The 115343-nt window shown below is 64.2% G+C and carries 117 protein-coding genes and 1 tRNA gene (2 of these 118 cut by a window edge); 51 read left to right on the forward strand and 67 right to left on the reverse strand.

Annotated features, from left to right (window positions below):
- Positions 1–265, forward strand: the final stretch of a protein-coding gene (locus LH407_RS00535) for a beta-ketoacyl-ACP reductase (RefSeq protein WP_322133236.1). The gene continues 446 nt to the left of window position 1, outside the view; the window shows 265 of its 711 coding nt (coding positions 447–711); its start codon lies off the left edge, out of view; it ends in the stop codon at positions 263–265.
- An 11-nt stretch (positions 266–276) separates the two neighbouring features.
- Here the strand turns inward: LH407_RS00535 and serB are convergent, their stop codons facing one another.
- Both serB and LH407_RS00545 read right to left on the reverse strand, forming a co-directional pair.
- A complete protein-coding gene (gene serB, locus LH407_RS00540) occupies positions 277–915 on the reverse strand; it encodes a phosphoserine phosphatase SerB (RefSeq protein WP_322133235.1) in 639 nt (212 codons plus the stop codon).
- A 52-nt stretch (positions 916–967) separates the two neighbouring features.
- A complete protein-coding gene (locus LH407_RS00545; RefSeq protein ID WP_322133234.1) occupies positions 968–2206 on the reverse strand; it encodes a glucose-1-phosphate adenylyltransferase in 1239 nt (412 codons plus the stop codon).
- A 61-nt stretch (positions 2207–2267) separates the two neighbouring features.
- Here LH407_RS00545 and glgA point away from each other — a divergent pair, with 61 nt between their 5' ends.
- From glgA to LH407_RS00560, 3 genes are all read left to right on the forward strand, one after another.
- Complete coding sequence (gene glgA, locus LH407_RS00550) at positions 2268–3452, forward strand: glycogen synthase (protein WP_322133233.1); 1185 nt, start codon at positions 2268–2270, stop codon at positions 3450–3452.
- Between the two features lie 30 nt (positions 3453–3482).
- Complete coding sequence (locus tag LH407_RS00555) at positions 3483–4265, forward strand: ABC transporter ATP-binding protein (RefSeq protein ID WP_322133232.1); 783 nt, start codon at positions 3483–3485, stop codon at positions 4263–4265.
- 99 nt (positions 4266–4364) lie between these two features.
- Positions 4365–4619 (forward strand): type B 50S ribosomal protein L31, encoded by a 255-nt coding sequence (locus tag LH407_RS00560; RefSeq protein WP_322133231.1) that lies wholly within the window; start codon positions 4365–4367, stop codon positions 4617–4619.
- Positions 4620–4685: 66 nt separating this feature from the next.
- On the opposite strand, the gene LH407_RS00565 is transcribed toward LH407_RS00560, so the two are convergent.
- Both LH407_RS00565 and treS read right to left on the reverse strand, forming a co-directional pair.
- Positions 4686–6044: an exonuclease domain-containing protein gene (locus LH407_RS00565; RefSeq protein WP_322133230.1), complete on the reverse strand. Its 1359-nt coding sequence runs from the start codon at positions 6042–6044 to the stop codon at positions 4686–4688.
- Positions 6045–6084: 40 nt separating this feature from the next.
- The gene (treS, locus tag LH407_RS00570; RefSeq protein WP_322133229.1) at positions 6085–7797 is read right to left on the reverse strand and encodes a maltose alpha-D-glucosyltransferase; all 1713 of its coding nucleotides are present in this window, start codon (positions 7795–7797) and stop codon (positions 6085–6087) included.
- Positions 7798–7883: 86 nt separating this feature from the next.
- Between treS and LH407_RS00575 the strand changes: the two genes are divergently transcribed.
- Both LH407_RS00575 and LH407_RS00580 read left to right on the forward strand, forming a co-directional pair.
- Positions 7884–8798, forward strand: a complete 915-nt coding sequence (locus LH407_RS00575) for an alpha/beta fold hydrolase (protein ID WP_322133228.1) — start codon at positions 7884–7886, stop codon at positions 8796–8798.
- Positions 8795–9865: a glycosyltransferase family 4 protein gene (locus LH407_RS00580; protein ID WP_322133227.1), complete on the forward strand. Its 1071-nt coding sequence runs from the start codon at positions 8795–8797 to the stop codon at positions 9863–9865. The genes LH407_RS00575 and LH407_RS00580 overlap by 4 nt, the downstream gene beginning before the upstream one ends.
- A gap of 5 nt (positions 9866–9870) precedes the next feature.
- Here LH407_RS00580 and LH407_RS00585 read toward each other — a convergent pair whose 3' ends face one another.
- Both LH407_RS00585 and LH407_RS00590 read right to left on the reverse strand, forming a co-directional pair.
- Positions 9871–10512, reverse strand: a complete 642-nt coding sequence (locus tag LH407_RS00585) for a histidine phosphatase family protein (RefSeq protein WP_322133226.1) — start codon at positions 10510–10512, stop codon at positions 9871–9873.
- 25 nt (positions 10513–10537) lie between these two features.
- Positions 10538–11374, reverse strand: a complete 837-nt coding sequence (locus tag LH407_RS00590; RefSeq protein WP_322133225.1) for an NAD-dependent protein deacetylase — start codon at positions 11372–11374, stop codon at positions 10538–10540.
- Positions 11375–11467: 93 nt separating this feature from the next.
- Here LH407_RS00590 and LH407_RS00595 point away from each other — a divergent pair, with 93 nt between their 5' ends.
- The 4 genes from LH407_RS00595 (at position 11468) to LH407_RS00610 (ending at position 16339) form a co-directional block, all read left to right on the forward strand.
- On the forward strand, positions 11468–12277 hold the full coding sequence (locus LH407_RS00595; protein WP_322133224.1) for a TrmH family RNA methyltransferase: 810 nt from the start codon (positions 11468–11470) through the stop codon (positions 12275–12277).
- Positions 12278–12326: 49 nt separating this feature from the next.
- A complete protein-coding gene (locus LH407_RS00600) occupies positions 12327–13880 on the forward strand; it encodes an APC family permease (RefSeq protein ID WP_322133223.1) in 1554 nt (517 codons plus the stop codon).
- A gap of 20 nt (positions 13881–13900) precedes the next feature.
- Positions 13901–15127, forward strand: coding sequence for a D-alanyl-D-alanine carboxypeptidase family protein (locus LH407_RS00605; RefSeq protein ID WP_322133222.1), 1227 nt, complete (start codon positions 13901–13903; stop codon positions 15125–15127).
- 189 nt (positions 15128–15316) lie between these two features.
- Positions 15317–16339, forward strand: coding sequence for a fatty acid desaturase family protein (locus LH407_RS00610; protein WP_322133221.1), 1023 nt, complete (start codon positions 15317–15319; stop codon positions 16337–16339).
- Here the strand turns inward: LH407_RS00610 and LH407_RS00615 are convergent.
- Entirely contained in the window at positions 16321–17103 is a 783-nt protein-coding gene (locus LH407_RS00615; RefSeq protein ID WP_322133220.1) for an SGNH/GDSL hydrolase family protein, read from the reverse strand. The genes LH407_RS00610 and LH407_RS00615 overlap by 19 nt on opposite strands.
- Before the next feature lie 261 nt (positions 17104–17364).
- On the opposite strand from LH407_RS00615, the gene dinB reads away from it, so the two are divergent.
- Together dinB and LH407_RS00625 are read left to right on the forward strand one after the other, a co-directional pair.
- Entirely contained in the window at positions 17365–18609 is a 1245-nt protein-coding gene (dinB, locus tag LH407_RS00620) for a DNA polymerase IV (RefSeq protein ID WP_322133219.1), read from the forward strand.
- A 68-nt stretch (positions 18610–18677) separates the two neighbouring features.
- Positions 18678–20450: a DEAD/DEAH box helicase gene (locus LH407_RS00625; RefSeq protein WP_322133218.1), complete on the forward strand. Its 1773-nt coding sequence runs from the start codon at positions 18678–18680 to the stop codon at positions 20448–20450.
- A gap of 118 nt (positions 20451–20568) precedes the next feature.
- Here the strand turns inward: LH407_RS00625 and LH407_RS00630 are convergent, their stop codons facing one another.
- From LH407_RS00630 to LH407_RS00645, 4 genes are all read right to left on the reverse strand, one after another.
- Positions 20569–20772, reverse strand: a complete 204-nt coding sequence (locus LH407_RS00630) for a cold-shock protein (RefSeq protein WP_179496868.1) — start codon at positions 20770–20772, stop codon at positions 20569–20571.
- Positions 20773–20922: 150 nt separating this feature from the next.
- Positions 20923–24339: an error-prone DNA polymerase gene (locus LH407_RS00635; protein WP_322134923.1), complete on the reverse strand. Its 3417-nt coding sequence runs from the start codon at positions 24337–24339 to the stop codon at positions 20923–20925.
- A gap of 29 nt (positions 24340–24368) precedes the next feature.
- Entirely contained in the window at positions 24369–25919 is a 1551-nt protein-coding gene (locus LH407_RS00640) for a DNA polymerase Y family protein (protein WP_322133217.1), read from the reverse strand.
- Entirely contained in the window at positions 25916–26608 is a 693-nt protein-coding gene (locus LH407_RS00645; protein ID WP_322133216.1) for a hypothetical protein, read from the reverse strand. Before LH407_RS00645 ends, LH407_RS00640 begins: the two co-directional genes overlap by 4 nt.
- 107 nt (positions 26609–26715) lie before the next feature.
- On the opposite strand from LH407_RS00645, the gene LH407_RS00650 reads away from it, so the two are divergent.
- The gene (locus LH407_RS00650) at positions 26716–27144 is read left to right on the forward strand and encodes a DUF1761 domain-containing protein (protein WP_322133215.1); all 429 of its coding nucleotides are present in this window, start codon (positions 26716–26718) and stop codon (positions 27142–27144) included.
- 3 nt (positions 27145–27147) lie between these two features.
- Here LH407_RS00650 and LH407_RS00655 read toward each other — a convergent pair whose 3' ends face one another.
- Entirely contained in the window at positions 27148–27780 is a 633-nt protein-coding gene (locus LH407_RS00655; protein ID WP_322133214.1) for a LysR family transcriptional regulator substrate-binding protein, read from the reverse strand.
- A 50-nt stretch (positions 27781–27830) separates the two neighbouring features.
- Between LH407_RS00655 and LH407_RS00660 the strand changes: the two genes are divergently transcribed.
- Positions 27831–28205 (forward strand): DUF5997 family protein, encoded by a 375-nt coding sequence (locus tag LH407_RS00660; protein ID WP_322134922.1) that lies wholly within the window; start codon positions 27831–27833, stop codon positions 28203–28205.
- A 44-nt stretch (positions 28206–28249) separates the two neighbouring features.
- Here LH407_RS00660 and LH407_RS00665 read toward each other — a convergent pair whose 3' ends face one another.
- Positions 28250–28903 (reverse strand): HdeD family acid-resistance protein, encoded by a 654-nt coding sequence (locus LH407_RS00665; protein ID WP_322133213.1) that lies wholly within the window; start codon positions 28901–28903, stop codon positions 28250–28252.
- A gap of 38 nt (positions 28904–28941) precedes the next feature.
- Between LH407_RS00665 and LH407_RS00670 the strand changes: the two genes are divergently transcribed.
- Positions 28942–30270, forward strand: a complete 1329-nt coding sequence (locus tag LH407_RS00670; RefSeq protein WP_322133212.1) for an FAD-binding oxidoreductase — start codon at positions 28942–28944, stop codon at positions 30268–30270.
- Positions 30267–31001, forward strand: coding sequence for a DarT ssDNA thymidine ADP-ribosyltransferase family protein (locus tag LH407_RS00675; RefSeq protein ID WP_322133211.1), 735 nt, complete (start codon positions 30267–30269; stop codon positions 30999–31001). Before LH407_RS00670 ends, LH407_RS00675 begins: the two co-directional genes overlap by 4 nt.
- 14 nt (positions 31002–31015) lie before the next feature.
- On the opposite strand, the gene LH407_RS00680 is transcribed toward LH407_RS00675, so the two are convergent.
- From LH407_RS00680 to LH407_RS00690, 3 genes are read right to left on the reverse strand one after another with little or no spacing between them, the layout of a single operon-like run.
- The gene (locus LH407_RS00680; RefSeq protein ID WP_322134921.1) at positions 31016–31693 is read right to left on the reverse strand and encodes a histidine phosphatase family protein; all 678 of its coding nucleotides are present in this window, start codon (positions 31691–31693) and stop codon (positions 31016–31018) included.
- Positions 31693–31977 carry a GNAT family N-acetyltransferase gene (locus LH407_RS00685; RefSeq protein WP_322133210.1) on the reverse strand — a complete coding sequence of 95 codons (285 nt, stop codon included), beginning with the start codon at positions 31975–31977 and terminating at the stop codon, positions 31693–31695. Before LH407_RS00685 ends, LH407_RS00680 begins: the two co-directional genes overlap by 1 nt.
- Positions 31974–32456: a glutathione peroxidase gene (locus LH407_RS00690; RefSeq protein WP_322133209.1), complete on the reverse strand. Its 483-nt coding sequence runs from the start codon at positions 32454–32456 to the stop codon at positions 31974–31976. The genes LH407_RS00685 and LH407_RS00690 overlap by 4 nt, the downstream gene beginning before the upstream one ends.
- A gap of 60 nt (positions 32457–32516) precedes the next feature.
- Here LH407_RS00690 and LH407_RS00695 point away from each other — a divergent pair, with 60 nt between their 5' ends.
- Entirely contained in the window at positions 32517–33428 is a 912-nt protein-coding gene (locus LH407_RS00695; protein WP_322133208.1) for a J domain-containing protein, read from the forward strand.
- Here LH407_RS00695 and LH407_RS00700 read toward each other — a convergent pair.
- On the reverse strand, positions 33425–33547 hold the full coding sequence (locus LH407_RS00700; RefSeq protein ID WP_322133207.1) for a hypothetical protein: 123 nt from the start codon (positions 33545–33547) through the stop codon (positions 33425–33427). The genes LH407_RS00695 and LH407_RS00700 overlap by 4 nt on opposite strands.
- Before the next feature lie 109 nt (positions 33548–33656).
- On the opposite strand from LH407_RS00700, the gene LH407_RS00705 reads away from it, so the two are divergent.
- Positions 33657–34925, forward strand: coding sequence for an APC family permease (locus tag LH407_RS00705; RefSeq protein ID WP_322133206.1), 1269 nt, complete (start codon positions 33657–33659; stop codon positions 34923–34925).
- Positions 34926–34961: 36 nt separating this feature from the next.
- Positions 34962–35663, forward strand: a complete 702-nt coding sequence (locus tag LH407_RS00710) for an endonuclease/exonuclease/phosphatase family protein (protein ID WP_322134920.1) — start codon at positions 34962–34964, stop codon at positions 35661–35663.
- Between the two features lie 283 nt (positions 35664–35946).
- Here the strand turns inward: LH407_RS00710 and LH407_RS00715 are convergent.
- Positions 35947–36031 (reverse strand) — tRNA-Leu (locus LH407_RS00715).
- 60 nt (positions 36032–36091) lie between these two features.
- On the opposite strand from LH407_RS00715, the gene LH407_RS00720 reads away from it, so the two are divergent.
- Together LH407_RS00720 and LH407_RS00725 are read left to right on the forward strand one after the other, a co-directional pair.
- Positions 36092–37396 (forward strand): M20/M25/M40 family metallo-hydrolase, encoded by a 1305-nt coding sequence (locus tag LH407_RS00720; RefSeq protein ID WP_322133205.1) that lies wholly within the window; start codon positions 36092–36094, stop codon positions 37394–37396.
- A gap of 13 nt (positions 37397–37409) precedes the next feature.
- Positions 37410–38261: an undecaprenyl-diphosphate phosphatase gene (locus tag LH407_RS00725; RefSeq protein ID WP_322133204.1), complete on the forward strand. Its 852-nt coding sequence runs from the start codon at positions 37410–37412 to the stop codon at positions 38259–38261.
- A gap of 2 nt (positions 38262–38263) precedes the next feature.
- Here the strand turns inward: LH407_RS00725 and LH407_RS00730 are convergent, their stop codons facing one another.
- Positions 38264–39196: a proteasome assembly chaperone family protein gene (locus LH407_RS00730; RefSeq protein ID WP_322133203.1), complete on the reverse strand. Its 933-nt coding sequence runs from the start codon at positions 39194–39196 to the stop codon at positions 38264–38266.
- Between the two features lie 30 nt (positions 39197–39226).
- Between LH407_RS00730 and LH407_RS00735 the strand changes: the two genes are divergently transcribed.
- From LH407_RS00735 to lnt, 10 genes are read left to right on the forward strand one after another with little or no spacing between them, the layout of a single operon-like run.
- A complete protein-coding gene (locus LH407_RS00735) occupies positions 39227–39895 on the forward strand; it encodes an HAD family hydrolase (protein WP_322133202.1) in 669 nt (222 codons plus the stop codon).
- The gene (locus LH407_RS00740) at positions 39892–40887 is read left to right on the forward strand and encodes a tRNA (adenine-N1)-methyltransferase (protein ID WP_322133201.1); all 996 of its coding nucleotides are present in this window, start codon (positions 39892–39894) and stop codon (positions 40885–40887) included. The genes LH407_RS00735 and LH407_RS00740 overlap by 4 nt, the downstream gene beginning before the upstream one ends.
- A gap of 34 nt (positions 40888–40921) precedes the next feature.
- Positions 40922–41842: an FKBP-type peptidyl-prolyl cis-trans isomerase gene (locus LH407_RS00745; RefSeq protein ID WP_322133200.1), complete on the forward strand. Its 921-nt coding sequence runs from the start codon at positions 40922–40924 to the stop codon at positions 41840–41842.
- A gap of 50 nt (positions 41843–41892) precedes the next feature.
- Positions 41893–42882 carry a helix-turn-helix transcriptional regulator gene (locus LH407_RS00750; RefSeq protein WP_322134919.1) on the forward strand — a complete coding sequence of 330 codons (990 nt, stop codon included), beginning with the start codon at positions 41893–41895 and terminating at the stop codon, positions 42880–42882.
- Complete coding sequence (locus LH407_RS00755; RefSeq protein WP_322133199.1) at positions 42875–43849, forward strand: helix-turn-helix transcriptional regulator; 975 nt, start codon at positions 42875–42877, stop codon at positions 43847–43849. The genes LH407_RS00750 and LH407_RS00755 overlap by 8 nt, the downstream gene beginning before the upstream one ends.
- A 1-nt stretch (position 43850) precedes the next feature.
- Positions 43851–44201, forward strand: a complete 351-nt coding sequence (locus LH407_RS00760; RefSeq protein WP_322133198.1) for a hypothetical protein — start codon at positions 43851–43853, stop codon at positions 44199–44201.
- A 47-nt stretch (positions 44202–44248) separates the two neighbouring features.
- Positions 44249–44503 carry a Sec-independent protein translocase subunit TatA gene (gene tatA, locus LH407_RS00765; protein ID WP_322133197.1) on the forward strand — a complete coding sequence of 85 codons (255 nt, stop codon included), beginning with the start codon at positions 44249–44251 and terminating at the stop codon, positions 44501–44503.
- Positions 44504–44553: 50 nt separating this feature from the next.
- Positions 44554–45297, forward strand: a complete 744-nt coding sequence (tatC, locus tag LH407_RS00770; protein WP_322134918.1) for a twin-arginine translocase subunit TatC — start codon at positions 44554–44556, stop codon at positions 45295–45297.
- Between the two features lie 10 nt (positions 45298–45307).
- Positions 45308–47731 carry a DEAD/DEAH box helicase gene (locus tag LH407_RS00775; protein WP_322133196.1) on the forward strand — a complete coding sequence of 808 codons (2424 nt, stop codon included), beginning with the start codon at positions 45308–45310 and terminating at the stop codon, positions 47729–47731.
- A gap of 20 nt (positions 47732–47751) precedes the next feature.
- Positions 47752–49266 (forward strand): apolipoprotein N-acyltransferase, encoded by a 1515-nt coding sequence (gene lnt / locus LH407_RS00780; RefSeq protein WP_322133195.1) that lies wholly within the window; start codon positions 47752–47754, stop codon positions 49264–49266.
- Between the two features lie 35 nt (positions 49267–49301).
- On the opposite strand, the gene LH407_RS00785 is transcribed toward lnt, so the two are convergent.
- The 4 genes from LH407_RS00785 to LH407_RS00800 all read right to left on the reverse strand — a co-directional run bounded on the left by LH407_RS00785 (position 49302) and on the right by LH407_RS00800 (position 52016).
- The gene (locus LH407_RS00785; RefSeq protein WP_322133194.1) at positions 49302–49676 is read right to left on the reverse strand and encodes an RNA polymerase-binding protein RbpA; all 375 of its coding nucleotides are present in this window, start codon (positions 49674–49676) and stop codon (positions 49302–49304) included.
- 93 nt (positions 49677–49769) lie between these two features.
- Complete coding sequence (locus tag LH407_RS00790) at positions 49770–50558, reverse strand: glycerophosphodiester phosphodiesterase family protein (protein WP_322133193.1); 789 nt, start codon at positions 50556–50558, stop codon at positions 49770–49772.
- Positions 50533–51447: an SPFH domain-containing protein gene (locus LH407_RS00795; protein WP_322133192.1), complete on the reverse strand. Its 915-nt coding sequence runs from the start codon at positions 51445–51447 to the stop codon at positions 50533–50535. Before LH407_RS00795 ends, LH407_RS00790 begins: the two co-directional genes overlap by 26 nt.
- 2 nt (positions 51448–51449) lie before the next feature.
- Positions 51450–52016: an NfeD family protein gene (locus LH407_RS00800; protein WP_322133191.1), complete on the reverse strand. Its 567-nt coding sequence runs from the start codon at positions 52014–52016 to the stop codon at positions 51450–51452.
- 21 nt (positions 52017–52037) lie between these two features.
- Here LH407_RS00800 and LH407_RS00805 point away from each other — a divergent pair, with 21 nt between their 5' ends.
- Genes LH407_RS00805 through LH407_RS00815 form a run of 3 tightly spaced genes read left to right on the forward strand, consistent with a single transcriptional unit; the run spans position 52038 to position 53745 of the window.
- The gene (locus LH407_RS00805) at positions 52038–52814 is read left to right on the forward strand and encodes an SDR family oxidoreductase (RefSeq protein WP_322133190.1); all 777 of its coding nucleotides are present in this window, start codon (positions 52038–52040) and stop codon (positions 52812–52814) included.
- Positions 52811–53269, forward strand: a complete 459-nt coding sequence (locus LH407_RS00810; RefSeq protein WP_322133189.1) for an NUDIX hydrolase — start codon at positions 52811–52813, stop codon at positions 53267–53269. The genes LH407_RS00805 and LH407_RS00810 overlap by 4 nt, the downstream gene beginning before the upstream one ends.
- Positions 53269–53745 carry a heme-binding protein gene (locus LH407_RS00815; protein ID WP_322133188.1) on the forward strand — a complete coding sequence of 159 codons (477 nt, stop codon included), beginning with the start codon at positions 53269–53271 and terminating at the stop codon, positions 53743–53745. The genes LH407_RS00810 and LH407_RS00815 overlap by 1 nt, the downstream gene beginning before the upstream one ends.
- 11 nt (positions 53746–53756) lie before the next feature.
- Here the strand turns inward: LH407_RS00815 and LH407_RS00820 are convergent, their stop codons facing one another.
- Positions 53757–54641 carry an SDR family oxidoreductase gene (locus LH407_RS00820; protein WP_322133187.1) on the reverse strand — a complete coding sequence of 295 codons (885 nt, stop codon included), beginning with the start codon at positions 54639–54641 and terminating at the stop codon, positions 53757–53759.
- A 48-nt stretch (positions 54642–54689) separates the two neighbouring features.
- Between LH407_RS00820 and LH407_RS00825 the strand changes: the two genes are divergently transcribed.
- The gene (locus tag LH407_RS00825; protein WP_322133186.1) at positions 54690–55313 is read left to right on the forward strand and encodes a TetR/AcrR family transcriptional regulator; all 624 of its coding nucleotides are present in this window, start codon (positions 54690–54692) and stop codon (positions 55311–55313) included.
- Here the strand turns inward: LH407_RS00825 and LH407_RS00830 are convergent.
- The 4 genes from LH407_RS00830 to argG are packed head-to-tail and all read right to left on the reverse strand — an operon-like array spanning position 55310 to position 58541.
- A complete protein-coding gene (locus LH407_RS00830) occupies positions 55310–56248 on the reverse strand; it encodes a hypothetical protein (protein ID WP_322133185.1) in 939 nt (312 codons plus the stop codon). The two genes, LH407_RS00825 and LH407_RS00830, sit on opposite strands and share 4 nt — an antisense overlap.
- The gene (locus tag LH407_RS00835; RefSeq protein WP_322133184.1) at positions 56245–56589 is read right to left on the reverse strand and encodes a PadR family transcriptional regulator; all 345 of its coding nucleotides are present in this window, start codon (positions 56587–56589) and stop codon (positions 56245–56247) included. Before LH407_RS00835 ends, LH407_RS00830 begins: the two co-directional genes overlap by 4 nt.
- 43 nt (positions 56590–56632) lie before the next feature.
- Positions 56633–57094, reverse strand: a complete 462-nt coding sequence (locus LH407_RS00840; protein ID WP_322133183.1) for a hypothetical protein — start codon at positions 57092–57094, stop codon at positions 56633–56635.
- 4 nt (positions 57095–57098) lie between these two features.
- A complete protein-coding gene (gene argG / locus LH407_RS00845; protein WP_322133182.1) occupies positions 57099–58541 on the reverse strand; it encodes an argininosuccinate synthase in 1443 nt (480 codons plus the stop codon).
- 55 nt (positions 58542–58596) lie between these two features.
- Between argG and LH407_RS00850 the strand changes: the two genes are divergently transcribed.
- Both LH407_RS00850 and glpK read left to right on the forward strand, forming a co-directional pair.
- On the forward strand, positions 58597–58977 hold the full coding sequence (locus LH407_RS00850) for a YchJ family protein (protein WP_322135026.1): 381 nt from the start codon (positions 58597–58599) through the stop codon (positions 58975–58977).
- Positions 58978–59022: 45 nt separating this feature from the next.
- The gene (gene glpK / locus LH407_RS00855; protein WP_322133180.1) at positions 59023–60522 is read left to right on the forward strand and encodes a glycerol kinase GlpK; all 1500 of its coding nucleotides are present in this window, start codon (positions 59023–59025) and stop codon (positions 60520–60522) included.
- A 19-nt stretch (positions 60523–60541) separates the two neighbouring features.
- On the opposite strand, the gene trpD is transcribed toward glpK, so the two are convergent.
- The gene (trpD, locus tag LH407_RS00860) at positions 60542–61603 is read right to left on the reverse strand and encodes an anthranilate phosphoribosyltransferase (protein WP_322133179.1); all 1062 of its coding nucleotides are present in this window, start codon (positions 61601–61603) and stop codon (positions 60542–60544) included.
- Positions 61604–61642: 39 nt separating this feature from the next.
- On the opposite strand from trpD, the gene ctaE reads away from it, so the two are divergent.
- From ctaE to qcrB, 4 genes are all read left to right on the forward strand, one after another.
- A complete protein-coding gene (ctaE, locus tag LH407_RS00865) occupies positions 61643–62317 on the forward strand; it encodes an aa3-type cytochrome oxidase subunit III (protein ID WP_407650597.1) in 675 nt (224 codons plus the stop codon).
- A 20-nt stretch (positions 62318–62337) separates the two neighbouring features.
- Positions 62338–63123, forward strand: coding sequence for a cytochrome bc1 complex diheme cytochrome c subunit (qcrC, locus tag LH407_RS00870; protein ID WP_322133177.1), 786 nt, complete (start codon positions 62338–62340; stop codon positions 63121–63123).
- Between the two features lie 32 nt (positions 63124–63155).
- A complete protein-coding gene (gene qcrA, locus LH407_RS00875; RefSeq protein ID WP_322133176.1) occupies positions 63156–64232 on the forward strand; it encodes a cytochrome bc1 complex Rieske iron-sulfur subunit in 1077 nt (358 codons plus the stop codon).
- A 74-nt stretch (positions 64233–64306) separates the two neighbouring features.
- Entirely contained in the window at positions 64307–65878 is a 1572-nt protein-coding gene (qcrB, locus tag LH407_RS00880) for a cytochrome bc1 complex cytochrome b subunit (protein ID WP_322134917.1), read from the forward strand.
- Positions 65879–66244: 366 nt separating this feature from the next.
- Here qcrB and ctaF read toward each other — a convergent pair whose 3' ends face one another.
- From ctaF to LH407_RS00905, 5 genes are all read right to left on the reverse strand, one after another.
- Positions 66245–66682 carry an aa3-type cytochrome oxidase subunit IV gene (gene ctaF, locus LH407_RS00885; protein ID WP_322133175.1) on the reverse strand — a complete coding sequence of 146 codons (438 nt, stop codon included), beginning with the start codon at positions 66680–66682 and terminating at the stop codon, positions 66245–66247.
- A gap of 2 nt (positions 66683–66684) precedes the next feature.
- Positions 66685–68400 (reverse strand): aa3-type cytochrome oxidase subunit I, encoded by a 1716-nt coding sequence (ctaD, locus tag LH407_RS00890; RefSeq protein WP_322133174.1) that lies wholly within the window; start codon positions 68398–68400, stop codon positions 66685–66687.
- Positions 68397–69278: an aa3-type cytochrome oxidase subunit II gene (ctaC, locus tag LH407_RS00895; protein WP_322133173.1), complete on the reverse strand. Its 882-nt coding sequence runs from the start codon at positions 69276–69278 to the stop codon at positions 68397–68399. The genes ctaD and ctaC overlap by 4 nt, the downstream gene beginning before the upstream one ends.
- 136 nt (positions 69279–69414) lie before the next feature.
- Positions 69415–69765 (reverse strand): HesB/IscA family protein, encoded by a 351-nt coding sequence (locus LH407_RS00900; protein WP_322133172.1) that lies wholly within the window; start codon positions 69763–69765, stop codon positions 69415–69417.
- A 10-nt stretch (positions 69766–69775) separates the two neighbouring features.
- On the reverse strand, positions 69776–71170 hold the full coding sequence (locus LH407_RS00905) for a dipeptidase (RefSeq protein ID WP_322133171.1): 1395 nt from the start codon (positions 71168–71170) through the stop codon (positions 69776–69778).
- A gap of 38 nt (positions 71171–71208) precedes the next feature.
- On the opposite strand from LH407_RS00905, the gene LH407_RS00910 reads away from it, so the two are divergent.
- Complete coding sequence (locus tag LH407_RS00910; protein WP_322133170.1) at positions 71209–71781, forward strand: DUF3043 domain-containing protein; 573 nt, start codon at positions 71209–71211, stop codon at positions 71779–71781.
- On the opposite strand, the gene LH407_RS00915 is transcribed toward LH407_RS00910, so the two are convergent.
- From LH407_RS00915 to LH407_RS01025, 23 genes are all read right to left on the reverse strand, one after another.
- Positions 71756–72802 (reverse strand): quinone-dependent dihydroorotate dehydrogenase, encoded by a 1047-nt coding sequence (locus LH407_RS00915; RefSeq protein ID WP_322133169.1) that lies wholly within the window; start codon positions 72800–72802, stop codon positions 71756–71758. The two genes, LH407_RS00910 and LH407_RS00915, sit on opposite strands and share 26 nt — an antisense overlap.
- A gap of 19 nt (positions 72803–72821) precedes the next feature.
- On the reverse strand, positions 72822–73292 hold the full coding sequence (gene nrdR, locus LH407_RS00920; protein ID WP_322133168.1) for a transcriptional regulator NrdR: 471 nt from the start codon (positions 73290–73292) through the stop codon (positions 72822–72824).
- Positions 73293–73311: 19 nt separating this feature from the next.
- On the reverse strand, positions 73312–74622 hold the full coding sequence (gene hisD, locus LH407_RS00925) for a histidinol dehydrogenase (RefSeq protein WP_322133167.1): 1311 nt from the start codon (positions 74620–74622) through the stop codon (positions 73312–73314).
- A 39-nt stretch (positions 74623–74661) separates the two neighbouring features.
- On the reverse strand, positions 74662–78129 hold the full coding sequence (gene dnaE, locus LH407_RS00930) for a DNA polymerase III subunit alpha (RefSeq protein WP_407650666.1): 3468 nt from the start codon (positions 78127–78129) through the stop codon (positions 74662–74664).
- Positions 78130–78263: 134 nt separating this feature from the next.
- Positions 78264–79184, reverse strand: coding sequence for an RluA family pseudouridine synthase (locus LH407_RS00935; RefSeq protein WP_322133165.1), 921 nt, complete (start codon positions 79182–79184; stop codon positions 78264–78266).
- A 99-nt stretch (positions 79185–79283) separates the two neighbouring features.
- Positions 79284–80069 (reverse strand): DivIVA domain-containing protein, encoded by a 786-nt coding sequence (locus LH407_RS00940; protein WP_322133164.1) that lies wholly within the window; start codon positions 80067–80069, stop codon positions 79284–79286.
- 111 nt (positions 80070–80180) lie between these two features.
- Complete coding sequence (locus tag LH407_RS00945) at positions 80181–80483, reverse strand: YggT family protein (RefSeq protein ID WP_322133163.1); 303 nt, start codon at positions 80481–80483, stop codon at positions 80181–80183.
- Between the two features lie 45 nt (positions 80484–80528).
- On the reverse strand, positions 80529–80993 hold the full coding sequence (locus tag LH407_RS00950) for a cell division protein SepF (protein WP_322133162.1): 465 nt from the start codon (positions 80991–80993) through the stop codon (positions 80529–80531).
- A gap of 34 nt (positions 80994–81027) precedes the next feature.
- A complete protein-coding gene (locus tag LH407_RS00955; protein WP_322133161.1) occupies positions 81028–81714 on the reverse strand; it encodes a YggS family pyridoxal phosphate-dependent enzyme in 687 nt (228 codons plus the stop codon).
- A 16-nt stretch (positions 81715–81730) separates the two neighbouring features.
- Positions 81731–82876: a cell division protein FtsZ gene (gene ftsZ, locus LH407_RS00960; protein WP_322133160.1), complete on the reverse strand. Its 1146-nt coding sequence runs from the start codon at positions 82874–82876 to the stop codon at positions 81731–81733.
- A 147-nt stretch (positions 82877–83023) separates the two neighbouring features.
- The gene (locus LH407_RS00965; RefSeq protein WP_322133159.1) at positions 83024–84031 is read right to left on the reverse strand and encodes an FtsQ-type POTRA domain-containing protein; all 1008 of its coding nucleotides are present in this window, start codon (positions 84029–84031) and stop codon (positions 83024–83026) included.
- Position 84032: 1 nt separating this feature from the next.
- A complete protein-coding gene (gene murC / locus LH407_RS00970; protein ID WP_322133158.1) occupies positions 84033–85439 on the reverse strand; it encodes a UDP-N-acetylmuramate--L-alanine ligase in 1407 nt (468 codons plus the stop codon).
- Between the two features lie 11 nt (positions 85440–85450).
- The gene (gene murG, locus LH407_RS00975; RefSeq protein WP_322133157.1) at positions 85451–86545 is read right to left on the reverse strand and encodes an undecaprenyldiphospho-muramoylpentapeptide beta-N-acetylglucosaminyltransferase; all 1095 of its coding nucleotides are present in this window, start codon (positions 86543–86545) and stop codon (positions 85451–85453) included.
- Between the two features lie 7 nt (positions 86546–86552).
- On the reverse strand, positions 86553–87740 hold the full coding sequence (gene ftsW / locus LH407_RS00980; RefSeq protein ID WP_322133156.1) for a putative lipid II flippase FtsW: 1188 nt from the start codon (positions 87738–87740) through the stop codon (positions 86553–86555).
- Positions 87741–87774: 34 nt separating this feature from the next.
- Entirely contained in the window at positions 87775–89310 is a 1536-nt protein-coding gene (gene murD, locus LH407_RS00985) for a UDP-N-acetylmuramoyl-L-alanine--D-glutamate ligase (protein ID WP_322133155.1), read from the reverse strand.
- Positions 89311–90405 carry a phospho-N-acetylmuramoyl-pentapeptide-transferase gene (mraY, locus tag LH407_RS00990; protein WP_322133154.1) on the reverse strand — a complete coding sequence of 365 codons (1095 nt, stop codon included), beginning with the start codon at positions 90403–90405 and terminating at the stop codon, positions 89311–89313.
- Positions 90402–91808: a UDP-N-acetylmuramoyl-tripeptide--D-alanyl-D-alanine ligase gene (locus LH407_RS00995; RefSeq protein ID WP_322133153.1), complete on the reverse strand. Its 1407-nt coding sequence runs from the start codon at positions 91806–91808 to the stop codon at positions 90402–90404. The genes mraY and LH407_RS00995 overlap by 4 nt, the downstream gene beginning before the upstream one ends.
- Positions 91805–93349, reverse strand: coding sequence for a Mur ligase family protein (locus tag LH407_RS01000; RefSeq protein ID WP_322133152.1), 1545 nt, complete (start codon positions 93347–93349; stop codon positions 91805–91807). Before LH407_RS01000 ends, LH407_RS00995 begins: the two co-directional genes overlap by 4 nt.
- Before the next feature lie 27 nt (positions 93350–93376).
- Positions 93377–95110: a peptidoglycan D,D-transpeptidase FtsI family protein gene (locus LH407_RS01005; protein ID WP_322133151.1), complete on the reverse strand. Its 1734-nt coding sequence runs from the start codon at positions 95108–95110 to the stop codon at positions 93377–93379.
- Between the two features lie 43 nt (positions 95111–95153).
- Complete coding sequence (locus LH407_RS01010) at positions 95154–95738, reverse strand: hypothetical protein (RefSeq protein ID WP_322133150.1); 585 nt, start codon at positions 95736–95738, stop codon at positions 95154–95156.
- Positions 95735–96688, reverse strand: a complete 954-nt coding sequence (gene rsmH / locus LH407_RS01015) for a 16S rRNA (cytosine(1402)-N(4))-methyltransferase RsmH (protein WP_322133149.1) — start codon at positions 96686–96688, stop codon at positions 95735–95737. Before rsmH ends, LH407_RS01010 begins: the two co-directional genes overlap by 4 nt.
- A 99-nt stretch (positions 96689–96787) precedes the next feature.
- Positions 96788–97219 carry a division/cell wall cluster transcriptional repressor MraZ gene (gene mraZ, locus LH407_RS01020; RefSeq protein ID WP_322133148.1) on the reverse strand — a complete coding sequence of 144 codons (432 nt, stop codon included), beginning with the start codon at positions 97217–97219 and terminating at the stop codon, positions 96788–96790.
- Positions 97220–97451: 232 nt separating this feature from the next.
- The gene (locus tag LH407_RS01025) at positions 97452–97832 is read right to left on the reverse strand and encodes a DUF3040 domain-containing protein (protein WP_322133147.1); all 381 of its coding nucleotides are present in this window, start codon (positions 97830–97832) and stop codon (positions 97452–97454) included.
- Between the two features lie 71 nt (positions 97833–97903).
- Here LH407_RS01025 and LH407_RS01030 point away from each other — a divergent pair, with 71 nt between their 5' ends.
- Positions 97904–99019, forward strand: coding sequence for a polyprenyl synthetase family protein (locus LH407_RS01030; RefSeq protein WP_322133146.1), 1116 nt, complete (start codon positions 97904–97906; stop codon positions 99017–99019).
- Positions 99020–99031: 12 nt separating this feature from the next.
- Here LH407_RS01030 and LH407_RS01035 read toward each other — a convergent pair whose 3' ends face one another.
- Positions 99032–99373 carry an Rv2175c family DNA-binding protein gene (locus tag LH407_RS01035; RefSeq protein WP_322133145.1) on the reverse strand — a complete coding sequence of 114 codons (342 nt, stop codon included), beginning with the start codon at positions 99371–99373 and terminating at the stop codon, positions 99032–99034.
- A gap of 177 nt (positions 99374–99550) precedes the next feature.
- On the opposite strand from LH407_RS01035, the gene LH407_RS01040 reads away from it, so the two are divergent.
- Positions 99551–100900, forward strand: a complete 1350-nt coding sequence (locus tag LH407_RS01040) for a muramidase family protein (protein WP_322133144.1) — start codon at positions 99551–99553, stop codon at positions 100898–100900.
- 50 nt (positions 100901–100950) lie between these two features.
- Positions 100951–102885, forward strand: coding sequence for a Stk1 family PASTA domain-containing Ser/Thr kinase (gene pknB, locus LH407_RS01045; protein WP_322133143.1), 1935 nt, complete (start codon positions 100951–100953; stop codon positions 102883–102885).
- Positions 102886–102893: 8 nt separating this feature from the next.
- Here pknB and LH407_RS01050 read toward each other — a convergent pair whose 3' ends face one another.
- From LH407_RS01050 to LH407_RS01060, 3 genes are all read right to left on the reverse strand, one after another.
- Positions 102894–104264 (reverse strand): class II 3-deoxy-7-phosphoheptulonate synthase, encoded by a 1371-nt coding sequence (locus LH407_RS01050; protein WP_407650600.1) that lies wholly within the window; start codon positions 104262–104264, stop codon positions 102894–102896.
- A gap of 81 nt (positions 104265–104345) precedes the next feature.
- Positions 104346–105032, reverse strand: coding sequence for a lysophospholipid acyltransferase family protein (locus LH407_RS01055; protein ID WP_322133142.1), 687 nt, complete (start codon positions 105030–105032; stop codon positions 104346–104348).
- 29 nt (positions 105033–105061) lie between these two features.
- Positions 105062–106009 carry an ROK family glucokinase gene (locus LH407_RS01060; protein WP_322133141.1) on the reverse strand — a complete coding sequence of 316 codons (948 nt, stop codon included), beginning with the start codon at positions 106007–106009 and terminating at the stop codon, positions 105062–105064.
- 96 nt (positions 106010–106105) lie between these two features.
- On the opposite strand from LH407_RS01060, the gene LH407_RS01065 reads away from it, so the two are divergent.
- On the forward strand, positions 106106–107929 hold the full coding sequence (locus LH407_RS01065) for an AMP-dependent synthetase/ligase (protein WP_322133140.1): 1824 nt from the start codon (positions 106106–106108) through the stop codon (positions 107927–107929).
- Positions 107930–107950: 21 nt separating this feature from the next.
- Here the strand turns inward: LH407_RS01065 and def are convergent, their stop codons facing one another.
- Complete coding sequence (gene def / locus LH407_RS01070; RefSeq protein WP_322133139.1) at positions 107951–108442, reverse strand: peptide deformylase; 492 nt, start codon at positions 108440–108442, stop codon at positions 107951–107953.
- A gap of 184 nt (positions 108443–108626) precedes the next feature.
- Here def and LH407_RS01075 point away from each other — a divergent pair, with 184 nt between their 5' ends.
- Positions 108627–109439: a ParA family protein gene (locus tag LH407_RS01075; protein WP_322133138.1), complete on the forward strand. Its 813-nt coding sequence runs from the start codon at positions 108627–108629 to the stop codon at positions 109437–109439.
- 82 nt (positions 109440–109521) lie between these two features.
- Here the strand turns inward: LH407_RS01075 and LH407_RS01080 are convergent, their stop codons facing one another.
- From LH407_RS01080 to LH407_RS01095, 4 genes are all read right to left on the reverse strand, one after another.
- Positions 109522–110073: a MerR family transcriptional regulator gene (locus LH407_RS01080; RefSeq protein WP_322133137.1), complete on the reverse strand. Its 552-nt coding sequence runs from the start codon at positions 110071–110073 to the stop codon at positions 109522–109524.
- A 130-nt stretch (positions 110074–110203) separates the two neighbouring features.
- Positions 110204–110902, reverse strand: coding sequence for a transcriptional regulator FtsR (gene ftsR / locus LH407_RS01085; protein ID WP_322133136.1), 699 nt, complete (start codon positions 110900–110902; stop codon positions 110204–110206).
- A complete protein-coding gene (locus LH407_RS01090) occupies positions 110902–111378 on the reverse strand; it encodes an FHA domain-containing protein (RefSeq protein WP_407650602.1) in 477 nt (158 codons plus the stop codon). The genes ftsR and LH407_RS01090 overlap by 1 nt, the downstream gene beginning before the upstream one ends.
- 17 nt (positions 111379–111395) lie before the next feature.
- Complete coding sequence (locus LH407_RS01095) at positions 111396–112013, reverse strand: CDP-alcohol phosphatidyltransferase family protein (protein ID WP_322133135.1); 618 nt, start codon at positions 112011–112013, stop codon at positions 111396–111398.
- A 56-nt stretch (positions 112014–112069) separates the two neighbouring features.
- On the opposite strand from LH407_RS01095, the gene LH407_RS01100 reads away from it, so the two are divergent.
- The 4 genes from LH407_RS01100 to LH407_RS01115 all read left to right on the forward strand — a co-directional run bounded on the left by LH407_RS01100 (position 112070) and on the right by LH407_RS01115 (position 114939).
- On the forward strand, positions 112070–112879 hold the full coding sequence (locus LH407_RS01100) for a DUF1295 domain-containing protein (RefSeq protein WP_322133134.1): 810 nt from the start codon (positions 112070–112072) through the stop codon (positions 112877–112879).
- Positions 112880–112926: 47 nt separating this feature from the next.
- Positions 112927–113370, forward strand: a complete 444-nt coding sequence (locus LH407_RS01105; protein ID WP_322133133.1) for a hypothetical protein — start codon at positions 112927–112929, stop codon at positions 113368–113370.
- 73 nt (positions 113371–113443) lie between these two features.
- Positions 113444–114571, forward strand: coding sequence for an aggregation-promoting factor C-terminal-like domain-containing protein (locus tag LH407_RS01110; protein ID WP_322133132.1), 1128 nt, complete (start codon positions 113444–113446; stop codon positions 114569–114571).
- The gene (locus LH407_RS01115; RefSeq protein WP_322133131.1) at positions 114571–114939 is read left to right on the forward strand and encodes an RNA-binding S4 domain-containing protein; all 369 of its coding nucleotides are present in this window, start codon (positions 114571–114573) and stop codon (positions 114937–114939) included. Before LH407_RS01110 ends, LH407_RS01115 begins: the two co-directional genes overlap by 1 nt.
- A 1-nt stretch (position 114940) precedes the next feature.
- On the opposite strand, the gene LH407_RS01120 is transcribed toward LH407_RS01115, so the two are convergent.
- On the reverse strand, positions 114941–115343 hold the final stretch of the coding sequence (locus LH407_RS01120) for an SPFH domain-containing protein (RefSeq protein ID WP_322133130.1). 1133 nt of this gene lie beyond the right edge of the window; the window shows 403 of its 1536 coding nt (coding positions 1134–1536); its start codon lies off the right edge, out of view — the gene reads right to left on this strand; the stop codon is at positions 114941–114943.

The following is a 115343-nucleotide window of genomic DNA, read 5'->3' on the forward strand; positions in this document are numbered from 1 at the left end:
CGTGGGCATGGCGCGCTCGCTCACGCGCGAACTCGGCGCCCGCGGCATCACAGCCAACGTCGTCGCTCCCGGCTTCATCGAGACGGACATGACGGCTGAACTGGGCGAAGAGCTTCAGGACACGTACAAGAAGCAGATTCCCGCTGGCCGATTCGCGACGGCGAGCGAGGTGGCCAGGGTCATCACGTGGCTCGCGAGCGATGATGCCGCGTACGTGTCGGGTGCGGTCATCCCGGTCGACGGCGGCCTCGGAATGGGCCACTGACGCGATACTCGTCAGCCGCGCAGACCGAGAAGCGGTAGAACCTGGCTGAGATCCCGCTCGTCGATGAGCACACCCGCCACATCACGAACGGGAGCCTTGGCATCGAACCCCACGGCGAGACCCGCGATCGCCATCATGGTGAGATCGTTCGCGCCGTCTCCGACAGCAACGGCGGACCGGAGCGGGATCGATGCGTCGTCGGCCCACTCACGAAGAGTGGACGCCTTGGCCTCAGCGTCGATCACCGGGCCATCAACCTCGCCCGTCAATACGCCGCCGTCGACAGCGAGGCGGTTCGCCCTCCAATAGTCGAGTCCGAGCTCTTTGGCGATCGGGTCGAGGACCTCGTGGAACCCACCCGATACGACACCGACTCGACCACCGGCGGAGCGCACCCCGGCGATGAGTTCGGGAACTCCCCGCGTCACTGTCACGCGTGAGCGGACCTTGTCGAAGATGTCCGTCGAGAGGCCTCGAAGGGTCGCGACGCGGGCGCGAAGACTCTCTTCGAAATCGAGTTCGCCGTTCATCGCCTGAAAGGTGATGCGTTCGACCTCTTCGAGCGAGCCCGCCTCCTCGGCGAGCAGCTCGATCACCTCGTCCTCGATGAGAGTGGAGTCGACGTCGAGGACAACGAGGAATCGGGTCATTCCGGGCATACCTTTCTCGGGGCATCCGCCCCTGGGGTTCTGAGTGTGGTGCTCAGCTGACGATGGCGCCCTTGCCGACAACGGTAATCCCGGTCTCGGTGACGGTGAACCCGCGGGACCGGTCGGCGTCGTGATCGACTCCCACGGATGCGCCAGGCTCCACCACAACGTCCTTATCGAGAATCGCCTTGCGAACAACGGCACCCGGCATGATCTTGACGCGCTCGAAGATGACGGAATCGGAGACCATGGCGCCGGATTCCACGGTGACCCACGGACCGAGCACACTTCGCTCGATGTGAGCACCCGACAGCAGTGAGCCCAGTGAGACGATCGAGTCGATCATGGTGCCGAGGTCACCCCGAGCATCACGCACGAACTTGGCGGGAGGGGAGTTGAGCTGCTGGCTGTAGATCGGCCACTCCCGGTTGTACAGGTTGAAGACGGGAAGAGCCGAGATCAAGTCCTGATGCGCGTCGAAGAAGGACTCGATGGTTCCCACGTCCCTCCAGTAGAAGCGGTCGCGATCCGTCGAGCCGGGCACCTGGTTGCGGTTGAGGTCGTACACGCCCGCGAGTCCGCGCGAGACGAAGTCGGGAACGATGTCACCACCCATGTCGTGGTTGGAGTCGCTTCGTTCACCATCGCGGATGACCGCATCGATGAGTACATCGGCATCGAAAACGTAGTTGCCCATCGAGGCGAGCACTTCCTCGGGCGAGTCCTGAAGGCCGATGGGCTTCTCGGGCTTCTCGTGGAAGGCCGCGATCTTGGTCGGGTCGTCGGATTCGACCTCGATGACGCCGAACTGGTTTGCCAGAGCGATGGGCTGACGGATCGCGGCAACGGTCAGCCCGAGGCCCGACTCAATGTGCGCATCGATCATCTGGCTGAAGTCCATGCGGTACACGTGGTCGGCGCCGACGACCACAACGATGTCGGGCTTCTCGTCTCGCAGGAGGTTGAGGCTCTGCAGGATCGCATCGGCCGATCCGCTGAACCACCGCTTGCCGAGACGCTGCTGGGCGGGAACGGAGGCGACGTACGCGTTGAGCAGACCAGACAGTCGCCATGTCTGGGACACGTGACGATCGAGACTGTGCGACTTGTACTGGGTGAGCACAACGATCTGACGCAGACCCGAGTTGATGAGATTGCTGAGCGCAAAGTCGATCAGTCGGTAGCCACCCCCGAAGGGAACTGCGGGCTTTGCCCGGTCCACGGTGAGCGGCATCAGCCGCTTACCCTCTCCACCGGCGAGAACGATGCCGAAAATCTTGGGGGCGACCATGGGTCAAGACTACGGGTTTGAGGCGCGCCCGAGCGAGAGCCACGTGGGGTACCGTCAAGTCATGCGCGTCGACGTCGTGACCAAGGAGTATCCGCCCGCGATCTACGGGGGAGCCGGGGTTCACGTCACCGAACTCGTCCGCGCCCTTCGCGAATCGATCGACGTAACCGTGCGGTGTTTCGGTTCACCTCGGGACGAGCCGGATGTTGTGGCGTACGACGTTCCAGGGGAGCTCGCGGGGGCGAACCCCGCATTGCAGACGCTCGGCATCGACACCGTCATCGCGCAGGACGTCGCGGGCGCCGACATCGTGCACTCCCACACCTGGTACGCCAACGCCGCGGGTCACCTGGCGAGCATGCTGCACGGCATCCCTCACGTCATCACCGCGCACAGTCTCGAGCCGCTGCGGCCGTGGAAGGCCGAGCAGTTGGGCGGCGGCTACCGCGTCTCGAGCTGGATCGAGGAGGATGCGTTTACGTCTGCTGCTGGCATCATCGCGGTAAGCGACGGCATGCGGCGGGACATCCTTCGTTCCTACCCACGACTCGATGAGGGTCGCGTCCACGTCATCCACAACGGCATCGATCCCGAACGGTGGAAACCCACACACGACCTTGACACGGTCCGGCGTTACGGCATCGACCCGGATCGACCCTCTGTCGTCTTCGTCGGTCGCATCACTCGTCAGAAGGGCCTGCCCTACCTCCTGCGGGCTGCACGTCTGCTGCCCGCTGACGTGCAGATCGTGTTGTGCGCGGGTGCGCCGGACACGCCGGAAATCCTCGCGGAAGTGCAAGCGGGGGTGGCAGCGCTGCAGGCGGAACGGTCGGGCGTGATCTGGATCGAAGAGCTACTGCCCCAACCCACCCTCTCGGCGATCCTGACCGCTGCGACAACATTCGTCTGCCCGTCGGTGTACGAACCGCTCGGAATCGTTAACCTAGAGGCGATGGCATGCGGCGCTCCCGTCGTGGGCACGGCCACGGGCGGGATACCCGAAGTTGTCGACGACGGCGTCACTGGCCGTCTCGTTCCCATCGACCAGGTAGAGGACGGGACCGGAACACCTCGCGATCCCGACCGGTTCGTCGCCGATCTTGCCTCGATTCTCACGGAGGTCGTCTCCGACCCCGAGCGCGCGCGACGGATGGGCGAAGCGGGGCGCGACCGCGCGCAACGCGAGTTCAGTTGGTCAACGATTGCCGAACGTACTATCGACATCTACGGTCGCCTCACGGCCTGAGCAGCCAGCACACCGTAGGCTTGACGCATCATGACGAGCGTTCTCGAGTTCAACGACGTGTCCGTAGTGCGGGAGGGCAATCGCATCCTCTCGTCGATCTCCTGGAAGGTCGATGCCGCCGAGCGCTGGGTGATCCTGGGCCCGAACGGCGCAGGAAAGACCACACTCCTGCAGTTGGCCGCCGCGCAGCTCCATCCGACCGCGGGCGAGGTCACGGTACTCGACGACGAGCTCGGACGCACGGATGTTTTTGAGCTCCGGCCACGCGTTGGATTTGCTTCGAGCGCTATGGCAAAGCGTTTACCGCGTACGGAGCAAGTGCTCGATGTTGTGTTGACCGCCGCTTTTTCTGTGACCGGACGCTGGAACGAGGAGTACGACGAGGTCGACGTTCGCCGCGCACGACGTGTTCTTTCGGAGTGGAAGCTCGACCACCTCGCGGAGCGACGTTTTGGCGACCTCTCCGACGGTGAGCAGAAGCGTGTGCAAATCGCTCGAGCCATCATGACCGACCCCGAGTTGCTCCTCTTGGATGAGCCGGCCGCCAGCCTCGACCTCGGTTCTCGCGAGGAACTCATCGAGCTTCTCGGTGGTTTCGCGAGCGCGCCGGATGCACCAGCCATCGTCATGGTCACCCACCACGTCGAAGAGATTCCCCGCGGATTCACCCACGCACTTCTCCTCGGCGGGGGAGAAATCCAGGCCGAGGGCACAACGCCCGAAGTCGTTACGTCCGAGAACCTCAGTTCCGTCTTCGGACTACCGCTCGTCGTGTCGAGCGACGACGGGCGTTTCACCGCCCGCGCAGCGTGATCGGGCACCACTTCTGATACGATTGACAGTCGGCTCGCCGCACTGTCGCGCGCCACGAAGACTTCAACGAAACCACACCGAGATCTACAGGGAACAACCATGAAGACCGAAATTCACCCGGACTACGCAGCTGTCGTGTTCCGCGACCTCGCGTCGGGCGCCACCTTCCTGACGCGTTCCACCGTCACGAGCGACAAGACGATCGAGTGGGAGGACGGCAACACCTACCCGGTGATCGACGTCGAGATCTCCTCCGAGTCGCACCCGTTCTACACCGGCAAGCAGCGCATCCTCGACTCCGCCGGTCGCGTCGAGAAGTTCAACTCGCGCTACAAGGCATTCGGCGGCAAGTAGTCGTCACACGCGTGAGGGGCATGGGAACCAGTTGGTTCTCATGCCCCTCGCGTCGTTAAGGGTGCGTTAGAAGAGCGCCGATCTGCGCTGCACCCACAGCGGGAGGATCGTGTCGCGAGTCAGCGGCGCAAGTTCGACTCCGGCGTTGTCGAGCGATTCGATCCACAGCGCTTCCTCGATCTCCGCTGAAGGAGTGACGACGCCGTCGGTGGCCAAAGCAAACACTTCGGCACGGATAACCGTGTTCGGCTCGTTGGCAGCCTCAGCACGGAAGCTTCCGAGATACTCGGTGGCATCGGGGTCTAGTTCGATACCCACCTCCTCGAGGAGCTCCCGCGTGAGCGCCGCGAGCGCGCTCTCGCCGGCCTCGATCTTTCCGCCGGCCTGCATGAACGCAGTAGTCCCGCGTTTACGGACGACGAGGGTGCGACCCGTGGAATCCGTCACGATCCCGGCAGCAACCCGCAGCACAGTCGGTCTGCGCGGGGCACGTGTCGACGGGGAGATCGTCACAACCTCGGCAACGTGCGTGTGAGGCTGGGGCACAACGGGCGGCTCAGAGTCGCGGGGAAGGCTCGGCGGTGGCGCGGACGCGTACGCTGATCGTGTCGATGCGGCCAGCGCCTCCAGCGAAAGCACACCGGTCGAATAGATGTCGATGATGGGCACCGTCAGACTCGGCCGCGGCGCGGGGGCGGGAATGGGCTGGGTGTCGGTGAATGAGCCGGGGTGACTGAGGAGCTGGAGTGGCCACTGCTGGGGGGCGACGTAGTCCTCTTCGCCCTTCGACGTGCGGATGTACTCCTGGAACCGCAGTGCCTGCTCCCGATACCACTCGACCTGGGCGGCGTGTAGTTCCGCGGCAGGACGATCAAGCTCGTCCGGGTATGCACGTGCAAGAGCCATGGCGACTCGACCAGCGGCGATGGCATCCGAACTCGCATCGTGCGCGTCGGTGAGTTCGACACCGTAGGCATCGGCAGTTGCTTCGAGCGTGCGCTTGCCCTTGCGGTACCTGTCCACCGCCTTGTCGAGCACCAGTGGATCGAGAACGGGGAAGGGCTGGTCCAATACCGGAACGCCGTATCTGCGGCACTCACGGTCAAGGAGGCTGAGGTCGTACGGCGCGTTGTACACAACGAGCGGAAGGCCGAGCCCCTGCAGGGTTCGAAGGGTTTGGGTGATCTCCGCGATAACGAGAGGCGCCGCTCGACCTTCTGCCCTGGCACGCTCGGTCGTAATGCCGTGCACACGCGCTGCACCCTCGGGAATAGGGATCCCGGGATCGGCAAGCCACTCCCACGAAGTAACAACATCGCCGTCATCGCCGAGAACGGCAATGCACGCAGAAACTATCCGGCTCGTGTCGACGTCGACCCCGGTCGTTTCGAGGTCAAACGCGACAACGCGGCCCCACGGGTTCATGCCCACAGAGTACGACTCCCCGCCGACGAACGTCGGTACGTCACGCGCGAGCCGCCGGGACCAGTCTCAGCCAATAGAACGACTGCGAACCGAGCGTGAGTTCGAGCGTGCCGGATTCGTCCACGGAAGGGAACTGCGATCCGCCGAACAGATCCCACGCCTCGGCACCCTCGAACCCAGGGAGACTCACGCGAGTGGATACCGGGGTGTGGGCAAAACTGAAGACACACAGAACCGTCTCGGGAGCATCCCCGAACTGGCCCTCGGAGCCTGCATAGGAGCGCACGTAGGCGATCACCGAGTCATGGTCGCTCGCTGCGACCTCGAGCGTGCCCATGCCGAAGACGGGATGCTGCTTGCGCACGTGGATCATCGTGCGAACCCAGTGCAGCATCGATCGCGATTGTGCGAGTTGAGATTCGACGTTGGTGAGCGAGTAGTTGTAGACGAGCGATTGCACTACCGGCAGGAAGAGCTTGCCGGGATCGGCCGTAGAGAATCCCGCGTTGCGATCCGGCGTCCACTGCATCGGTGTGCGGCTTGAGTCCCGATCGGGCAGCCAAATGTTGTCGCCCATCCCGATCTCGTCGCCGTAGTAGAGAAATGGGCTGCCACGAAGCGAGAACAGGAGCGCATAAGCGAGTTCGAACTCGAGACGCGAGTTATCGAGGAGCGGAGCCAACCGCCGACGGATGCCGACATTCGAGCGCATGCGGGGGTCGTACGCGTACCAGCCATACATCGCCTGCCGATACTCCTCGCTCACCATCTCGAGAGTGAGTTCGTCGTGATTACGAAGGAAGACGCCCCACGCGGACCCTTCCGGTTCTTGCGTGACCTCCGACAGAACACGCTCGAGCTCACCGGCGTGCTGCGAGCGGAGCGAATAGAAGATCCTCGGCATCACCGGGAAGTCGAATGCCATATGGCATTCGGGTTCCTCGACGGTTCCGAAGAACTCAACAACTTCGTTGGGCCACTGGTTTGCCTCGGCGATGAGCATCCGTCCGGGGTATTCGCGGTCGACAACGGCGCGGATCTCTTTGATGAACTCGTGAGTTTTGGGCTCGCCTTCGCCGTTGCCGTCTTCAGACTCGAACAGGTAGGGGATCGCGTCGAGCCGAATTCCGTCGACGCCGAGGTCGAGCCAGTACCGGATGATGTTCAGAACCTCTTCGCGCACCGCAGGGTTCTCGAAGTTGAGGTCGGGCTGGTGCGAGAAAAAACGGTGGAAGTAGAACTGGCGCCGCACGGGGTCGAACGCCCAGTTCGAGTCTTCGGTATCGACGAAAATGATGCGGATGTTCGGATACTTCTCGTCGGTGTCGCTCCACACGTAGTAGTCGCCGTACGGGCCGTCAGGGTCCTCACGGGACTGCTGGAACCACTCGTGCTGGTCGGACGTGTGGTTGAGCGGGAAGTCGATGACGATACGCATGTTGCGTTCGTGCGCCTTGGTGACGAGTTCGCGGAACTCCTCAACGGTTCCAAACTCGGGCAGAACCGCGGTGAAGTCCGATACGTCATATCCACCGTCACGGAGCGGCGATTGGAAGAAGGGCGGCAGCCAGAGGGCGTCGACACCCAGCCACTGGAGGTAATCGAGCTTGGTGATGAGACCAGCGAGGTCTCCGGAACCGTCCCCATTTCCGTCGTAGAAGGAGCGCACCATCACTTCGTAGAACACCGCCCGTCGGTACCACTGGGGATCCAACGCGAGCCCGGGCAGTTGAATGGGGGCGGTGAAGGTCATGAAGCTCCTTGGGAGAGTGCGATCGATAGAGTCTAGAACCGGTCGTGCAAGCGCTTGTGACGAACCCGCTGCCTAGGATGGAGAGCGTGCCCGTCCCTTCTCCTTACGCGCTTCTGCTCTCCAACGTAATGGTTCGCGAGGCCTCGGTGAGTGTGCTTGACAGCTCGACGAGTTATTGGGATTACGGCCCGCCCAATGCAGACACCGTTGTCGTCGCGGTGCACGGCTTCCGCGGGGAGCACCACGGACTGGATCCGGTGGTGGCGCACCTTTCGGGCATCCGCGTGATCAGCCCCGACCTCCCGGGTTTCGGCGAATCCGAGCCGCTCCGCGATCTCACGCATGACATCGCAGGGTACACGGCGTGGCTCCGGGCCTTCATCGAGGCGCTCGGACTGCACGCGCCGGTCATCCTCGGGCACTCGTTTGGTTCGATCGTCGTGTCGGCGGCAGTAGCCGGGGGAGTCGAAGCCTCGAAGGTCATCCTTGTGAACCCCATCGCCGCCCCCGCGCTCTCCGGACCGAATGGGTTCCTCAGCCGACTGACACTGCTGTATTACCGAGCTGGCCGTGCGCTGCCTCCGAAGCTCGGTGGGGCACTCCTGAGCAACTGGCTCATCGTTCGATTCATGAGCCTCCTCTTGGCGCAATCACCCGATCGCGATCTTCGACGGTGGGTCCACGACCAGCACCACACCTACTTCAGCCGCTACGCGACACGTGACTCGGTCGTTGAAGGGTTCGAGGCATCCATCAGCGCCGACGTGAGCCAGTTCGCGCCCTCGATCACCGCGCCGACCCTACTCATCGGTGCCGATCGCGACCCCATCACGACTGTCGACGCGCAGCGCCGCCTCGTTGAACTGTTCCCGGATGCCCGGCTCGAGATCATCCCCGCTGTCGGGCACCTCATTCACTACGAGAAGCCGCGGGAGGCCGCTTCGGCCATCGTCGAGTTCCTGGGCGACGGAGCCGTGGCCGTCTCGGAGGCAGCCGCGTGAAGATTATCTTCGACTGCCGCTACACGCGCCTCGGTCGTCACGACGGCATCTCGCGCTACGGCGCACGTCTCGTCGAGGAGCTCGGCAAGCTGCATCCCGTAACGATGCTCATCTCGGATGAGCGACAGCTGGAGATGCTCCCCGACCTCCCGTGGGTGATGGGGCCAGACCCGACGGGCGTAACCGAGCCCTGGGTCGCACGCACCGTCAATCGTTTTGCGCCCGATGTCGTTTTCACACCCATGCAGACGATGGGGCCGGGCGGACGCCGCTATGCGCTCGTCACGACCGTTCACGACCTGATCTACTACAAGCATCGAACGCCACCGCGTGACCTGAATCCGGCGCTGCGTCTGCTCTGGCGGGGTTATCACCTCTGGTACGGCTTTCAACGGGCCGTTCTCAATCGCGCCGACGCCCACGTCGTCGATTCCGAGACCACACGTCAGCTCATGGCCGAACACAGGATGACACGCAATCCCATGCACGTCGTTCTGCTCGGCACTGAGCAGCCCGCGACCCCACCGGACAGGACTATCCCCGAGACCCGCGACCTCGTCTACATGGGATCGTTCATGCCCTACAAAAACGTCGAGCTCCTGGCACGTTCACTCGCCGACCTTCCCGGGTATCGTCTTCGCCTCATGAGCCGCATCTCCGACGCCGATCGAACACGACTTGCCGCCATGGCTCCCGCCGGCACCATCGACTTCCTCGGCGGGGCCAGTGACGAGCAGTACACCGATGCGCTCACATCGGCTTTTGCCCTCGTCTCCGCGTCCCGCGACGAGGGCTTTGGCCTTCCTGTCGTCGAAGCCCAGGCCCTCGGCACACCGGTGCTCCTCAGCGATACCCCGATCTTCCGTGAGATCGGTGGCGAGGCGGCAGGTTTCTTCGACCCCGACGACACGGCATCGTTCGTGCGCGCCGTGCGAGAACTCGAAAATCCCGAAGAGTGGCGCCGCCGTTCCCAAGCATCGTCCGAATGGGCGCGCCGGTACAACTGGCCGGACGCCGCACGCCAACTGCTCGACATCCTGAGAGAGACGGTCGCACGAAAGCGCTGATCGAGTCAGGCGCGCGCCGCTTCGTCCTCTTCACGTCGCTCGATGGGGTTCTGCTGATCCAGATCATCGGTCGCCGCGCGCAACGATTCCTCGTCGATCGGGTCATCGAAGGCGATGAGGGAAAAACTGCCGCCCTCGTGGCGGAAGCTGTGGACCGAACCATTCGGAATACGACCGTGGTGGCGATCGGGGTCAACGACGGAGAGCACGGATCGGATGACGCCGCCGTGGCTGACAACGAGCACCGCGCCGTCGGGGTGGCGTTCCGCGAGCTCCAGCAGGGCGGGCAAAACCCGCGCGACCACCGCCTCGCGCGACTCTCGGCCCGGGACATCCGACCCGGCGGGAAAACGCTGCGAGAGTTCCGGGTCTGACAGCCCTTCGGCTTCGCCGTAGGCGCGCTCGACGAGGTCGGCTACCGGCACGGGACCCGGTAACCCGATCTGGGTCGCGATGATGTCGCCGGTCTCCATCGCGCGGGATAGCGGTGACGAGTAGATGGCGTCCCACGCCCGCTGAGCGAGGAGCTCGCCCGTTGCGAGGGCTTGCGAACGACCGGTGTTGTTGAGCGGGATGTCCGTGCTGCCCTGAATGCGGTGCTCACGGTTCCACTCGGTCTCGCCATGGCGCACGAGATACAACAGCACGGGTGACCTTCCCGGAACGGGGGGCTCAGGAAAGCCGGTCGAGAAGCTCGACCAGGGTTTCCGACGTTCCGGACTCGATCTTAAGGGTCGCGCGGTGATCGACCTTCGTCTGGCCCCGATTGATCACGATGACGGGAAGCCGCCGACGAGCGGCCTGCTCGAACAACCGGATGCCCGAATTCACGACGAGCGACGAACCGGCGATGATGAGGGCATCCGCTCGCTTGATGAGTGCCCTGGCCTCGTCGAACTTCTCGCGAGGGACAAGTTCGCCGAAGAACACCACGTCGGGTTTGAGGATGCCGCCGCACACGCTGCAGTCCGGAACGCTGAACGCATCGACATCCTCGATCTCCACGTCGCCGTCGGGGGAGAGCACGATGTCGTCGGTCGCAACGAGCCAGGGGTTCAGCTGCTCGAGGCGATCGGCGATGTTTGCTCGCGCATAAAACTGTCCGCACGTGAGGCAGCGGACTCGATCCATCGAGCCGTGCAGATCCACGACGTGACCAGAACCCGCCCGGAGGTGGAGCCCGTCGACGTTCTGCGTGACGACGCCGCCGACGATACCGCGGCGTTCCATGGTTGCGATGGCTAGGTGGCCGGTGTTGGGCTGGGCTGCATCGAAGCGCTTCCACCCGAGGTGGCTGCCAGCCCAGTACCGCTTACGGTAGTCCGCGCTCGTGAGGTACTGCTGGAACGTCATGGGTGTGCGAACCGGTGCGCCTTCACCGCGGTAATCCGGGATGCCCGAATCGGTGCTGACGCCGGCACCGGTGAGTACCGCGATGCGCTTGCCCGCGAGCAGAGCGACGGCAGGCTCGAGACCGCTGGCCGGGACAGCCGTAGAGTTCAGGCTCATCGCACACTCCTTGTCGCCCTCTCAGCCTAGGGTCGGTTTTTTTCCGATATGTTTCCCCACGCTGGCAGTCACACCGCGGAGCGAGGGGAAACCGTGCACCTGGTTCCGATTTCGACCCTCGACGACCCCCGTCTCGACGACTATCGGGGGCTCACCGACGTTGCCTTGCGGCGCAAGTCAGAGCCCGAGGGCGGTCTCTACATCGCCGAATCCGCCAAGGTGATCGGCCGGGCTCTCGCGGCGGGCCACCAACCCCGCTCCGTGCTGCTGACAGAGAAGTGGTTGGCCGACGTTGAGCATCTCCTCCGCGATCACGACGTTCCTGTCTTCGTCGGCACTGCCGAAGTCCTCGCTGAATTGTCGGGCTTCGTCATGCATCGCGGTGCACTCGCCTCCATGCACAGACCCCCGCTACCCGCGCTTGCCGACGTGCTTCGCGACGCCCGACGGGTCGTCGTCATCGAGGATGTCGTCGATCACACCAACATCGGAGCGATCTTCCGGTCCGTCGCAGGGCTGGGCGCCGATGCCGTGCTGGTGACACCGCGCGCGGCTGACCCCCTCTATCGACGGAGCGTTCGAGTGAGCATGGGGACCGTGCTCCAGGTGCCGTGGACACGCCTGCGGGAGTGGCCCATCGGAGCCGACGATCTTCGGAGCGCGGGATTCCATCTCGCAGCGTTAGCGCTCGCTCCCGACGCGGTCTCCCTCGATGACTTCGCCGTCGACCCGCCGGAGCGGATCGCGATCCTGCTCGGCACCGAAGGCGACGGGCTCACCTCAGCTGCCCTCGACGCGGCCGACAGCATTGTCACGATTCCCATGGAACACGGGGTGGATTCGCTCAATGTGGCCTCGGCGAGCGCGGTCGCACTCTTCGCGTTGAGAGTTCGCGCCGGATAGCCACCCTGAGGACTATGCTCTGCCGTACCCGACGGCGAGGAGGCCCGAGATGACGGAGACAACTGGTACTCAACCCGGAACGGCGCGGATGCCCGACAAGGGGCTCGCGACCGGGACCCTCGGTCTCATCGGGTCCACCGTCATCGGGCTTGCCTCGACGGCTCCCGTCTACTCACTCGCGGCGACCCTCGGGTTTGTGGTCCTCGCGGTGGGGGCGCAGGCGCCCATTGCGTTCATCCTCGCCTTCGTTCCCATGCTTCTCATCGCCTTTGCCTACCGCGAGCTCAATCGCGCGGTACCCGACTGCGGGACCACGTTCACGTGGGCCACAAAAGCCTTCGGACCGCGCGTGGGATGGATGGGCGGGTGGGGTGTCGCCGTGGCTGGCATGGTGGTGCTCGCCAACCTCGCACAGATCGGCGGCAAATACTTCTGGATCCTCATCAACGAGGATCTGGCAAACAACCCTGTTGTCGTCACGGCGACGGGTGTGGTCTTCATCGCCCTCATGACCTACATCAGTTACCGCGGCACCGAGATCGGCGAAAAGCTCCAGAACGTGTTGCTCGGCATCCAGTACCTCGCGCTGGCGATCTTCGTGATCGCGGCTGTGGTTGCGGTGGCGACCGGTTCCGCTCCCGCAGGGGCAACGACCCCCGAACTCTCGTGGTTCAATCCCTTCGCGTTCGAATCGGCCTCCGCTTTCGTCGAGGCCATCCTGCTCGCGCTGTTCATCTACTGGGGTTGGGACACGTGCCTGGCGCTCAACGAGGAGACCAAGGATCCGGAGAGGATCCCGGGGCGGGCAGCGATCCTCACGACCCTCATCCTCCTCGTCACCTACGTTGGCGTGACGGTTGCCGCCATGGCCTACGCGGGGCTGGGAACCACCGGGCTCGGGCTCGGCAACGAGGACAACGCCGAAGACGTCTTTTTCGCACTCAAAGACGTGCTGTTTGGCCCGTGGGCGTGGCTGCTCGTCGTCGCCGTGCTCGTCTCGGCGGTGTCGTCGACGCAGACGACGATCCTGCCGACGGCCAGGGGCACGTTGGCCATGGCCGCGTATCGGGCGCTCCCGCGACGGTTTGGCACGGTGCATCCGAAGTATCAGACTCCCGCTTTCGCGACCATCGTCATGGGGATCGTCTCCACCGTGTTCTACGTCGGCCTCACGATCGTCAGTGAGGACTTCCTGTCGGACACGATCCTGTCGTTGGGGCTTGCCATCGCGTTTTACTACGCGATCACCGGATTCGCCTGCGTGTGGTTCTTCCGTAGGGAGCTCTTCGCCAGCGCACACAACGTGTTCTTCAAGTTCCTGTTCCCCTTGATCGGAGCGATCCTGCTGACGGCGGCGTTCATCTTCTCCGCCATCGACATGTTCAATCCCGACTACGGCTATACCGTCCTCTTCGGCGTTGGGGGTGTGTTCGTGGTCGGGATCGGATCGCTCGCTCTTGGCGTGGTGCTCATGATCGTGTGGTCGTTCTTCCCGCGATCCAAGCCGTTCTTCCGGGGGGAGACGCTCAATGCGACAACCGAGGTCCTCGTGCCGGACGAGACCGTGCCGCCCCGCCGGTCCGTCGACGGCGGCTGGGCTTAACGCGTGCTTACGATGGAGTAGTGCCCACCGCAACACCAGCCGTCTATCGACGCCGACGGCTCGCCGTATTCGGTGGGGGAGCGGTCATTCTCGCCGCGATCTTCTACCTGCCCGTCACGCTGCTCGCACCGACTCCCATCACCGCTGCGGTGGTGGCAGACGTCCCGGCACGCGACGGCGTAGAGCCCGCCCTGTCCTTTCCCGCGTACGGTGCAGCGGGAATCGGCGCCGTCGGCTACGAGGGAGTACTGGCACAGTCGGGAACGACCGACCCACTACCCATCGCGTCCATCTCCAAGGTCGTCACGGCGCTTGTTGTGCTTGAAGCGCACCCTCTGGAGCCCGGAGAACTCGGCCCCTCCGCGACCATGGGTGACATCGACGAGCAGTTCTACGCCGAACAGGTCGCCCAGGACGGCATCGTGGCGCCCGTGAGCGCTGGCCAAACGATCTCTGAGCGGCACATGCTCGACTTGGCTCTCATGGCCTCCGCGAACAATTACGCCCAGTCGGTCGCAGCGTGGGCGTTCGGGAGCGAGGCCGCCTACGTCGAAGCAGCACGCGACTGGCTCACGCGCAACGGTTTGACCAGCACGACGATCACGGATGCCACGGGCATCCAGCCGAGCAACACGAGCACGGTGCGCGACCTCATCGAGCTTGCGCGGATAGCGACGGCGCAGCCCGTCGTAGCCGAAATCGCGGCGACCTCGGTCGTCGAGATCCCGGGAATCGGTACCGTGGCCAACCGGAACGGACTCCTGGGAATCGATGGCGTCGACGGCATCAAAACCGGAACACTCGACGAGTCGGGAGCGTGTCTGCTGTTCTCAGCAGACCATGTCGTGGGCGACGAGACCATCACCGTCCTCGGCGTTGTCCTCGGCGGCCCGGACCATGAGACCATCAACTCCGCCATCCGTGGGTTGCTTTCCGAGGCCGCGGCCGGGTTCCAGCAGACGCAACTGACCGCCGAGGGCGAGAGTTTCGCCGAGTACACAACGGTGTGGGGCGAACGTGCCCGTGCGGTGACGAGCGAGGGTGCGAGCGTCGTGACGTGGCAGGCTGTCGCCGTCGAGACTGCCGTCGATGCAGAGGACCTCTCCACTGGCGTGAAGGGTACCGAGGTCGGTTCGGTCACGTTCACGGTGGGGGATCGGTCCCTCACCGTTCCCCTCGTGCTGGACACCGAAATCGAGGATCCTGGGCCGTGGTGGAGACTGGGAAACCCCGGTGAGTTGCTCTGACTCCACCGCATCCGGAGTTCCACCTCGGGCCGTCGCACTAGGGTGAAGTCATCAGGGCATTCGCCCGAAACCGAGTGGCTGAGAAGTCATCTGAACTTCTGAGGTCACGTGTCAGTTTCGTCGTCCAGTCCCATCATCCGAACCGGCGATAGGGGGCTGCGACCGCAACTCTCGGAGTTCGCCGCACTCATGAACACCGTGCGCGACGCCGGTCTGCTTCGACGCAGACGAACGTTCTACTTCGTGCTTCTCGCCGCCATCACCACCGCCATGGTCGCGGCGTGGTTCGGCGCCGTCATGCTTCAAGACACGTGGTACACCCTGCTCATAGCAGGGGCGATGGGTGTGCTGTTCACTCAATACGCGTTCGTGACCCACGAGTTTGCGCACCGTCAGGTGTTCGCCTCCGGTCGCGCCAACGATGTTGCTGGTCGGCTGATGGCGGACCTCGTGGTGGGCATCTCGTACTCGTGGTGGATGAGCAAGCACACGCGCCATCACGCGAGCCCCAACACCGTCGGCAAGGATCCCGACATCATGCCGGACACCATCGTCTTCCAGGCCGACGACGCGACCGCCACAACCCGACTCGGGCGCTTCCTCCAGCAGCGGCAGGGCTGGTTGTTCTTCCCGGCGCTCCTCCTCGAGGGCGTCAATCTGCACCGGCACGCGTTCGCGACCGTGCTGAACCCCAAAGTCAAGGTCGACAAACGCTCGCTCGAGATCGTCCTCCTCGCGGTGCGCAATGTCGCGTTCATCGCTGCGGTGTTCGCCATCATGCCCCTCGGTATGGGTTTCGCGTTCCTTGGCGTGCAGTTGGCCGTCTTCGGTCTCTACATGGGCGCGTCGTTTGCTCCCAATCACACGGGGATGCCCCTCCTGCCGAAGGGCTCGAAAGTGGACTTCCTGCGTCGACAGGTGCTCACGAGCCGCAACATTTCGGGTGGACCCGCCGTGGATATCTACATGGGCGGACTCAACTACCAGGTGGAGCACCACCTCTTCCCGAGTATGCCCCGCCCGCACCTGCGGAAGGCCGCCGAGATCGTGCGCGAATACTGCGAGCTCAAGGAAATCCCCTACACACGGGTATCACTCGCGGCATCGTACGGCGCGGTGATCCGATACCTCAATGAGGTAGGGCACGGGCCAGCGCGTGATCCCTTCGCATGCCCCGCAGCGGGTCGAGTCGGTTATACGGGAGTCTCCTGATCTGGCCACCCCGGTCGCTTGGGTGTGATGTGGTCACCGGATGACTGGTGCCTGACGCGTCGCAGAACCCAGGGCACGAGGTACTCGCGAGCCCACCCGACGTCCTCGACACGCGCCTGACGCCACGAGACTCTGGGCAGCGGCTCGGGCTTGTACGGCTCGAGGTCGTTCGGCACATTGAGTGCTGCAAGAACCATACGTGCGATGGTGTGGTGACCGACGGGGGAGAAGTGAAGACGGTCTGGCGCCCACATCCGCGGGTCGGAAAGCTCTCGTAGCGCCCACATATCGGCGACGATCGCGTCGTGACGGGAAGCGATGGCGCGAAGGTTCTCGTTGTAAATGGCAACCTTGCCGCGAACACGTCTGAGCACGGGCGTCATGCCGATATCCGGCCCGTTGAACATCACCACCGTCGCGCCGTCGGAGCGCAGGCGCTCGATGAGCGACTCGAAGCGGGACGCAACCTCATCGGGATCCGTGCCAGGGCGGATGATGTCGTTACCGCCTGCCGAGACACTGATGAGGTCTGGTTTGAGGGTCAGGGCGGCATCCGCTTGCTCGTCGGCGATCTGTTGGAGGAGCCGTCCGCGAATGGCCAGGTTCGCGTAGGCGAAATCGTCCGGACCTTCACTCAGAACCTCGGCGACACGATCGGCCCATCCGCGGTGACCGCCCGGAGAATCGGGCTCGGGGTCACCGATTCCCTCCGTGAACGAGTCGCCGATCGCGACGTACCTGCTCCAGGGATGCTGCTGTGCCATGGAGAACAGCTTTCCTCATGAATCGGTTCGCACGCCACCGGACACGATGGTCGTGCATCCGTCACACCCGCCTTGCCCCCCGTTCGGGGCAGTGCAAGTATGGAACCGGAGCCGCACGCGGCCTCCACGATCGATTCACAGCGTCGATTGGTCTGCAGCGGGGGCGACGCACTCGGGATCGTTGTCCCCGCTGCCCTCAGTGGGCACACTCCGCTCTCGGTCGCTCCCGTGGTCGTCAGGGGCAGGTGACAGGATGGGCGCATGGGCAAGCAGGACGGGCGGGAACGACAGGTCACCGTCGGCGTCATCGACTCGTCGACTGCCCCCATCCTCCACGTGGACATGGACGCGTTTTTTGCCTCCGTCGAACTCTTGGACCATCCCGAGCTCGTCGGAAAACCGGTCATCGTCGGACACAACTCACCGCGGTCCATCGTGACCGCCGCGACCTATGAAGCACGAAAGTTCGGCGTCAATTCGGCGCTCCCGATGGCGATCGCCCTGCGGCGGTGCCCGCAGGCGATCATCCTCGAGCCGCACTACGAGCGCTACCAGCACTACTCGAAACAGGTCTTCTCGATCTGCGATGAGCTCACTCCCGCTGTCGAACGCCTCGGAATCGACGAGGCGTTCCTCGACGTGTCTGGCGCGCGATCGTTGTTCGGGTCACCACAGCAGGTCGCGGAACTCCTGCGTGCGCGGGTTCGCGCCGAAACGGGCCTCGTGTGCTCCGTCGGGGCGGCAGCAACGAAGTACGTCGCGAAGGTGGCATCCGGCCTGTCCAAGCCCGACGGCCTCCTCGTGATTCCTCGCGACGAGACCGTTGCCTTTCTGCATCCGCTCCCCATCAACAAGTTGTGGGGCGTCGGCGCCAAAACAGAGGAAGTGCTCCGCGCCCGCGGGTTCTCGACCATCGGTCAGATCGCTCACGCCGATGTCGACACGCTTCGGCGGGCCGTGGGGGACTCCGGAGCGCGTCGCTTGCACGACCTGGCGTGGGGGCGAGACGACCGCGTAGTCCACGCGGGTGCCGAGGAGAAGAGTGTCGGACACGAGGTCACCTTCAGCACGGACGTAACCGACGCCGGTGACCTCCGTCGGGAACTCCTGAGGCTGTCGAACATGGTCGCCGTCAGACTGCGCCGCCACGGCGTGCTCACTCGAACCGTTGTACTCAAACTCCGCTACGACGATTTCACAACCATCACCCGCTCTCGCACGATCGCCGAGCCCACCGATCTGGGCAAAATCGTCTACGACGAGGTCCGGTCCATCCTCGAGTCGGAGTGGGCTGGCCGGCCCGTACGACTTATCGGTGTGAGAGGCGAGCAGCTCGTCCACCCCGACGGTGTCGCGCCCGCGCTGTGGGACGACGCGGCCGACTGGCGTGAGGCCGAGAGTGTGATGGATGCCGCGAGCGACCGATTTGGCAGGGGCGCCGTGCGCCCGGCTGCCCTCCTCGGCCACCGAGCGACCGAGCGCCCCCGTCTCGGCCAGCGCGACTAGTCCTCCCCAGCATTTCGGGGCGTCGTCCGCGCGGGGTATGTCGGGCGGCTCGGGTAACGTCTTATCAAGTGAGTACACCCGCGCTTCCCGGCCCCACGGTCGGCACATTCGCGGCAGAACACCTCTCGCCGTCCTACCCGGAGCGCGCAGCCCGCGGTACGGCGGCCAAGCTGCGTGCGTGGCAGGCGGAGGCGCTTGATCTCTACTTCGAGCGTGAGCCGCGCGACTTCCTCGCCGCCGCGACACCCGGCGCAGGCAAAACCACCTTCGCCCTCCGACTGGCCGTCGAACTCATCGCCCGGCGTGTTGTCGACCGCGTCACCGTTGTGGCGCCGACCGAGCACCTCAAGCGGCAATGGGCGGACGCGGCACACCGCGTCGGCCTGCGGCTGAACCCCGCATTCGCCAACGGTGACGTGTGGGGCGGTCGGCGTTTTCACGGCCTCGCCGTCACCTACGCGCAAGTCGCCGTGCGTGCATCCCTCCACCGCGAGATCACGGAGTCCGCTCGCACCCTCGTGATTCTCGACGAGGTTCACCACGGTGGAGACACCCTGAGCTGGGGCGACGCGATCCGTGAAGCCTTCGAACCCGCGACGCGGCGCTTGTCGCTCACGGGGACTCCGTTCCGCAGTGACACAGCGCCGATCCCGTTCGTGACCTACGCACCCGATGAGAAGGGCATCAGGGTCTCGCAGACCGACTACAGCTACGGCTACGGTCGCGCCCTGCAGGATGGCGTCGTGCGCCCCGTGCTCTTTCTCGCGTATGCGGGCACGATGCGGTGGAGAACCCGTATGGGTGACGAAATGGAAGCGCGGCTCGGTGAGGGCGACACCAAAGACGTCACCGCTCAGGCCTGGCGCACCGCACTCGATCCTGGTGGGGAATGGATGCAAGCGGTACTGCGTGCCGCCAACACTCGACTGAGCGAAGTGCGTCACGCGATACCGGATGCCGGTGGACTCGTCATCGCGACAGACCAGCAGGCCGCGCGCTCCTACGCCGCCCTCCTCCACTCGATCACGGGCGAACGCCCCACCGTTGTGCTGTCCGACGAGAAGGAGTCATCGAGCAGGATCGAGGCCTTCGCGGAGGGCGACTCCCGCTGGATGGTGGCCGTTCGTATGGTGTCAGAGGGCGTCGACGTTCCACGGCTGTCGGTCGGCGTCTACGCCACCTCTGCCTCGACACCCCTGTATTTCGCTCAAGCCGTTGGTCGTTTTGTGCGGGCCCGACGCCGAGGCGAAACGGCATCGATCTTCGTGCCCACCGTCCCACCGCTTCTGTCCCTCGCGCGCTCGTTAGAGCTCGAGCGCGACCACGCGCTGGATCGCGAGCGAAATACCGACGAACTCCTCGACGACGGGCTTCTCGAGAGCGAGAACCGCGAAGAACAGACGAGCGATCGCCTCACCGACGAGTTCACGTGGGAAGCCATCGAATCGGATGCCAACTTCGATCACGTGCTGTTCGACGGGGACGAGTTCGGGGCGGCAGCGTTTGCCGGCACCGACGAGGAGCTCGATTTTCTTGGCCTCCCCGGCATACTCGAGCCCGACCAGGTGCGGGAACTCCTACGGCAACGTCACCAGCGTCAGCAGCGCCGAGCATCCGGGCGACCGGTGGAGGAAAAGCCGCCGGCCCTGTACCGCACTCTCAAGGAGCAGCGCACGCTCCTGAACTCCCTCGTGGGAATGCGTGCGAAGCTCTCGGGTGAGCCCCACGGCTTGATCCACGCAGAGCTGCGGCGCGTCTGCGGCGGACCGGCGGTGGCGCAGGCGAGTGTCGCACAGCTGCAGGCGCGCATCGACTACATCCGGCGTTCCCTGCGTCACTAACCGGAATGACGAAACGCCCCGGCCGTGGCCGAGGCGTTTCGCTACTGAACTGGTACCCAGAACCGCCGATCCGCTCCACTGCGGCGCAATGTGGCGGCGGTGCGGGTGGGAAGCAAGATCAGATGGGGCGGATGTTCTCCGCCTGCGGGCCCTTGGGGCCCTGGGTGATGTCGAATTCGACCTTCTGGTTCTCATCGAGAGACCGGTAGCCGTTCGACTGGATTGCCGAGTAGTGGGCGAACACGTCAGGACTTCCGTCCTCAGGGGCAATGAAACCAAAACCCTTTTCCGCGTTGAACCACTTGACGGTGCCTTGTGCCATGTAAAACTCCTCCAGGAGCGTTCTGCTTGGCCCCGACAGTCGAGGCCGCATCCGCGCACAGCCCTAGAGAGCACGCGAACGTGTGCCCAAGGCTATAGCAGTACCGTGCAGTTGCCACCACTGTTTAGCAAACCGGTAACGAAACGTCACCTACCGGAAATCTCGCGATCGAGTCTGCGGCGCCATGGACAGCTGCTCAACGTGATCGGCGACAACGTTGATGACACCGTCGGGGGAACGTTCGAGCATCCCGCGGATCACGAGAGCGGGCGCCTCCCGGACCACTCGGCGAAAACGCCCCCACAAGCCAACACTGCAGATGACATTGACAAAACCGGTCTCGTCTTCGAGGTTCACAAACGTGATGCCACTGGCCGTCGCCGGCCGTTGCCGATGCGTGACGACACCGGCAACACGAACTCTCCTGCCCGACTCCGCCGTGGTCAGATCATCGGCCGAGAGGATGCCCTGCTCGCGCAACACCGACCTCAGGTGAGCAACGGGATGGCTGTCGGTCGAGACCCCCGTAGCCCACAGGTCGTCCATGAGCCGCTCGACGTCGGTAGGCATCGTGAAGAGGGGCGGCTGGACAGCAACAATCGAGCCCGCGAGGAATTCGGGGCGATCCTGCGCTGCATTGCCGGCGTTCCACATCGCCTCGCGAGTGGTGTGGCCGAAGCATTCGAAGGCCCCGGCTGCAGCCAGCGCCTCCAACTGTGCGGTGAGAAGGCCGGTACGGCGAACGAGGTCGTTCATGTCACGGAACTCACCGTGGGCGTCACGTTCGCCGACGATGGCCTCCGCGACCTTGTCGCTGATACCCGACACCTCATCGAGACCCAAGCGCACGGCATAGGCGCCGTCGCGGCGATGGTCGTTTGTGTCGAAAGGCGCAGAACGGTCGAAGGGACCGACGGGAGGTTGCTCTCGGTCGAGGCAATGCGGATCGCCGGTCGAGCCAAGGAACGCCGAATCCGTCGCCTCGAGTGCGGCGCCAGCCCTCGAGCGTTGGATGTCGGGCCTGAGCACCTCGACACCGTGGCGACGGGCATCCGCCACCAGACTCTGCGGAGAATAAAAGCCCATGGGTTGGGCGCGCAGAAGCGCTGCCAGGAAAGCGCCGGGGTAGTGCAGACGCAACCACGCGCTCGCGTAAACGAGGAGCCCGAAGCTCAAGGCGTGGCTCTCGGCGAAACCAAAACCCGCAAAAGCTTGGATGCCGCCGTAGATCTGATCGGCGGCCTCGCCGGTGATGCCGTTCTCCTTCATTCCCGCGTAGAGCTTGTCGCGAAGTTTTTCGATCTTCTCGACACCGCGTTTAGAACCCATGGCCCGACGCAGCAGGTCGGCGTCATCGGGGGTGCAGCCTCCCACGGCGACGGCGATCTGCATGAGCTGTTCCTGGAAGATCGGGACCCCGAGAGTGCGCTCGAGCGGCTCGAGGAGGTTCGGATGCACGTAGCTCACCGGCTCCTGACCCATCTTGCGCCGCACATACGGATGCACGGCGCCACCCTGGATGGGCCCGGGTCGCACGAGCGCGATCTCGACGACGAGGTGGTAGAACTCGCGGGGCTGCAGGCGGGGGAGTAGCCCCAGTTGGGCCCGACTCTCTACCTGGAACACGCCGATCGCATCCGCCCGACACAACTGGTCGTAGACACCCTGTTCCTCCTTGGGGAGGGTATCGAGGTCGAGTTTCTCGCCGAGTGTCTCCTCCACGATGTCGAAGCAGTACCGCAACGCCGAGAGCATACCGAGACCGAGAAGGTCGAACTTGACGAGTCCCATCCAGGCGCAGTCGTCCTTGTCCCACTGCAGCACCGTGCGTTTCTCTTTGCGCGCGTGCTCGATAGGCACCACCTCGCCGACCGGGCGCTGGGTGAGCACCATGCCTCCAGAGTGGATGCCGAGATGGCGTGGAAACTTCATGGCCTCGAGGGCGAGCCCGATCACCTGGTCGGGGATGTCGTGATCCTGCTGCACCTGGTCGGGCAGGGGAGTCCACCTTTCGACCTGCTTGGACCACGCATCCTGCTGGCCCGGCGAATACCCGAGCGCCTTCGCCATATCGCGCACCGCGGCCTTCGGCCGGTACTGGATGACATTGCAGACCTGAGCGGCGTTGCGTCGACCGTACTTCTCGAATACGTACTGGATGATCTCCTCGCGACGATCGGACTCGAAGTCGACATCGATGTCCGGTTCTTCCTCGCGCATCGTCGAGATAAAACGCTCGAAGGGCAGTTTGTACCGAATCGGGTCCACCGCGGTGATGTCGAGCAGGTAGCAGACGACGGATGCCGCTGCCGAGCCTCGTCCCTGGCACAGGATGCCGCGGCTTCGCGCCTCGCGCACGATGTCCCACACGATGAGGAAGTACCCCGGGAACCCCTTCTCCTCGATGATGTCGAGCTCGTGGTGGATGCGTGCCCCGATCGACTCGGAGAGCTGCATCCCTCGTCTCGCCGCGCCCGCCCACACGAGTTCGCGGAGGTAGCTGGCCGGCGTGTGCCCCGGTGGCACTTTCTGATCGGGCAGTGCGGGTTTGGTGCGGCGGAGTTCGAACGCGAGTTCATCGGCGATGGTGACCGTGTTCTCGATGGCCCCGGGGTAGCGGGCAAACTTCTCCGCCATCTCGGCACCGGAACGCAAGTAGGCCTGCCCTGCAGCCGGAAGCCAACCGTCGAGCTCGTCGAGGCTGCGTCGTGCTCGTACCGCTGCGAGAGCGGCGTGCAGATGGTGATTCTCCGGGGTCGCGTAGTGAGCGTTCGTAGTGGCGACGATACGCAGGCCCCGGTCGCTCGCGAGCTGGGCGAGCGCATCGTTGCGGGCATCGTCAAGGGGGTCGCCGTGATCGAAGAGTTCGACGACGACGTTGCGCTCACCGAACAGGTGCAGCAACCTGTCCAGTTCGCGACCAGCGGCGCGAGTGTCGGGGATGCCCATACCCAGAGCCCTGCGCACGGCACCCTTGCGGCATCCGGTGAGTACTATCCAGTGCCCGTCGGCTTCGCGTGCGAGATCCTCGAGGCGATAGCTCGGCCGCCCCTTCTCCCCGCCAGCCAAGTGGCCAGCCGTGATAGCGGAGGAAAGCCGGTGGTACCCCTCCTCTCGCCGCGCGAGCACAAGGAGGTGATCTCCCTCCGGGTCGGCCATGCCGTTCTGTGGTGCGTTCAGTCCGAGCGAGAGCTCGGCACCGATGATCGTCGCGAGCCCTAATTCGGCAGCGGCTTCTGCCATCCGCACTGTGCCGTAGAGACCGTCATGGTCGGTGAGCGCCAGAGCGTGCAGACCGAGCCGAGCCGCTTCCTCCGCCATGAGTTCTGGCATCGTCGCACCGTCGAGGAAGCTGAAACTGGAATGCGCGTGCAACTCCGCATAGGGAACGGCCTGGCTCTGAGGCTGACCAACATCGGCGGGAGGAACGTAGGCCTTGCGCTTGTACGACCATGCCGGACTGTCACCGCCGTCAGCACCGGGAGGCGGCGATGAGCCTGGGCGGCTCACATCGCTCAAGCGACGTTCGAACTCGGACCAGGGGACGGGAGGGTTATTCCATCCCATGGCCGTCACCCCGATGAGTGTGAGCGACGTCAGTCATAGCGGGCCTCTGCCCACCAGCCGTCGCCGTCGAGCACAAGAAGCCAACCGCAGCCGGTGGCATCCACCACTTGGAACCGCCACGAGCGAGTCGCCTGTTCCGGTGCCCACCAACGCTCATCGACCGGCCACGGGCCGCTCCACGCGGTGAGGTCGAGGGTTCTGCTGCCCGAGGTCATACGAACAAGGGATGCGGATACTCGGCCACGCGCGTCCACCGCGACACTCTCGTCGCGCTCGTCAACGACGTGCACAGCGTGCCGTGGCACAAAAACGGTGGCGGGCAGAGGCGAGGGGAGCCTCCCTGGCCATGGAGCGGAACGTTGTCGAACACCAACGGGGCGGTCACCCCAGGCAACGAGGTGCTGACGGTCGGCGAGTGTGCGCCCTCCACCGACGGTGGGCACGAGCACGGCCTCGTGGCCGAGGAGACCCTGCACACGGGAAAGACCGTGATGGATACGCTCGTCCGGGCCAGCGCCCCACAAGCCAGCCTCGTGATGCTGCACGGCGTCCACGGCGTCGGGCAGCACCACAACACGTGTGATACCCGCCGTGAACTCTGCGCCGGTGGCTTGCCAGCGAACGCGGTCGACGATGTCGGCGGGGGAGAAGGAACGCGGATGCAGCCACGTACGCTCGTGCACCTGCCCGGCATCCGACTCCAATCGCACGAGGATCGCCGTGCACACGAGGCGGCGTGCGAGGAGCTCGTCGACGAATCGTTCGGCGTGTTGCCGCATACCGAAGGCGACCTGATCGACGAGTTCGAGCGCGGGCTCGAACACGACCTCGGAGTGGATGTCGTCGGGAACGTCGCGCGGAACGAGCGGGTGACTGTCACTGCCCGCGGCGAGAGCGTGAAGACGCGCGCCGTGCACCCCGAATCGAGTGCTCACGTCGCTGGCATCCAGGGCGGCGAACTGAGCGAGGGTACGGATGCCCAACCGGCGTAATAACGTGACGATGCCGCCCACCTCGGGTACCGGCCCTTCCTCGAGCACACCGATATCGAGGGGAGCGAGAAAGCCGGCCGCCCCACCGGCTTCGACGAGCTCGACCGCGTTCGCGGCGCGACGGGCCGCGAGTTCTGCCGTAAAGATACCGTCGGCAACACCCGCGCGCACGAGCCCTCCACCGTGTTCGACGAGTCGTGAGACAAGAGCGAGCGCCGCCGGCCGCTCGCCGCCGAAGTAGCGTGCGACACCGCGCACCCGAACAGCGCACAGTCCCGGGCGCAGCACGGTGGCCGCCGGCGTGAGCTCCTCGATGGAGGCGACGAGGGGTTCGAAGAGCCGCGCGTCTCGATCAGCGTCGTAGGGCTGCACTACGAGGTCAGGACAGCGCGCCTGTGCTTCTCGGACCCGCAAACCACGCTTCACCGACTCGTGCCGCGCAGCAGCGGATGCGGCAACGACGACGCCTTTATCGATGAGCGCTATCGGAGCATCCGGGGGCAGCGACGAAGCGTCGAGCGCTGCGGTGACGGGCCAATCGGCACACCACAGCACGATGACGCGCGGAGGAGCCTTCTGGCCCGTCATCCGGTCGCCGCCCAGCGCTCCGGGGCCGCCGAAAGCGGCTGAACGGTTGCATCGCTCGAGGGAAGCCAGATGCGTGCACTGCGCGGCCGCCCGGCGGTGCGCGTTGTGACCGTGACAGTGACCTCGCGCGCCGCGAGGTGACCGTGGCCCTGCCCGATACCGTGCCAGCGCCCGTCGTCGAGCGAGAACATCGCCTCACCCTGGGGCCAGGGCCCGAGTACGAGGAGGGTCGCACCGCGTTGCCGTAATCGCGCAGCGAGCCTGGCGACACTCGCATCGCTGGCTCTGGCCGGTGGCCGCGTGACGACAACCCCCATGATGTCGGCCATAGCCGCAGTCACCGTCATCCACTGATCGCCGGGGCGAGGAATGAGCACAAGACGCTCGAGGTCGACTCCGAACTGTTCGGCCGCTTCGATACCGAACTCCGGCATTCCGACAACCCCGCACCACGCCCCGGCAGCCGAGGGCGCTGCCAGAAGGGTCATGAGCAGTGTGGCCGATCGCTGCACAGAGTAGGCGGCCCCCTGACGCAACCCACCTTCGGGGAGAAGCCGACCGATCGCAGGATGGGTGGGAATCGTGCGGACGTCGAGCTTTGTCGCCTGCATCGACGAGATGCGCGCGCGCAGCTGGCTCACCGTGTCGGCGGGTGCCGATGGAGTGGGGGATGCCAGAGCTGCTGTCACCTGACCATGCTCGAACATACATTCGATAGTGTCAACCGCCACCGACACTAGACGGCGTGTCGCACTCCTCACTACAGTGACGGCACATCGTCAGTCAAGGAGAAGCCATGACCGTTCCCGAGATCAACTGGATCGCTGTGATCCTCGCCACCCTCTCCACCCTCATCATCGGGTCGGTCTGGTATTCGAAAGCAGTCTTCGGCAAGCGCTGGATCCGACTCGCCAAGATCGACGAATCGAACATGGGCAGCGCCGTCGGGCCCATCGTCGTCACCATCGTGGTGAGCTTCATCACGGCGCTCGTCCTTGCGGGAGCGGCAGCCATCGCCCAGAACTTCTATGGCGGGAATTTTCTTGTCAACACCCTCGTGACCGCCGTCATCCTCTGGGCGGGCTTTACGGCGGCCAGAGTCATCACCCACGATGCGTTCGAACGCCGCCCAGCGGGCCTCACGATCCTCACCATCGGCCACGAACTTGTGACCATGCTCGTCATGGGCCTCATCATCGGCCTCTTCGGGATCAGCGCCGCCTAGGAATCAGCGCCGTTTCGAGCGCTTCTGGGGTGTTCCTGACTTACGTCGCGCGGCAGCGGCGGGCTTCGGTCGAGGCTTCGACTTCTCCTGCTCCTTCACCGGCGCGGCACCACGCGAACTGTTCGCCGTGCGTCCGCGCACGATGCCGATGAACTCCTCCGTGAGATCGGATGCCGCCCCCTCGTCCCACACGAGAGCGATACGCGTCACCGGCTGGTCGATCGCGGACCGAGCTACGACATCACGTCGGGAAAGCGCTCGCGCAACCGAGTGCGGCATGATCGCAACCCCCACACCCGTCGCCGCGAGCTCGACCGCTGCTGCCCAGTCCCCGTCGATGAGGTGGATGCCCGTCAGGTCGTTCGGGGACACCGCGTCGAGTATCGACAACTCGTGGTCCTTAGCCATCACGACAACCGGCTGCTCCTCGTAGAGCGGAATCGCGGCAAACCCGTCGGGGGCCGGCATCCGCACGAACACCGCATCGGCCTCACGGGCCACGAGAGCACCGACGGCATCGGCCTGCGGCAGGGGAGTGAGGGTGAGTGGATGCTGCGGCATCCGTTCACCCCACACACGAGCCCACTTGCCGGGGGTGACTCCCGGTACGAACGCGACAACGAAGGCTCCGGACACCGCCTCAGGCTAGCGGAGCGCCATAACATTGAGGCGTGTCAGATCAGACGATGAAGCCCGCGACCGCAGCCAAGAAGCTCGGTATCTACCTCCCTGCGACCCCGCCAGAGTTTCAGGAGGGAACGGTGAGCCGGTCGGAGTATGCCGATCTCGTCGCCAACCCGCCGGAGTGGCTGGTGGAACTCCGCAAGAACGGTCCGCACCCGCGTGCGGTCGTCGCCCAGAAGCTCGGGGTCTCCGCTTCGGGTCTCGCGCGAGCGGGGGCTCCGGATGTCATGACGAGCGCGGAGATCAAGAGCTTGCTCGAGGAGATGCCGGAGTGGCTCGTGGTCGAGCGTGCCACTCACGCGGCCGTCAACGAGGAGAACGCTCGGGTGAAGTCGGAGCGTGCGGCCAAGCGCGAACTGCGTCAAGGCGGTCGTTAAACCGCGAAAGACGTCGGAGTTACCCGACGCCTTTCGAGTGAATATCAGGCGAACTGCGGCTCGACGGTCTCCTTGCCGTGCGAGCGAGCCTGGATGGCCGCGACCGCGAGCATGATGCCGAAGGCGATCGCGTAGATGCCGATCGCGAATACGAGACCAAAGATCGCAGCACCCGGAACAACCCAGATGAGGATTCCGAGGGCGATACCGAACAGGATGCTCGCGACACCGGCGATGACGGCCCAGGTCTTGCCCTTGCCGACAGCCCCGGAGGCGGAACCGATGACCATGACGCCGTGGGCGATGTTGTAGAACACGATCGTCCACAGCAGGAACAGCCCACCAACCAGACCGGCGAGACCCGGAAGGATGAGCGCCGCGAGGCCAGCGAGTACCGAAACGATACCCGCGAAGAGCAACCATCCCCACCGCGGAGCTGTGTTGCGAATGCGCACGGCATGGATGATCTCGGTGATGCCGTCGACGAGAGCGTAGGCACCGAAAACGATCGCGATCGCGAGGAAGGCCGATGCAGGCCAGATGAGTGCGAGCACACCAAACGCGATCGCAAGGATGCCACGGATGAGCACCCACCACCACGGGCCGGCACTGAGCTGAACGAGGGGCTCTTCGAGCTCCTCTGCGGCGTCCTCGATCTGATTGTCGAGCGGCGCGGACGAGGCTGCAGGATCTGTCATGGCACCACCGTATCGGAGGCGGGTGCAAGGATGGGAGCGTGAGCATCACCGATTTTCCGACCCAGTTCAGGGGGCGCGTCCTCACCCCGGAATCGCCCGAATTCTCGGAGGCAACGGCCTCCCTCGCAGGCAAGGGAACACCCCTTGCCGTCGTCGCACCTCAAACACCCGCCGACGTCGCCCTCGCCGTTCGGTACGCGGCCGACCATTCCCTGCTTCCCGCGATCCGCAGCGGAGGGCACAGCGGAGGCAATTTTGTCCCGTCGGGCCCCTTCCTCCTCATCGATCTGGCACACCTCGACGGCGTCGATGTTCTCGACGATGACCTCGTACGTGTCGGGCCTGGCGCGCGCTGGGGAGCCGTCGCAGCAACCCTCGGCAACCACGGTCTCGCGTTGACCTCCGGCGACACCTCATCGGTCGGGGTCGGTGGCCTCGCCCTCGGCGGCGGTGTGGGGTGGCTCGTCCGTCTCGATGGCCTCACGATCGATTCCCTCGTCGAAGCGGAGGTTGTCACCGCTACGGGTGAGATCGTCACGGCGAGCTCTGCGGTGAACCCGGAGCTCTTCTGGGGCCTCCGCGGCGGCGGCGGAAACTTCGGTGTCGTGACGGCTTTCACGTTCCGAGCACGGCGCCTGGCTGGCGTCGTCTCGAGCACCGTGGTGCTCGACCGCTCTCAGTTGGCATCCGCGATCAAGGGCTGGCGTGACGTCATGCGCACCGCCCCGGATCAGCTCAGCAGCACCGTGATGACGATGCCGTCGTTCGGACCCGACATGCCGGCATCCGCCATGATCGTCTCCTGCTGGGCGGGCACCGACGTTGAGGAGGCAACTGCTGCGGTTGCACCACTGGCCGCGCTCCCCGGAGCGCTGCAGCACATCATGCAGCCGAGTGCGTACGCCGACCTGCTCCACGAACCGCCCGCGCCCGCTGGCCCACCGATGACCTTCATCGACAACGCCTCGTTCACCCCCGACCTCACCGACGAACTCATCGACTCGCTGACCGAGACGATCGAACGCTTCGAGGCGTCGGTCTTCTCTCTTCGCAGCCTGGGTGGAGGTTTTGCCCGTGTTGCCGGGGATGCCACGGCCGTGGCCTATCGCACGAGCGAAACACTTCTCTTCGGCGCCGTGTTCCTTCCCATCGATGCCGATGAGACGGCACGCCAGCGTGTCATCGATGCGTGGACTGAACTGCCGGGCCCGCGTGTTGGCACCTTCAGTACGTTCATCTCGCGCACCGGACCTCAGGTTCTCGACGAGATCTACCCTCCCGCAACCCTCGAGCGCCTCCGCGCCGTGAAGCGAGAGTGGGACCCGACCAACCTTTTCCGGCTCAACCAGAATGTGGCACCAGAGTGACCGAATGCATCCACGGGCTCGAGGGTGAACAGTGCGACGTGTGCTTCCCGCAGAAGAAGGCGGACAAGCCAGCACCCGCGCGGATTGCGACGCGAACGCGCAACACGACCGACGTTCGTCCGTCACGCGCCGCCGCTACGCGCTCGTTCAAGCCCATCACCGAGGAGCGCGTGTATTACGTTGCGCACGTCTCCACGCTGCCTTCACTTCTCGAACGCGGTGCGATAACGGCTGACGCGCCGACGCTCTATTCCGAGCTGGGTACCGAGCTCAGGACAACTGCGGAAGTGACCCATGGCCGACCCGTCGCGTCCTACGTGTCGTTCAGTCTCACGCCCGATTCGGCTTCGTGGCTCGAACTTCGCGCGGGCGCCCTCGGTCCCGGCTGGTCGGCGCAGGCGCAACGGTCCACACCGTCGGACTTCGTGTTTCTCGTGACGACAATCGGCGCGCTCGGTCCCGTCACCGTCACCGACGGCAACGCTGCAGGCACCCTCACACGCTTTATGAGCGAGACGGAGGATGTTCGCCGCGCCGTAGCGCGCGCCCTAGCGGACGAGGACCTCCGGGCCCGAGTCGAGGTGCTCGTGGATGGCGAGGTGCCGCTGTCGAGCATCCCGACCATCGGCGTCGCGAATGAACCGACAAAGGAACGGCTGCGCTCGATGCTGTCGGGCAGCGGGCTCACCCCGCGCATCGCGGTCTACCCGCCCTGGTTCCAGTCGGAGTAATCGAGCGACGGGTCTCAGGTCTCGTCGAGCGCGTCGTCGAGGGTCTCACCCGTGGGGTCGTTGGCGTCGGCATCCACGAGATCTGAGCCGCCGATCGGCGTTCCCTGCCAGGCGAGAAGGCGCCAGCCGGAATCCAGGTCGCCCTCGAGCTCGATAATGCCCGTGTTCTGGATGTCATGCTCGCCGGCGTACGAAGGCGCTACGTTCGTGGCGCTACCGGCAACCCACACGCGGATGGCTGCACCGTGGCTCACGACCGCGGCCGTCTGCGCCCCGGACGAGGCAACCTCTCGAATGGACGAGTCGAAGCGACGGAAGAACTCGTGTCCGTCCTCGCCACCCGGCATACGCGGCGTGCGATCTCCGAGTCCCCACGCAAAAACGGTCTCGAGATAGATGCGCACGGCCTCATGATCCCGACGCAGCTCGAGTTCACCGGCAGCGATCTCGTGAAGGCCGTCGAGTTGCACGGGCGAGAGAGCCAGGCTCGCGGCCAGTGGCGCGGCCGTGAGATGAGTACGCCGCAGGGTGGAAACCCAGATGCCATCGATCGACTCGGCGCGCAGGGCATCCGGAATCTGGGCGGCCTGCCGATGTCCGAGCTCAGTGAGCCCTGGGCCGGGGGCAGCCGTGTCGAGCAGGCCTTCGACGTTGCTCGGTGTCTGGCCGTGCCGAATGAGCAGGAGCCGCATCACCGTGTGAGAAGTGCGGCACGGTCGGGGTGCGCCTCGAACCAGTCTGCGACGTACCAGCACATCGGCACGATGCGACGCGTGGAGTTCTTCTCCACGTCGTCGACGGCGAACTGCACGACCTCGCCGGCAAGACCCTTACCTCGGAGGTGAGGCTGGGTGTACGTGTGGTGGAACGAGATTGTGTCCCCGCTCACGCGGTAGTCGGCGACGGCGGCGAGTTGCCCGTCGACTACGAGGGTGTACCGCTGAGCGTCGGGCTCGTGGTGGAACTCGCGGCTCATGGCAGGGCATCCTCGATCACCGAAACGATCTTCGGATCGGTGGGAACAACATCGGGTCGGAAACGATGGATGTCGCCAGCCGGTGTGATCACAAACTTCTCGAAGTTCCACTTCACCCTGCCGGCCTTGCCGGACTCATCCGGAACCTGGGTGAGCTCCTGGTAGAGCGGATGCGCCTTCTTTCCGTTCACCCGCACCCGTTCGAACATGGGGAAGGTGACACCCCACGTCGTCGAGCAGTACTCCTTGATCGCATCCTCGGTTCCGAGCTCCTGGAGGAACTGATTGCTGGGGAAGCCGAGCACGGTGAAGCCCTTGTCCCCGTAGGTCTTCTGCAGTTCTTCCAACTGCGCGTACTGGGGCGCAAGTCCACACCGCGAGGCGACGTTGACGACGAGGACAACCTTGTCGGTGTACTCGGCGAGGGTCGTGGATTCGCCGTCGATGGTCGCGAGCGGGATGTCGTTGATCGTGGTCACGTCACCAATCTACGTCCGACCGCTGAGGATTACCCAAGCGGGGCGCGCTATTCTGAGCCGATGCCCGAAAGCCCTCTCGACGTGAGCCCGTACGAGGTTCTCGGGGTTTCGGCATCCGCCACACCGGAGGAACTCAAGCGCGCTTTTCGGAGGGCACTCCGAGAGACTCACCCCGACACCGGGGGAGACCCGCAACGGTTCGCTGCGGTGCAGTTGGCATGGCAGCGAGTGGGTACCGTGGAGGCACGCGCGGCCTATGACGCCGGTCGGTCGCAGGCGTCCGGTAACAGCAGCTTCGCAGCCCGACCTGCGACCCCTCGAGCGGACTCGCGACCTCGAGCACGATCTTACGGTCACCCCGGCGGTTGGCGGCGCGAGCGATACCTCGAGCAGATTCGGGAATGGGCGGGTCGGGGCGTAGAACTCGACGACCCGTACGATGCTCGCCTGGTTCGGGATGCCCCGCAACCCATCCGTAGGGCCCTCGCTGACGCTCTCGCCGAAGAGCACACGGCGCGATCGCTCAGCACACTCGGCATCGGGTTCACGATGTGGCACGACGTCGCGACAGGGACACCGGGCGGCAAGGTCGATCATGTCGTGCTCGGCCCGACAGGGTTGTGGGCCATGATGTCCGAAGATTTCGGCGGGCCGGTCCGCGTTCGACGCGGTGAACTCATCGGCGACGGGGTCGCGGGGGAGCGGCCAGTGCACGACCTCGCGTCCGGCGCCAAGGCACTCACCCGAGCGTGGAAGGTGCGGTTCAGCGCTCTCGTCATCGTGGTGCCGGATGACACCATCGACGAGCCGATTGTCGCCCTCGGCACGATTCGTGGGGCCCAGGCCGTCGCCACACGTCAGTCGACGGTCGCGCATCTCCTTCGAACAGGTCTGCCCGGCACACGAACGATCGGCGGCACGGAAATCTTCGACATCCGAACGCGGATCGCGGCGGGAGTGCGGTACCTCTAGCCTGTCGTCTCGGTGTCGGGGTTCTCCCCGAACTCCGACACGTCGAGGTCTGCATCCTCGAAGGGGTTCTCCTGTGGTGCGTCGTCGCCGTTGCGGTCGCGGTCCTGCCGGTCTGCCATGGACATGGAGCCTCCTGTCGTCGGTACCAACGCTACTCCGCAGCGGCGTTCACGTGGCGTTCACCTCGATGAACCGACATCGAACGAGCCACCGGCTAGGGTGCAAACCATGTCCGATCAGCCTGCACTCGCGCGCCGGTTGGGAACGACGGATGCCACGGTCATCGGCCTCGGCTCCATGCTGGGAGCCGGGGTTTTCGCCGCATTCACTCCGGCCGCGCAAGCGGCAGGATCCGGGCTCCTCGTGGGTCTCGTCATCGCCGCCATCGTCGCGATCGGCAATGCCACATCGACAGCTCAACTGGCCGTCGCGCATCCGACGTCGGGCGGCGTCTTCATCTACGGCCGCGAACGGCTCGGGCCCTGGTGGGGTTTCATCGCGGGCTGGTCCTTTGTGGTCGGAAAGACCGCGAGTTGCGCGGCCATGGCGCTCGTTTTCGCGTCGTATGCGGCGCCCGCCGGCTGGGAACGACCCGTCGCCCTGCTGGCGGTGATCGCCGTGACGGCCGTCAATCTCGTGGGGATCACGAGAACCGCTCTCGCATCACGCGTCATCCTCATCGTCGTTCTCGCCACACTCGCCGTTGTCGTCTCCTCGGGGGTCGCGAGCGGCCTGCCCGCGTTCTCTGCACCTCTGGATCTTCTGTCGGATGGGCCGTACGGCATCCTCCAGTCAGCGGGACTGCTGTTTTTCGCGTTCGCGGGGTACGCGCGGATTGCCACCCTCGGAGAAGAAGTCCGCCATCCCGAGCGTGTGATTCCCCGCGCCATCGTCTTCGCGCTCGGGATCGCACTCGTGATCTACACGGCGGTAGCTGTAGTCACGCTCGGCACTCTCGGCCCGGATGGGCTGGCAAGCAGCGCTGAACCGCTGAGCGACACCGTCGCCGCCGTCGGTTGGGCCCCGGCGGAGCCTGTCGTGCGCATTGGAGCATCTGCTGCCGCGCTGGGAGCACTGCTCGCACTGGTGGCGGGTATCGGACGCACCGTGCTCGCCATGGCGAGATACGGTGAGCTGCCGCGATGGCTTGCTGCCGTGCATCCGCGATGGTCAGTTCCGCACCGGGCCGAAATTGTCATCGGTATCGCGATCCTCGCGCTGGTGGGCACCACCGACCTTCGCGGAGCTATCGGATTCTCTTCCTTCGGCGTTCTCGTGTACTACCTCGTAGCCAACCTTGCCGCGCTCACACAGCCCCGGGCCCAACGTCTGTTTCCCCGAGTCCTCGCTGTAGTCGGTGGGGTGGGATGCCTGGCGCTGTGCGCGACACTGCCGCTGCTCTCCGTCGTCCTCGGGCTGGGGGTGATCGCTTTGGGCGTAGTTCTGCGGTCAGTGAAGTTCATCGTCACGGCCCATAATCGTTCGGGGGACACCTAGCGTGGTGCCCCACAAGGAGAGGCTCAACCACCCGTGATCCGTGTCATCAGCTACAACCTTCGCAAACACCGGGCCATCGGCGAACTCGCCGCCCTCTCCGAGACGGCCGATCTCGATGCGCTGTGCTTGCAGGAGGCATTCTCGTCGGAACTTCCGGGCGAAATCGGGCCGCTGACCCTCGCGGGGTCGACAAAAAACAACCGACTGGGACTCGCGGTGTACTACCGCAAAGACCGTTACGACCACGTGGAGAGCCGCTCCTACGAGCTCAAGAAATCCCTCCACGATCTCGTGTTCTCACCAACACCGGAGCGACTGGTCGGTTCTCGACTCGTCGACCGTGAGACGGGTCAGCAACTGGTTGTTGCGTCATTCCACGCCGCACCGCTGACCGCCCTGAACTCTCTGCGCAGGGAGCAGATCAAGGCGGCGCACGAACTGCTTCAGGAGCTCGGGTCGGGTACACCGATCCTCATGGTCGGCGACTACAACTACCCACTGTTCAAGGACGGCCTGGGGGAGCGGGTAGCCAAGACGGGATACGACCTCTCGCTCAGCGACCGCCGGACGTACACGGCCTACAAGTTCTTCCGGGGGCACTTCGATTTTGTGACCTCGCAAGGCTTCACCATCGAGAGTGTCGAGACGCTCGCGCGCGGATCCTCCGATCACATTCCGATCCTCGTGACCGCAGCGTACGGCGAACCCGACTACAGCAAGGCCGGCAAGGAGTCCTGAGCCGCGCCGCGCCACGCCGCGCCACGCTGCGCCGCGACGGACTGCGCGGTGTGGGCCCACGAAGAGTTCGCGCGCACCTTGACGCGAAAACAACTGAAGGCGCCACCTTACGGTGACGCCTTCAGTCATTTGTGCGCGAAGGGGGACTTGACTCCCCACCGAGCCGCCAGCCCAACCTACGGTTGGTCTGGACTGCGCGGTGTGGGCCCACGAAGAGTTCGCGCGCACCTTGACGAGAAAACAACTGAAGGCGCCACCTTACGGTGACGCCTTCAGTCGTTTGTGCGCGAAGGGGGACTTGAACCCCCACGCCCTATACGGGCACTAGCACCTCAAGCTAGCGCGTCTGCCATTTCCGCCATCCGCGCGCAAGCAGTTCAGATCAGAACTACCGAGGTAAGACAATAGCACGCTGATAGCGTGGTCGGATGACGCAGCCCGATGAGCTCGACGCCACAGCGACCATCGCGCGGGAACTCATCCAGTTCGACACGACCAATTACGGCGAGGGCAGATCGAACGGCGAGACCGATGCCGCCGAATACCTCGGGGCACTTCTCGAGAATCTGGGGCTCACGACGGAGTACGTCGACGCGGCGACCGGTCGAACGAGTGTTTTTGCGCGAGTTCCCGGCGCAGACGCCACCAAGCCCGCGCTCATCGTTCACGGCCACACGGATGTCGTACCTGCTGATCCCGTGAACTGGAGCGTCGACCCGTTTGGCGGGGTCATCAAGGACGGCATGTTGTGGGGCCGAGGTGCAGTGGACATGAAGAACATGAACGCGATGATCGTCACCGCGCTCCAAGACATCCTCGGGTCCGGCCGGCTCCCCGCGAGGGAGCTCGTCATCGCGTTCTTCGCCGACGAGGAGAACGGCGGCGTCTTCGGATCGCACTACGCGGTCGACAACCGTCCGGACCTCTTCGCTGGGGCGACAGAGGCCATCAGCGAAGTGGGCGGCTACTCGGTGCACCTGGGTGGCAGGCGCTCGTATCTCCTCCAAACCGGCGAGAAGGCACTCGTGTGGCTCAAACTCGTCGCACGCGGCCCTGCGGCGCACGGGAGCAGGGTCGTGCGGGAGAACGCCGTTACGAAGCTCGCCAAAGCTGTCGTGACCCTGGGCTCGCGGGAATGGCCCATTCGCCTCACCGACACGACCGAGCATCTCCTTGCCGAGCTTGCCCGCATCATGCAGGCCGACCCGGTGAAGGTCGGCCCAGACGAACTTGTTCTATCGACGGGCACGGCCGCGGGCTTCCTTCAGGCGACACTGCGCACCACAAGCAATCCCACACTTCTGAAAGCCGGGTACAAGCACAACGTCATTCCCGACACCGCAGAAGCCCTTATCGATATTCGAACGCTGGCGGGGGACGAGGATGCCGTGCTCGCCGAGATTCGTGAGCTCCTCGACGACGACATCGAGATCGTTGTGATGCACCGGGACGTCGGCCTGGAGAACCCGTTCGCCGGATCACTCGTGGACACGATGGTGGGCACCTTGGAGGCTCACGACCCTGGCGCACCCGTGTTGCCATACCTGTTGTCAGGGGGAACCGACAACAAGGCTCTTTCGCTGCTCGGCATCAAGGGCTACGGCTTCGCTCCCTTGAGGCTGCCCCCGGATCTCGACTTTCCTGCGCTCTTCCACGGCGTGGACGAGCGCGTGCCGCTCGACGCACTAGTCTTTGGCAGGCGGGTTCTGACTGACCTGCTCTTGACGTACTAGAGGGGGATCGCGAGTGGGCTTTATCGAGGCCATCATCCTCGGGCTCATCCAGGGCCTGACCGAATTCCTCCCGATCTCCTCGAGCGCCCACCTTCGCATTGCGGGCGAGTTCCTGCCGTCGGCTACCGATCCGGGCGCGACCTTCACTGCGATCACCCAACTCGGAACCGAACTGGCCGTAGTGATCTACTTCCGCAAGGACATCGCTCGCATCCTGACCAAATGGTTCCAGCAGTTCGGACGATCGAAGGGGGCACACTCGGTTCCCATCGATCGAAAAGATCCCGACGTGCGCCTCGGCTGGCTCATCATCATCGGCACCGTCCCGATCGTCATCCTCGGCTACTTCGCTCAGGACTACATCCGCTCGACGTTCCGGTCGTTGTGGCTCGTCGCGATCGTTCTCATCGTGTTCGGCATCATCCTTGGGCTTGCCGACCTGCTCTCCAAGCGCGTGCGCGAATTAGACCAGATGAGTTACCGGGATGGCATTCTCATTGGCATCGCCCAAATGCTCGCTCTCATCCCCGGGGTATCGCGTTCGGGTTCGACCATGACGGCCGGCCGCCTCCTGGGGTACACCCGTCCCGCGGCAGCACGTTTCGGATTCCTTCTCGCGGTGCCCGCCGTCTTCGGCAGTGGCCTCTACGAACTCGTCCACAGCTTCGGCGAGCCGGAGGGCGCGTACGGGTACGCCGAGACTGCTCTCGCCACGGTTGTGGCGTTCGGGGTGGGTTACGCGGTGATCGCGTTCCTCATGCAGTACATCTCGAAGCACTCGTTCCTGCCGTTTGTGATCTACCGGATCCTGCTCGGCGGCACACTGCTCGTGCTCCTCGGCATCGGGGTGTTGGACCCCCTCTAGGCCTATTCCTTGCGCCAGGGCTCCTCGCCCGCGGCGCCACCGTCGGGCCGATCCCCGCGCCGGAGGTACTGCTCGAACTCCTTGGCGATAGCTTCACCGCTCGCCTCTGGCGAGTCGACGGTGTCCCTGGCACGCTCGAGCTGCTCGATGTAGGACGCCATGTCGTCGTCGTCGCCCGCGAGCGCGTCGATCCCGCTCTCCCACGCGGCGGCCTCGGTGACGAGATCACCGCGGGGGATTACCACGTCGACGATCTCTTCGAGCTTGTCGACGATGGCAAGAGTGGCTTTGGGGGAGGGGGCGTTGTGTACGTAATGCGGAACCGAGGCCCAAATGGACATCGTCGGGATGCCTGCGCGCTCCGCAGCGTCAGCAAGCACGGACAGGATGCCGACCGGCCCCTCGTACGTGCTGCGCTCCATCCCGAGTTCCGATCGAACGGCGGCGTTCTCGCTACTCGTGAAAACCGAGATGGGCCGAGTGTGGGGAACGTCGGCGAGCATGGCACCGAGGAAGATGATGCCCCGGATGTCGTTGTCCTCGACCACCTCGAGCACCTCCTGGGTGAACGACTTCCAGCCACGCGACGGCTCCGTTCCGAGCATCAGGAAGACGTTGGAACCGTTGGAACCGCTCACCTCGAGTTCGGCGTCGGCGGCGAGCGATTGACCGCGACCCGCGTGCGGTCGGGTCGGGCCGTAAATTGTGACGCCCGGCCACACGAGAACCCTGTTACCGTCCTCATCGCTTGCGATCGACGGCCGGTTGAACTGGTAGTCGAAGTAGTCCTCCGGGTCGACCTCCGCAATCGGGTACAGGTCGAGCGCGTCTTTGAGGGTGCGGACGGCGTTGCTGGCCGCCTCACCGGCGTCGTTCCAGCCTTCGAAGGCCACCACGAGGAGCCTTCCCGACGCGAAACTGGACTGAGCGGGCATCTCTCAAGGATAGAACTACGATGGTCGGTTGTGACTCCCACCTCTCCCGCCGCTGTCTTCTGGGACATGGATGGCACCCTCGTCGACACTGAGCCGTACTGGGTTTCGGCCGAAACGGACCTCATCGAGTCGTTCGGCGGGTCGTGGACTCACGAGGAGGCACTGCAACTCGTTGGCGCCGGCTTGTGGCATTCGGCACGCATCATCCAGGCCAAGGGCGTCGCGCTCACGGAGGACGAGATCATCGACGCCCTCACCGATCGTGTGCTCGAGCAGCTCGCCACCAAGGGGATCCCGTGGCGGCCGGGCGCACGCGAGCTACTGCTCGAACTTCGGGAGGCGGGCGTACCCACCGCCCTGGTGACCATGTCTATCTCCCGCATGGCGCATTTTGTCGTCGAGCATCTCGGCTTCGAGGGTTTCGACGCGGTGGTCTCCGGCAACGATGTCACCCACTCGAAGCCGCATCCGGAGCCCTACCTACACGCCGCCCGCATCCTCGGTGTCGATCCGGCTCTCTCGGTTGCGTTGGAGGATTCCCCTCCCGGCGTCGCATCGGCGGCCGAGGCGGGCATGGTGACGATCGGGATCCCCTTCATCCTCGACCTGACGTCGTCGTCGGCAACACACCTGTGGCCGACACTCGACGGCCGCACTCTCGCAGATCTCGCTGCCCTCGTTCCGGCGGTGTCCTCATGACGCCGCGCCCGCGCAGCGGTCCGTTCCGCGCGGGTGATCGTGTACAACTAACCGGTCCGAAGGGGCGGATGAACACGATCTCGCTCGCGGAGGGCGGCGAGTTCCACAGCCATCGTGGTGTCCTTCCGCACAGCCTCATCATTGGCCGCGAGGACGGCTCGGTCATCGAGTCGAGCGACGGTACCGAGTATCTTGCGCTGCGCCCCCTGTTGAGTGATTTTGTGCTGTCGATGCCCCGAGGCGCGGCAATCATCTACCCGAAGGATGCCGCACAGATCCTCGCCCAGGCTGACATCTTCCCCGGTGCTCGTGTTGTGGAGGCGGGGGTTGGCTCGGGCGCTCTCTCCCTGTGGCTGCTTCGTGCGATTGGAGCAGACGGTACTCTCCAATCGTTCGAACGACGTGAGGAGTTCGCCGAGGTCGCGCACGCAAACGTCGAGACGTTCATCGGAGAAGCACCGAGTAACTGGTCCATTCACGTGGGCGACCTGCAGGATGCCCTGCCAGAGCACACCGAGGCGGGTTCCATCGACCGCATCATCCTCGACATGCTCGCGCCGTGGGAGTGCCTCGACGCAGTCGCGACGGCGCTGGCACCCGGCGGGGTTCTGCTGTGTTACATCGCCACCGTCACACAGCTCTCGCGCGTTGCCGAAGCGATTCGCGAAACGGGTCGCTTCACTAATCCCGTCTCGAGTGAAACGCTCATCCGAGGTTGGCATGTGGAGGGGCTCGCCGTGCGACCGGATCACAGGATGGTCGCCCACACCGGTTTTTTGCTCACAGCACGTCTGCTCGCTCCCGGCGCCGTTCTGCCCGCCCTCAAACGTCGAGCATCCAAGACGGACTTCAGCGACGAGGATGTCGAGATCTGGACGCCAGGAGCGGTGGGGGAGCGCCCCCTGAGCGAAAAGGGACTTCGGCGCGCAGTTCGTGACGCTCGCGCTGCCGCGCGCTCGGCAAGCGAAGAGCAGAGCGCGGACGGGCAGTAGAGTGGTTGCGATTTCCATCCCCCAGAGGAGAAGAGTGTCTGTGCGCACGATTGCCGGCGTTGCTGTGGCGGGAGCCCTCCTGGTCTCCCTCACGGCATGTTCCACCCCTTCCGCCGACGCGGCGTGCACACCGGATGAGGCGTCCAAGCTCGTCACGGCGACGGGGGAATTCGGAGCCAACCCAGAAGTGGAGTTCCCGACCCCTCTCGTGGCGGAAACCACGGGGGTATCAACTCTCATCGAGGGCGACGGGGATCCGGTTCCCGCTGGTGGCTCCGTCGTCGGTACCGTGAGCATCTACATCGGTGAGTCGGGCGAGGCGCTCATCAGCGGAGGCCCGCTGGTTGGTGTCCCCATTCTCTTCCCGACTAAGGACTTCCTGTTCCCCTTCACGGATTCGCTGCAGTGCGGGTCGGTCGGCTCGCGTATCGTGACGACCGGTTCGGCAGCGGACATTTTGAGTTCAACGGCAGCCGAAGAGGACTACCAGCTCGACCCGGAGCAGACGCTTGTTGTTGTGACGGACATCCAGTCGGCCTACCTCGGCCGCGCCAATGGCGCAGATCAGCTGGCTCAGAGTGGAATGCCCGCCATCGCGCTGGCCCCGTCGGGTCAGCCCGGATTCACGTTCCCCGATGGCCCGGCTCCGACTGAGTTCCGTACTGACGTGCTCAAACGCGGATCCGGCGCCGAGGTCGAGGCGGACGACGCCGTCGTCCTCCACTTCTCGGCGATGGAGTGGGGAGCCGAAACGCTCCTGAACTCGACCTGGGTCGGTAACAACGGTATTCCGGTGATCGTTCCGCTCGAGGGACAGGACACTGGTCAAAGCCTGCTTACCGCACAGGTCCGAGAGGCTATGGTCGGTCAAACTGTGGGGTCGCAGGTCCTCATCGCATCTCCAGGCGACCAAACCCTCGTCTACGTCATTGACGTACTGGGGATCGCGGAGTAGCCAGTAGTAAGTACGACACAGGCCGGATGTCGACAAGATCTAAGGATGACTTGGTGTCGAGTTCCCAGAGAATACCGGTCGAGGAGAGGCTCTTCAGTCTCGTCCTCGCCCTTCTCGCGACCGATTCGGGCCTAACGAAGAACGAGATCCTCTCGACCGTTCAGGGCTACCGCCAGCGATTTGACGCGTCCGGAGACAACTCATCGCTCGAGCGCCAGTTCGAGCGTGACAAGGACGACATCCGCGAACTCGGGGTGCCGCTGGAGACGATCGAAAGCCCCGGCGATGCCGGAAATAACCAGAATCTCCGGTACCGCATCCCGCGCGGCACCTACGAGCTTCCGAGCGATATCCGCTTCACCCCGGAAGAGAACACACTCCTGTCGCTCGCGGCGACGGTGTGGCGCGAGGGTTCGCTTTCGGGGCAGTCTCGCCGCGCCATCCTCAAACTCAAGGCGCTGGGTGTTGCGACCACCGAGCCAATCCTCGGCTATGCACCGCGAGTTCGCGTTCGAGAAGCGGCATTCGACCCACTCGGCGAGGCCCTTGAGCGACGTGTGCTGGTCAAGTTTCCGTACCTCAAGCCGGGCGAGGAATCGCCGCGTCAGCGCACGGTCGCCCCGCTCGCGCTCGTTCAGCATCAAGGACGGTGGCACCTGTTTGCCGATGAGCCGGAGTCGGGCGTGACGAAGACTTTCCTGCTTCGCCGCATCGTGGGGCCAGTGTCCCTCACGTCGACCTCATACGAGGCCCCCGAGGGCGACCAGTCCGCACGCGCGCTTGCCGAACTGGACAGGGTGTGGCGCGAGCGTGTTGCGACGGTCGAAGTGGAACCCGGCACGGATGCCGCGATCCGCCTCTCAAATCGCCGTGGCACCTCACAACTTCCGAACGGAGCGCTCCAGTTGCATCACACGGACGCCAACATCCTTGCGGACGAACTCGCGAGCTTCGGACCCGAGGTTCTCGTGATTTCGCCGCCGGAACTCCGTGAGGCCGTACGATCCCGACTTCTCCGAACGGCGGCCGACCATGGCTGAACGTGCACAACCTCAGCGAGCACAGGACAAGCTGGCCTTCCTTCTCTCCCTCGTGCCGTATCTGATCGACCGTGACCGGGTGAGCGTGTCGGAGGTCGCCGAGCACTTCGGCGTGCCGGAGCAGCAGATCAGGGATGCCGTCCAGTTGCTCGCAGTGTCGGGCATCCCGGGGGAGACGAACACCTATCAGCACGGTGACCTGTTCGATATCGCGTGGGATTCGTTCGAGGACAATGACGAGATCGTCATCACCAATCTCGTGGCGATCGACGACTCACCGCGTTTCTCGGCCCGTGAGGCGGCGGCGCTCATCGCTGGTCTCCAGTACCTGTCTTCGCTACCGGAGCAGGCCGATCGTGCTGCAATCGCGAGTCTCATGTCGAAGTTGTCGCGTGGTGCCTCCGCGGAGCCGAGCGCTGTCGCCGTCGCATCGAGCGAAACCGATAGCACGCTCCAGCTTGCCCGGGAGTCCGTCGAGCGCGGTCTCCAGCTTGAGTTCACCTACGTCGATTCGCGCGGAGAGTTCGAGAGCCGCAAGGTCGATCCACTCCGAGTCGAATCCGTCGATTCCGATTGGTATCTTCGCGGCTGGTGTCACTTGCGCGAGGCGGTGCGCACGTTCCGCATCGATCGCATCTCCGACCCGCGCATCACGAACGAGCCGATCACACACGAGCCAGGAGATGTGACCCTCCCGGACAAGCTCTTCGAGGGCTCGTCCGATGATCTCGGAGTCACGATCGAGGTCGCATCGGGAGCGGTGCCACTCCTTGCCGACTACTCGCCGGAGGTGCTCGGCGAATCGGTCGACGATCGCGTGCGAGTTGGTCTGCGGGTCTCGCACTACCACGGCCTCAAGCGTCTCGTCGCGGGGATGCCGGGTGGCGCGATCGTACTCGAACCGGCCGAGGCCCGAGCGGTCGTGCGCGACTGGGCTGCGACGGCCGCGGCACGCTACGGGGGCTGACGTGCTGCCGTGGTGGGTATGGCTGCTTCTGTGGACCGCCCTCGTGCTTGCGCTTCTTGTTGTCGTCGGCGCACTGCTGTGGCGGTCGTTCCGCAAGTTCCTGGGAATGGTCGAGGCGACCGGGGAACTGGCCGATCAACTGGGAACACTTGACATCCCGGAGCCCGTGCTGGATAAACCCGAACTCGCCGTGCTGGCCGTTGCCCGCGACATCCGGGACCGCGAGGATGCCCGACGCGCCCGTCGCTCGGAGTTGCGCCGCTCACGCCACGAACGCCGGATGGCGCGGGCTCGCCGCATCACGCGGGTGGATGCGACCTCCACGATGTGGCCGCCGGACTGGTACCGCTGATCGCTTGGTAGACTTGCCTTCATCGACCGCCTCGAGAAGGAGCAGCCATGTTCGGAAATCTGACCGGATGGCACCTTGTCGCCGTCCTGGTGGTCGTTCTCGTCCTGTTCGGGGCTCCGAAGCTTCCGGGTCTCGCCCGTAGCCTCGGCCAGTCCATGCGGATCTTCCGCAGCGAGGTCAAGACGATGAAGGACGAGTCGGCCGCGGATGCAGAACCCGCCGATGACGAGACCGAGGACGAGCCTCCCGCCAAGGCGAAGAAGACGCCGAGCAAGGGTGGCAGCGCCGGGTCCAAGCCGTAGCCGGCATGGCCACCCGATCAGGGCGGTGGCGCAATAAGAGCGACGAGCGTATGTCGCTCGCCGAGCACCTCCGCGAGCTTCGTAGGCGACTCGTCATCTCTGCGATCGCGATTCTCGTGACGGCGGTGGCGGGTTTTTTCCTCGCGCCCTTCGTCATCGACGCCTTGCGGGTTCCGATCAACCAAATCGCCGAACAGCGCAATGCGGAGATCATCTACACCACTGTGACCGGCGCGTTCGATCTTCGATTGGCCATCTCGTTCACCATCGCGATCGTGCTCGCGAGCCCAGTGTGGCTCTACCAGATCTTCGCGTTCCTGGTCCCGGGCCTGACGTCGAAGGAGAAGCGCTACACGTTCGGATTCTTCTTCTCTGCGGTGCCACTGTTCTTCTTGGGGGCGGCTGCGGGATGGTTCGTCTTCCCGCACATGGTCGAACTCCTCACCTCCTTCTCATCGCAGGAGGACTCGACACTTCTTGACGCCAAGATCTACTACGACTTCGTCATCAAGCTCGTACTGGCTGTGGGGATCGCCTTTGTGCTCCCCGTGTTCCTGGTTCTCCTGAACTTCACGGGAGTTCTGAGCGCGGCATCCATCCTCAAGGGCTGGCGAGTAGCCATCCTCGTGATCACACTCTTCACCGCCCTCGCGACGCCAGCTGCCGACGTGGTCTCGATGTTCCTTCTGGCGGTTCCGATGGTCATCCTCTACTTCGCAGCGTTCGGGGTGGCGTGGCTGCACGACCGTCGCGTGGCACGCCGCGAAGCGGCATTCGCCACAGCCACCGCTTAGGCTGAAGCTAATGACCTCCGAGCTCTCGCCGTCGGAGCGGTATGCCGCTTCCCGCCGCCGTAGCGACCATCCCGTGGTCGAGGCTTTCCGGGCGGGGCAGCGCTTCGACCTCGATCCCTTCCAACTCGAAGCGTGCCGTCACCTCGAGGACGGCGAGAGCGTGCTCGTGGCCGCGCCGACGGGTGCCGGCAAAACGATCGTCGCCGAGTTCGCGATCTTCCAGGCGATGCAAAGACCACGATCGAAGGTCTTCTACACAACCCCGATGAAGGCGCTCAGCAACCAGAAATTCAACGAACTGGTCGATGAGTACGGTCACGAGTCTGTTGGCCTTCTGACGGGCGACAGCAACATCAACTCGGGAGCGCGAATCGTCGTTATGACGACGGAAGTGCTCCGCAACATGCTGTACGCAAATTCCGACCTCCTTCGTGACCTCGACTATGTGGTCATGGACGAAGTGCACTTCCTCGCTGATCGCTTCCGCGGCGCCGTGTGGGAGGAAGTCATCATCCACCTCCCGCAGAGCGTGCGTATGGTGTCTCTCAGCGCGACGGTCTCCAACGCCGAGGAGTTCGGCGATTGGCTGCAAGCAGTTCGCGGCGATACCGCCGTGATCGTCTCCGAAGACCGTCCCGTGCCGTTAGATCAGCACATCCTCATGCGCACGAAGCTCGTTGACCTGTTCGACTCCTCCGGAAGCATCGGTACAAACCGTGTCAACCCGGAGTTGCTCCAGCTAGCACGGTCGGGGATGCCACGCCAGAAGGGTGGCCGGGGCGGCCCGCGCTACTACTCCCGTCAGGGCCGACCGGAGAGCCAGCGGATGCAACGGGCCGACGTTGTGCATCTGCTCGAGTCACGCAATCTCCTCCCGGCGATCTTCTTCAACTTCAGCCGAAACGGATGCGATCAAGCTGTATCGCAGGTCCTCCGCAGCGGCTTCACCTGCACGACAGCAGAGGAACGCCGTGAGATCCGGGAGATCGTGGAAGAGCGCTGCCGGACGCTCCTCGACGAGGACCTGGGCGTGCTCGGCTACTGGGATTGGCTGTCAGGTCTCGAACGCGGCGTCGCGGCCCATCACGCCGGGCTGCTACCGGCGTTCAAGGAGGTCGTGGAAGAGCTCTTCCAGAAGAAGCTCGTCAAAGTCGTCTTCGCTACCGAGACCCTCGCCCTCGGTATCAATATGCCGGCGCGCACGGTTGTGCTCGAAAAGCTCGAGAAGTTCAACGGCGAGGCTCGAGTGCCCATAACACCGGGGGAGTACACGCAGCTCACCGGGCGCGCTGGTCGACGCGGTATCGACGTCGAGGGCCACTCGGTCATCCAGTGGGCAGAGGGCCTCGACCCGCAGTCGGTCGCCTCGCTTGCCTCGCGACGCACGTACCCGCTCAATTCGAGCTTCCGTCCCACCTACAACATGGCGGCCAACCTCATCGAGCAATTCGGGCGCGCTCGCACGAGGGAGATTCTGGAATCGAGTTTCGCCCAGTTCCAGGCCGATCGTGCCGTCGTCGATCTTGCCCGCAAGGTGCGTTCCCAGGAGGAGTCGCTCGCGGGTTATGCGCAGTCGATGACGTGTCACCTCGGCGATTTCGCCGAGTACTCGGGCATCCGTCGCGAACTGACCGACCTCGAGCGCAAGGGCATTTCCGGCACGGCAAGTCGTGCCGAACGAGATCGCCGGCAACGCAAACTCGCCGAGCTGCGGCGCCGGATGAAGCAGCACCCCTGTCACGCGTGTCAAGAACGTGAGTCCCACGCGAGGTGGGCGGAGCGCTGGTGGAAGCTCAAGCGCGAAACCGATCAACTGTCCTCCCAGATCCGCAATCGCACGGGTGCCGTCGCTCGCATCTTCGACCGGGTCAGCGACGTGCTCATTCAGCTCGGCTACCTCGTCGATGGTCCAGGGGGAGACCTGCAGTTGAGCCCATCGGGCCGGATGCTGCGGCGAATCTACGGCGAACGGGATCTTCTCGTCGCTGAGTCGCTCCGCCGCGGCTTGTGGGATTCTCTCGACGCCCCATCCCTTGCCGCTATGGCCACAACCCTCGTCTACGAGCCGCGACGCGAGGAGGGTGAACTCGGCGATCGCCACCTCCCACGGGGACGCTTCCGCGACGCGTTGGAGAGCACCGGCACGCTGTGGGCCGAGCTGGATGACCTCGAGCACGACCACAAGCTTCCCGGCAGCCAGCCGCTCTCCACGGGACTCGCACTCGCAATGTATCGCTGGGCGAACGGTACGAGTCTGGACGCCGTCCTCCGCGAAGCCGACATGGCCGCCGGCGATTTCGTGCGCTGGTCGAAGCAGACGATCGACCTTCTCGACCAGCTCTCTATCGTCGCGGACGGACCCGTCGGGCGCACCGCGCGGGTCGCGCTCGACGGCATCCGTCGTGGCATCGTCGCGTACAGTTCGGTCGCATGATCGTCTCGTACGATTCCACAGTGAAACCGCCTCTCCCGTTGTGGGCCGCCCTGATTGTGGCGGCGGGGGCGGGCGCCGTGCTCGACGGCGGGTTCCCCGATCGCGCGATCTGGCTCCTGGCGATCGTGGGCGTTGGTCTGGTTCTCGTGACGCTCATCGGCCGTCGGCTCTCCAGCGCCGCCCTCGTCGGGTTTGTGGCCGGACTGTCGTTTTATCTCACGCACATTCAGTGGGCATCCCTGTTCCTTGGTCCGTTGCCCATGACGGCGCTGGCGGTGCTTCAGTCACTGTTTTTCGCCGCGGGAGCCGTCGTGATCACGGCGGCCTACCGCTGGGTCCCTCGCGCGTTTCCCTCGGCTCTGGGTCGCGTCATCCTGGTTCCCGTCATTGTCTCTGGGCTCTGGACCGCCCGCGAGGCCTGGTCGAGCGTGTGGCCGTACGGCGGATTCGCGTGGGGCCGCATCGGCCTCTCTCAAGCAGAGGGGCCGCTCGCACCCTTGTTCGGCTGGGTGGGCATCTCGGGTATGACGTTCCTGCTTGTCCTCGTGGCAGCGGTGACCGTCGAAGCCGTACGCGCAACCGACCTTCCCAAGCTTTCACGTATTGCCGCCCCTGTCGGCATCTCTGCCGCGCTCCTGGTTGTGCCCTTCTTTCCGGTGTCTGTCACCGGTGACATGACGGTCGCCGCCGTGCAGGGCAACGGCAAGGCGGGATACTTCGACAATTCGTCAGCTGACGACCTCCTCCGGGCACAGTTCGACGCCACCGAGCCCCTCTTCGGCAGCGATGTCGACGTTGTCGTCTGGCCGGAAGGGACAACCTTCCGTGACCCACTCGCCGACCCGTACACAACGAGCGTCTTCGACTTCGTCTCGGAGGAGATGGATGCCCCGCTCATCGCTCAGGGCGTGAGCGAGCGCGACGGCTCGTACTACAACACCGCCGTGTTGTGGAAAGCGGGGGAGGGGGCGCTGGACTACTACGACAAGAAGCATCCGGTGCCGTTCGGCGAGTACGTTCCCGATCGCGAGTTCTGGCGGCCGTTCGCCCCGGATCTCATTGATCTGATCCAGCGCGAGTACACGCCGGGCACAACGGACCCCGTCATCGACGTCGACGGGGTCATCGCCGGCATCAACATCTGTTTCGACATCGTCGACGATCAGATCCTGACCGAGTCCGTGGAGGAGGGCGCGCAGATCATTTTCGCGTCATCCAACAACGCCGATTTCGGCCGAACCGACGAGAGCGTTCAGCAACTCGCCATCGCCCGTGTTCGCGCGCTCGAACTCGGACGCACGGTCGTGAACATCTCGACCGTCGGGATCAGCGCGATGATCGCTCCCGACGGAACGACCATCGCCGAGCTGCCCTGGTATGAGCCAGGCGCGATGGTCGAATCCGTGCCGTTGTCGGAGACGATCACACCCGCAGTCGCCGCCGGTCGCCAGATCGAATGGTTCGTCTCTGCGCTCGGGATTGCGGGACTCCTCGGCGCGTGGTTCGCGCGCACGAAAAGACCCCGCTCCCGATAAACGGGAACGGGGTCGACGTCACAGAGACGGTCGGGCTAGGCGCCGATCTTGTCCTGAGAGCCCTGGCCCCGACGAGCACGAAGGTACTCGAGACGCTCCTGGAGCAACTCCTCGAGCTCGGCTCGCGTGCGACGCTCCAGAAGCATGTCCCAGTGGCTTCGAGGAATCTTGGCCTCGGCCTCTTCGCGCTCGACAGGCTCACCGTCGGCCCCCAGAAGGATGCCCTCCTGACCCGTCTTGGGCGACTCCCACACGGGAGGGATCTCAGCGTCAGCGGCGAAAATCACCTCAAAGGTGGTGCCGTCCGCGGCACGATACATTCTCTTAACCCGCGGAGAGAACTCCACACCCTCTTCGCTCTGTAGGCTCTGGGTGCCCAGTCTCATCCCGCGCAAGCTACGGTCTGCCATTGTGTGGCCCTCCTTGTGGTCGCGGTCAGCTCCCAGTTATAAACCGTCAAGCTGGGCATAACCTTCCAGCCCCGCGCCTCTCCCAGGCTGTTCTCAGGCTGGGAGTCGGCGACCGACGAGTTCGAGCGCGAGGTCCGCGCGATCGGTGACGATGCCGTCCACCCCGAGATCGAGGAGCCCGGCCATGTCTACGGGATCGTTGATAGTCCAGATGTGGATCTCGACACCGACGGCGTGAAGACGCTCGATCATGGGCCGCGTCGCCACCGCCAGACCGAGCGCCCGGACTGGCACCTGGACCGCGTGGACTCCGCGCAAAGCTCGAGTGAGGGCCACCGACGCTCTCGCCTTTCCCGCGATGAGCGCTGAGAGGAAGACTCGCGCCGACGCGGATGTTGCGACACCGGGGAGTGCCCGCACGGCCGAGCGGCGCCGGTCCTCGTTGAACGAGGTGAGCAGCACCCTGTCGACTGCGCCGAGTTTCTCGATGGTCGCAACCGTGGGGGCTACGGCATCCCGGGACTTGATGTCGATGTTGAACCGCATCTGCGGAAATGCGTCCAGAGCTTCGGCCAGAGTGACAAAGCCCTGACCGTGCCCCAGATCTATCCGCGCAAGTTCCGAGCGCGTGAGCTGATTCACACGGATGTTTCTGCCGGCGACACGACGAAGGTCCTCGTCATGGCAGACGATCGCGGCTCCATCGGCACTCGCGTGGACATCGGTCTCGATGTAAGTCGCCCCCGCGGACACAGCATGAGCGAACGCGAGAAGTGTGTTCTCCGGCGCGTTCGTCGCCAACCCGCGGTGCGCAAAAACGCGCGGGAGCGGGGGAGCGAAGTACGCTGCGGCCGGACTACTTGGCCGCAGTGCCCTTGCCACCGAAGAAACCCTCGCTGATCCCCTTGAGCGCCTCGGTGAGCTCGGAAGGGATGATCCACATCTTGTTCGAATCGCCCTCGGCGAGTTTGGGAAGCGTCTGCAAGTACTGGTAGGCCAGCAAAGGCGAGTCAGGGTTACCCGCGTGGATGGCACCGAAGACCGTGCTGATGGCCTCGGCCTCACCCTGCGCGCGGAGAACCTGGGCTTTGGCATCACCCTCGGCGCGAAGAATCTCCGCCTGTCGAGCACCTTCAGCCTGGAGAATCTCGGACTGCTTGAGGCCCTCGGCGGTCAGAATCGCCGCGCGGCGATCGCGCTCGGCGCGCATCTGCTTCTCCATCGAGTCCTGGATCGAGACGGGCGGGTCGATCGCCTTCAATTCGACGCGGCCGACCCGGATGCCCCACTTGCCAGTCGACTCATCCAGAACAACACGGAGTTGACCGTTGATGTTGTCGCGGCTCGTGAGCGCTTCTTCGAGATTCAGACCGCCGACAACGTTACGCAAGGTGGTGGTCGTCAGCTGCTCGACCGCGCCGAGGTAGTTGGCGATCTCGTACGTCGCTGCACGGGCATCCGTCACTTGGAAAAACACCACGGTGTCGATCGAGACGACGAGATTGTCTTCGGTGATAACAGGCTGAGGCGGGAACGACACGACCTGCTCGCGCATGTCGATGAGCGGACGCAGCCGGTCAATGAACGGAACGAGGATGTTCAGCCCGGGCATGAGGGTCTTGTGGTACTTGCCCAGGCGCTCGACGATTCCGGCATTGGCCTGGGGGATGATGCGGATCGAACGGAACAGCACCACGATCACGAAGATCGCGACGACCGCGAGGAGAATGATCACGAATATCTGGCCGAGGAAGGCCCCTGGGTCGATCATCGTTACTCCTTTGGTGTGATGTCGGATTCGGTTGTCTGAGGCACGGGCAGAGCCACTTCGGCGATGGCCCCGGAAATTCTGGTCACGACGACTCTGTCGCCTTCGCGAAGCGAATCGGAGGAGCGTGACGTCCAGGTCTCCCCGTTGTCGAGTTTGACCGAGCCGGTTCCCTCGACGAAATCACGCACGACTCTGCCACCCAACCCGTAGAGCGCATCGATGTTGCTGGGGGTGGGATCGGCACCTTTTTTGAGCGTGACGAGAAGCAGTGGTCGGATGGTGAAGATCAGGAGAGCCGACAATATGGCGGCGAGCCCGATCTGGACCCACCACGGCCAGCCCAGAAGGTTGGAGCCGAGGCCTCCGATGAGGCTGCCGGCAGCCATCATGAGGAAGGTGAACTCGAGGGTCACAAGCTCGATGATCACAAAAACGACCACGAGCGCCAGCCACAGAATCCAGAGGTACTGAGTCAGGTCGACGAGCATGGCTTCAGCGCTCCCTCCCGCGATCGCACCCGAAGCCCGGGTTCGTGATTCGACGGTATCACCCTGCCTCTCGCGCGTCACCGCGACCGCTAGAGTCGTTGCGTGAGCAGTACTGAAACGCAACCTTTGGCCCCCGGATCACTCGCCGGAAAACGAGCGCTCGTCACGGGATCATCGCGCGGCATTGGCGCCGACACCGTGAAGTACTTCGCACAGGCGGGTGCGAGTGTCGTCATCAACTACCGCAATAAGGAGGCGCGAGCTCTCAAGCTCGTTGACCAACTTCGCGACGGGGGAGCGGAGGCGATCGCCGTCGGCGCAGACCTGACGGATGCCGATTCGGTGCAGGGCCTCGTCGACACGATCCGCGAGCAGCTCGGCGGCCTCGACATCCTGGTACTCAATGCATCCGGTGGCATGGAGAGCGGCATGGAGCCGGACTACGCGCTCAAGCTCAACCGTGATGCGCAAGTCGATTTCCTTTCCGCCGTGCGACCGCTTCTCGGTCCGGGTTCGCGCATCGTCTTCGTGACGAGCCACCAGGCGCACTTCATCGAGACGACCGACACGATGCCGGAGTACCGTCCCGTCGCGCTCAGCAAGCGCGCGGGTGAGGATGCTCTGCGTGAACTCATCCCGTCGCTCGAGGCCGACGGAATCTCCTTCGTTGTCGTCTCCGGCGACATGATCGAGGGCACGATCACCGCAACACTCTTGCAGCGCGCAAACCCGAACGCGATCGAATCCCGTCGCGAGGCGGCAGGGCGTCTCTACAACGTCAGCGAATTCGCGGCAGAGGTTGCCCTCGCTGCGGTCGAGCCGGTCCCAGCCAACAACACCCGCTATGTCGGCGACGTCACGGAATTCCTGAACGCGTGACCACGAAGGGTGTGCACAGGCTCACGAGTCGAGTGCTGCTCTTCGACCGCGATAATCGTGTGCTGTTGTTTTTGACGGCCGCGCCCGATACGAGCGGCATCGCTCGCTGGATCACACCCGGCGGGGGAGTCGACCCGGGGGAGAGCCACCACGATGCCGCGATTCGCGAGTTGTACGAGGAAACGGGCCTGAGGCTCGATTCCCTGGGTAACCCCAACTGGTCGCACGATTTTGACGTGGAATGGGATGATGCAGACCACGACACGGGTCACGCAGAGTTCTACACCGCAACGGTCGACGCGTTCGAGCCATCCGACGAGCACTGGACCGACGAGGAGCGCGTGGATGTCCGCGCTTATCGCTGGTGGACACTCAGCGAACTTCTCGCAACCGATGAACCCTACGAGCCGCGTGAACTCATCTCTCTGATCCGCCGACAGCTACCCTCGTGCTGATGAGTGAGCTGCCAGAATTCACGATTGACGACCTCGAGCCGCTGGCACGATTGGATGTGGGCTTCTTCGGGAATGACGATGCCGTCGATCTCGGCCTGTGCGCCATCGAGGTGATCACCGAACGCGACCTCAACCTTGCCGTCGATATCGTCGTGCGTGGTGACCTCGTGTTCCGAGCTCGATTCGGCACGACGGGACCTGAGAATGATCCCTGGTTGCAGGGCAAGGCCGCGGTGGCGCTTCATTTCGAAGAACCATCACTTTTAGTGCGACGTCGGCTCGAGGCATCCGGTCACGATGTGGCAGATCTCGGACTCGACCCGGCACTGTATCGTGCCCACGGCGGGTCGATTCCGATTCGCGCATCCGGAGAGCTCGTCGGCACGATCACGGTGTCGGGCGAGCCGGACGTCGTCGATCACGATGTGGCCCAGGAGTCTTTGGGTCGCTACCTTGATCGGAATGATATCCGATAATGCACATTATGTCAGCTTGAACGGGCCCCTGCCGGCTTCGGGTAGTGCGGGCGAAGGTTTGCCTCGCTCATGCGGTCAAGAGCTGCGTCGGAGAGCAACCTGGTCAGGCGAGTCAGCAGTGCCGCATCACGACCGATGGTGTATCGAGCCCGCGGCTTCGGGGCCGTCGTTGCGTCGGCGATAATCACCGCCGCCGCCTCAGCGCTCACACCATTTCTGGTGAAGTCCGTCGCCTGGTTGATGATGGCCTGCATGAGCCGTCCGTAGCGCCGCTCGTTGGCCGGTGTCATCTCGGCGACGAACGCCTTAGCGCGCTCGATCCCGTGTGGCGTCATCTCAGTCCGTACTCCCCCGGGCTCCACAACGACCACCTGGACGCCGTGAGGCGCCACCTCGCGTCGGAGCGCATCACTGACAGCCTCGAGCGCGTATTTCGCGCCGGCGTATGCACCGTAGGTGGGCATGGCGATTTTTCCTCCGAGAGAGCTGATGTTGACGACGCGGCCCCGGCTCTCGTGCAGGAACGGGAGCAGAGCCTGCGTGACGGCGATGTGCCCGAAAAGGTTGACGTCGAACTGGCGACGCCACTGGTCGAGTGGCAACGTCTCGACAGGAGCGTTCACGGCGATCCCTGCGTTGTTGACGATCGCACGCAGCGGGCGTCCGCCCTCATCTGCCGCCACCCGATCGACGAGTGCGTGAACCTGCTCTGGGACGGTGATGTCGAGGATGACCGGCTCGATGCCCTCTCCCCTGATCATCTCGGCGTCGACCTCTCTGCGTACACCTGCGAGGACGTGGTACCCACGACGCGCGAGCTCTCGAGCCGTGGCAGCACCCATTCCCGACGAGGAACCGGACACGACGATCAATTCATTTTTATGTGACGTTGTCATACGAAAATCATGCGCGATTCAGATGACAATGTCAAGTAGAATCGATCCATGGGAACTCGAGCCGACAGCGCCGCCGCGACGCGGGCCGCGCTCCTCAGAGCCGCCGGAAGCCTCCTCGACGAAGGTGGACCCTCCGCGGTGACGCTGCGCGATGTTGGCACGCGTGCCGGGGTCTCGCGAGGGGCTCCGTACGGTCACTTCCCCGACAAGGACCACCTGCTGAGCCAACTCGTCGTGGATGGATGGATGCGCCTGGCGGATTCACTCGCGGACATCCGGGGCGCTGGCGGTCCGGGCTCGGGCCAGCTCGAGGCCGCGCTCATGGCGCTTCTCGACCTTGCGCGACGGCAACCTCACCTCTACGCGCTCATGTGGGTAGCCCCGACCGGTGACCCTCAGGCGATCCTGGTCGCCGCGGGTCGATCGCAGGACATCTTCCTCGACATCGTCGCGGAGGTCGTCGGCAGGGACGAAGCTCGAAAGTATGGCGCGATGCTGATGTCGAGCGCGCACGGAATCGCGAGCATGGCACTCAGCGGGCACGTCGCGGCGCCGAAGTGGAACGCGAGTCCGCAGGAACTCATCGTCATGCTCGTCGACTCGATGCCGCACGCGGCACGCGATAGCGTTCGATCAGATCCCGACGGGCACGAGGGCGAACTCGGGACCTAGGGCCGAACCGACACCCTTGGGGTGCGCGGTCGTCGTGGCAGTGCACGAACCCTCAGCACGAGGTCTACCACGACCACCGCCATCAGAAGAACGAGTATCGACCTCGTGGTGCTATCGGCGAGCGGGCTGATGAAGATCGGTGCGATCACCCACAACGTGAGAAGAACGATCCACGCGATGTCGAGCCCTATCGCGGCCCACGTGAGACTCCGTGTCCAACGTCCCGCGGCAATTAGTGCGATCCCGAGGGCCGCGCTCGCTGCCCAGATGAGCAGCACCCAGGGTGCCCGCAGCACAAGAAAATCCTGGTCGAAGGCGAACGCCGCGATCACCGGATCGGGCAGGCCACTCCCCCAGCTGGGCAACAACGGCAGGGAGATGACAACGGTCGCTCCGACGACGCCTCCCACGAGCGTGAGCACGATTCCTGCCCTCGACACACGCGCGCGGTCCACCTCCTTGGTACTCACGGCGGGCGCCGCGGTTCGCCTGGTGCCGACAAGAGCTGCCACGATCGAGAGACTCACGAGAAGCCCGGGCCACCACAACGCGCCGAGGCCCCAGCTCAGCCACCACGCCCCGAGCAGACTCAACCACTCAACACCGGGCGTTGGAGTCGAGAAAGTAGCAACGAGGGTGAGCACCCACTGAACCGCCACGCCCCCGAGCGCCACTGCGGCGAATCGAGGAGCGTCCGAGGGGCGAATGATCGTGAAACCCGCCGGTCGGTAACGGTCGGCGACATCCGCCGGACGGCCGAACGCGGTGAGGAACGCGATAGTGGTCGCGTCGTCGACGACACCGCCCGCCTCCTCGGCCCTCCCCCGCAACTCGTCCGAAATGAGCTCTTTGAGCTCGAACGCGACATCGTCACGTTGGGATCGTGGGATTCGCCGCACAACGTCCGCCACGTAATTGTTGATGATGTCGCTCATGAGGTGCCGCCTTCCAAAAGTGTGTCCATGACGGATGCCAGCGAGCCCCACGACTCCGTCAGCGAATCGAGGAGCTTCTCCCCCGCGTCGTTGAGCTGGTAGTACCGGCGCGGAGGTCCGCTGGCCTCCGGACGCCACTCCGAGGCGAGGAGGCCCTGGCTTTCGAGCCGACGAAGCAGCGGGTACAGCGTGCCTTCCTCAATAGGCATCCCGCTCTTCCCGAGAGCCTGCCGAAGGGAATATCCGTACTGCGCGACACGCAACTGCGAGAGCACAGCAAGGACGATCACACCCTTGCGCAAGTCCTGCTCGAACTTGGCGTGCTCAACCCCGACTACCATGCGTCACACAGTACATAGTCTTGCACAGTAGATCAAATGCGGCTTAATGCCAGGTGTCGTTACCCATCACTTGCTGCTGGTTGAGGATTGTGACAACTCCCGCCCGCGCACTCTCGGCCGATGCCCGTCCCACGTCGTCGAGGGGACCATTACGGCAACTTCGAGCGACGAACGCGGTATCTCGCACGATGTCCGAATACAGATCGCTGTACTCGGGCAACGGTGCACCTGCGGCGAGCGATTCCGCGACAGTGTCGAGGTAGGCGCATCGCTCGGCCGTCGGCTCAGCAGCATCCGGGGTCCCCGCGTACGGCTCGAGAGCTTCCAACGCGTAGATGAGCGCCTCGATCGCCGCCACGTCGGGCTGCGAAGGAACCGTCGATGTCGGGGACCGCGTCGCCGTGATCGACGGCGGCGTGACGTCGGAAGAGCAGGCGGTGATGACGAGCGCTGCGGAGGCCAGCACAGCAACGATCGCTGCGCGTCGTGCAGCGCCCACTCTCATGCGATTAGTCGGTACCGAGGTCGAACGCGGAACCCTCGGAGACGGCATCCGTCGCGCGCTCCAGGGCATCCTCTTCGGCACCGATCTCGACGGAGCTCTCGAGGATCTCTCCCGCCGAGCCCGTCTCCAGCTCGCCGACGAGTTGAGCGGTCGCTCCCCCGATAAGTCCCGCCGTCGCGTACTGCTCCAGTCGCGAGCGCGAATCCGCGATATCGAGGTTGCGCATCGTCAACTGACCGATGCGGTCGCCCGGCCCGAAAGCGGCGTCGCCAACACGCTCCATGGAGAGCTTCTCGGGGTGGTAGCTGAGGTGTGGACCCTCGGTATTGAGGATCGTGTAGTCATCACCACGGCGGAGGCGAAGCGTCACCTCACCGGTCACAGCAGAACCGACCCAACGCTGGATGGACTCGCGGAGCATGAGCGACTGAGGGTCGAGCCAGCGACCCTCGTACATGAGACGTCCAAGCCGGCGGCCCTCGTTGTGGTAATTCGCGACAGTGTCCTCGTTGTGGATCGCGTTCAGGAGACGCTCGTACGTGATGTACAGAAGTGCCATCCCGGGAGCCTCGTAGATGCCGCGACTCTTCGCCTCGATGATGCGATTCTCGATCTGATCGGAAGCACCGAGCCCGTGCCGGCCGCCGATTGCGTTTGCCTCGAGCACGAGAGCGACAGGATCCGAGAACTCGACGCCGTTGATGGCGACGGGGCGACCGGCCTCGAACCGCACCGAGACTTCCTCCGTCTCGATCGGCACGTCCTCGCGCCAGGAAGCGACACCCATGATCGGGTCCACGATGTCGAGCCCGGTGCTGAGTTCCTCCAGGTCCTTCGCCTCGTGGGTGGCGCCCCAGATGTTGGCATCGGTGCTGTACGCCTTCTCAGTGGAGTCGCGGTACGGGAATCCGCGCGCGACGAGCCACTCACTCATCTCCTTGCGCCCGCCGAGTTCACTGACGAAGGCGGCATCGAGCCACGGCTTGTAGATTCGCAGGCGCGGGTTGGCGAGCAGCCCGTAACGGTAGAACCGCTCGATGTCGTTGCCCTTATACGTGGACCCATCGCCCCAGATGTCGACGCCGTCCTCTTTCATCGCGCGAACGAGGAGCGTTCCGGTGACGGCGCGGCCGAGCGGGGTGGTGTTGAAGTAAGTCTTTCCGCCTGAACGAATGTGGAAGGCACCGCACTGCAGAGCGACAAGTCCCTCTTCGACGAGCGCCGCGCGACCATCGACCAGACGAGCGATTTCGGCACCGTACTCCCCAGCGCGGCCGGGCACGGCAGCAATGTCCGGCTCGTCGTACTGACCGATGTCTGCCGTGTACGTGCAGGGAATAGCGCCGTTCTCGCGCATCCACGCGACGGCGCAGGAGGTGTCGAGCCCCCCGGAGAAAGCGATGCCGACGCGCTCGCCGACGGGAAGACTGGACAAAACCTTGGACATGCCCATAAGCCTAGAGCGCGACGGAGGCCATGGATGTCGGCGCTATCGTTGCCGGATGCGCTGCCCCTGCGGAACCGGCCTCCCCTACGGCGAGTGCTGTGAGCTTCTGCACCTCGGCACCCCCGCTCCGACCGCGGAGCGTCTCATGAGATCGAGGTTCAGCGCCTTCGCGGTGAACCTTCCGGACTACCTCCTCGAGACGTGGCATCCCTCGACGAGGCCAACCGAACTCGACCTCGACTCGGACGTGCGCTGGTACCGCCTCGACATCGAGTCGCGTGAGCGGGGCGGGATGCTCGACAACGGGGGCCTCGTGACTTTCACCGCGTGGTTCCGATCGACCGATGGCCCTGGCTCGCTCCACGAGACCAGCCGATTCGCTCGCGAGGGCGGCGCGTGGCGCTACGTCGACGGGATCGTCGACACTCGCAGATAGTCTCGAGGTCAACACAGGGTCGTGTTCAGACCGGAAAGGCCTCATGTGAGCAGTTTCGTCCTCGCCATCGATCAGGGCACCACGAGCACGCGGGCGATCGTCTTCGATCACGATGGCGCGATCGTCTCGGTCGGGCAGCTCGAGCACAAGCAGTATTTCCCGAAGGCCGGGTGGGTCGAGCACGACCCGGCCGAGATCTGGAACAACACACGCGAAGTGATCGGTTCTGCGCTCTCCAAGGCCTCCATCACGCGGCACGACATCGCGGCGGTTGGGATCACGAACCAGCGTGAGACAGCCGTCGTGTGGGATCGGCACACGGGCGAGCCCGTCTACAACGCGATCGTGTGGCAGGACACTCGCACGCAGGACATCGTCGATCGCATCGCTGACGGCGATCCCCACCGGTTGGCCGATCGTGTGGGCCTCCCCTTGGCCACCTACTTCTCGGCGAGCAAGGTCACGTGGATCCTCGAGAACGTCGCCGGAGCACGTGAGCGCGCCGAAGCCGGCGACCTTCTGTTCGGCACCACGGATACGTGGGTGCTCTGGAATCTCACCGGAGGTGCCAGAGGAGGCGAGCACGCGACGGATGTCACGAACGCGAGCCGCACGATGCTCATGGACCTGCGAATGTGCGAGTGGGACGAGTCGATCGCCGCGGAGTTCGGCATTCCCATCTCGATGCTCCCGCGTATTCGGAGCTCGTCAGACGCGTTCGGTGTCGCGTCCGACGACTCCTTGCTGCGAGAAGTCCCGATCACGGGCATCCTCGGCGACCAACAGGCCGCGACCTTTGGCCAAGCGGCGTTCGAGATCGGCGAGGCGAAAAACACGTACGGAACGGGCAACTTCCTCATCGTGAACAGCGGCGAAGAGATCGTGCGCTCGAGCAACGGGCTGCTGTCGACCGTGGCCTACCGGCTCGAGGGTGAGCCCACAAAATACGCCCTCGAGGGGTCGATAGCGGTTACCGGCTCCCTCATCCAATGGTTGCGGGACAACCTCGGCATCATCGAGAGGTCCTCCGATGTTGAGGAGCTCGCGGCATCCGTCGACGACAACGGTGGCGTCTACTTCGTGCCGGCCTTCTCAGGTTTGTTCGCGCCACATTGGCGACCGGATGCCCGTGGGGCCATCCTCGGGCTCACCCGTTTCGCCACCAAGGCACACATCGCCAGGGCGGCGTTGGAAGCGACAGCGTTCCAGACCCGCGACGTACTCGACGCCGCTGCAGCAGACCTCGGCACGACTCTCGCCGAGCTCAAGGTCGACGGTGGAATGGTCGGCAATGAGCAGCTCATGCAGTTCCAGGCGGACATCCTGGGTATCCCTGTCGTCCGGCCCGTGGTCGCCGAGACCACAGCGCTCGGCGCCGCCTACGCCGCCGGCCTGTCCGTGGGGTATTGGGCCGATCTCGACGAACTCCGCGCCAATTGGTCCGAGGGGTCACGCTGGACCCCCACCATGAGCGACTCAGAACGAGAGCGTCGACGCGGTGAATGGTCGAAGGCGATCGCACGTTCGCTCGATTGGGTCGACTGAGTCAGCACGGCACCGAACGTCAGGCAGTTCGCCGCGTAGCTGCCACCCACTCGTCGAGTTTGGCGAGGGCGGCACCGGAGTCGACGACGGATGCCGCACGCTCCATCTGCGTGGCGAGCCGATCCACGATCGGCACCTGAATGAGCTCCGGATCCCGCGAGAGTTCCCACGACACAAGTCCAGCTGCGGCATTCAGAAGCACCACATCCCGCACCGGACCGGCCGCGCCCGCGAGCATCTCGCGCGCGGTCGCGGCGTTGTCTTCCGGGCTGCCGCCGAGCAACGACTCGATCGATGCTCGCGGGATGCCGAGCTCCGACGGATCCAGATCGTGCTCCGCCACGAACCCTCGGCTGACCTCCCAAATGTGGCTGTGCCCCGTGGTGGTGAGCTTGTCGATGCCGTCATCGCCGCGATACACGAGTGCTGTCGCCCCTCGAGTCTGAAAGACGCCCACCATCAGGGGCACACGTTCGAGACTCGAGACCCCCACCGCCGAAGCATTCGGGCGGGCTGGGTTACACAGCGGCCCGAGAATGTTGAAGAGCGTGGGGATGCCGAGTTCCTTACGAGTCGGTCCCGCATGCCGGAATCCCGGGTGAAAGAGCGCCGCGAAGGCGAACGTGATCCCGACCTCGCGAAATACTGCCGCTGCCCGCTCGGCGGAGATATCGAGGTCCAGTCCCAGCGCACTGAGTACATCGGATGCACCCGACGACGAGCTCGCGGCACGGTTGCCGTGTTTGACCACCGGGACTCCCGCGGCCGAAGCGATGACCGAGGCGATAGAGGAGATATTGAGCACCGCGCCGTACGGGTCTCCCCCGGTGCCGACGATGTCCAACACGTCCGCCGGAACCGCGAGTTCTTCGGCATGGGCAAGCACGGCGTCGCGGAAGCCGACGATCTCATCGACCGTCTCCCCCTTGATGCGCAGCGCGACGAGCAATGCGGCGATCTGAGCTGACGTGGCTTCACCTGCCATGACCGATTGCATGGCCCATTCGGCTTCACCGATGGAGAGGTCGCGACCCTCCACAAGTCCGGAGAGGATTGCCGGCCACGTTCTCTGGTTCGCCATGCCGAAATCCTAACGAGACGTGTGGGGCTGGCCGGTCGAATGACAAAACCGCGCTCCGAAATCGACCATAATGGAGGGGTGACTACAGCCTCACTACCCCGCTCGGTCGGGGCACCAGCCGTTCAGCGCCCGAATGTCGTGGCGGTCGGAACGATCGTTTGGCTGGGCAGTGAGGTCATGTTCTTCGCTGGCCTGTTCGCGATCTACTTCACCCTCAAGGCGACATCGCCTGGGCTGTGGGAAGAGCAAACCGCGAAGCTCAACATCACTTTCGCGGCCATCAACACCACGATCCTCGTGCTGTCGTCCTTCACGGCACAGGCCGGTGTTTTCGCCGCCGAGCGCCTGCAGCCCTACCGCACGGGAAGCCTCTTCAACGTACGCAAGTGGGGCATGGTCGAGTGGTTCTTCCTGACCTACGCAATGGGTGCCACGTTCGTTGTCGGCCAGATCTACGAGTACGCGCTTCTCGTGAGCGAACACGTGAGCCTGTCGAGCGACTCGTACGGGTCAGCGTTCTACATCACCACCGGATTCCACGGTCTGCACGTGACCGGCGGACTGATCGCCTTCCTTCTCGTGATCGGGCGCGCCTACGCGGTGACGAAGTTCGGTCACAAAGAAGCCACGACCGCTGTCGTCGTCTCCTACTACTGGCACTTCGTTGATGTGGTGTGGATCGGCCTCTTCCTCATCATCTACATCCTCAAATAAGAATCGGACCCCACAGCACCATGGCGAAGAAGAAAGCAACCGGACGACGGCATCCGCTCGCGAGCGTGACCCTGCTGCTCGTTGGCCTGCTCGCAACGGGCGGGGTGTACGCACTGTTCACCTCGAGCGCGACCGCAGAGACGAACGCCTCGCAGGAGGCGCTCATCGAAGAGGGCGGCAAGCTGTTCGCGGCAAACTGCGCAAGCTGCCACGGAATGGCGCTCCAGGGCACAAGTCAGGCCCCGAGCCTGATCGGCGTCGGCGCGGCATCCGTCGACTTCCAGGTGGGAACCGGCCGTATGCCCATGGCGTACACCGGTCCGCAGGCCGAGGTCAAGCCGCCGCAGTTCACCGAGGACCAGATCGCCGCACTCGCCGCCTATGTCGCTTCACGCGCGCCTGGCCCCGCCATTCCCGACGAGAGCCTGTTGCAGGGTGATGGGGATGCTGCGATCGGTGCCGAACTCTTCCGCATTAACTGCGCCATGTGCCACAACGTTGCGGGTGCCGGTGGTGCCCTCACCGAGGGCAAGTACGCCCCGCACCTCAGCGACATCGAGCCCGCGTACGTGTACGAGGCCATGATCACGGGTCCGCAGAACATGCCCGTCTTCAACGACCACAACATCTCGCCCGAGAACAAGGCGAACATCATCACGTACCTCAAGTTCCTCGACGACAACCCCGAGCCCGGTGGGCTCGGACTCGGCAACATCGGCCCGGTGTCCGAGGGACTGTTCATCTGGATCTTCGGACTCGGTGCGATCGTCGCGATCACCGTGTGGCTCACAGCCAAGTCGAACTAGCTATACGTCTGACGACGGTTGAAGGGATAAGAATGGCCAAGGACCACGGCGGAGACAGCAGCGAAGCTGCGGGCACGTCGGTCGAGAAGCACGGCGCAGCCACCGCGCCCCGGGGCACGGCGGTAGAAGTTGCCGACCGCGTTCAGAACCCCGGCTTCCCCCCGTTCCGGCCTCGCGTGACGGACGTCGACCCCGTCAAGGAGAAGAAGCAGGAGCGACGCGTCGCGGCGCTCTTCTTTGTGTCGATCATCGGCAGCGTCCTGGCCATCGTCGCCTACATCATCTTCCCGATCACGGAGGATGGCGGTCTCGAGGCGGTGCGCAACAACAACCTCTTCCTGGGTATCGGCATCACGCTCGCTCTCCTCGGCATCGGTTTCGGCGCCGTGCATTGGTCGAAGGCCCTCATGGACGGCCACGACCTGACCGAGCAGCGTCACGGAACGCGCGGATCCGATGAGACTCGCGCCAAGGCCGTCGAGGTCTTCACCCTTGGTAACAAGGAGTCCGGTTTCACACGCCGCAAGCTCATCCGCAACTCCCTCATCGGTGCGCTCGTCGTCAGCCCGCTGCCGGCCGTCGTGTTGTTCCGCGATCTGGCCCCCGCTGAGGACCCGGTGCCGCTGCTCAAGCACACCATGTGGGACAAGGGCGTTCGCCTCACCATCGACCCCTTCGGAACCCCGATTCGCGCGTCGGATGTCACGCTCGGATCCGCTTTCCACGTGATTCCCGAGGGCCTCAACGAATCCAGCCACAAGCTCGAGGAGAAGGCCAAGGCGGCCGTGCTCCTCATGCGCCTCAAGCCGGAAGACCTGAACGTCTCCCCCGGTCGCGAGGACTGGAACTACGACGGAATCGTGGCGTACTCCAAGATCTGCACGCACGTCGGCTGCCCCGTTGCCCTGTACGAGCAGCAGACGCACCACCTGCTGTGCCCCTGCCACCAGTCGCAGTTCGACATCAAGAACGAGGCCGAGGTCATCTTCGGACCGGCCAAGCGCGCACTGCCCCAGCTTCCGATCACCGTCGACGACGAGGGTTACCTCGTCGCGCGCAGCGACTTCACCGAGCCCGTGGGCCCGAGCTTCTGGGAGCGTGAACTGTGACCACCGCAACAACCACCCCGCCGAGCACCCCCGACGCACAGTCGGCGGAGGCTCCCGCCGAGAAGTCGGTCGGCATGCGGTTCACCGGTTGGGCTGCCAACTACGTCGACGAGCGCACGAGCCTTTCCGGCCTCGTCCGTGAGCTCGGCCGCAAGATCTTCCCCGACCACTGGTCGTTCATGCTCGGTGAGGTGGCGCTGTACAGCTTCATCGTCATCCTGCTCTCCGGCACTTTCCTGACGTTCTTCTTCGAGGCGTCGATGGTCCCCGTCATTTACGACGGCTCGTGGGTGCCTCTCAAGGGAATCGAGATGTCGGCGGCGATGGCGTCGACTCTCGACATCTCCTTCGACATCCGCGGCGGCCTCCTGATGCGCCAGGTGCACCACTGGGCGGCGCTGCTGTTCGTTGCATCCATCGGTCTGCACATGCTCCGCGTGTTCTTCACGGGAGCATTCCGTAAGCCGCGTGAAATCAACTGGCTCATCGGTTTTGTGCTCTTCATCCTCGCCATGGCCGAGGGATTCACCGGATACTCGCTGCCTGACGACCTGCTCTCGGGTAACGGTCTTCGCATCATCGACGGAATGGTCAAGGGCATCCCGATCGTCGGAACGTGGATCTCCTACCTCCTCTTCGGCGGAGAGTTCCCGGGCTTCGACATCGTCAGCCGCCTGTACGTTCTGCACATCCTGTTGCTGCCGGCGATCCTCGTCGCAGCGCTCGGCGTACACATGGTGCTGCTTGTTGTGAACAAGCACACGCAGTTCGCTGCCCCCGGTGCGACGAACGACAACGTCGTTGGTGTGCCGATCATGCCCGTGTTCGCCGCCAAAGCTGGTGGATTCTTCTTCATCGTCTTCGGTGTCATCGTCGCGATCGCATCGTTCTTCCAGATCAACCCGGTGTGGGTGTATGGACCATACGACCCCTCCCCCGTGTCGGCTGGAACGCAGCCTGACTGGTACATCGGTTTCGCCGACGGAATGTTGCGACTGATTCCTCCGCACCTGGAGACGGTGATCTTCGGCTTCACCTTCAGCTGGTACATCATCATTCCGCTCGTCGTGATCGGCCTGTTCCTCGTAGTTGTCGCCCTCTACCCCTTCATCGAGGCGTGGATCACGGGCGACAAGCGTGAGCACCACATCGCCGACCGTCCGCGCAACGCGCCGACCCGAACGGCGATCGGTGCGGCAGGTGTGACCTTCTACGCGGTCATGTGGGCAGCGGCGAGTTCGGACCTCATGGCAACGCACTTCAAACTCACGATGGAGGGTGTCATTCACACGCTCCAGGTGCTGCTCATCATCGGCCCGATCATCGCCTACTTCGTCACGAAGCGGGTATGTCTCGCTCTCCAGAAGAAGGATCGTGAGATCGCACTTCACGGGTACGAGTCCGGTCGCATCGTGCGCCTGCCGGGCGGCGAATATATCGAGGTGCACCAGCAGCTCGATGAGTACCAGCGCTGGAAGCTCGTGAGCTACGAGGACTACAAGCCCCTCATGATCCGCCCCGACTCACGCGGACGCATTACGGCCCGTCAGCGCGTTCGTAGTGTGCTGTCCCGCTGGTTCTTCGAGGACCGCATCGAGCCTGTCAACCAGAAGGAACTCGACGCCGGCCACCACGACGGCCACTAACCACCGCTTCTGAAGAAGGGGCCCGCCGGTTTATCCGGCGGGCCCCTTCTTCATTCCCGATGAGCGCTCCCGCTCCCGCGAGTGCCTGTCATGGAGATCCACTCGACAGAGCTCGGGATGAACAAAATGAACGCTCCCCTCACTGGCTCTACGAACGCGCATAGTCGATTCGAAGGACGCCGTCCCGGACGACCGCGATTCGAGGGTAGGCTGTCGCGGCCAAGTCGAATCGGGGCGAATCCCCGAGAGAGAGTGGCCGCGGCTCTTTAGAGAACTCACGATGCCAGCGGCTTCGCAAGCATCAGCAAAAAAGGTCGACGACAGCCACAAGTGCTGTCGTCGACCTAAATCGCCGCGGTGCGCCTTCTAACGGGCGAAGTACCCGCGGTAGTACTCGAAGACCCAGCCGACTAGGGCGACCAGCAGAACGCCGGCGCCGATGAAGGACAACCAGGGTCCGATCGCGAGGCCCAGAACGACAACCGCCGCCGAGGCGGCCAGCACGATCGGCCACCAGCTCCACGGGCTGAAGTGGCCCTGCTCGGCGTCTCCATCATCGATATTCGCGTCGAGACGATCCTCGGGGAGGGTTCCACCCTGCGACTTCGTCACGAGCCCCAGGTAGAACGCGATCAGAATCGCAAGCGCCCCGGAGAGAAGGATGCCGATGGATCCGACCCACTCGATCTTGAACCACCACTCGACATCGTTGTGGTTGGCGAGAATCGACCAGCCGGTGTAGAGCGCAGCAGCGAAAAAGAAGAAGCCGGCGAGGATCCAGAACAGCCGAACATTGGTATTCACGTCTACTTCACCTTCTCATCGCTGACGTCGTACACGGGCGCATCCGGGGCATCCTTGAGTGGACCAATTCCCACGGGAATCTCTGCCTCCGGGTGGTTGATGTCGAACGCGGGAGACTCGGAACGAATGCGCGGGATCGACGTGAAGTTGTGACGCGGGGGCGGGCAGCTCGTGGCCCACTCGAGCGAACGCGAGTAGCCCCACGGGTCGTTGACGGTGACCTTGGGTGCCTTACGGGCCGTGATGTACACGTTGTAGAAGAAGGGCAGCATCGAGATCGCGAGGATTGCGGCGCCGATGGTCGAAACCTGGTTCATCCAGGTCACACCGTCCTCTTCAAGGTAAGTGCGGTAACGACGCGGCAGACCCACAACTCCGATCCAGTGCTGGATCAAGAACGTCGTGTGGAAACCGATGAACAGCAGCCAGAAGTGGATCTTGCCCAAGCGGTCGTTGAGCATCTTGCCGGTCCACTTGGGCCACCAGAAGTAGAACCCACTGAACATCGCGAACACAACGGTGCCGAAGACGACGTAGTGGAAGTGCGCCACAACGAAGTACGTGTCAGAGACGTGGAAGTCCAACGGCGGCGATGCAAGGATGACGCCGGTCAGACCACCGAACGTGAAGGTGATCAGGAAGCCGATCGCCCACAGCATCGGCGCCTCGAAGGTCACGGAACCCCGCCACATCGTGCCGACCCAGTTGAAGATCTTCACACCCGTCGGTACGGCGATGAGCATTGTCAGAAGGGCGAAGAAGGGCAGGAGCACGGAGCCCGTGACGTACATGTGGTGAGCCCACACCGTGACAGACAGAGCCGCAATCGCGATCGTCGCGTAGACGAGAGTCTTGTAGCCGAAGATCGGTTTGCGGGAGAACACCGGGAGGACTTCGGAAATGATTCCGAAGAACGGCAAGGCGATGATGTAGACCTCGGGGTGTCCGAAGAACCAGAAGAGGTGTTGCCAGAGGATCACACCCCCATTCGCCGGATCGTAGATATGCGCGTCGAACACACGATCGGCACCGAGCCCGAAGAGCGCTGCGGCGAGAACCGGGAACGCCATGAGCACGAGGAGCGAGGTGACGAGGGTGTTCCAGGTGAAGATCGGCATACGCCACATCGTCATACCGGGCGCACGCATCGTGATGATCGTCGTGATGAAGTTGACGGCACCCAGGATCGTTCCGAAACCGCTCAGTGCAAGACCGAACACCCACAGGTTTCCGCCGAAGCCCGGGGAGAAGGTTGTGCTCGAGAGCGGCGCGTAGGCGAACCATCCGAACGAGGCCGCGCCCTGGGGCGTGAGGAAGCCCGCGACGGCCATGAGGCTACCGAAGTTGAACAGCCAGTACGCGAAGGCGTTCAGTCGCGGGAACGCCACATCCGGCGCACCGATCTGCAGCGGCATGAGCACGTTCGCAAAGCCAGCAAAAAGCGGCGTCGCGAACATGAGCAGCATGATCGTGCCGTGCATGGTGAACAGCTGGTTGTACTGCTCACCCGTGGGGATGACCGAGATGCCAGGAGCGAAGAGCTGAGCGCGGATCACGAGCGCCATCACACCGCCGAGCAGGAAGTAGAAGAACGACGTGATGAGGTATAGGTACCCGATGGTCTTGTGGTCCGTCGAGGTGATCCAATTCACCACGACATTGCCCTTGCGCTGAGCGGACGTCGAGACGCCGGGAGCTTCCAAAGTTGCTGCGCTCATCGCATGTCTTCCTCGATGCTGCTGCCGTTACCCGGCAGGTTCTGGTTCACGTTGAAATCGGCGCCAATTTGTCCCTCGCCACCGTAGGGAGCGAAGTCGCCCGCCTTGAGCGAGGCGATGTAGGCGTCGTACTCGTCTTGAGAGACGACCTCGACCGTGAAGAGCATGTTCGCGTGGTACTCGCCGCACAGCTCGGCACACTTGCCGGCGTACGTACCCTCCTTGGTGGGCTCGAAGTACATGTAGTTGCTCTTGCCCGGGATCATGTCCTTCTTGTAAAGGAAGTCGACAACCCAGAAGGAGTGGATGACGTCGCGGGACTCGATCTTGATCTCGACGGTCTGGTTGACCGGAAGCACCAGGACCGGGAGATTGTCGGTGTCGAGCTGGCCGTTCGGCAGGTAATCCGCCTGAACTCCGGAGTAGTAGGCGTCATCGGTGACGTAGTTGAAGTCCCACGCCCAACGCTTGCCGAATACCTCGATCTTGACATCGGGATCGGCGATCGGCTCCTCAATCGCGGCCTGGTCGCGTGCCGTGAAGGCGAAGAATCCGAGAACGAGGATGAGCGGAACGATCGTGTAGAAGATCTCCACCGGAAGGTTGTAGCGCAGCTGAACCGGGAGACCGGTCTGGCCCTTGCGACGGCGGTATACAACGGCGGCCCACAGGATGAGTGCCCAGGTAACGAGACCGACGATCAGCAGCACGATCCAGGACGTGACCCACAGGCCAATGATCCTCGACGTGTGATTCGTCGTCTCCGGGTCACCCGGCAGCCAGCCCTGGAGCTGCTCCTGGGTACACCCGGCAAGGATGATCGCAACAGCCACACCAATCGGCACGGCCGCCCAACGAAGACGGTGTTTAGAACGCACCTGTGACCTCTCGCAGAACTCGGACTTCAGTCTGCTCTCAGTCTATAGCCAGCGTGAAGGTCCCCCGGTTGCATCGCCGCCCGGGAGAAGCAAAAAGCGCGCTCCGAAGAGCGCGCTTTTCATCCACAACGGGCCGTCAGTGGAAGCTGTCACCGCAGGCGCACGAACCCTCTGCGTTCGGGTTGTCGATCGTGAACCCCTGCTTCTGGATGGTGTCCTCGAAGTCGATCATGGCTCCCTCCAGATACGGCACGCTCATCTTGTCGACGACGACCTCGACGCCGTCGCCGAATTCGGCAAGCGCATCACCATCGAGGAAGCGCTCGTCGAAGTAAAGCTGGTAGATCAGTCCCGAGCATCCGCCGGGCTGCACCGCAAGACGCAGGCGAAGATCGTCGCGACCCTCCTGCTCGAGCAGGCTGCGAACCTTGCTCGCAGCGGCATCCGTAAGGCCAACGCCGTGGGTGGAGATCGCGGTATCTGTCATGTCCACCATTCTACGCCCGGGTTTCGAGCTTTGCGAGTAAGAGGGCCTCGGTGAGGATGGCACGGCGGAACACTCCGAGATGCAGCGATTCGTTCGGGCTGTGCGCGCGCGTATCGGGGTCCTCGACACCCGTGATGAGGATCTGGGCGGAGGGGAAGACCTCGACGAGGTCCGCCACGAACGGAATCGTTCCGCCGACGCCAGCTTCGACAGCATCCGAACCCCAGGCCTGACGCATCGCGTCCTTAGCGTCTGCAACGGCTGGCGCTGTGACATCGACGAGGAACGGGTCCGCCAGGTCGGGCTCGCCCAGCTCAACGGCGGCACCAAACGGAGCGTGCGCGTGGAGATGATCGCGGATCGCCGCGTAGGACTCTTCAGCGGACTGACCTGGCGCGATCCGCACGCTCACCTTGGCCCGAACCGTCGGGATGAGGGTGTTCGAAGCGTTCATCACCGAGGGAGCGTCGATCCCCGTCACTGTGATCGCCGGCTTGTTCCACAGGCGGGAAAGCACGGGGCCGTCACCGATCGGTCGCACACCCTCTCGGAATGCCGCCTCAGTGCGCAGCCGCTCCTCCGTGTACTCCGGGGTCGGTGCCTCGCGCGATCCGAGTCCGTCCACGGCAACGGAGCCGTCCTCGGTGTGCAGACTCGCGAGAAGACGCATCGTCGCCAGCATCGCATCGGGGGCCGCTCCCCCATACATTCCGGAATGACTCGCGTGCTCGAGCGTCGACACGCTCACCGTGAAGGCGACATTGCCGCGCAAACTCACGGTGAGAGAGGGTGTGTCAATATCCCAGTTGTCCGAGTCCGCGACCACGATGATGTCCGCCGCGAGTTCTTCCCGGTGCTGCTCGAGGAACGCTGCGAAGGATCGCGACCCGAACTCTTCCTCGCCCTCGATGAAGAGCACAAGACCGAGGTCGAAGTCCGCCCCCACGGTTTCGGTGAGTGCGCGGATCGCGGCCACGTGTGCCATGACACCGGCCTTGTCATCCGCCGCTCCCCTGCCATAGAGGCGGTCGCCCCGCACGGTCGGCTCGAAGGGAGAAGAGTCCCAGTCGTCGGCGTCGCCGGGCGGCTGGACGTCGTGGTGAGCGTAGAGCAGCACGGTCGGCTTTCCGTTTCGAGCGCGTCGTGTCGCCAGCACGGCCGGATGCCCGTGCTCCCCGTTCGGCATCGGCGCCGTCGAAACGACCACCCGCTCAAAAACTCCGAGGGATTCGACGAGGTGTCGCACGGCCTCCGCGCTGTCCGCCACGTGGCGGGGATCGAATCCGTCCCACGACACAGAGGGGATCCGAATGAGGGAACCCAACTCGGAAACGGTGGTCGGCAGTCCCCCATCGACCGCGTCGCTGAGGGCGGGAAGGAGGGGATGCAGGTCGGATTCGGTCATGCGAGTAATCTTAAGCAGACGTAAGAGGCGAGGATCCCGTGGCCAAGACACCCCCCAGCACCCCCACCGACGCAGAGACTGCGAGTGAGCAGCCGACGGTTGGCAAAGGTCGACCCACGCCGACACGTCGTGAGAAGGAGGAGGCGCGCAAGCGCCCGCTCGTCACGAACGACCGCGCCGAGGCCCGCCGCAAGGCCCGCGCGGAGGCTCAGGCGCAGCGTGAGCGCGCTCGGGCTGGCATGGCTCGGGGTGACGAAAAGTTTCTCCCGATGCGCGACCGCGGTCCGCAGAAGAAGTTCGTGCGTGACTACGTCGACGCCCGCTTCAGCTTCGGGGAACTCCTCATCCCGCTGATGTTCGTGGTGATCATCCTGACGTTCATCCCCGACATCTCGGTTCAGTACATCGGCATCGTTGCGCTGTGGGCCTTCTTCATCGTCGCCGCTGCCGACGCGGTCCTGCTCGGGTTCCAGGTGACCCGAAAGCTTCGACAGAAGTTCGGCGAAGATCGCGCGGAGAAGGTGCGCTGGTACGCGGCGATGCGCGCGCTACAGCTACGCATGATGCGTTTGCCGAAGCCCCAGGTCAAGCGCGGGCAGTACCCCGAGTAGACCCGCTCCGCGCAAGCCCACGGTTGATGCCGCGAGCCCACAGAGGCCCGCGGTAGAGAAACGCCGTGTAGCCCTGCACGAGGGTGGCACCGGCGTCGAGTCGTTCCCGAACGTCGTCGGCCGTGTCCACTCCCCCCACGGAGATGACGCAGAAATCTTCGGGGACGATCGAGCGGATCAACCGGAGGAGTTCGATCGATCGGGCCGCGAGCGGAATGCCGGAGAGACCCCCAGCGCCCGCAGCGTCGACAACCGCAGGGTCCGTTCGCAGACCCTCCCTGCTCAGGGTCGTGTTCGTGGCGATGATTCCGTCCACCAGTGCCGTGGCGAGTTCGGCGATAACGCGCACCTCGTCGTCGGAAAGGTCGGGGGCGATCTTGACGAGGACGGGCGTACGACCCGCGGCATCCTTGACCGCTTGAAGTAGTGGTGTGAGCTTCTCGAGTTCCTGCAATCCGCGAAGTCCCGGGGTATTCGGGGAGCTGACGTTGACGACGAGGTAGTCGGCCAAGGGCGCGAGGGTGCGAGTGCTCTCGAGATAGTCCTCGGTCGCGGCATCCACGTCCACCACACGCGACTTACCGATGTTGATGCCGACGACTGGCCGACGAGACGTGCGAAGGGCCTTCTCAATGACGCTCCGGGCCGCGGCCGCGCCATGGTTGTTGAAGCCCATCCGATTGATCACGGCGCGATCCGGTACGAGCCGGAAGAGCCTCGGTCGCGGGTTGCCGTCCTGGGCGATCGCGGTGATGGTTCCCACTTCGACGTGGCCAAAACCCAGGTCCCCAAGGCCGATGATGCCCGTGCCCTCTTTGTCAAAACCCGCTGCCAGTCCAAAAGGTGAGGCGAATCTCAGGCCGAGGGTGCGCACTTCAAGCGAGGGGTGCGGGCGTGTGAAACGTGCGATGACCCTGCCGAGGCCGACGGTCGGTAGGAGACGAATCACACCGAACGCGAGGGTGTGCGCGCGTTCGGGATCCAGGCGGGAGAGGACGACATCAAAAAGGAAGCGATACATGCTCCCGCAAGGATATCGGTCAGGATGACGAGCGGTCGCTCGACTCGTGATCGACCCGAAGCAACGTGATCGCGGCCTCGAAGTCCTCCAAGGAATCGAAGCCCTGGTAAACGCTCGCGAATCGCAAGTACGCGACTTCATCCAGCTCGCGAAGCGGAGTGAGGATGGCGAGGCCAATGTCATTGGCCTCGATCTGAGCCGCGCCCGTGGCGCGAATGGTTTCCTCGACACGTTGGGCGAGGACGGCGAGGTCGGTGTCCGTGACAGGTCGACCCTGGCACGCCTTACGAACGCCCGCGACGATCTTCTCGCGGCTGAACGGTTCAACGACGCCGTTGCGCTTGATGACACTCAAGCTCGCAGTTTCCGTTGTGGAGAATCGCCGACCGCACTCTGGGCACTGACGGCGGCGTCGGATCGACAGGCCGTCATCGCTCGTCCGCGAGTCGATCACACGACTATCTGGGTGGCGGCAGAACGGGCAGAACATGGTGTTTCCAGGATAGCCGCTAGTCGCGAGCGAACCTCTCGGACACCGCGTCGCCGTGCGCCGGCAGATCCTCGGCGGAGCTCAGCGCAACGATACGATCGGCGACCTCGCGTAGTGCCGCGCGGTCATACTCGATGATCTGTTGCGGCCGAAGGAAGGTGTATGCCCCGAGCCCCGAGGAAAAGCGAGACTGACCGCCCGTGGGGAGTACGTGATTGGAGCCGGCCAAATAGTCGCCAAGGCTGACAGGAGAGTTGGCGCCGAGGAAGATCGCGCCGGCGTTGTCGATGAGGTCGAGGAGCGCTCCCGTGTTGGAGACCTGAAGTTCGAGGTGCTCTGGTCCGTAGGCGTTCGAGAAGGCAGCGGCCTCCGCGAGATCATCAACCAGGACGATGGCCGACTGCTCTCCCGATAGCGATGTCGCGACTCGGTCGCTGTGCTTCGTCGACGATGCGAGTCGAGCGACTTCCGACGTCACCGCGTCCGCGAATCCGGCGTCCGTGGTCACCAGAACGGCGGCAGCGAGCTCATCGTGTTCGGCCTGGCTCACGAGGTCCGCGGCGACGAGTGAAGCATCCGCCCCGCCATCGGCAATGACGAGGATCTCGGTCGGTCCGGCTTCCGAATCGATGCCGACGACCCCGCGCACGAGTCGCTTCGCCGCCGCGACGTAGATATTGCCGGGGCCCGTGACGACGTCCACCGGTTCCAGCGACAGGGAGGGGATGCCGTAGGCGAAACCGCCGACCGCTCCGGCGCCCCCCATGGCGTAGACCTCATCGATTCCGAGCAGACCAGCTGCGCCGAGAATCGTCGGATGCACCCCTCCCCCGAACTCGCGTTGTGGAGGTGACGCGATCGCGATCGAGGAGACCCCCGCTACCTGGGCGGGTACGACGTTCATGACCACGCTTGACGGGTATACCGCCTTGCCGCCGGGAACGTAGAGCCCAACGCGTCGAACGGGCTGCCAGCGTTGGATGATTCGAGCACCCGGTGAAACCTCGGTTACCGATCCTGAGGGAACCTGCGCGTGCGAAACCTTCGTCACCCGCTCGATGGCGCCCTCGAGGGCTTCTCGAACAGCAGCGGGTAGAGCGCGGACCGCACTCGAAATCTCATCCCCGTGGATGCGGACGGCAGCGGGACGCACGCCGTCGAGACGCTCAGCCTGCTCCAGCAGCGCCAGCTCGCCCCTGGTGCGAACGTCGTCGATGAGCCCGCGAGCAACCTCGAGTGCGGCGTCGACGTCAACGCCCGCACGTGGAACGAGAGAATCCCACTGCAGTGAGGTGACCGGACGGTTGCGGAGATCGAGTGTGCGCATCATGGCGACACCATGCTAGTTCGTTGCCGAGAGACCCGCCGGTCAGCCCAAGCAGGATGGACCGAGGAGGCTCTTCAGTTCGCCGTAGAGATCGGCAGAGACCGTCACCCGATACGGGATCTCGAAAACTCGTGCGCTCTCGCCCCGGATGAGCCTCAACCTCACCTCGTTGACGCCGGCATGGCGGATGAGCACGTCGTTGAGCGCACTGACGACCTCGGTGGTCGCCCTCTGTTCCTGGATGGAGATGACGAGCGGTCCCGAGCCGAGGCTCGCACCGGTGTCCGGAGTAAACATGCTCACGGCGTGAAGGTTCATTCCGTCGTCTCGCATACTCACCCTGCCGCGGACAACCACGATGGAATCGTTGACGAGGCCGGGTGAGAACTCCTGGTAGGTCTTGCCGAGGAACATGACACTCATCTCGCCAGCGAAGTCCTCGATCGTCACGATCCCGTACTGATTTCCGCTGTTACGAGCAACGCGGTGTTGAACACTCGTGATGAGTCCCGCGATCGTGACGTGCTCGCCGTCGCCAGCGACATCACCGTCCAAGATCTCGGTGATGCTCGCGCTCGCGTGCTTGGCGAGATGAATCTCGAGGCCCGCCAGGGGATGATCCGACACGTAGAGCCCGAGCATTTCACGCTCGAACGCGAGTTTGTCGCGCTTGGCCCACTCCGGGCGGTCGGGGACGTGCTGCACTGCTTCCGGCTCGTCCCACAGGCTGTCGAAGTCGAAGCCGACCTGACCGTTCGCCTCGTTCCGTTTGACACTTACCGCGCCATCAACGGCATCTTCGTGAATCTCGAGCAGAGCACGTCGCGTCGCGCCGAGCGAGTCGAACGCGCCGGCCTTGATGAGCGATTCGATCGTCCTCTTGTTCGTCACCTGGAGGGGGACTTTGCCGAGGAAATCGTGGAACGACGTAAACGCACCCTTGTCGGAGCGCGCGGCGCGAATCTGTTCGACGACCGCGAAACCGACATTGCGAACCGCACCGAGACCGAAGCGGATGTCGTCGCCGACTGCGGCGAAGAACCCGATCGATTCGTTGACGTCGGGAGGGAGGACGTTGATCTTCATCCGCCGACACTCGTTGAGATACAGAGCGAGCTTGTCTTTGGCGTCGCCGACACTGGTGAGGAGCGCGGCCATGTATTCCGCCGGATAGTGCGCCTTGAGGTACGCCGTCCAGTACGAGATCACACCGTACGCCGCCGAGTGCGCCTTGTTGAACGCGTAGTCGGAGAAGGGCAGGAGGATGTCCCACAGCGTCTTGATCGCGGCATCCGAGAATCCGTTGGCCTTCATGCCAGCTTCGAAGCCCTCGTACTGCTTGTCCAGCTCAGATTTTTTCTTCTTGCCCATCGCACGGCGCAGAATGTCGGCTTGACCGAGGGAGAAGCCAGCCACACGCTGTGCGATGGCCATCACCTGCTCCTGGTAGATGATGAGGCCGTAGGTGGTATCGAGGATGTCGGCGAGGGGTTCCTCGAGCTCGGGGTGGATGGGCGTGATCGCCTGCTGGCCGTTCTTGCGCAGCGCGTAATTCGTGTGGGAGTTCGCTCCCATGGGTCCGGGGCGATAGAGAGCAATGACGGCCGAGATGTCTTCGAAGTTGTCGGGCTTCATGAGCTTGAGCAACGAGCGCATGGGCCCACCATCGAGCTGGAAGACCCCGAGCGTGTCACCACGACCGAGTAGCTCATAGGCAGCGGCGTCATCGAGCTCGAGGTCCTCGAGTACGGGGCGGTGCCCGCGGTTGGACTCAATGTTGTCGAGCGCATCATCGATGATCGTGAGGTTCCGCAGCCCCAGGAAGTCCATCTTGATGAGTCCGAGAGACTCGGCAGCGGGATAGTCGAACTGCGTGACGATCTGACCGTCTTGCTCACGCTTCATGATCGGGATGATGTCGATGAGCGGATCCGACGACATGATCACGCCTGCCGCGTGGACACCCCACTGGCGCTTGAGGTTCTCGATTCCCAGGGCGGTTTCGAATACCTGCTTCGCTTCGGGATCGGTCTCGATGACTGCCCGGAAATCGCTGGCCTCTTTGAACCGTTCGTGATTCTTGTCGAGGATGCCCGACAAGGGCATGTCTTTACCCATGATGGGCGGAGGCATGGCCTTGGTGAGTTTCTCCCCCATCCCGAACGGGAAGCCGAGGACGCGCGAGGAGTCCTTGAGCGCCTGCTTGGCCTTGATCGTTCCGTACGTGACGATCTGCGCTACACGTTCGTCGCCATACTTCTCGGTGACGTAGCGGATCACCTCACCCCGGCGACGGTCGTCGAAGTCGACATCGAAGTCGGGCATGGAGACACGGTCGGGATTCAAGAAACGCTCGAACAGGAGACCGTGAACGAGCGGGTCGAGGTCGGTGATGCCCATGGCGTAGGCAGCCATGGACCCGGCGCCCGAGCCACGACCCGGCCCGACTCGGATTCCGTTGCGCTTTGACCATCCGATGAAGTCGGCGACGACGAGGAAGTAGCCAGGGAATCCCATTTGCGTGATGACGCCGGCTTCGTAATCCGCACGGGCCCGGACCTCGTCGGAGATGCCGCCCGGGTATCGCGTCTGGAGGCCGCGCTCGACCTCCTCGAGGAACCAACTGGCCTCCGTGTGACCATCGGGAACCGGATACCGCGGCATGTAGTTGGCGGATTCATTAAACGTGACGGTGCAGCGCTCGGCGATGAGCAGGGTGTTGTCGCAGGCCTCGGGATGATCGCGGAACAACGCCCGCATCTCAGCGGCGGATTTGAGGTAGAACTCGTCCGAGTCGAACTTGAATCGGTTCGGATCGTCGAGGGTCGAGCCAGACTGCACACAGAGAAGAGCCGCGTGCGCGGTGGAATCGTGCGCGTGCGTGTAATGGAGATCATTTGTGGCCACGAGGGGCATGCCGAGCTCTTTCGCGAGCTGCAGGAGCTGAGTCATCGTTCGACGTTCGATCTCGATGCCGTGATCCATGATCTCGGCGAAGAAGTTCTCCTTGCCGAAGATGTCCTGGAACTCGGCTGCCGCCCGTTTGGCTTCCTCGTATTGGCCCAGTCGCAGACGCGTCTGCACTTCGCCACCCACACAACCGGTGGTGGCGATGACCCCCTTCGAATAGTTCTGGAGAAGTTCGCGATCCATGCGGGGCTTGAAGTAGTAGCCCTCGATCGATGCGAGTGAGGAGAGACGGAAGAGGTTGTGCATCCCCTCGTTGTTCTCCGACAGGAGTGTCATGTGGGTATAAGCGCCCGAGCCTCCGACGTCGTCCTGCGACTGGTGCTGCCCACCCCATCGGACACGCGTCTTGTCGCTGCGATGAGTGCCGGGAGTGATGTACGCCTCAGTACCGATGATCGGCTTGAGGCCTGCCGCGGTCGCCTGTCTCCAGAAGTCGTAGGCGCCGAACATGTTCCCGTGGTCGGTAACGGCGATAGCGGGCATGCCCTGCTCTGCAGCTGCCTGCGTGAGCGGGCCGACGCGCGCCGCGCCGTCCAACATCGAATACTCGCTATGTACGTGGAGGTGCACAAACGAGTCGCTGGCAGAAGGCACTGACGAGGGCACTGGCACTCCGGATCGAGGACGGGAATCCAGCCTAAACCGACCCGTGGCGAGCTTTCTTCTGACGCGCCCTAGTCGTCTCGGAGCGTATCAAGCGCCGCTTGAAGGTCAGCGGGATAGGGCGATTCGAAGACGACAATCTCCCCCGTAGTCGGATGCTCGAATCCAAGCCGACGCGCGTGCAACCACTGGCGAGTAAGCCCCAGGCGCGCCGAGAGTGTGGGGTCGGCGCCGTACATGGCATCTCCCACACACGGATGCCGCTGGGCGGCCATATGAACGCGAATCTGATGGGTTCGCCCGGTCTCGAGTTGAATCTCGAGCAAGGTGGCGGCGGGGAACGCCTCGAGGGTCTCGTAGTGGGTGACGCTCGGTTTACCGTCGGACACGACAGCAAACTTCCAGCTGGCACCGGGGTGTCGCCCGAGGGGGGCGTCGATCGTTCCCGCGGTGGGATCCGGGTGCCCCTGCACAACGGCGTGATAGATCTTCTCCACCTCGCGGTCGTGGAACGCGCGTTTGAGCGCGGTGTACGCTCGCTCGCTCTTGGCAACCACCATCAGTCCGCTTGTGCCGACATCCAGACGGTGGACGATCCCCTGACGTTCCGCCGCGCCGGTCGTGGCAATGGTGTATCCCGCCCCCGCCAGCGCTCCCAGCACGGTCGGACCATCCCAACCGATGCTCGGGTGAGCAGCGACACCGGCAGGCTTGTCCACCACAACGATGTCCTCGTCGTCATAGACGATTCCGAAGCCTGGGACCTGGGTGGCGACAACGGCGGGCTCCGACTTGCTCTCCCATTCGACCTCGAGGTGGCCGCCCGCGACGAGCCGATCCGACTTGCCGAGCACACGGCCATCGAGACTCGCGCCACCCTGGCCGACGATGTCGGCAGCGAAGGTTCGCGATAAACCGAGAAGCCGAGCCAGCGCTGCATCAGCGCGCTCGCCCGCGAGCCCATCGGGCACGGGTAGGCTACGGCGTTCCATTGTCTGGCTGGTCCTCTCGAGGTCGTTATGAGCACAAAGAAGCGGCGGCAGGAACTCGAGAGCCCGTGAGCTCGATCGTCCCTGCCGCCGCTTCGATGGTTAGTTCTGGGTGAACCCGCCCGTGTAGTCGGTGGGCTGCGCTGCAGGTGCCGGCGGGAACTGCGGAGCGCTGTACTGCGGGGCAGGGGCCGCGTACTGGGGAGCTGCCGGCTCGGCCTGGGCCTCGACGGGAGCGGGCGCCGCCGGAGCAGCTACCGGAGCTGGCGTGGGTGCCGCGCTCAGTTCGCTCGACGAGTCGAGGTCCCGCAGCTGGCCCTCGATGTAGCCGCGAAGCTTCTGACGGTACTCGCGCTCGAAGGTGCGAAGTTCCTCGATACGCGTCTCGAGGGACGTGCGCTCCTGCTCGAGCGAACTGAGCTCGGCACGCTGGCGGGATTCGGCCTCGGAGACGATCCGCGCCGCGGTCGCGTGACCTTCGGCGATGAGAGCGTCACGCTTTTCGACACCTTCGCGCACGTGCTCCTCGTGGAGGCGACGCGCAAGCTGGAGCAGGTTGTTGGTGTTACCCGGATCCATGGACGCGGCATCGGCCTGCGGGAACGCGGCCGGCGCAGGCGCAGGGGCGGCAACAGGAGCGGGCACCGGTGCCGCAACAGCCGGCTCGGGCTGGGCGAACGACGGCTGCTGAGCCTGGCGCTGAAGCTCATTGATGCGGGAGTCGCTGGCAACCAGGCGCTGGCGAAGCTCGTCGTTCTCCTGGTTCAGACGGCGCAGTTCTACAACGACCTCATCGAGGAAGTCATCCACCTCATCCTGGTCGTAGCCCTCGCGGAACTTCGTGGGCTGGAACCGCTTGTTGACTACATCTTCAGGAGTAAGAGCCATTGGTGAACCTCTAGGACTTTCTTTCAACGTCTACTTAACGTTTAGCTAAGCACCACACTCTACACCGGTGGGCGATCGCTCAATCGGCTTTCCAGGGTACCGCGATGTGCCCTAGTTCATGAAGCCCAGAGTGATCGACATCAGGATGATCACAACGAGCATCACGATGCTCCAGGCGAAATCGAGCGCTGCACCACCGATCCGCAATGGCGGAATAACCCGTCGGACGAGCCTGATGGGCGGATCCGTCACCAGGTAGGCGAACTCCGCGAGGACGAGCACGAGACCCTTCGGTCGCCACTGGCGGGCCAGCATGCGCGCGAGGTCGAGCACAAATCGCCCCCACATGAGAATGAAGAAAACGACGAGTGCCACGTAGATAACGGTGGCGACGAGCGAAACGAAGAAGGGCACCCGGACAGCGTATCCGCCGTCAGTCGACGTCAGCTGCGCGAGGTGTTAACCCTGCGCGAAAAACGATGCGTCGACGTCCGCGTCGACCTCGGAGTGGTCGCCGCGCACCTCCACGTAGGACGGTGAGAGGAGAAAAACCTTGCTCGTGACCCGCTCGATCTTGCCATAGAGCCCCTGCGAGAGACCACTCGCGAAATCGATAAGACGACGGGCATCCTGCTCGCTCATCTGAGTCAGATCGATGATGACAGGGATGCCCTCACGGTAGTTCTCAGCGATGAGCTGGGCATCCTTGTACTGACGCGGACGGACCGTGAGGATCTCGTTCATCTCCGGTGCAGCGGACCGCGAGGCGCGGCGGAGAGGCGTCACCTGCGCACGGGCCGCGGACGGGCTCGACGACGCGGGCGCAACGGGAGCAGCAGGACCGACAGGGCCTTCCTGCTCGTACTCGTAGTCCTCGTCGGCGAGGCCGAGATAGACCATGGTCTTGCGCAGCGGGTTTGCCATCGTGTCCTCCGAATGTGTGGCTCGTGTGTCGAGATTAACCAATGGCCGGGCGATTGCCCGTGATTGCCGTGCCTATGCGTAGGTGTGTCGCGCCTTCGAGGATGGCCTCCTCGAAATCCCCCGACATACCCATCGACAGGTTGACGGCATTCGGATGCTCGCGCTGCAGCCGCTCAGAGAGCTCTCGTACGAGCGCGAAGGACCGGCGAGGCTCAGCGTCCAGCGGTGCAACGGCCATAAGCCCCTGAAGGGTCAATCCGGGGGTGGACTCGATCCGATCGGCAAGCCTACCGACCTCTGCGGGCTGAACGCCGCCTCGAGCGGGATCGTCGGTCAGATTGACCTGGAGAAACACATCGACCGGATTGCCCGCCCCGCCGAGCGAAGCCACGAGGGACTCCCTATCGACAGCGTGGATGACGCGTGCGTACTCTCGCACTTTGCGTGCCTTCTTGGACTGAAGTTGCCCAACAAAGTGCCAGGTGAGATCGAGATCAGAGAGTTCGGCCACTTTGAGTTCGGCTTCCTGGTGCCGACTCTCCCCGACATTTCGCACGCCCTCATGGAACAGCTCACGGACGAGGGACGCCGGATGGAACTTCGTTACCACGATGGTCGTGACGTCGTCCGGCGATCGACCGGCCGTGCGTAGTGCCGCGTCGACACGCTCGCGAACAATCGCGAGACGATCCCGTACAGAGTCGGACTCGGGTGTCTCCATCTGCGACGAGTGCTCCCTATTTCAGGAAGTCAGGAACGTCGAGGTCGGCATCGTCGTCGTCGAACGCACCCCTGTCGATGGGCGCGGTGTGGACGAGGCTCGGCTCGGGGGTCCACGTGGACTCCTCCGCGGCATCCGCAGTGACGGCGGCGGTGGGCTCCCCCTCGGGCACGACATAGTTGCTCCGGCGCGATTCCACCGGCTTGGGAGCAGGCTCTCCACCGTCGAACCCGGCGGCGATCACCGTGACACGAACCTCGTCGCCGAGAGTGTCGTCGATGACAGCGCCGAAGATGATGTTCGCCTCGGGATGCACGGCTTCCTGCACCAGGCGTGCAGCGTCGTTGATCTCGAAGATGCCGAGGTTGGAGCCTCCCTGGACTGACAGGAGCACACCGTGGGCGCCGTCGATGGAGGCCTCAAGAAGGGGTGACGCGACCGCGATTTCGGCTGCCTTGATCGCCCGATCGGCTCCCCGCGCCGAACCGATGCCCATGAGAGCCGATCCGGCACCGAGCATGACCGACTTGACGTCGGCGAAGTCGAGGTTGATGAGGCCGGGGGTCGTAATGAGGTCAGTGATTCCCTGGACACCGGCGAGCAGTACCTGGTCGGCCGTGGAGAACGCCTCGAGCATGCTGATGCCCCGGTCGCTGATCTCGAGGAGGCGATCGTTGGGAACGACGATGAGCGTGTCGACTTCGTTCTTGAGGGTTGCCACTCCGAGTTCCGCCTGGGCGGAGCGTCGCTTGCCTTCGAAGCCGAACGGCTTGGTCACTACACCGATCGTGAGCGCACCAATGGACTTGGCGATGCGAGCGACAACAGGAGCACCACCCGTACCCGTGCCACCACCTTCGCCAGCGGTAACAAAAACCATGTCGGCCCCGGCGAGGGCTTCCTCGATCTCCTCGGCGTGATCTTCGGCTGCGCGCCGACCCACTTCGGGGTCCGCCCCTGCTCCGAGTCCGCGCGTCAACTCACGACCAACGTCGAGCTTGACGTCAGCGTCGCTCATGAGCAGCGCTTGAGCATCGGTGTTAATTGCGATGAATTCGACACCTCGCAAGCCGAGTTCGATCATGCGGTTGACCGCATTAACTCCGCCGCCGCCGATGCCGACGACCTTGATTACCGCCAGGTAGTTCTGGTTTGACGTCACGTCCGGCCTCCGCTTGCTCGTGAGTGGAGCAAACCTTCAACCTCTACTTGAGGATAAAAGTTTTACTCACTATGATGATCTGCAACGAGGCTAAGTCGGGGTACGCCCGGTCGGCGGTACGCCATGCCGCGTGTCGTGAATCGCGCGCTACGCCGGGCGGAATACACCGTTCGTCGGGGCGGAGACATCGAACTCCCCCGCCTGATTCGGGTCGGTCACCGAGATGAGCGCTTCAAGTAGCGCCGCCTTGCGAGCCGAATCATCAGCGGCACCCCACGCAACACGCTGCCCGACCCCGCTCAGCACAAGGCTCACGTCGTCCTGCGTGTGTGCGGTCACCGAATCGACCCGAGCCAGGAGATCTGGCGGCAGGGCGAGAAGCACATCGACGGCGGCGCGGAATCGTGGAGAACGGGCATCCGCTCCCCCGAGATCGACAAGCGGAACACCCGCGATCCTCTCGGTCGACTCCTGGAGCACAACACCGGCGGGGTCGACGAGTGCGAAACCCGACCCCGTGCTGATCACCGCGGCCGGTTGGCGTTCGGAAAGTGTCACGACCAGGGTGCCAGGCGGGATCGTCTGCGTGATGTAGCTACGCACGAGTGGAAACGCCGAGAGCTCTCGCTCGATCGTGCCCGTGTCGAGCAAGGCGAGCGGAGTGCCGAGCTGATCATCGAGAGCAGCGACGATATCGGCGGGATTGACGCGGGAGGCACCCTCGACTCGGATCTCACGCAGGGCGAGAAGAGGCGAGAAGACAGCCGTGACGACAAGCCCCGCGAGAGTGACCACGACACCACCCGCGGCGATCAATCCAATCTTTCGATTACGGCTTCGTCGCGTGAAGCGACGGACCTCTGCCCGCTCCGCCTTGCGACGATCACGGGCGGCGCGGCGCAATTCTGCACGCGCCGCAGCGTCGGGTCGTACGGAACGGGATGCACGTGGGAGACGCTGCGTGGTCGGGGTGATGACCGATGCATCCCGTTGAGGCTTGGTTCGGGGAGACGTGACACGCGGCTCGGGTGTCGTCTTCTGTGCCGCTTTCGGCGCCGCGTGAGGAGCCGCGCCACGGGATTTCGGCGAGCGAGCGGGCTTCGCCGGGCGAGCAGGCTCCGGCCGCGACGCGTCGAACCCCTCTGGTCGCTTCACGTCAGCTCTCGAGAGGTGCCTCGAGTGCGTCAAGCACTTGTGGCACGATGCGGTACACGTCGCCGCAGGACAACGTCATGATCAGATCCCCGGGGCGGGCGATTGCGGCCGCTCTCCGTGCTGCGTCATCCCAGTCCGGGAGGTAGTCGACACGCGAGGGGTCGGCGAAACGCTCCGAGACGAGCGCACCGGTGACACCGGGGACGGGGTCCTCCCGTGCGCCATAAACGTCGAGAACGATCGTGTGATCGGCAAGAGCCTCGTACGTCTCTGCGAATTCGCCTGCCATCGCCTGCGTCCGGCTGTACAGGTGTGGCTGATGGATGGCGATGAGACGCCCCTCGCCGAGCACCGATCTAGCTCCGCTCAGAGCGGCAGCAACCTCGGTCGGGTGATGAGCGTAGTCATCGTAGACGCTGACCCCGCGAACCGTTCCATGCAGCTCGAAGCGGCGTTCGGTGCCGCCAAAAGAGCCGATACCCGCAAGCGAGGCCTTCGGATCGAACCCCAAGCCCACGAGGACGGCGAAGGCCCCTGCCGCGTTGATGGCATTGTGCCGCCCCGGCACGCGCAAGGTGGCGTTGTACTGCACACCCTCGTAGGTCACCGAAAAGGCCACAGGGCCAGAGGTGCTGATATTCGAGACGCGCACGTCCGCGCTCTCGTCCTCACCGAAGGTCACAACCCGTTTGTGCTCCAGACGAGTCGTGACACGACGCGCTCCCGCGTCATCCGACGAGATCACCACAAGTTCCGAGGCACGGTTAGCGAACGTGACGAAAGCCGCATCGAAGGCGTCGTGATCCCCGTAGTGGTCGAGGTGGTCGGCGTCGACGTTAGTGATGAGTGCGACCGCGGTGTCGTACAACAGGAACGAGCCATCCGACTCATCCGCCTCGACAACAAAAAGCTCACCCGAGCCGAAGGCGGAGCTAACCCCCAGGGACTGGATGACGCCGCCGTTGACGAAGCTCGGATCGGCACCAAGCTCGAGAAGGGCCGTGATGATCATGCCCGTCGACGTCGTTTTTCCGTGCGCTCCCGCCACAGCGACCAATCGCGCGCGGTTGATCAGCCAGGCGAGGGCCTGCGAGCGATGAAGGACGGGGATGCCCCTCTCGACCGCCGCGAGATATTCGGGGTTGTCGGGCCACAGAGCCCCGGTGTACACGAGGGCATCCGCCTGCGCGAGACCCGGGTTCGAGGCCGAGTGCCCGATGGAGACGGTTGCACCTAGCTCGCGCAACTGCTCGGTGTTGTGATTCTCCGTGCGATCGGAGCCCGAGACCGTATGGTCGGCGGCAAGGAAGAGCCGAGCGATGCCGCTCATCCCGGATCCACCGATCCCGACGAAATGAACGGCTCCGAGGTCGGCGGGAAGGGGCAGAGAGAGGTCCGGTTTGATCATCGCGCTCGATGCTACCCGTCGTGAACCGAGGAACCCGACGAACGGGCCTCGTGGATGATGTCGATCATTCGATCCGTCCCATCGATCGCGCCGACTGTGGCAATACGCGCTGCCATGTCCGCGATCCGAGCACGATCACCGAGGAGAGGCACGAGCTCGTCGGCGACCCAACGCGGCGTGAAGTCAGCGTCGCGAACAACGATCGCCCCGCCGACCTCCAGCGACTCGCGGGCGTTCATCCGCTGCTCACCATTTCCCGACGCGTAGGGCACGAACACAGCGGGGATGCCGAGTGCGGTCAGCTCAGCAACCGTTGACGTGCCCGAGCGCGATAGAGACAGATCGGCAACCGCGAGGGCGAGCTCCATCCGGTCGCAGTACTTGAGCACACGATATCCGGGCAGTCCGGGGTCCTTCAGTTCGTCACGGTATTCACCCGTGACATGGATGACCTGCCAGCCGGCCCCAAGGATCAGGGCGATGGCCTCCGACACTGTCTCGTTGATTCTGAGAGCGCCCGATGACCCTCCCGTAACGAGAAGGGTCGGACGCTCGTCCAGACCGAAGAACTCACGAGCCTCTGCCCTAGCTGCGAAACGGTCGAGCCTCTCGATCTCTCGGCGCAGGGGCATACCCACCCAGGTGGCGTTCGGCAATGGTGTGCCCCTGAAGGCCACTCCGACGGTCGACGCGAAGCGGGCTCCGAGCCGATTGGCGATACCCGGCCGAGCGTTAGCCTCGTGGAGGGACAGTGGCACTCGCTCGGCTCGCGCCGCGAGATAGGCAGGAGCCGAGGCATAACCCCCGAATCCCACGACCACGTCGACGGCACGATCCCGGAGAATGGCGCGAACATCGTCGACGGCCGCCCGCAAGCGCCTCGGGAAACTCAGGGCCGCCCGCCCCGGTCGGCGCGGGAACGGCAAACGCTCGATGGTCAGGAGCTCGTACCCGCGCTCCGGCACGAGTCTCGACTCGAGCCCCTCCCGTGTGCCAAGCACGAGGATCGTCGATTCGGGTTCGCGCTCACGGATCCGGTCGGCGACAGCGAGAAGCGGATTGACGTGTCCCGCTGTTCCGCCGCCCGCAAGGAGATAGGTGGTCACGGGACGGTCAACCTCGTCTCTTTGGCAGGCCGTCGGGAATGAGTCTCGAACCGAATGCTGGCTCGACGAACGATGGGTCGCGGTCCGGTTCGCGATGCCGGGCGAACGACAGCACGATTCCGATTCCCAGCAGGTTCGCCAGGAGCGCTGAACCACCGGCGGATATCAGCGGCAGCGGAACACCGAGCACCGGCAGAACACCCAGAACGACAGCAATATTGACGAATGCCTGGCCGATCACCCACACCATGACACCCGCCGTGACGATCCTCGCGAAGGAATCCTTCGTTCCGCGGATGACACGGACGAACGCGATCGCGAGTACAACGAAGAGTGCGAGCACTACGACCGCTCCGACGAGGCCCAGTTCCTCACCGATGATCGCGAAGATGAAGTCACTCTCGGCGTGCGGAAGCCAGTTCCAACTCGCCTTGGAGTTTCCGAGTCCCACCCCGGTGAGTCCCCCGTTGGCCAGTGCCCACGTTCCGTGGAGCACCTGCCAGCAGCTGCCCGAGTAGTCCTGCTCGCCGCATCCGTTCAACCACGTGCTGATGCGCGAGCTTCGCGAGGAACTCGCCATAGCGAAGGCGACGCCGAGAAGCGCAATTCCGACAACGGAAATCGCGAGGAAACGAAGTTTGACCCCCGCGAAAAACAGGGTCCCGAGCACGATGAGCACCATGATCATCGCGGTGCCGAGATCATTGCCGATCAACACGAACAGGATTGCGATACCCGCAATAGGGGCAATCGGCAGAGCGACGTGTTTCCAGTCCCCCAGGAGCTCCTGCTTGGTCGAGAGCACCCAGGCAATCCACACGATCAGTGCGACTTTGACGAACTCAGACGGCTGAGCGTTGAAGCCTGCGATGGAGATCCAGTTCTGGTTTCCGCCATACCCCCAGCCGATTCCTGGCACAAAAACCAGTAGCTGCAGCGCACCACCGATGAGCAGCGCGGGCCACGCCCAGCGCTTCCAGAAGCGCGGCGGCATTCGTGAGGCGACCAACATGAGGGGGATGCCGATGATCGCGTAGAGGGACTGCCGGAGGAACACACCGAACGGACTCGCATCCGCGGAGATCTCGACGACAAACGATGCCGACAGGACCATCACCAGTCCGAAGACCACAAGGAAGAGGGTGGTTCCGAGAAGGAGGAAGTAGGTGCGGTTCTCCGCGGCAAAGAGGCTCATGACCGGCACGCGGACAGTGGCAGGCCGTCCTCGATCAGGTGGGGGTGTCTGACGACCCTTGTTCGCCGGATGGCGGGTTGTTGTCATCTCCCGCACCTCCAGCATGGTGTCGCACTGCTTCCGCGAACCGTGTGCCACGATCCGCGTAGTCCTTGAACTGATCCATGGATGCCGCTGCCGGCGCCAGCAGCACCACATCGCCATCGCGGGCGACGTCGGCTGCAAGCCGCACCGCTTGCGGCATCACCTCATCAGTGTCATCCGCAACCACCTGGAACAGGGGCACGTCGGGCGCGTGTCGCTGGAATGCCGCCACGACATCCTGGCGGTCCTCACCGATCACCACCACCGATCGCAGACGCGCGACGTGTGCCGTCACGAGCGGGCTGAGGTCGACCCCCTTGAGGAGCCCCCCGACGATCCAGACGACCGAACTGAACGACGTCAGTGACGCGTTCGCTGCGTGGGGATTGGTCGCCTTCGAGTCATCGACCCACACCACACCATCGAACGATGAGACGGTTTCCATACGGTGGTGATCGACCTCAAAACTCAGGAGGCCATCGTGGACGTCCTCGGGTGCCACACCGGCCGCCCGAACGAGTGCTGAGGCAGCGAGCACGTTTGCAGCCATGTGTGGCGAGGCCAGGCCAACCTGCCGGAGCTCGTCGATCGTCGAGAGCTCGAACGCGGAGCGGTGTCGTTCGTCATGGAATGCCCGATCGACGAGGATGCCGTCGACGATTCCCACATCGCTCGGTCCGGGAGAACCGAGCCCGAAGCCGATCGCTCTGCAGCCTTCCTCCACCTCCGCGTCCTCCACGAGGCGCATCGTCGTCTCGTCCGCGAGGTTGTAGACACACGCCACCCGTGTGTTCGCGTACACGGTTCCCTTCGTCTCGGCATAGGCGTCGAAACTTCCGTGCCAGTCGAGGTGATCGTCGGCGACGTTGAGACACACGGAGGCCAGAGGATGCACCGCGCCGACCCCGGTTCGCGGCATCCAGTGCAATTGAAAACTCGAGAGTTCCACGACGAGCACGTCGAAGCCAGCGGGATAACGCACAGCATCCAGCACGGGAATGCCGATGTTGCCGACGGCGGCCGCACGGCGGCCGGAAGCACCGAGGAGATGGGCCGCGAGTTGGGTCGTGGTCGTTTTTCCATTGGTTCCGGTCACGAGGATCCACTCGGCGGGCGGCGAAACCTTGTCCCGGAGCCGCCACGCGAGTTCGATGTCACCCCAGAGTGGGATGCTCGCACTCTGGGCCCACCGCACGAGGGTGTGATCGGGTGCATAACCCGGCGAGACGACAACGAGCTCTGGCTCGAACGCTGTCAGCTCTCGCGGGACCACCGTGGAGTCGGACTGGAGGATGAGGGTGCCACCGATAACGGACAGCAATTCGACTCGCTCGTCCGTCGCTGAAGCAGCGACAACAACAACCGTGGCGCCGAGTTCGATCAGGGTGTCGGCAACCGAGAAACCGGTCGAGCCGAGGCCGAGAACGGCGACACGCAGTCCGGTCCAATCGGAATGCCAGCTATCGAGTGAGTCCAGGTCTCGCACTTACTGATTGACCCATTCCACGTAGAAGAGTCCTACACCCACCGCAACAAAGAGGGCGGAGATAAGCCAAAAACGCACAACCACCGTGACTTCGGCCCAACCTTTGAGTTCGAAGTGGTGGTGGAGGGGACTCATCAGGAAGATTCGTTTACCGCCGGAGATCTTGAAGTACGCCCGCTGCAGGATCACCGAGCCCGTGACGACGAGGAAGAGCCCACCGATGAGGACGAGGAGCAGTTCGGTGCGGCTGAGGATTGCCAAGCCGGCCAACGCACCGCCGAGACCGAGAGCACCGGTGTCACCCATGAAGATCTGGGCGGGAGACGTGTTCCACCAGAGGAAGCCGATGAGGCCACCCGCGATCGCCGCGGCGATGACGGCGAGGTCGAGGGGGTCGCGCACGTCGTAACACTTGTACAGCAGGTCCGGGTCGATCGACGGGTTGCTGCAGGACTGGTTGAACTGCCAGAAGCCGATGAAGATGTACGACGAGATGGCGAAGATGGCAGCTCCGGATGCGAGGCCATCGAGGCCATCGGCAACGTTCACGCCGTTCGACGCGCTCACGATAATGAGCGTGACCCACACCGCGAACAGGATCGCCGTGAAGCTACCGAACACCGCGAAATCGAGCCATTGGATGTCACGGATAACCGAAATCATCGTCGAGGCCGGAGTCAGGCCGTTCGCATCGGGAAAGTTCAGCGCCAACGCCGCGAATCCCGCAGCGACGATGACCTGTCCGAGGACCTTGGACCACCCGCCAAGGCCGAGGCTCTGCTGCTTGCGTGTCTTCAGGAAGTCATCGATGAACCCGATCAAGCCGAGTCCCACCATGAGGTAGATCACGAGCAGGCCCGAGATCCCGGGAACATCCCCGACGACCCAGTGCCCCACAAAATAGCCGAGCGTGGCACCGAGGATGAAGACGATCCCGCCCATCGTCGGCGTGCCGCGTTTTGTGTGGTGCGACTGCGGTCCGTCGTCGCGGATGAACTGTCCCCACTTGAGGCGGACGAACAGCTTGATAAAAACGGGAGTCAAAAAGAGCGTGAACGCGAGGGCGAAAGCTCCGGCGATGAGGAGTGCGATCATCCGTCGACTCCTGCCACCCGGTCGCCGAGGAATCGAAGCCCAGCCGAGCCAGACGACTTCACAAGCACAACATCCCCGGGACGGAGTTCCTCACGAAGCACATCGTAGGCCTCATCGGCGTCAGCGACGAGGACCGACTCTCCGTCCCACGAACCCTCGAGACCGGCCGCGTTGTGAATGTGTCGAGCAGCATGCCCGACGACCACGAGCTTTCGAATGTTGAGACGAACGACGAGTCGACCGATGCGATCGTGCTCCTCGTCCGAGAATTCACCCAACTCTGCCATCTCGCCGAGGACGGCGACCGATCGCTGGTCGGGTGCCGTCACCTGCGCGAGGGTCTTGAGGGCAGCTGCCATCGAGTCGGGGCTCGCGTTGTACGCGTCATTGATGACGACGACACCGTCCTCCCGTGGCTGCACCTCCATTCGCCACCGAGCGGCCTTGGCAAGTCCCCCGAGCGCCGCCACCGCGCGCTCAGGAGGGACGCCGAGTGCTCGAGTCGCTGCGATCGCGGCAAGGGCATTCATCGCGTGGTGCTCGCCGAGAATGCGCAGGTCGACGGGGATCGAGGTCTCATCGACGAGGAGGGTGAAGGAAGTGCCGGATGCCGAGCCGACGACATCCGTCGCCCGAACCTCAGCGCGATCATCCAGTCCAAACCACACGACCGACGCACGAGTTTTGTCGGCCATACGGACAACGCGCGGGTCGTCGATGTTCAGCACGGCAACGGCGGTCTCGGGCAAATCGGTGACCATCTCGGACTTTGCGGTCTCCACGGCATCCGGTCCCCCGAACTCGCCGACGTGGGCAAGGCCGACCTTCAGAACGATCCCGACATCGGGCGTCACGATGCGAATGAGAGACGCGATCTCGCCGATAGCACTGGCCCCCATCTCGACCACGAGGTACTCGGTGTCGTCATCCACACCGAGCATCGAGATTGGCGCGCCGACGTGGTTGTTAAAGGAGCCGAAGGGTGCGACGGTGGGGCCCTCCTGTTCGAGGATGGCCCGCAGCATGTTCTTGGTTGTCGTTTTGCCGTTCGATCCCGTGACGGCGACCACTTTAAGTCGCCCCCGACCCCGGACACGCGCAACGACCTCGCGAGCGAGCGTCGCCAGCGCCGCGACACCATCCGGTACCACGATCTGAGTGATCGCGACATCCACCGCTCGCTCGACGACGGCCGCCGAGGCCCCGAGTTCCGCCGCTGCACCGACGAAGAGGTGACCGTCCGTGCTCTCACCGGGGAGTGCGAAGAACAGTGCGCCCGGCGTGACCTTACGAGAGTCGGTGTGCACCTCCCCCGAGATAGTCGAGTCCGCAGAATCCGCGTCGGCAAGAACCAACTGGCCGCCGACGATGTCTGAGAGATCCTGCATCGTGAGTTCGATCACGACCAACCCGCTTCCCTGAGCGCCAGTCGCGCCTCTTCTCGTGCATCGAACGGGACTTTCTCACCGCGGATGTCGATATGGTCCTCATGCCCCGGGCCAGCCCACAGGACCGCATCGTTTTCGCCCGCGAGGCTCACGGCGAGTCGAATGGCCTTGCCCGGCGCCTCCACCTCGTGGATCTCGGCCGGATCGTGCGCGGAGCGGGCTCCCTCAAGGAGCACCGAGCGGATTGATGCCGGGTCTTCGAAACGCGGGTTGTAGTCGGTCACGACGAGGACATCTGCGCCTTCGGACGCGATGCGGCCCATCTCGTGTCTCTTTCCGGAGTCCCGATCGCCATCCGCCCCGAAAACCATAATGATGCGGCCTTCAACTACGCGCCGTACCGCGTCGAGCGTGACGGTAAAGGCGTCCGGACTGTGACCGTAGTCGACGAAGAGGGCGGGGCCTCTGCTCTCGGAGACTCGCTCGACGCGACCGGGAATACGAGTCACGATCTCCCCATCGCGATCGAGAACGTGCCCGATAGCGTCGAGGTCGAAACCCGCCTCGACAAGCATGACGATAGCGACAGCCGCATTGGCCGCCATGTGGTGCCCAATAACCCCGACACTCGTCCGGATGCTGCGTCCCGATGGCCCGGTGAGCTCGAACTCCGTGCCGTCCACCCGCTCCTGAAGTACCGTCACCGTCCAATCGGCATCGACATTGGGGAGCGATGTCACGGTGGTGACGGGGATGTGACATTCATCGACGACACGGTGGCCCCACTCGGAGTCGAGGGACACCACGGCGCGTTTCGCCCGGTCGGGAGAGAACAGCGGAAGTTTGGCCGCGAAGTACTCTTCCATGTCCGCGTAGTCATCGAAATGGTCGCGACTGAGGTTCAGAAATGCCGCAACATCAAACACGATGCCGTCAACCCTGCGCCGCGTGAGAGCTTGCGCGCTGACTTCGATCGTGACGGCGCGGACTTCGTTCTCCCGCATGCGCGCGAGAAGTCCGTGAACTTCAGTCGCCTCCGGTGTCGTGAGTTCGCTCGTGATGGCCGTCGACCCGATAGCGCGCTCGGCGGTAGTCGAGAGCCCCGCAACGAGCCCCAATTGACCGAGGATGCCGTGGAGCAGGTAGGAAACACTCGTTTTCCCGTTGGTTCCGGTAACCGCGAGGAGTAGTGGCGGAGATTCGATCGTGCGGTACACCCACGCGGAAATGTCTCCGAGGGCTTCCCGCGGAGATTCGACGATCACAATGGGCAGACCAGAGTCGGCGGCGATCTCCGCACCCTCCGGATCGGTGAGAACCGCGACGGCGCCGCGCTCACGAGCGCCCGAGGCGAGGGCGGCACCGTGGCGGTGGGCTCCCCGCAAACCGACGAACACGTCACCGGGGATGATCTTGCGATTGTCGAGGGCGATGCCCGTGACCTCGACCCCGTCGATGTCACCGCGCACGTCGAGCCCGAATTCCTCGACGAGAGTCGAAAGTGGGCGTGAGATCGGATGCTCGGGACGGAGAAGGGAACTATCGCCGTCCTGCACTCGGTCCTCCTGTGTTCTTGCCCCGTCTCACCAGTGGAGTGGAAGGGACGGTGACTGCTGCCCCGATGGCGGGACGCGGAACGTGGTCAGCGTCTGAGCCATCACGTCGTGGAACGTCGTGGCGATTGCAGTCGAGTTATACATGCTAGTGGGGATGCCCGCGCTCACAGCAACCACGTACTGGGGATCCTCGGCCGGTGCCATGCCCGCAAACGAGATCACGGTCTTGTCGCCGTAGACGCCGTTCTCCGCGACCTCGGCCGTGCCACTCTTGGCGGCGATGCGGTATCCGGGGATTGCGAGCATGTCGTGGTTGCCGCCGACCGAGACGATGCTCTCCATCATGTCGAGGGTCTGTCGAGCGGCGTCCTCCGAGATGACACGGCGCTCCTCCCCCTGCGGCAGGTCGGTCACGGTGCCATCGGGCTGTTCGCATCCTTCAACGAGGACAACGGGGGTTCTCACACCGTCATTGGCAATCGCCTGATAGGCGCTTGCGAGCTGAACCGTCGTCAGTGTGAGGCCCTGCCCGAATTGGACGGTGTAGTTGGTCCGCTCGTCCCAGTCCTGCGTTTCGTGGACGAGACCCTCGGATTCCGACAGGAAGCCGACCTCCGTCGCTTGGTTGAGTCCGAAGGCGAGCATGTAGTTGCGTCGGGTCTCCGCGTCGAGTCCCGCAGAAAGAATGGAGAACGCGGTGTTGGACGAGTCCACCAATGCGCCGGTCAAGGTGTAGGGGGTGTCCTCGTGCGCCCAGGCGTCCTTGATGTAGCCACCGTCGGAGAGGTAGATACGACCGGGGGCCATAACCTGCGTGTAGGGGTCGGCGACGCCGGCGTCGATGAGGCTTGCCGCCGTCAGGGTCTTCATTGTGGAGCCAGGCTCGTATGCCCAGCTGAATGCCCGGGACCCGAGCGCATCGCGGCGCGCGAGGCTCGGATCATTCGGGTCGACGGTCGGATAGTCGACAACGGCCATGAGGTGGCCGTCGTCGACCCGCTGTACGACTGCGGTGACCCATTCCGCACCGAACTCGTTGTAGGCCTGGGCCATCCGTTGTTGGACGTAGAACTGAAGGTCACGATCGATGGTGAGCTTGAGCGTCCCGCCATCTTTTGGCTCCTGGGTGGTCACGAGGCTGCCCGGAAGACGGGTGCCGTCCTCGCCCTTCTCGTAGACCGCCGTTCCATTGGTGGATTTGAGACAGTCATTCTCGCTCAGCTCGACACCTGCTTGCGGGCCATCCGTTCCAAGGAATCCGACGAGATTCCCCGCGAGTTCCCCGTTCGGGTAGGTGCGGCTTGGGCGCAGCTCGAAGTACACCCACGGCACGTCGAGGTCACGAACCTTCTGGAACTCTTCGAGTGGAACACCCTTCTTGAGGTACACAAAATCCGATTCCGGATCCTCGGTAAGGACGGCGAGAAGGTCTGTCGGATTCTGTCCGGTCACTGCCGCGATCGATTCGAGTTCGGCCGTGACCGCGGCCGCGCCGTTCGTACGTCCGAGAGCGCTTCGGGGGGATGCCGTGATGTCGTAGCGTTCGACGGAGCCTGCCAGTACGGCTCCGTTGGTGTCGACAATGTTTCCGCGGACTCCGTAGGTCACGAGCTCTTGCGCCCGCTTCTCGAGTGCCGCCGCGTTGAGCTCCTGCGCCTGAACCAGTTGGATGTCGACGAGCCGCACCACAAATACCGAAACCACGGCGAAGATCGCGAGCACGGCGATGCTGATCCTGAGTCGGCTGCGTCGGGTTCTCATCCTGCGAAGATCCCTCTCGGTATTCGGTGACGGGTGGGGCGTATCAGTGAGTCACGGGCGCAGGCAGGGCATCCGTCGGCTGCTCTTGCTGCACTTCCGTGGTTGCTCCCACGGTTGGTGCGGCCTGCTGCGAGTCCAGTGTCGTCTGCGGTGCTTGCGGCGAGACCAACGGCATGCCGGTAAGCAGCGAGTTGCCAACGAGATTGCATGCGCCACCGCAGCCGGCAGGATCTACAGTGCCGGGGGCCGCAGCGATACCGCCGCTGCTCACGTCGAGAAAGAGCGGGCTCGCTCCGGGCACCATGCCGAGATTCGCGGCGTTCGCCGCGAGGTGTTGGGTCGAGCCGAGCAGGTCAAGACGCTCGGACAGGGCGTTCTCCTGACGCATGAGTTCCTTCTGCTGCGCTTGGAGAGCAGTGATCTGATAGGCGCCATCGGAAACGACGATGCTGAGCAGCAACTGCGCGCACAGGATGCCCGCAAGGCTCGCGACGATGACGAACGCGTACGTGGCGCGCGGCCTCCGCGTCGTGCCCGGGCGTTGTTGCGGGGCAGCGACGGGGGCAAGCTGCGGTTCGACGCGTTCCGGACGAACAGCGGGACGGGCGTAAGCGACGGCGGGGCTCATGTAACACTCCTGAGTCGTTCAGCGGCGCGAAGTCGCACGGGGGTGGATCGAGGGTTGTCGATGCGCTCCTCGTCTGAGGCCAGTTCCGCCCCACGCACGAGAAGCGAGAACTCCGGCTTGTGCTCGGGGAGTTCGACGGGGAGGCCCGCTGGAGCGGTCGAACGCGATCGGGATTGCAAAACGCGTTTGACGATCCTGTCCTCGAGCGATTGGTAGGACAGCACAACGATGCGACCGCCCACGCGAAGCGAATCGAGGGCCGCGGGAATCGCGCGCTCGAGAACCGAGAGCTCACTGTTGACCTCGATACGCAACGCCTGGAACACCCGCTTTGCAGGGTGGCCTGCCCGAGCAGCGGCAGCGGGAGTGGCAGCGGAGATGATGTCCACGAGGTCCGCGGAGGTCTCGATCGGCTGAACCTCGCGGCGTTGCACGATTCGGCTAGCGAAACGCGGCGCGAGTTTCTCGTCGCCGTAGTCGTAGAAGATTCTGCGGAGCTCCGACTCGGTGTAGGTCGCGAGCACCTCCCGTGCGGTGGGCCCGGTCGTGGCATCCATTCGCATGTCGAGCGGCGCGTCCTTCGAATAGGCGAACCCCCGATCTACCGTGTCGAGCTGCAGGGACGACACACCCAGATCGAAGAGGATGCCGTCGACTTCACGCAGCCCCAGTGTTTCGAGCACCGCGGGCAGCTCGTCGTAGACCGCGTGCACGAGATCGATGCGATCGGAGAACGGCGCAAGGCGTGCCGTCGAAAGCCCGAGCGCGTCCGTGTCTCGGTCGATTCCGACGAGGTGCACCGAAGGGAAACGCTCGAGCAGGGCCTCGGAGTGTCCGCCGAGTCCCAAAGTCGCGTCGACGACCACGGCGCCGTCCCGTTCGAGGGCAGGAGCAAGCAACTCGACACTGCGCTCGAGGAGTACGGGTACGTGCAGTGAGTTCTCAGTCATGATGTCGGGCTGGGTTCGCGAGCCCTGATCCCCATCCGGTTCGACCTGGCGTCGGGGAAGTACGTCAGGGCAGGCCGGCTGGGAGTCAGGGCTCGCGAACTAGAAGAGTCCCGGGATCACCTCCTCCGTGGTGTTCACGAAGTCGGACTCGGCCTCTGCGTAGTACTCGTTCCACGCCGTGGTGTCCCAGATCTCGGCCCGGTTGCCGGCACCGATGACGGTCAAGTCCCTGTCGAGCCCCGCATACTCGCGCAGGCCTGCAGGGAGTGTCACCCGGTGCTGCTTGTCCGGCGTCTCCTGATTGGCGCCGGACAGGAAGAGGCGAAGGAAGTCCCTCGCCTGCTTGCTGGTCACGGGAGCCTGACGAATCTTTTCGTGCAGTGACTCGAATTCGCGCTGACTGAAGACGTAGAGACAGCGTTCCTGACCGCGTGTGACGACGACACCCGAGGCAAGTTCGTCCCGAAATTTCGCGGGGAGGATGATGCGCCCCTTCTCGTCGAGCTTCGGGGAATAGGTGCCGAGAAACATGCACGACACTCCCCTCGTTCTCCGGCCCGGATTCAGGTTGGCTCCACTTTACTCCACATTGCTCCACAAATCTAGGATTTTCCCCACCTAGGCACGTTGACCAGGCCAAATTACCCCGAAAAATAGCGGAACCGGCGGGTGGAGGGAAATGGAGTGAAAATGTCGCGCTCGACCGCCTCGCGGACATAAAAAAAGGACCAGCCTTTCGGCTGGTCCTGTGAAGCCTCTGCGGCTACTCGCGTCGATCGTCTCCGCGCCGGTCCCATCGCTCATTGAGCGCGTCCATGAAGGAGGTCGAGCGCGACGCCTTGCGCGGCGTGGAGGACGCGGGGAGGTCAGTGGAGGATGCGCCACGCCGAGGCGGAGCCACCGCCAGGAGCACGCCCACGAACATGACGCCGAACCCCAGCACACCCACGAGGGGCTGCTGGATAATGACGCCAGCGACGAGGGTGGCAATACCGACAACGGCTACCAGCACTCCGACGGCGACGAAGCGGTAGTTGGTGCGCCCTCGCTGTTGACGTGCCGTCGCGACGAAGTCGGCGTCATTCTGATAGAGACTGCGCTCCATCTCTTCGAGAAGGCGCTGCTCTTGCTCAGAGAGAGGCATCGTGAGTCCCTTCTGGACTGGGGGCGCTGGGAACTCCATAGTACGCCCGCGTGCGTGGCTAGGCTAGACAGGTGCCTGAGAGTACCCGGTTGGTTGACGTGATTCAGCTGAGAATCGACGAGTTCATCGCTAGGCGACGGGTCGAGCTCCTCGAAGCATCCCCTCAACTTGATCCGGTGGTGGCGCTCGCATCCGACTACCTTGCCGGCGGCAAAAGGTTCCGCGGACTCTTCTGTTACTGGGGATGGCAGGCCGTGGCCGGGTCGGGCAGCGCAGACCCACTTGCCGTTGATGCAGCATCCGCAGACCTGCCCGGGATCGTGCTCGCGGCCTCAGCGCTCGAGGTCTTTCATGCCGCCGCGCTCGTGCACGACGACATCATGGACAACTCGGACACCCGTCGCGGCGCCCCCTCGGCGCATCGCCGATTCGAGATGCTGCATCGCGAAGGTACGTGGGCGGGCTCTCCTGAGACCTTCGGCCGGTCGGCCGCACTGCTGCTCGGCGATCTGCTCCTCGGGTGGAGCGACGACCTCTTCGACTCGGCTCGCACGCACCTGCCCGCGGCAGCGCACGCGGCGGGTCGTCGCGAGTTCGCGCGCATGCGCACCGACGTCTCGGCCGGCCAGTATCTCGACATCCTGGAGGAGAACGCCTGGGTCGCCCACTCCGACGACACCGCGCTCTCCCGAGCGCACCGCGTGATCGTGTACAAGTCGGCGAAGTACACAATCGAGGCTCCCCTGGCCATCGGTGGCTCCCTCGGCGGTGGTTCGGATGCCCAGCTGCAGGCACTCCGTTCGTTTGGGCTTCCTCTCGGTGTCGCCTATCAGCTGCGGGATGACCTCCTCGGTGTATTCGGCGATCCCGAGGTGACGGGCAAACCAGCGGGAGACGACGTCCGGGAGGGTAAACGCACCGTTCTTATCGCCCTTGCGAGGCAACGCCTGTCCGGGTCGGCGCGAAACCTCCTGGATGAGCTGCTCGGCGATCCGAGCCTCGATGCGTCCCAGATCGACACCATCCGCTCGACGCTCACCGAGTGCGGAGCAGTGGATGCCGTGGAGGAGATCATCAACCACAACGTCGGCGTGGCCATTCGCGCGCTCGATGAAGCCCCATTGTCTGCCAGCGCCCGTTCTAATCTGCGGGACTTGGCCGCGACGGTCACCGCACGAGCTTTTTGAGCGCCTGACGACCTAGAAACTCAACGCCTGCGCGACTCGGCGGACCTCTGCTTTGCGACCCGCGCGGAGCGCTTCGATCGGTGAGACACCGAGCGCATCCTCGGTTCGCAGAAGCCAGTCCATCGCCTCATCGTCGGTGAAACCCGCGTCGGAGAGCACCACGAGGGTCCCTCGGAGTTCATGGAGTGGCTCGCCCTCGGAAAGGAACAGGGCCGGTACTTTCCATACCCCGTCCCGACGTTGAGCGAGAAGGGTGCGATCTTCGATGAGCCGGCGGACTTGTGTGACCTTGAGGCCGAGCGATTCGCTCACATCGGGGATCGTCAGCCACGTGGTGTCGGGAGTGTCAGTCACACATCAAGAGTGCCACGAGCACCACAACGACCGTGCGCGGGTGGCCAGTGAGTGAATGTTTCGATCTTGTTAACTGAAATAACATCCGCCACACTAATTGACACTAATTGGCATTTGTGACACGTTGGGAGGATCGCCGCACGGGTGATACTTCTCGGCCGGGAGAGGGATGAGGACATGACGGACCCCACAGTCGACTCGTCGTCCAGCGACCGACGTCACGTGTTCGACGGGCTCGCACCCACGGTCGACTACACCCACGTAGCCCGCGCCGGTCTCACCCTCAATCCCCGCCATACCGTCCCTGTTCTGCTCGTCGGATCCCTCGCGGCGATGAGCCTGAACCTCACGGGGCAGCTCGACCCTGCTGACCTCCCCCGCGACTCAGCGCGCGGCGACCGTCCCACTCAGGGCGCGCCGGGCGTGCGCACACCCCTCGGCTTCACTACGGCAGCGGCGCCGGCAACGGAAGAGCCCGCTAGCGCCGAACCCGACGTCGCCGCGATGCCAGCCCCCTCGACCTACACGGTGGCCCCGGGCGACACGGTGAGCGACATTGCAGTCCGCTACGGCTTGGCCACGGCATCCGTGCTTGCGCTCAACGGGCTCAGCTGGTCCTCCCTCATCTTTCCCGGGCAGGTACTCAAACTCTCCTCCGGGTCCACACCCGTCGTGGAGGTCGTCAAAGAAACCACCGCTCCGTCCCGGTACACGATCGTGACCGGGGACACGATCAGCGGAATCGCCGAGCGACACGGCGTCCCGGCCGCGTCGATCCTCAGCGCCAATGGCCTCTCGGCGACAAGCATCATCTACCCGGGCCAGACCCTCGCGATCCCCGAGGTCGCCCCGGCCCCTTCCGCTCCCGCGCCGTCCTCTCCGGAGCTGGTCAGTTCGCCTGAACTGATCAGTTCGCCTGAACTGATCAGTGCTCCGTCCACGCCCAACAGCTACATCGTTGTCGACGGCGACACCCTGTCCGGCATCGCCGCACGCCACGGGCTGGGACTGCAGAGCCTCCTGGATGCCAATGGCCTCTCGACGGACAGCGTGATCTTCAGCGGGGACATCCTGAACCTTCCGGGGGCGGCAGCGGTCACGACCGCATCCTCGCCGAGCGCGCTCGACTCAGAGATGCGCACAAACGCGGCGACGATCATCCGCGTGGGTCGCGACCTCGGCGTGCCGGACTACGGCATCGTTATCGCACTTGCGACGGCGATGCAGGAGTCAACACTCCGCAACCTCGATTGGGGAGACCGGGATTCGGTCGGACTGTTCCAGCAACGCCCGAGCTCGGGGTGGGGCTCGGTCGACCAGCTCACGACTCCCGAGCACGCTGCGCGACTCTTTTACGGCGGGCCGAACAACCCGAACGCCGGTTTCACCCGCGGGCTGCTCGATATCCGGGGCTGGGAATCAATGCCCGTCACCGTCGCGGCCCAAGCCGTCCAGATCTCCGCCTACCCCGATGCCTACGCAAAATGGGAGTCCGCCGCGCGCTCCTGGCTCGCCGAACTGGGCTAAGTGACGTGTCTAGCGGCAGACTCGCAGGCCGCCAACTTTAGACTTGCCCGGTGAGCACAGCCAGCACCGACCCGATGATCGGCCGTCTGCTCGACGGTAGATATCAGGTCCGCTCACGAATCGCGCGCGGTGGGATGGCGACGGTGTACCTCGCCACCGACCTCCGCCTCGAACGACGCGTCGCGATCAAGATCATGCACGGGCACCTCGCCGATGACAGCCAGTTCAAGGAACGCTTCATCCAGGAAGCCCGGTCGGCCGCGCGTCTGGCACACCCGAATGTCGTGAACGTCTTCGACCAGGGCCAAGACAGCGACATGGCATATCTCGTCATGGAGTACCTGCCCGGGATCACTCTCAGGGAGTTGCTCCAGGAGCACCGCATCCTGACGACCGAGCAGACCCTGGACATAATGGAGGCGGTCCTCGCCGGACTCGCCGCCGCCCACAAGGCGGGAATCGTTCACCGGGACCTCAAGCCGGAAAACGTCTTCCTGGCCGACGACGGCCGAATCAAGATCGGCGATTTTGGTCTGGCTCGAGCGGCGACCGCCAACACTGCGACCGGGGCTGCACTCCTCGGCACCATCGCCTACCTGTCGCCCGAGTTGGTCACTCGGGGCATCGCCGACACACGAAGCGACCTCTACGCGGTGGGCATCATGATGTACGAGATGCTCGTCGGTGAGCAGCCCTTCCGCGGCGAACAGCCGATGCAGATCGCCTACCAGCACGCCAACGGCTCGGTGCCGCCGCCCAGCGCGCGAAACCCCCGAGTGCCACCGGAACTCGACGAACTGGTGCTGTGGGCCACTCAGCGCGACCCTGAGGACCGGCCGAAGGATGCCCGCGCCCTCCTCGATCGTCTCTTCGAGACCCACAGCGCACTCATGACGAGCGGCCCTGGCCCGGCAACCCAGCGCACGATGGTGCTCCCGAGCGGAACCCCCGCCGTTCACACGACGGCCGAGACCACGATCCTCGGATCTCGTCGACCGCAAACCGAGCCTGTTCCGGAACCGGCCGACGAACTTGCCGAGGTATCGAGCTCACGCCGCCGTCGCGGCTGGCTGATCCTCGGCGGTGTTGTGCTGCTCGCGGCGATCGCGGCGACCGTGGGGTGGTATTTCGGCGCGGGGCCGGGTTCTCGCATCACCGTGCCGGAATCGATCGCGGGAATGTCGCCAGAACAGGCGACCGAGACTCTCACCGAGCTCGGCCTCACCGTCAGCCCCGAAAACGGGGAGATCGACTCTCCCACGATCCCGCAGGGCGCCGTGGCCGAAACCGATCCAGAACTCGGATCGTCGGTTGCCCCTGGCAGCGAGGTTCAGCTGCTCATCTCAACAGGACCGAAGCCCATCGATCTCCCGGCTCTCGCCGGCATGACCGAAGACGAGGCCATCGCGGCGATCGAAGCAGCGCCGTTTACTCTCGCCGATCCGATCATCCGGCAGTTCGACGGTGAAGTGCCAACGGGCATCGTCATCGACGCACTCGACGTCAACGGGACCACGCTTCAGGGTGTCCCCCAATACGGCGAGCGACAGGCGATCACGCTGGTCGTCTCGCTTGGCGCCCTCCCGGACGTGACCGGAATGTCCACGGATGACGCGCGCGCCGCGATCGAGAGTGCTGGGCTCGTCTTGGGTGCCATCAACGAGTCGGAGTTCTCCGACACCGTGCCGCAGGGCGCGGCGATCCGCATTCAAGCCCTCGAGGGGGCCTCGGTGGTGCGCGACGGCGACACCGTCGACCTCATCACCTCGAAGGGTGCCGATCTCGTGGAGATCCCCGACATCGAGGGCGAGACGCTTGCTGCGGCGAAGGCCGAACTCGAGGAGGCTGGCTTCACCGTCGAGGTCCGCACACTGCTCCCCGAAAACGTGTGGGACAACCCCAACGCAAGGTCGGCAGGCACGGACCCCGGCGAGGGAGAGATGGTCAAGCGTGGCTCGACCATCGTCCTCATCGGTGTGCTCTAGGCACTCGCTCAGAACGCGGTCAGTTCCTCCGCCACGAGGAACGCGAGTTCGAGCGACTGCATGTGGTTCAGTCGCGGATCGCACAAGGACTCGTACCGCGTCGCCAGCGTCTCCTCGTCGATCTGCTCGGAACCTCCGAGGCACTCCGTGACGTCATCGCCCGTGAGCTCGACATGGATGCCGCCCGGGTAGGTACCCGCCGCTTTGTGAGCTTCGAAGAATCCCTTGACCTCGTCCACGACATCGTCGAAGCGACGAGTCTTGTAACCGTTGGGGGTCGTGAGTCCGTTGCCGTGCATGGGGTCGGTCACCCACAGCGGGTTGGCGTCGAAGGACTTGATCGCTTCGAGCAGGGGCGGAAGGGCATCCCGGATCTTGCCGGCACCCATTCTCGTGATGAACGTGAGTCGACCGGGCTCGCGGTTGGGATCGAGCTTGTCGATGAGCTTCTCCATGTCGGAGGCGCTCGTGGTCGGGCCGAGCTTCACGCCGATCGGGTTGCGCAGACGCGAGAAGTAGTCGATGTGGGCGCCGTCGAGGTCGCGAGTGCGCTCCCCGATCCACAGGAAGTGCGCGCTCGTGTTGTACGGGGTCCCCGTGCGCGAATCGATGCGTGTCATGGGCCGCTCGTAGTCCATGAGGAGTCCCTCGTGGCTCGAGTAGAACTCGACGCGCTTGAGCTCGTCGAAATCGGCTCCGGCGGCCTCCATGAACTTGATCGCCCGATCGATGTCGTTGGCGACCTTCTCGTAGCGGTGGTTGGCCGGGTTCGACGCGAATCCCTTGTTCCAGGAATGCACCTGGCGCAGATCCGCGAAACCGCCCTGCGTGAACGCCCGGACGAGATTGAGCGTCGAGGCAGCCATGTGGTAGCCCTCGACGAGTCGTGACGGATCGGCCTGACGTGACTCGGGAGTGAAGTCGTACCCGTTGACGATGTCGCCGCGGTATGCGGGCAGGGTAACGTCCCCCCGCGTTTCGGTGTCGCTCGACCGGGGCTTGGCAAACTGCCCAGCCATTCTCCCCATCTTCACGATGGGCTTCGATGCACCGTAGGTGAGCACCACCGCCATCTGAAGGATGGTCTTGACCCGGTCACGAATCTGCTGGGCAGTGGCTCCCGCGAACGTCTCGGCGCAGTCACCGCCCTGAAGGAGGAACGCCTCGCCGCGAGCTGCGCGCGCAAGTCGGTCCCGCAGGATGTCGACCTCGCCAGCGAACACGAGCGGGGGCATCGTCGCGATCTTGTCGGATGCTGCGCCCACAGCCTCGGGGTCGGGCCACGCCGGTTGCTGCTTGATGGGCAGGGTCCGCCAATAGTCGAGGCCTGCAACCACGGAGGGATCAGCAAGCACGACGGGTTCGGACGGGTCTACCACGGCAGGTTCCTTGGGTATCGAGGGGTGGTGGGCGGAAATGCCCCGGAAATCGAGCTTAGTGGCGACGGGGTCGCGGACTCGTCAGCGTCGACGAGGCAGCTTGTCGCGCACAGTCGACGCATACACGTCGACGTACTCCTGACCGCTGATGCGGTCGAGTTCATACATGATCTCGTCGGTGATTGAACGGAGGATGAAGCGATCACCCTCGAGTCCTTCGAATCGCGAGAAGTCGAGCGGCTCCCCGAAGACGATGCCGATACGACGCACCTTGGGAAGTTTGCTTCCGATGGGCATGACCTTCTCGGTGTCGACCATCGCGACAGGCACGACGGGTACGTGCGCCTCGAGGACCATCCGCGCGACGCCAGTGCGGCCGCGGTAGAGGTTCGCGTCAGGGCTCCGCGTTCCCTCGGGGTAGATGCCGAGGACGTCCCCCTTGGCGAGTACACCGAGTCCGGTGTTGAGGGACGCTTCTGACGCCTTGCCGCCGGAACGGTCGATGGGCAGCATCCCTGTGCCGAGCAAGAAGTGCTTGATGAGCCAGCCCTTGAAGTCCTTGCCGACGAAATAGTCGCTCTTGGCGAGGAAGTAGATACGTCGATCCATCACGAGCGGGAGGATCACCGAATCGATGACGGACAGGTGGTTGCTCGCGAGAATGACGGCGCCGGTCTTCGGGATGTTTTCGGCTCCCGTAACCCAGGGCCGGAAGACCGTCTTGAGAAGAGGACCGGCGACCAGGTTCTTCATGAACCAGTAGAACATCGCACTCCCTGCAGCTTGGAAGGTTCAGTCTATCGCGCGGTGGCGTGCAGTCTCGCGAGGTCGGCGGCCCCCACCATTCCCGCGTCGTTCACGAGTTCCGCGATACGGAACTCCGGCTCCGGACGGTATCCCCGTGCTGGGACGTGCTGACGGAAGGACTCCTTGACCGGGTCCAAAAGGAGGTCGCCCGATACGGAAACACCACCACCGAAGACGAATACGTGCGGGTCGAGGATGGGGCTGAGGCTCGCGCACGCCTGGCCGAGCCAGTGTCCAAGCTGTTCGAGCGCGTGCAGGGCGCCAGGATCACCAGCGGCGATGAGCTCACCGACGATCGTCCCCGTCAGTTCGCCGTGCTGGCGACGGGCCTCCGCGAGAGCGAGTCCCACTCCCCCGACGTCGGCGATCTCGCCGGCCATGCGCAGCAGAGCCCGTCCCGAGCCGTACTGTTCGATGCATCCGCGAGCACCACATCCACAGGGCAGACCCTCCGGTACAACCCGCATGTGGCCGAGTTCGCCAGCCGCGCCAAACCCGCCACGGAACAGTGAGCCGTGCGACACCACGGCCCCGCCGACCCCCGTGCCGATGGTGAGCATGGTCATGTCACTGAACCCACGCCCGGCGCCGAAGCGGTACTCCGCCCAACCTGCCGCGTTGGCGTCGTTGTCGATCGTGATCTCTATGCCGAGCCGGGCGGCGAGACGCTCCTTGAGGGGTTCGTTGCGCCACGCGATGTTAGGCGTGTAATAGACGGTCGACTGCTCGCTGTCAATGAACCCCGGAGCCGCGACGCCAGCCGCGATGATGTCCCGACCGGACGAGAGGGAAGTCACCATGTCGACGACGGCATCGATCACGGCATCCGATTCGCCAGCGACCGTGGCCACGCGTTCCTCCGCAATGACCGTGCCGGATTCATCTACAACCGCCCCAGCGATCTTCGTTCCACCGATGTCGATTCCAATGGCATGCACGGATGTCGAGCTTACTGTCCGCGCAACCTCGGGTTTTCTCAGGCAGCGGTCATTAGACTGGACCGAACAATCCTGACCGGTACCAAAGGAGTTGCCGTGAAACAGTTCGATGTTCCCGCCCTCGTCGAGGCCGATCCCGAGGCCAACGTCACCGACCTGCTCATGGACCGGGTCGCCGCAACACCCGATAGGGCGCTGTTCGCGGTTCCGACCGCCGACGGCGGCTGGAAGGATGTCACGAGCGCCGAGTTCCTCAGGCAAGTCATCGCCCTCGCCAAGGGCCTCGTGGCCTCCGGCATCCAGCCCGGCGACAAGATCGGGCTCATGGCCAAAACGCGCTACGAGTGGACACTCATTGACTTCGCGACCTGGTTCGCCGGTGCCGTGCTCGTCCCCGTATACGAGACGTCGTCCCCGTCGCAGATCCTGTGGAACCTCACGGATTCCGGTGCGGTGGCGATGATCACCGAGAACGCTGACCACTTCGCTCGATTCGACGAGATCCGTGCCGATGCGCCCGCGATCGTCAACTCCTGGCAGATCGACCTCGGCGACTTGGACAAACTCGCGGCAGCGGGAACCGAGGTGCCGGACGAGGAGATCGAGCGTCGTCGCTCGCTCGCCAAGGGTTCGGATCTCGCCACACTCATCTACACGTCGGGTACGACGGGTCGCCCCAAGGGGTGCGTCATCACGCACTCGAACTTCGTCGAACTCAGCCGGAACGCACGGCGACGCATTCCGGAGGTCGTGAACCCCGACTCGAGCACGCTCCTGTTCATCACGCTCGCCCACATTTTTGCCCGATTCATCTCCGTGCTTGCAGTCGAGGGTGGCGTGAAGGTTGGCCACCAGCCCGACACGAAGCTCCTCGTGCCGTCGATGGGGTCGTTCAAGCCGACATTCCTCCTGGCGGTTCCCCGCGTCTTCGAGAAGGTCTACAACTCGTCGGAGCAGAAGGCGGAGACCGGCGGCAAGGGCAAAATCTTCCGCAAGGCCGCCGATGTTGCCATCGCTCACTCGAAGGCTCTTGATGCGGGTCACGTGCCCCTCGGGCTAAAAATCCAGTTCGCGATCTTCGATCGCCTGGTGCTGAGCAAGATCCGAGAGGCTCTCGGCGGTCGCGCAGCCTATGCCGTCTCGGGTTCGGCACCTCTCGGTCTTCGCCTCGGGCATTTCTATCGGAGCCTCGGCCTGACAATCCTCGAGGGCTACGGCCTCACGGAGACCACCGCTCCCGTCTCCGTGAATGTGCCGTCGCAGTTCAAGATCGGCAAGGTCGGCCCGCCGCTGCCCGGCAACTCCGTTCGCATCGCCGAAGACGGGGAGATCCTCGTCAAGGGTGTGTGCGTTTTCGCCGGCTACTGGAACAACGATGCCGCGACTCAAGAGGTGTTCGACGACGGCTGGTTCAAAACCGGTGACCTCGGCGAGATCGATGAGGACGGCTACCTCCAGATCACGGGGCGGAAGAAGGAAATCATCGTCACGGCCGGCGGCAAGAACGTGGCCCCGGCAACTCTGGAGGATCCAATCCGCGCGAACCCGATCATCGGCCAGGTTGTTGTCGTCGGTGATCAGAAGCCGTTCATTTCAGCTCTCGTGACGCTGGACGAGGAAATGCTTCCCGTGTGGTTGGCCAACAACAACCTGAACGCGGACATGTCCACTGCCGAGGCGGCGAAACATCCTGACGTGCTGGCGGAGATTCAAAGCGCGGTGGATGCTGCGAACGCCAACGTCTCGCGCGCCGAGTCGATCCGCAAGTTCCACGTACTCGACGCGGACCTGACGGAGGCCAGTGGTCACCTCACGCCGAAGCTCAGCATCAAGCGCAACGTGATCCTCGTCGATTTCGCCGACGTTATCGAGGGGCTCTACCAGGGCGCTCCGACCGAGGGCGTCTCGGTCTCGCAGTAGGTTCGCTGATCCGTCAGGCGCTCAATACCAGGGTGCCTGACGGATCGCACGCATCGCTTCTCGCTTCGTTTCCGGCTCAAGTCCCTCGATGTAGAGGTGTCCGTTGAGGTGATCCACTTCGTGCTGGAGCGCCTGCGCCATGAGGCCCTCGCCGGACAACTCGACGGGGTTGCCGTCCAGGTCGATACCGCGGACTCGGGCGAAGGGATACCGCAGGCGAGGAAAGTAGAACCCGGGCACCGAGAGACAGCCCTCATCGACGAGCTCGGGATCCCCCGAGACCTCTACGATCTCGGGGTTGATGATGTAGCCGACCTCACCGTCGACGTTATAGCTGAAGGCGCGTAGTCCAACCCCGATCTGGTTGGCGGCGACGCCAGCCCGGCCGGGTATCCGTACCGTGTCGAGAAGATCGGTGACGAGGGCGTCCGCTCGCTTGTCGCCCGGAACGATGGCGTCGCACACGGACCGTAGCACCGGGTCGCCGAAGAGTCGGATTTCGCGTTCTGCCACGTCAGGCCTCCTGTGCGCGGGTTGGTTCGATGGTGCCGAGCGGCTCGAGGGTCATCCTGGACACCGGGCCTCTTCCATGCGCACGTGACGAAGTCGTGAAAACGCTGGCAATTGGCCGAGTGGATTGGGCCCTGGCGGCTCCCTTTTAGGTTTCTTAACAGTAGTGAAGGTATCGTCGTTGTTCGTGCATGTACTCAGCGTCAGCTCTCTCAAAGGAGGCGTGGGCAAGACCACGGTGACGCTCGGCCTCGCGTCGGCCGCTTTCTCCCGTGGCCTCCGAACCCTCGTCGTCGACCTTGACCCTCAATCGGATGTCTCGACCGGTATGGACATCGATGTGGCGGGTCACCTCAACATCGCGGACGTCCTCGCTTCTCCCAAGGAGAAGATCGTGCGCGCCGCAATCGCACCGAGCGGTTGGACGAAGGGCCGCCCGGGCAAGGTGGACGTTCTCATCGGCTCCCCCTCGGCCATCAACTTCGACGGCCCGCATCCCAGCATCCGCGATATCTGGAAGCTCGAGGAGGCCCTCGCCAACGTCGAGGCAGACTACGACCTCGTTCTCATCGACTGCGCCCCTTCTCTCAACGCCCTCACGCGTACCGCGTGGGCCGCGAGTGACCGCGTGACCATCGTGACCGAACCCGGCCTGTTCTCGGTTGCGGCAGCCGACCGAGCTCTCCGAGCGATCGAGGAGATTCGCCGCGGCCTCTCCCCCCGCCTTCAGCCTCTCGGCATCATCGTCAATCGTCTTCGTTCACAATCCCTCGAGCACCAGTTCCGCATTAAGGAACTGAGGGACATGTTCGGCCCGCTTGTACTCAGCCCCCAACTCCCCGAGCGTACGTCGCTCCAGCAGGCTCAGGGCGCCGCTAAGCCGCTCCACGTGTGGCCCGGTGACAGCGCCCAAGAGATGTCACGCAACTTCGACCAGATCCTCGAGCGTGTCATGCGTGCCGCGCGTATCGGCGAGTACGCGGAGGAGCCGGTCTCCTAAGGACCGGTTGGAACCACAACCACAACCGGCGTCAGCCGGTCGTTCGGTGGCCCGTGCAGAACTCTGACGGCGAAGCCGTGGCTCAGGACGCGGCGCGTGCCGCCCGACGACGAGCGAGTTCGTCCATCGGGTCTTCGGCAGGGGTCGAGTCCAGCTCGACGAGGTCCTGCTCAACTTCGCGAAGCACCTTGCCGACAGCGATACCGAAGACTCCCTGACCGCGGCTGACAAGATCGATGACCTCATCGTTCGAGGTGCAGAGGTAGACGCTCGCTCCGTCGCTCATGAGGGTCGTCTGCGCGAGGTCGTTGATTCCGGCCTCACGGAGCTGATTGACCGCGACACGAATCTGCTGAAGCGAGATGCCCGTGTCGAGGAGTCGCTTGACGAGCTTGAGCACGAGGATGTCGCGGAAGCCGTAGAGGCGCTGCGAGCCGGAACCCGCTGCCCCGCGAATGGTGGGCTCAACGAGCTGGGTGCGTGCCCAGTAGTCCAGCTGGCGGTAGCTAATCCCTGCAGCTCGGGCGGCCACGGCGCCGCGGTAGCCTGCGGCGTCATCGAGTTCGGGAAGCCCGTCGGTGAACAGCAGACCGAGATCGTAGCGAGTCTCCTCGTTACGGCTGAGTTCAGTCATGTCCGGGCTCCTTCTGACCAGCCAACCCTCATCTTGAGGTTGACACTGAAAGTTCGTGCGAACCCCACGGTACCCACCGACCGGAGCGAACGCCGACACCGGGCGGGCGTGTCGTTGTCATTCGACGGTACTACGAATCCAGTCTGGTGAGGGCGGATCGGATGAGACTGCTCCGAACAATTTCGAGCTGACCCGCGATTTCGCGCGCCATCTCGGCCGCACGCGCGCGACTCGACGCGTCTTTGCGCCGCGCAACGGGCATGAGCGCATTCTCGATGAGGCCAAGCTCCCGCTCGGCGGCAGCACGAAAACCCCGAAGGTGGCGCGGCTCAATGCCGGAGCGCTGCAACTCGACGAGAGACTTGAGCACCGCGAGAGCATCATCGCCGTACACCTCGGCCGGCACGATGAGCGAAGCACTGACGGCATCCCCGAGCAGCATCGCGTTGGCACCGGCTTCGCGGATCAGTTCGTCCTTCGTGAGCTTGCGCTCTGAGGAGAGCATCGACGGTGCGGGCACGGTGCCACCCGGAAGTTCGGGCGTGCGACCGGCATCCAGATCCACGAGGTAACCACGAATGACCTTGAGAGGCAGGTAGTGGTCACGCTGCATCGTGAGGATGAAGCGCACGCGTTCAAGATCGGCGTGCGAGAACTTGCGATAACCCGACTCCGTGCGCGCTGGCGAGACGAGTTGGCGCTCCTCGAGAAAACGAAGCTTCGACGGCGAGAGGTCGGGAAACTCAGGGCTGAGTTTAGCGAGCACCTGGCCAATGCTGAGGAGCGGTGTGTCGTCGGACGCCCTCGACTGTGCGGCGGCGCGCGGCACTACGAACCAGCCAGGTGGCCGAGGTCCAGTCGTGATGCGTAGAAGGTGAGGCGGAACTTGCCAACCTGAACCTCAGCGCCATCGCTGAGGAGAGCGGTGTCGATACGAACGCCGTCGAAGTACGTGCCGTTGAGCGAACCCAGATCCTTCACCTCGAACGCGGTGCCGTGACGAAGGAACTCCGCGTGCCGGCGAGAAACGGTGACGTCGTCGAGGAAGATGTCGGCCTCGGGGTGTCGTCCCACGGTCGTGACATCGGCATCGAGAAGAAAACGAGCGCCGACATTGGGGCCGCGACGCACAACGAGGAGTGCAGACCCCGACGGCAGCGCCGCGATCGCGTCGACCTCTTCGCCGGATACGGCACTGTCGAGGGAGGCAAGTTGAGCGGCGAACTCGTCACCGTAATGCACTGTCGTGTCATCGCTCGAGGGTGCGCGACCCTCCGATCGTTCCTGCCCTGCGGAGTCAACCACGGCAACACCTCCTCGCTCTAGCCACCCAGCGTATCGGATTTCGCGGCGTCCTCGACCCTCGCGATGCGTACCACTCGGATGGCCTCGCGGAGGTAGATCGCCCCGGCCCACCAGTAGAGGAAGGCGCCCCACGCCGCGAACGCTTGACCGACGGGATTCGCCAGCCACGCGGCATCCGGGAAGGCCTGACCCAGCATGAGAATGGGTAGCGCGTAGAACAGACAGAGTGTCGCGACCTTGCCGAGATGATGTACCGGGAGTGGCCCGAAGCCGTGGTTGGCGAGCACGATGCCGATGCCGAGCAGCATGAGCTCGCGAGTGACGATGATCGCGAGGAACCACCAGGGGATCACCTCGCGGATCGTCAAACCGATGAGCGCAGCGAAGATAAAAAGCCTGTCCGCGGCGGGATCCAGAAGTTGGCCCAGCCGCGAAATCTGCTTGAAGGTGCGGGCAATGAGGCCATCGAGGAAGTCCGTGACACTCGAGATCACGAGGACCAGGAGAGCGAGGGCATCCTCCCCCCTGATGATGAGGGCGAGAAAAACCGGCACGAGAGCGAGCCGCAGGAAGCTCAACAGGTTCGGGACCGTAAAGATCCGGTCGCTGACCTCTCCGGTGCTCGTCGATCCCACGCCGCGAGTCTACCGAGGGCCCTCAGCCCGATGCGCCACGAGACTAGGATGCCCCCATGACCGCACTTCAGGCCGTGCTCCTGACCGCCGCCGCCGTCTGCGCCTTCGTGTGGATTGCCTCTCTCATCACGAAGGACCACTCATGGGTCGACCGGCTCTGGTCGGTCGTTCCCGTCGTCTACGTGTGGATCTTCGCGGCATACGCGGGGCTCGCGGATGCCCGCCTTAACGTCATGGCCGTGCTTGTCACCCTGTGGGGGGCTCGCCTGACCTTCAACTTCGCTCGCAAGGGCGGATACACGGGCACCGAGGACTACCGCTGGCCGATCCTCCGCGCTCGAATGAAGCCGTGGCAGTTCGAGATCTTCAATCTCTTTTTCATCGTGCTGTACCAGAACACGATCCTCGTGCTCATCACTCTTCCTGCACTCACCGCCTACGAGCACCGCTCGACGCCGTTCGGGGTTCTCGACGCCGTGGTCGCCGCGGTGTTTCTCCTCTTCCTCGTCGGCGAGACTGTGGCTGACCAGCAGCAGTGGAACTTCCACCGGGCGAAGAAGGCGGGCGGGTCGGACTTCCGTCCGAGGTTCTTGCAGTCGGGGCTCTGGCGATATTCTCGGCATCCGAACTTCTTCTTCGAGCAGGCACAGTGGTGGGTCTTTTTCCTCTTCGGTGCCGTGGCCGCAGGATCTCTCCTCCAGTGGACGGTTCTCGGGGCAGCCCTCCTGACCGGCCTGTTCATCGGGTCGACGATTTTTACGGAGTCGATCACCAAGTCCAAATACCCCGAATATGCGGAGTATCAGCGTTCGACGTCGCCCATCGTTCCGTGGTGGCCGAAGTCCCGCTCCCGAGTCGAGGTCTAGCGGCGTTGCTGACGACGTGCGTCGGGAGAGCGGACTAACGTACCGGCATGTCCTGCATCCGATTCAACACACCCGCGCAGCGTGCTCAGATGAAGGCCATGGCCCCGGCCATGCTCACCGCCGAGGAAGCAGCTGCCCTGCATCCGGCTCCCCCGATGACGGAGTCGAAGATCGCGCGCCTGCGACTGCTCGCCGCCGACCCCAACCCTCGCATTCGGGAACGTGCTGCATTGGATTATCACCTGCCCGAGGACGTCTTCGAGACTCTCGCCAAGGATGCCGACCCCGAGGTTCGGGCGTGCGTCGCGCGCAACGAGTCGACTCCGTGTGATGTGCTGCGATCGCTCGCGACCGATTCCTCGGAGCGGGTTCGCGGATTTCTCGCCGTGAATTTCTACGTGCCGCTCGACGCCATGGAGGTACTGGCAGCAGACCCGAGCCCGGTCGTCCGTGAACTCGTGCGGTGGAAATCGGAACTCGCTAGCGCCTAGCGGAACGTGTGATCACAGACGCCACAGTGGTCACACTATTCACATTCGTCACGCGATTGCCTACCCTGGGAAGGTGAAGACTCGCTCGTGGCGGTTCGGCGCGCTCTCCTGCGCGCTCATCCTCGCGCTCGCGGGCACCACCCTCACGGCCCAGGCAGCCGACTATCCGACGTGGGAAGAAGTCGAAGCGGCACGCAATAACGAGGCCGCGACAGCGGCAGCTGTTCAACAGATCGGGTCCCTGCTCGACGGACTGCAAGCGGAATCCGCGCGCCTCGGTGACACCGCAACGGCACTCCAGGCAGAAGCCGCCACCGCACGAGCAGCACTAGAGCGCATCACCGAGACGGAGCGCGCGCTCAGCACGCAGGCCCGCCTCGCGGATGAACGGGCGACGGAATCGGCATATCAGGCGGCTCAGCTCGCAGCGGCGCTCTACCGATCGAGCGGGGCTGACCTCACCGCCGTTCTCCTCGTCTCCTCGAGCGAAGACTCCGACAACCTCCTGTATCGACTCGGCGCGGTCGGACGTGTGGGAGATCAGGTGTCCTCCGCTCTCGCCGACGCTGAGGTCGACCGCAACCAGGCCGAATCGCTCGCCGCACAAGCGGGCGTCGCGCGCACCGAGCGTGACCGCCTCAGCGTTGCCGCGGAGGAAGCATCTGCCGCGGCCACCGCCGCCGCGGAAGCCGCCGATGCCGCCGTCGACGAGCAGCAGTCGAGGCTCACCGTGCTCTACGAGCAGCTCGCGAGCCTCAAAGGCACCACCGTGCAACTCGAGCAGCAGTACCGCATTGGGCTCGAGGCGAACGGCGGCCCGGACTCCGGCGGACCGGGGGCAGACGGCCCCTACGACGGTGGCGGCGGATTCGTGGTGCCCGGCAATGAGGTCAACAATGTGGCCGCCGCCCAGTACTTCGCCATGACCCAGCTCGCAAACATGGGCTACGGGAGTGACCAGGGCAATTGCCTCATCTGGTTGTGGAACCGCGAATCGGGATGGCGCACCAACGCGTACAACGCGTCGAGTGGCGCCTACGGCATCCCGCAATCGCTGCCCGGCAGCAAGATGGCCAACGTGGGCGCAGACTGGCGCACGAACTACGAAACGCAGATCATGTGGGGGCTGCTGTACATCCAGGGGCGGTACGGGACCCCGTGCGCGGCCTGGGCGCACTCCGAAGCGGTCAACTGGTACTGATGCCCGCGCAGAGTGTGCGCGTCGACAGCTGGCTGTGGGCTGTGCGTGTGTTCAAAACACGGTCCGCGGCGACCGCGGCCTGTCGTGCTGGGCACGTTCGCGTCGGGGGCGAACGTGCCAAAGCAGCACAGTCGGTGTCCCCGGGCGACGAAGTCCGCGTGCGCATCGCGGGATTCGACCGTGTGCTCGAGGTCAAGCAACTACTGACGAAGCGTGTCTCAGCGCCCCTGGCATCCGTCGCCTACGTCGACCACTCTCCCCCGCTGCCGGCGCCCGAGGAGACCGCGTTCGTTCCGCGACGAGACCGTGGCACCGGGCGCCCGACGAAACGCGATCGTCGAGAAATCGAGAAGCTCCGCGGACGCTGACTCAGGCCTTGGGTTCGGTCTTCGCGGGCCGAGCCGGCGAACGCTTTGTCGTGCCCTCGGATGCGGCGAGCCCTTCGCCGATTGCCTGGCCGGTCACACGGCCCGTCACAATGTCGCCGAGGTCAATGCCCACGACGTCCTTGAGGATCTGCGTTACGGTGCTCAGCTGACCGGCGACATTTTGACCGACCTGCTCGGTGCCTTTGCCGTCCGACGAGATGACCGTCATGTTGCTGATCGAGCCGAGCGGTTCGGATGCCGCACGCACGATCTCCGGGAGCTGGTCGATGATCTGCTGACGCAGAAGGTCGCCAGCACGCTCGGCGAGGGCCTCGGCCTTGAGCTTGGTAGCTTCGGCCTCGGCGTTACCGCGAACGCGGATAGCGACGGCCTCGGCCTCACCC

Origin of the sequence: Antiquaquibacter oligotrophicus, assembly GCF_020535405.1 — a bacterium.
In the GTDB taxonomy this organism is placed as follows: domain Bacteria; phylum Actinomycetota; class Actinomycetes; order Actinomycetales; family Microbacteriaceae; genus Rhodoglobus; species Rhodoglobus oligotrophicus.

Bases quoted from the DNA above. Each gene is read 5' to 3' on its own strand.
- LH407_RS00660 (WP_322134922.1), top strand. From the start codon at position 27,831: ATGAAGCCCGCGACCGCAGCCAAGAAGCTCGGTATCTACCTCCCTGCG.
- LH407_RS00560 (WP_322133231.1), top strand. From the start codon at position 4,365: ATGAAGACCGAAATTCACCCGGACTACGCAGCTGTCGTGTTCCGCGAC.
- LH407_RS00795 (WP_322133192.1), bottom strand. From the start codon at position 51,447: ATGATCGACCCAGGGGCCTTCCTCGGCCAGATATTCGTGATCATTCTC.
- hisD (WP_322133167.1), bottom strand. From the start codon at position 74,622: ATGATGCGCACACTCGATCTCCGCAACCGTCCGGTCACCTCACTGCAG.
- LH407_RS01100 (WP_322133134.1), top strand. From the start codon at position 112,070: ATGACCGCACTTCAGGCCGTGCTCCTGACCGCCGCCGCCGTCTGCGCC.
- treS (WP_322133229.1), bottom strand. From the start codon at position 7,797: ATGACCTTCACCGCCCCCATTCAACTGCCCGGGCTCGCGTTGGATCCC.
- dinB (WP_322133219.1), top strand. From the start codon at position 17,365: ATGGGCAAGCAGGACGGGCGGGAACGACAGGTCACCGTCGGCGTCATC.
- LH407_RS00705 (WP_322133206.1), top strand. From the start codon at position 33,657: ATGTCCGATCAGCCTGCACTCGCGCGCCGGTTGGGAACGACGGATGCC.
- LH407_RS00685 (WP_322133210.1), bottom strand. From the start codon at position 31,977: ATGAGCCGCGAGTTCCACCACGAGCCCGACGCTCAGCGGTACACCCTC.
- LH407_RS00635 (WP_322134923.1), bottom strand. From the start codon at position 24,339: ATGGGATGGAATAACCCTCCCGTCCCCTGGTCCGAGTTCGAACGTCGC.
- LH407_RS00665 (WP_322133213.1), bottom strand. From the start codon at position 28,903: ATGACAGATCCTGCAGCCTCGTCCGCGCCGCTCGACAATCAGATCGAG.
- nrdR (WP_322133168.1), bottom strand. From the start codon at position 73,292: ATGTTCTGCCCGTTCTGCCGCCACCCAGATAGTCGTGTGATCGACTCG.
- LH407_RS00740 (WP_322133201.1), top strand. From the start codon at position 39,892: ATGACGCCGCGCCCGCGCAGCGGTCCGTTCCGCGCGGGTGATCGTGTA.
- LH407_RS00915 (WP_322133169.1), bottom strand. From the start codon at position 72,802: ATGTATCGCTTCCTTTTTGATGTCGTCCTCTCCCGCCTGGATCCCGAA.
- LH407_RS00950 (WP_322133162.1), bottom strand. From the start codon at position 80,993: ATGGCAAACCCGCTGCGCAAGACCATGGTCTATCTCGGCCTCGCCGAC.
- mraY (WP_322133154.1), bottom strand. From the start codon at position 90,405: ATGATCGCACTCCTCATCGCCGGAGCTTTCGCCCTCGCGTTCACGCTC.
- LH407_RS01080 (WP_322133137.1), bottom strand. From the start codon at position 110,073: ATGACTGAACTCAGCCGTAACGAGGAGACTCGCTACGATCTCGGTCTG.
- LH407_RS01025 (WP_322133147.1), bottom strand. From the start codon at position 97,832: ATGCCTCTCTCTGAGCAAGAGCAGCGCCTTCTCGAAGAGATGGAGCGC.
- LH407_RS00840 (WP_322133183.1), bottom strand. From the start codon at position 57,094: ATGAGAGTGGGCGCTGCACGACGCGCAGCGATCGTTGCTGTGCTGGCC.
- LH407_RS00555 (WP_322133232.1), top strand. From the start codon at position 3,483: ATGACGAGCGTTCTCGAGTTCAACGACGTGTCCGTAGTGCGGGAGGGC.
- LH407_RS00640 (WP_322133217.1), bottom strand. From the start codon at position 25,919: ATGACGGGCCAGAAGGCTCCTCCGCGCGTCATCGTGCTGTGGTGTGCC.
- ctaD (WP_322133174.1), bottom strand. From the start codon at position 68,400: ATGAGCGCAGCAACTTTGGAAGCTCCCGGCGTCTCGACGTCCGCTCAG.
- LH407_RS01105 (WP_322133133.1), top strand. From the start codon at position 112,927: ATGTCCTGCATCCGATTCAACACACCCGCGCAGCGTGCTCAGATGAAG.
- LH407_RS00720 (WP_322133205.1), top strand. From the start codon at position 36,092: ATGACGCAGCCCGATGAGCTCGACGCCACAGCGACCATCGCGCGGGAA.
- qcrA (WP_322133176.1), top strand. From the start codon at position 63,156: ATGGCCAAGGACCACGGCGGAGACAGCAGCGAAGCTGCGGGCACGTCG.
- LH407_RS00905 (WP_322133171.1), bottom strand. From the start codon at position 71,170: ATGACCGAATCCGACCTGCATCCCCTCCTTCCCGCCCTCAGCGACGCG.
- tatA (WP_322133197.1), top strand. From the start codon at position 44,249: ATGTTCGGAAATCTGACCGGATGGCACCTTGTCGCCGTCCTGGTGGTC.
- dnaE (WP_407650666.1), bottom strand. From the start codon at position 78,129: ATGTTGGACGGCGCGGCGCGCGTCGGCCCGCTCACGCAGGCAGCTGCA.
- argG (WP_322133182.1), bottom strand. From the start codon at position 58,541: ATGTCCAAGGTTTTGTCCAGTCTTCCCGTCGGCGAGCGCGTCGGCATC.
- LH407_RS00680 (WP_322134921.1), bottom strand. From the start codon at position 31,693: ATGCGGCTCCTGCTCATTCGGCACGGCCAGACACCGAGCAACGTCGAA.
- LH407_RS01005 (WP_322133151.1), bottom strand. From the start codon at position 95,110: ATGAGAACCCGACGCAGCCGACTCAGGATCAGCATCGCCGTGCTCGCG.
- LH407_RS00825 (WP_322133186.1), top strand. From the start codon at position 54,690: ATGGGAACTCGAGCCGACAGCGCCGCCGCGACGCGGGCCGCGCTCCTC.
- murC (WP_322133158.1), bottom strand. From the start codon at position 85,439: ATGATCAAACCGGACCTCTCTCTGCCCCTTCCCGCCGACCTCGGAGCC.
- LH407_RS00775 (WP_322133196.1), top strand. From the start codon at position 45,308: ATGACCTCCGAGCTCTCGCCGTCGGAGCGGTATGCCGCTTCCCGCCGC.
- LH407_RS00730 (WP_322133203.1), bottom strand. From the start codon at position 39,196: ATGCCCGCTCAGTCCAGTTTCGCGTCGGGAAGGCTCCTCGTGGTGGCC.
- ctaE (WP_407650597.1), top strand. From the start codon at position 61,643: ATGACAAAACCGCGCTCCGAAATCGACCATAATGGAGGGGTGACTACA.
- LH407_RS01010 (WP_322133150.1), bottom strand. From the start codon at position 95,738: ATGAGCCCCGCCGTCGCTTACGCCCGTCCCGCTGTTCGTCCGGAACGC.
- LH407_RS01115 (WP_322133131.1), top strand. From the start codon at position 114,571: ATGCCCGCGCAGAGTGTGCGCGTCGACAGCTGGCTGTGGGCTGTGCGT.
- LH407_RS00700 (WP_322133207.1), bottom strand. From the start codon at position 33,547: ATGGCAGACCGGCAGGACCGCGACCGCAACGGCGACGACGCACCACAG.
- mraZ (WP_322133148.1), bottom strand. From the start codon at position 97,219: ATGTTTCTCGGCACCTATTCCCCGAAGCTCGACGAGAAGGGGCGCATC.
- LH407_RS00815 (WP_322133188.1), top strand. From the start codon at position 53,269: ATGAGTGAGCTGCCAGAATTCACGATTGACGACCTCGAGCCGCTGGCA.
- serB (WP_322133235.1), bottom strand. From the start codon at position 915: ATGACCCGATTCCTCGTTGTCCTCGACGTCGACTCCACTCTCATCGAG.
- LH407_RS00610 (WP_322133221.1), top strand. From the start codon at position 15,317: ATGAACACCGTGCGCGACGCCGGTCTGCTTCGACGCAGACGAACGTTC.
- LH407_RS00545 (WP_322133234.1), bottom strand. From the start codon at position 2,206: ATGGTCGCCCCCAAGATTTTCGGCATCGTTCTCGCCGGTGGAGAGGGT.
- LH407_RS00830 (WP_322133185.1), bottom strand. From the start codon at position 56,248: ATGAGCGACATCATCAACAATTACGTGGCGGACGTTGTGCGGCGAATC.
- LH407_RS00630 (WP_179496868.1), bottom strand. From the start codon at position 20,772: ATGGCACAAGGCACCGTCAAGTGGTTCAACGCGGAAAAGGGTTTTGGT.
- LH407_RS00650 (WP_322133215.1), top strand. From the start codon at position 26,716: ATGACCGTTCCCGAGATCAACTGGATCGCTGTGATCCTCGCCACCCTC.
- LH407_RS00755 (WP_322133199.1), top strand. From the start codon at position 42,875: ATGGCTGAACGTGCACAACCTCAGCGAGCACAGGACAAGCTGGCCTTC.
- LH407_RS00590 (WP_322133225.1), bottom strand. From the start codon at position 11,374: ATGAGCCTGAACTCTACGGCTGTCCCGGCCAGCGGTCTCGAGCCTGCC.
- LH407_RS00935 (WP_322133165.1), bottom strand. From the start codon at position 79,184: ATGGAACGCCGTAGCCTACCCGTGCCCGATGGGCTCGCGGGCGAGCGC.
- glgA (WP_322133233.1), top strand. From the start codon at position 2,268: ATGCGCGTCGACGTCGTGACCAAGGAGTATCCGCCCGCGATCTACGGG.
- LH407_RS00850 (WP_322135026.1), top strand. From the start codon at position 58,597: ATGCGCTGCCCCTGCGGAACCGGCCTCCCCTACGGCGAGTGCTGTGAG.
- LH407_RS00785 (WP_322133194.1), bottom strand. From the start codon at position 49,676: ATGGCAGACCGTAGCTTGCGCGGGATGAGACTGGGCACCCAGAGCCTA.
- ftsW (WP_322133156.1), bottom strand. From the start codon at position 87,740: ATGAGCCTCTTTGCCGCGGAGAACCGCACCTACTTCCTCCTTCTCGGA.
- LH407_RS01040 (WP_322133144.1), top strand. From the start codon at position 99,551: ATGACGGACCCCACAGTCGACTCGTCGTCCAGCGACCGACGTCACGTG.
- LH407_RS00955 (WP_322133161.1), bottom strand. From the start codon at position 81,714: ATGGAGACACCCGAGTCCGACTCTGTACGGGATCGTCTCGCGATTGTT.
- LH407_RS00600 (WP_322133223.1), top strand. From the start codon at position 12,327: ATGACGGAGACAACTGGTACTCAACCCGGAACGGCGCGGATGCCCGAC.
- LH407_RS00615 (WP_322133220.1), bottom strand. From the start codon at position 17,103: ATGGCACAGCAGCATCCCTGGAGCAGGTACGTCGCGATCGGCGACTCG.
- LH407_RS00820 (WP_322133187.1), bottom strand. From the start codon at position 54,641: ATGACAACGTCACATAAAAATGAATTGATCGTCGTGTCCGGTTCCTCG.
- qcrC (WP_322133177.1), top strand. From the start codon at position 62,338: ATGGCGAAGAAGAAAGCAACCGGACGACGGCATCCGCTCGCGAGCGTG.
- trpD (WP_322133179.1), bottom strand. From the start codon at position 61,603: ATGGCGAACCAGAGAACGTGGCCGGCAATCCTCTCCGGACTTGTGGAG.
- LH407_RS00900 (WP_322133172.1), bottom strand. From the start codon at position 69,765: ATGACAGATACCGCGATCTCCACCCACGGCGTTGGCCTTACGGATGCC.
- rsmH (WP_322133149.1), bottom strand. From the start codon at position 96,688: ATGACTGAGAACTCACTGCACGTACCCGTACTCCTCGAGCGCAGTGTC.
- LH407_RS00940 (WP_322133164.1), bottom strand. From the start codon at position 80,069: ATGGCTCTTACTCCTGAAGATGTAGTCAACAAGCGGTTCCAGCCCACG.
- LH407_RS00835 (WP_322133184.1), bottom strand. From the start codon at position 56,589: ATGGTAGTCGGGGTTGAGCACGCCAAGTTCGAGCAGGACTTGCGCAAG.
- LH407_RS00695 (WP_322133208.1), top strand. From the start codon at position 32,517: ATGCCCGAAAGCCCTCTCGACGTGAGCCCGTACGAGGTTCTCGGGGTT.
- qcrB (WP_322134917.1), top strand. From the start codon at position 64,307: ATGCGGTTCACCGGTTGGGCTGCCAACTACGTCGACGAGCGCACGAGC.
- LH407_RS01055 (WP_322133142.1), bottom strand. From the start codon at position 105,032: ATGTTCTACTGGTTCATGAAGAACCTGGTCGCCGGTCCTCTTCTCAAG.
- LH407_RS00565 (WP_322133230.1), bottom strand. From the start codon at position 6,044: ATGAACCCGTGGGGCCGCGTTGTCGCGTTTGACCTCGAAACGACCGGG.
- tatC (WP_322134918.1), top strand. From the start codon at position 44,554: ATGTCGCTCGCCGAGCACCTCCGCGAGCTTCGTAGGCGACTCGTCATC.